The sequence below is a fragment of the Sinomonas gamaensis genome (assembly GCF_005876955.1).
GTDB lineage: Bacteria > Actinomycetota > Actinomycetes > Actinomycetales > Micrococcaceae > Sinomonas > Sinomonas gamaensis.
This window is the reverse complement of the sequence record NZ_SSCL01000004.1, coordinates 223,938-336,465: the sequence shown is the minus strand read 5'-3', so window position 1 is coordinate 336,465 and position 112,528 is coordinate 223,938. Positions and strand designations below refer to the sequence as shown.

The window sequence follows — 112,528 nt, the reverse complement described above, 5'->3', positions numbered from 1 at the left end:
CAGCGTCGCGGGCAGAACTGGCCCGCTCTCGTCCGCACAGGCGGCCCCGATCGCACCATTCCTGCACGCAGCGACCAATGCCCACCCATGGCCGAAGAAATCCCCTCGAGCTGGCTCGACCGCTTCGCGCGCGAGCGTATGACGGTGCATCTGACGCTAGCCGAGCCGCTAGCTCAAATTGCCAATAGTTCCGGGATGCCGAATCGTCTCGCAATCAGTATGCGGACGGCATCGACTAGAGGCTGTTCTTCCAGCTCAACGCCCTCGCCCCCGTAGTACACGCCCGTCTCGTCGCCCACCGCTTCGATGTCGAAAAGCCTGAGGACCTCGGCCACGCGGAGCTGATACTCGGTGACGGTCATCTGGCGAGACGCGCGAACTGGAATTGCGTCGAGGGCGCGCGCGACCTCAGCCCCGGCAGGTTCAGACATGGGCGGCCGTCACATTCCCTCCGCACCAGTCGCTCACCGTCAGGATGTTCCCACCGCTAGTGACCCTCCAGTTTGCCGTCCTGGTCCCGTAGTTGAAGGCATGGTTATAGCCGCCGAGGTCCGTGTACCGCGAGGCGCGCCAATGCAGATCGCGCCGGCTTTAAGTGTCTTCAATGCTTCCCCCTGAGAGTTTCGGACGGGATTTCGATGCAACCGCCGTCGCGTGACCGACTGGACAACCTGCCCCAATACCGTCCGCCGCTACCACTGAGATCGCCTCGGATCAGTACGCCAATGTCACTCAGCGGGAGGGGGACCTGCAGTGCCCGAAGGAAGAAGCCAGGAGGCCCGCAGATCCGTTGATCCCGTCGGGCTGCGGGTCTTCCTATGGATGCAGGACTTGTCATCATCGTCGCAGCAGAGTCGCTTCTCTGGGCGTCGGCAGCGGCTCTGGGCGCGTTCGCCGCAGTGGCGATCGCCGGCGTCGTCCTTTTCCGCCCGACGCTCGACACGGCGCTGGTGATGGCCGAGAAAGCCACCTCTTCCGGCACTTCAAGAACCGCGCGTGAGCGCCGAACGAGCGGGGGCCCTACTGTTGATCCATGGGGAATGAGGTGGGGACCGGTTCCGCCGTGTCCGCTCGCGGCCTGAGCGCCGAAGAGGTGGCCCGGCGGGTTGCCGAGGGGCTGACCAACGACGTACCTGCGCGCGCAAGCCGGAGCACGTGGGACATCGTGCGGGCGAACGTCTTCACGCGCATCAACGCGATCTTCGCCGTGCTCGCAGTCATCGTCTTTTCGACCGGGCATCTCCTGGACGGGCTCTTCGCGGGGCTCATCGTGGCCAACAGCATCGTCGGCATCGTCCAGGAGCTCCGTGCCAAGAAGACCCTCGACCGACTGGCGATCGTCGGCCAAGCCCACCCCCACGTGCGGCGGGATGGCGTGACGACCCCGACCGCGCCAGCGGAGATCGTGCTCGACGACGTGATCGAGCTGGGCCCCGGCGACCAGGTGGTCGTCGACGGCGAGGTCCTCGCGGGCGATGGGCTCGAAGTCGACGAATCCCTCCTCACAGGCGAGTCCGACCCGGTGGTGAAGACGCCCGGCGCGACCGTCCTCTCGGGCAGCTTCGTCTCCTCCGGCTCGGGCCTGTACCGGGCCACGAAGGTCGGGCGCGAGGCGTACGCCGCGCAGCTCCAGGAGGAGGCGAGCCGCTTCACTCTCGTCAACTCGGAGCTGCGCAACGGGATCAACACGATCCTCAAAGTCATCACGTGGCTCCTCATCCCGGCCGGGATCCTCTCCGTCTACAACCAGCTCACCGGGCGCCAAGCCCTTCCGGACGCCCTGCGCGGCATGGTTGCCGCCTTGGTCCCGATGGTCCCCGAAGGGCTGGTTCTCATGACCACGATCGCCTTCGCAGTCGGCGTGGTCCGTCTGGGCCGGCGAAGCTGCCTGGTCAACGAGCTCCCTGCAATCGAGGGCCTGGCGCGCGTCGACGTCGTGTGCGCGGACAAGACAGGGACGCTCACTGAGAACGCGATGGACGTCGCCGAGGTACGGCTCGCCCCAGGGACGGCCGACGACGGCGCAGCCCACCAAGCGACGCGGGCCCTCGCCGCGTTGGCTGCCGCAGATCCCCGCCCCAATTCCAGCATGCAGGCCATCGCGGCGGCCTTCCCCGACTCCCCCGGCTGGCATGCCCTCGAGACGCTCCCGTTCTCCTCCGCCCGGAAGTTCGGCGGCGCCCGCTTCGAGGAGCACGGCACATGGCTCCTCGGAGCCCCCGATGTCCTTCTCAGGCCCGACTCACCGGAGCGCCAGACGGCCGAGGAGCTGGGAGCCCAGGGACTGCGCGTGCTCCTCCTTGCGCGCGCGGACGGCCTGCTCGAGCCGACAGCAGCCGTCGCGCCGGCAGCGCTCGTGGTTCTCGAGCAGACGGTGCGCCACGACGCCGCCGCGACGCTCGACTACTTCGAAGCGCAGAAGGTCGCGGTCAAGGTCATCTCCGGCGACAACGCGGCGTCGGTCGGCGCGGTCGCTCGGCAGCTCGCTCTCCCCGGAGCCGGCGCCCCCGTGGACGCTCGCACGCTGCCCGATGACGGCGAGCAGCTCGCCGGGGTGGTCGACCGCGGAACGGTGTTCGGGCGTGTGAGCCCCGCGCAGAAGCGCGAGATGGTGAAGGCGCTCCAGTCCCGCGGTCACACCGTGGCGATGACCGGCGACGGGGTCAACGACGTCCTCGCGCTCAAGGACGCGGACATCGGCGTGGCCATGGGGGACGGAAGCCCCGCGACCCGCGCCGTTGCCCAGATCGTCCTCCTCGACAACAGCTTCGCCACCCTGCCGCACGTCGTCGCCGAAGGCCGGCGCGTGATCGGCAACATCGAGCGGGTGGCGAACCTGTTCCTCACCAAGACCGTCTACTCGGTGCTCCTCGCGCTCATGGTGGGCGTTCCGGGCCTGATCGGCTTGGACCCGCTCCCCTTCCCGTTCCTCCCCCGCCACGTCACCATCACCGGCTGGTTCACGATCGGGCTCCCCGCCTTCATCCTGTCCCTCGCGCCCAACCACGACCGCGCCCGCCCCGGCTTCGTGGGGCGCGTCCTCCGCATGGCGATCCCGGCAGGCATCGTGATCGCCGTGGCATGCTTCACGAGCTACCTCCTGGTCCGCGCATCCACGGCCGACGGCGGCCCCACCCAGGTGCAGGCCAGCACGTCCGCGCTCATCACGCTGATCGCGATCGCGCTGTGGGTGCTCGCGATCGTGGCGCGGCCGTACGAATGGTGGAAGGTCGGGCTGGTGGCGGTCATGATGGCCGCCTCGTTCGCGATGTTCGCGCTCCCGCTCACGCGGCAGCTGTTCGAACTCGACCCGAGCCACCCGGGCTACACCCTCACCGCGCTCGCGTGCGCCGGCGTGGGCATCGTGCTCGTGGAGCTGGCGTGGTGGATCGACGGCTGGCTCCGGCGAACTCGGAGCTGACCAATAGAGCCATTCGAGCCCATTCGAGCCATTCGAGCCATCAGAGCCACTCGAGCGACGCCGACCCGTAACGCTCCGGCGCGTGCGGGTATTCGACCTGTTCCCCCTCCAGGAGCAGTGGCGGCGGGACGTAGTCCAAGATCCCGTGGGGGCTCTTGGCCTGCCGGCGTGGCACCGGCAACGACCTCGCCTCGGCGCCGGAGGGCGGCGGGGCCGCGAGCAGCTCGTGCGCCGTGGCGGCGAGGGAAAGGTGGGCGCTGCCCGTGACCCCACGGCGACGGGCGGCCAGCAGGGCCACCGCGGCGGCGGCGATCCCGAGGCCCGTCGCGTAGTCGAGCGCTTGGACCGGCAGCGCACCCGGCCGCCATACGCCGTCGTGCTCCGAGCCGTAGATCCGCGCGATCCCGCAGGCCGCCTGGACGATGCTGTCGAAGCCGCGCGCGTCTGCCCACGGCCCGCCGCGGCCCCACGCGTTGAGGGAGACAACCGCGAGCTGCGGTTGGTCCGCGCGGAGCGAGGCGGGATCGAGCCCGAATCGGGCGAGGGCTGCCGCTCGATAGCCGAGCACGACGACGTCGGCGGCCGCGGCGAGTTCGCGCACCTGCGCGAGCTGGTCGCCGTCGGCGAGGTCGACCGCGGCGCTCCGCTTGGCGAAGTCCGCGTCCAGATGGGCGTCGAGGAGCTCCGGGTACCGGGGCGGGTCGATGCGGAGGACGTCCGCGCCGAGGGCTCCCAGAAGGCGTGTGGCGCTCGGTCCGGCGATCACCCGGGTGAGATCGAGGACGCGCACGCCGGCGAGGGGAAGGGCTCCCGAATCCTCGAGCGGTGGTTTGGCAGCTTCCTCTGCGAGCGCCACGTCCATCCATGGCTGGGACGCAGCCGCCTTCCCCATCGGCGAGGACGACCACTCCTCGGGGGACCTGACGGCTGCAGCGACTCCCCCGGCCCGCCGGACGTCGGCTTCCACGTCGAGTGCCGAACGCTCGCGGAGGGCCGCATCAAGCTGGGAGGCATCGGCGATCCCGAGCCCCTCAAGCAGCCGCGCAGCGTGGTGCGGATAATTGGCGTGGAGGCGGACCCAGCCGTCGGCGGTCGGGCGGAAGCCGGACATCGGGGCCCAGACGTCGGGAGCCTTGCCATCGATGCGCAGATGCCGGACCGAGTCGAAGGACGCGGCAAGGAGCTCGGACCGCGTCGACGCTCGGCTACCGCCCTCGGGCGACGGGGCGAGGGCGTCGAGCGACGCGATGAGCGCTCCCATCGAACCGAGGGCGAGCCCCTCGACGTCGAGGGCCCCGCTCCACCACCACCGGGGACCGCTCCGCCAATCCCGTGGCTCCGGCGCCTGTCCGAGGATCGGCTGGAGGTGCCGGTGCAGGGGCAGAGGTTCGGCGAGGGCATCCTCAGTCATGGAGGGATCGTAGCCTCATCCGTGATCGGGGTAGAGAGCCGGGATGAGGGTAGAAGACGATCATGCATCAGCATCGGAGGCCCCTTGTCCTTGCCGCATGCGCCCCACTGCTGGCCCTTGCGCTGGCCGGGTGCGGCGGCAGCAGCCCCAGCTCCCAGCACCCCGAGTCGTCGGCCCCGGCAGCCTCGGCCAGCGGCTACGGACCCGGCGGCGAACAGCCCAACGCGTCGTCGAAGGCGACATCGAGCCTCAAGACTGCGACGGTCAACGGCCAGACGATCGTGGTGGACGCGAACGGGATGCCCGTCTACTTCTACACCTTGGACAACCAGGGAGAGTCGAAGAGCGCGTGCCTCGGAGGCTGCGCCACGCTGTGGCCCGCCGTGACGAGCGACCAGACCCCTCAGCTCCAGGGCATCACGGCCAAGGTGGGCAGCATCACGGCCGCGGACGGCAGCAAGCAGGTCACCCTCAACGGCCTGCCCATCTACTACTACGCGAAGGACACTTCGCCCGGGAAGGCGAACGGCCAAGGCGTCGGCGGGGTGTGGTACGTGGTGTCCCCAGACGGCTCGATGATGACGTCCTCGCCGACCGGAAGCCGGCCGGCTTCGGGAGGCTCCACGGAGTCGGTCTCCGCGAGTCCTACTCTTCAGCCGTCCACGAAGTAGGCACCGCACATGCTCCCCCGCGTGCCGGACAGCACGGTCGCCTTCCTTCGTGAGGGCTACACCTTCATCTCCGCCCACTGCGACGAGCTCGGCGCCGACGCGTTCCGCACCCGGGTCATGCTCCGCCCGGCGCTCTGCGTCCGCGGTGCCGAGGCCGCGGCCATGTTCTATGACGAGGACAGAGTGGGCAGACGTTCGGCGATGCCGCGATCGGCCCAGCACCTGCTCCAGGACGAGGGCAGCGTCCAGTCGCTGACCGGCTCCGCCCATCGCCACCGGAAACGGCTCTTCGTAGAGCACCTCGGGCCCGGGGAATCGTCTCGGCTCGCCACGATCTTCGGCGATGAGCTGGCCCGGATGATCGGCGGGTGGAAGGAACGGTCCCGCGTGGTCCTCCACGACGAGGTGCGGCGGGCCCTCACCGTCGCTGCGTGCCGCTGGGTGGGCTTGGAGGTCGACGGCGCGACCGCCGCGCGCCGCAGCCGGGAGTTCGGGCTCATGATCGACCGTGCCGCGAGCTTCGGGCCTCCTAATTGGATCGCACGACGACGGCGGCGCACCACGGAGGAGTGGGCGGCGGAGCAGGTCCGCGGCCTCAGGGAGTCGTCCGCAGGCGTGCCTGAGTCTGCCCGGACGATCGCCGAGGCGTTCGCCCTCCACCGCGACGAGGAGGGCGAGCTGCTCCCGGAGGAGGTCGCTGCCCTCGAACTCCTGAATCTGCTGCGCCCGACCGTGGCGGTGGGGCGCTTCATGACGTTTGCGGCCGTCGCGATGATCCGCTTCCCCGTGTGGGCCTCCCGTCTGGCTCAGGGCTCGGACGAGGACCTTCTGGTGTTCTCCCAAGAGGTGCGGCGGTACTTCCCGTTCTTTCCCCTCGTGGGCGGCACGGCGAAGACCGGGTTCGAGTGGAACGGTGAGGCGATCAATGCCGGGCAGTGGATCCTTCTGGACCTGTACGGGACCAACCACGATCCCCGAGCCTGGCGGGACCCGGAGAGCTTCGACCCCGAGAGATTCCGCGGGTGGACCCCGCACCCCAACACCCTGATCCCGCAGGGCGGCGGGGACATCGAACGCGGGCATCGGTGCCCGGGAGAGGCTGCCACCATCGAGCTCATCAAGGCGTGCGCTCGGCTCCTTGCCCAGCAGGATTGGCTCCGCGCGCCCGCCCAGGACCTGACGATCGATCTCCGGCGCATTCCGGCTCTGCCGCGGAGCGGAGTCATCCTCTCGCGGGCTTGACGCAGAGGAGGGCCGGGCGCTCGGCCCGGCCCTCCGTCGTCGTCCTTGATTCCGGACTACATGTTGTATTCGATCGCCCCGCCCTGATGCAGGCAGATGATGTTGCCATCGGGGTCCGCGAACCACGAGGCGCGCTCGTCGCCCATGGTGTAGACATGATGCTCATCCGTCTTGAGATCGGGGAGATCGTAATCCTCGAAACGCACACCGTGCCCTTCGAGTTCGCTCATCGTGGTGTCGAGGTCGTCAACCTCGAACGTGATGGCGGTGTGGCCTGAGTGGACCGAGTTTGGATCGACCATCAGGCCCAGCGATGCGGTTCCGTCCAGACCGAAGATCATCATTCCGGTCGGGTCCTTGCCGCGGACGGGGAGCCCCAGCGCTCCCTGGTAGAAATCCTTCGCACGTGCCTCGTCGGACACGGTGAGGATTGTTGTTGCCGGTCGCGTCGCCAGATTCATTGGGGCACCTCCAGGAGGGTGAACTGACGGCACCCATTTTAGGCGTGCCACTCCTTGGCGACGAGAGTCAGTACGTCGTAGGTGGCGACAATTTCGTCATTCTGGTTTTCGATCACCGCGTCCCAGCAGACCTCGCCATATTCATCCGTGACTCGCGGAGTGATCTGCTTCGCGGTCAGCGTCACGCGGATGGAGTCCCCCGCCGGGACCGGGGTGAGGAAGCGGAGGTTCTCGAGCCCGTAGTTCGCCAGCACGGGCCCCGGCTCGGGCGAGACGAAAAGCCCCGCCGCCCAGCTCACCAGCAGGTAGCCGTGTGCGACGATGCCCGGGAAGAACGGGTTCGCTGCCGCGGCCTCCTCATTCGTGTGGGCGTAGAACGTGTCGCCGGTCTCATTCGCGAAATGGGCGATGTCGTCGAGCGTGACCTGGCGCAGCTCCGAGCGCACGGCGTCGCCGATGCGCAGCTCCGCGAGGGACTTGCGGAACGGGTGGGTGTTCGGGTCTGCCGGATCCGCCAGATGGCGGTCTGCGCCCTTGTGCCACACGCCCGTCACTGCCGTGAGCATGTTGGGCGAGCCCTGGATCGCGGTGCGCTGCATGTGGTGCTTGACGGAGCGGATCCCGCCGAGCTCCTCCCCGCCGCCTGCGCGGCCCGGGCCGCCATGGACGAGGTGCGGGACAGGCGATCCATGGCCCGTGGACGTGCGCGCGTCTTCGCGGTTGAGCACGAGCACGCGGCCGTGGTGGGACGCGATGCCGAGGGTGAGGGCCTGCGCGGTCTCCGGATCGTTGGTGCAGACCGTCGCGACGAGCGAGCCCGAGCCGAGGGCGGCGAGCTCGACCGCTTCCTCCACCGATGAGTAGCCCACCACTGAGGACACCGGGCCGAAGGCCTCCGTGCCGTGGAGCGCGGGGGCGCGGACGTCATCCCACGTGAGCACCACGGGCGACATGAACGCGCCGTCCGGCACGGCGGCCTTGGCCCCGCCCGACGTCACGACCTCCGGCGCCTCGAGCGAGCCCCACGCGATCCGGCCGCCGGCCGCGACGAGAGACTCGACGGCGTCCCGGACGTCGTTGAGCTGGCCGACCGAGGCGAGAGCGCCCATCGTCACGCCCTCCACGCGGGGATCCCCGAGGACCACCTTGTCGGTGACGCGCGCGCCGATGGCGGCAACGACGTCGTCCACCATGCCCTGCGGCACGATCGTGCGGCGGATCGCGGTGCACTTCTGGCCGGCCTTGACCGTCATCTCGGTGACCACGGAGCGGATGAATGCGTCGAACTCGGGGGTGCCCGGACCCGCGTCGGGGCCGAGGATCGCAGCGTTGAGCGAGTCGGTCTCAGAAGTGAAGCGCACACCCCCGTGGACCACGTTCGGGTGGGACTTGAGCAGGTTGGCGGTGGACGCCGACCCCGTGAAGGACACCATGTCCCGGTAGTCGAGCTCGTCGAGGAGGGTCCGCGCCGAGCCGGAGATGAGCTGGAGAGAGCCGGCCGGCAGGATGCCGGACTCGATCATGAGCCGAACGACGGCCTCGGTCACGTAGCCAGTAGGTGTCGCGGGCTTGACGATTGTCGGGACGCCCGCCACGAACGCGGGGGCGAACTTCTCGAGCATCCCCCACACGGGGAAGTTGAACGCGTTGATCTGCACGGCGACGCCGGGAATGCGCGAGTAGATGTGCTCGCCCACAAACGAGCCGTCCCGCGAGAGCGTCTCGAGCGGACCTTCGACGATGACCTGGCTGTTGGGGAGCTCGCGGCGCCCCTTCGAACCGAAGGTGAAGAGGACGCCGATGCCGCCGTCGACGTCGACCATCGAGTCGAGCTTCGTGGCGCCGGTCTTGTAGGAGAGCTCGTAGATCTCGTCCCGGTGGCCGTTGAGGAACTGGGCGAGTTCCTTGAGCTTGAGCGCGCGCTCGTGGATCGTGAGCTTGCCGAGGCCCGCCTGCCCCACAGTGCGGCCGTGGCACACGACGGCGGCCAGATCCAGCCCCTCGGTGCTCACCGAGGCGAGGAGCTCGCCGGTGCTCGCGTCGCGGACTTCGGCGGCCTTTCCTGCCGCGCCTTCTGGAGTCCACCAGGCGTCGAGAACATAACTCGGGACGATCGTGGTCTGGATGGATTGTGCCGCGGCAGTGGTCATCGTCGACGGTTCCTTCCGATGCGGGACTCGGGACGGCCGGCGCTTGGAGAGCCTAATTACTGACCGGCCGTTCGGTAATGGCAATAGAATACACGGCTCGCGCTTCGAGACCTAGTCCCACCGGCCCAGCAGGCCTACCCTGAGCGGCATGATCGACTCCCAGCCCCGATCCTCGCGCGTCATCCGCATGCTGCTCGCCGTCCTCGCAGCCCTCGGCCTCGTCGCTGGTGCCACCCTGCCAGCGCAAGCCGCCACCCCGCCGTCGTACCTTGCGCTCGGCGACTCGATCGCGGCGGGTACGGGCGGCGGGACCTACCTCAACGACTGTCTCCAGACGCCCGGTTCCTACCCCGCCCTCCTCGGCGCGGACGCGAACCTCGCGTGCTACGGAGCGACCACCGCGGACGTCATCTCCCGGCAGGCACCGCTGGTCCCTGCGGGGGTCCGGAACGTGACGATCACGGTCGGCGCGAACGACGTCGGGGACGCCCCAGTCGTCTTCGCCTGCACGTCCGACCCCGCCTCGGCGTCCTGCTCCGACGCCCTCCACACCGCGGTCTTCGTGCTGCTCCCCCAGCTGCCTGCCAAGCTCCGCGCGACCATCGCCGCCGTCCGGGCGAAGGCGCCCAGCGCGCACATCACATTCACCGGCTACCCGCTGCTGTTCACGGTCTCCGGCCTGCCGCCCGCCCTGCAGCCCGTGGCCGCCCAGATCAACGGAGCCACCGCCCTGCTCAACTCCACGATCGCGGTGACCGCCCTGACGAGCGGCGCTTCCTATACAGACGTCACCCTTGCCTTCCTGGGGCACGGGCTCGGGTCGCCATCGCCTTGGATCCACGGGTTCACCCCCAACGACCCAGCCTCATTCCACCCGACAGCCGCTGGCTACGCCCTCGGCTACGTCCCCGCCGTCAGGCCGTTCGTGCGCTGAGGCGGCGTGGGGGCTTCGGGCTCAGCCCGGAGCTTCGCCCTCACCCGTTCGAGCTCATCCCGACTGAGGCCGTGCTCGAGAAGGTACTCCTCGGCGTTGATGCCCGCGCCGAACTCCGCGAGCGCGGCCTGCCGCTCGGCGAGGATCGGCTCGAGCTCGGCCTCTTCCTGATAGCTCTCGTAGGGGTGCTTGACCGGGCTGATCCGGTGCCACTCGTTGATGCTCCGCACGCTCGCCTCGTACTGGGCCGCGGCCTTCTCCTGGGCGACCGCAGGGTCGGCGAGCTGAAGCAGCAGCGTGACGATGATCCCCGTGCGGTCCCGGCCCGCCGAGCAGTGAACCACGACGCCCCGGGGCGCCTCGGCGATCGCCCGGAACACCGCCGCGATCCTCTCGGGGAAGAGGCGGACCACCCCGGCATAGCCGTTCGGGTGGTTGAGATACGGAGGCACTTGTCGGGCGAACAGGTCGGCGAGTTCGGGGTGCTCGGGATCCTCCGTCGGGGCATTGACGACGGCGATGCCCTCCATGGCCTCGGCCGGCACCTCCGGATCGGTGGGCCTCCGCCGCCGCTCGCCCGGGTTCCGGAGGTCGATGACGGTGCTTACGCCGTCGTCGTGCATCTGCCGCCATCCGCGCTCGGTGAGCCACTCGCTGCGGCCCATGCGGTAGACGGAGCCGAGCACTCGACGCGCGTTGACGGCGCCCTCCCAGTGGACGGCGCCGTCGTCGTGCTGAGGTGTCGTCTCACTCATGCCCCGACCCTACGCCCAGTCGTAGAAGCCCTTGCCCGTCTTGCGGCCGAGTTCGCCGTTGGCGACCTTGTCGCGGAGGATCTGCGGGGGCGCGAAGCGCTCGCCGAGGGTCTTGTGGAGGTACTCGGCGATGCCGAGCCGGACGTCGAGGCCCACGATGTCGGTCGTCTTGAGCGGGCCGGTGGGGTGCTTGTAGCCCAGGACCATCGCGTTGTCGATGTCCTCGGCGCTCGCGACGCCCTCCTCGACCATGCGCATGGCCTCCAGCGCGATCGCGACCCCGAGGCGGGAGGAGGCGAAGCCGGGAGCGTCCTTGACGACGACGGCGGTCTTATCCAGCGCTGCCACCCAGCCGCGGGCGGCGTCGGCGGTCTCCTGGGAGGTCTGTTCCGCGATGACGACCTCGATGAGGGTGGAAGCGGGAACGGGGTTGAAGAAGTGGAGGCCGAGGAACTGCTCCGGCCGCGCGAGCGAGGCGGCGAGCTCGCTGACCGACAGCGAGGAGGTGTTGGTGGCCAGATGCGCGTGCGGGGAGATCTCCCGTTCGACGGCGGCCAGGGCCGTGGCCTTCAGGGTCGGGTCCTCGGGGACGGCCTCGACGACGAGGTCGCACAGGGCAAAGTCGGCGTAGTCCACGCTCGTGGCGAAGGACTGGAGGACCTCATCGAGATTCCCCTCCGAGGCCCCCCGCTCGATCGACTTCGCCACGGAGGCCTCGACTCGCTCCCTCGCGGCTTCTGCGGACTGCTCGTCGCGCTCGACGACCAGGACCTTGGCGCCCTTCATCAGGAACGCGTGCGCGATCCCGGCGCCCATGCGGCCGCCCCCGAGCACTCCGACGTGCGCGGGAAGGCCCTCGGCCAGATTGATGGTGCCCATCTACTTCTTCTTTCTGTCCAGGAATGCCTGCATGCGGTCGAACTTGGCCTGGGACTCGAACAGGATCCCCTGGGCCAGGGTGTCGATCACGGGGTGCGCCTCGCGCGGGGCGTGGAAGACGGCCTTGGAAATCCGCACCGCGAGCGGGTCCTGGGCCGCGATCCGGTCAGCTAGGGCATCCGCGGCCGCGAGCAGCTTCTCCGGCTCGACCAGCTCGCTGACCAGGCCGGCGGCAAGGCACTCCTGCCCGGTCAGGACCCGGCCTGCGAGCAGGATCTGCTTCGCCAAGGGCTCCCCGACGAGCTCGCGGAGCCGCCAGGTCGCCCCGGCGGCGGCCATGATCCCCAGCCCGGTCTCGGGGTTCCCCAGACGCAGCGACTCGGTGCCGATCCGGAAGTCGGCCGCGTACGCCAGCTCGGCGCCCCCGCCGAGTGCGTACCCGTCCAGGGCGGCGATCACGGGCATGGGCAGCTTGGCGATGCGGTCGAAGACGGTCGAGTTGATCCCGGCCAGGGCGTCATCACGACGGCGTTCGCGCAGCTGGGCGATGTCGGCCCCCGAGGCGAAGATCCCCTTCACGCCCGCACCGGTGTCAGTTGGCGTACCCGAGACGATGAGGATCTTGGGGTCGGCCTCGAGGTGCGCGCACACGGCGTGCAGCTCCTCGACCATCGCCGCATCGATCGCATTGCGCACCTCGGGGCGGTGGAGCCGAACGTGGAGGCGGTCCGTGCGCTCATCGACCCTCAGGGTGGTGAACCCGGACGCGTCCAGGCCCATCACACGCCCTCCACGATCAGCGCGGTGCCCTGCCCCACGCCGACGCACATTGTCGCCAGGCCCAGCTTCCGGCCTGCCCCGGTGAGCTCGCGCTCCATCCGGCCCAGCAGCGTCACCACGAGCCGGGACCCCGAGGAACCCAGCGGATGGCCCAGGGCGATCGCGCCCCCGTCGGCATTGACCATCTCCTCTTCGAGCTTGAGCTCCCGCATCACCGCCAGGGACTGGGAGGCGAAGGCCTCGTTCAGCTCCACCGCCCCCAGATCGGCCACCGAGAGGCCGGTGCGCTCGAGCACCTTCCGGGTCGCCGGGACCGGGCCCATGCCCATGATCTCCGGCGCGACCCCGGCCGAGGCCCCGTCCAGGATCCGCGCCCGCGGCGCCAGCCCGAACCGCTCCACCGCCGACTCCGAGGCCACCACGATCGCCGAGGCCCCGTCGTTCAGCGAGGACGCGTTGCCCGCCGTCACGACCGAGCCCCCCTTGACCACGGGGCGCAGCTTCGCGAGGACCTCCATCGTGGTCCCCGGCCGCGGGCCCTCGTCCGTGTCCACCACAGTCTGGGCGCCCTTCTTGCCGGTGACCGTGACGGGCACGATCTCCTCCGCGAGCCGCCCCGCCTCGATCGCCGCGATCGCCCGCTCGTGCGAGCGCACCGCGAACGCGTCGCAGTCCTCCCGGGTGGTCTCGAACACCCGGGCGACCTCCTCGGCCGTCTCCGGCATCGAGTACGTCGCCTTCCCGTCCCGCGAGAGCTCCCCGGAGAGGAAGGCCGGGTTCGTGAACCGCCACCCGATCGAGGTGTCGAACACGGCCCCCGGCTTCGCGAACGCCGTCGACGGCTTCTCCATCACCCACGGCGCCCGGGACATCGACTCCACCCCGCCGGCAACCACGAGGTCCGCGGCGCCGGCCTTGACCATGTGCGAGGCCATGATGATCGCGGACAGGCCCGAGGCGCACAGTCTGTTCACGGTGATCCCCGGGACGGAGTCCGGGTAGCCGGCCAGCAGCCAGGCCATCCGCGCCACGTTCCGGTTCTCCTCGCCTGCCCCGTTCGCGTTGCCCAGGATCACCTCGTCCACCGCGGACGGATCGATCCCGGCACGCTCCACCGCGGCCTTCACGGTCAGCGCCGCCAGGTCATCCGGGCGGACCGAGGAAAGAGCGCCGCCATACCGGCCCACCGGAGTCCGCGCGCCGCCGATCAGAAAGGCCTCAGCCATGAGCACATCCTTATGCGTTGGGTTCCGGTCGGAGCGTCGAAGACTACAAGCACTTACCGACCGTTCGTTCTATAAAGATTACCCGTCGCATGACTGGGGTCAACCCGCAACCCGGGATTGGCAGTGGGGCAGGAGTCAGGATCAGGCGGGCCCACGTTCCGCACAGTAGCCGTGGAGGGCCTTGACCAGACCCAGCCGAGCGGCGTGGCGCAGGCCCCCTGGGGCGCGAGCCGGGCGGCGGTAGCGGAGGGTCAAGGCGTCCGTCACGCCCAGGTACGCGACCGCGAGTTCCCCCGCCGCCCGTGCCCGCGCAAGCGTGCAGGGGCCTGCTCGGTCCAAGACCGCCCTGGCTTCTGCCGGGCCCGAGATAGGTGTGAGTGTCAAGAGGAACTGCTCCTCACTGGGGCGAGGCGAAGAACCGAGAAGAAGCGCTCGGCCGGCCTGTCCCAATGAGGTCCGACTGCGTTTGAAGACCCGGCCGACTCAGCCGAGCCCTCCCGCCCCGAGGTCCGCGCGGCTCGAACTCGGGCCGCGCCTATCCCTCGACACTAGGAGTAGACAGAACCGTCTGTCCAGAGACGGAGACCCCGGGCTCAGTGACGCGGCTGGGCCGGGTTCGTCGGCACGCCCTGCGACGGCGGGTTGATCTTCGGGCCGGCGGTCTCCGGGGAAACCGGGGACTGCCCGCTCGCCGACGACTTCTCGGGGAGATCCTCAGGCACGCCGCCGCTGGGCTCGGCCCCTCCGCGCACGTCGTCGAGCCGCTGCTGCAGCACTTGCCGGACCGGAAGCCGGTTGCCGTGCGCCTCCTCGAAAGCGAGCAGTTCCTCGAGTGCCGAGGCATCCAGGCCGTGGATCCGGGACGGCAGCGTCGCGAGGGGGATGTGGTCGTAGTCGGGCAGGGGAAGCCCCTTGTGTTCTGGTGTTTCAGCCATGAGACCGGTGTCCTTCCGTGGGGTTTGGCTAACTGACAAGAATCTGGGTTGCGCTCTCCTTGAGCTTGCTGTTCGCCCAGCGCATCTGGCGCAGGGTGTCCGGGTGGTTCCTCTTGGCCAGGTCGAGCAGGTCCTTGTGCTTGATCCCCTGAGCCGCTTGGGCGAGGAGCTCCCAGTCCACGGAAACGCCAGCCGCCTTGATGTACACCTCTCGGACATCCCGCAGGAGCAGGAGCCCCGGGGACTTGAGGTGCCCCGCCAACTCGCTGCCCTTCTCCACAAGGGCATCGACAGGGCCGCGCTTCGTGCCGGCGTCCGGATCCAGATCCTGCCCGTAGTGCTTGGCGATCTCCGCGATCTCGCGGACGTGGCGCTGCGACCACCCCGCGAGGTCTCGCGCGAGATGGAAGACTTCGTGGTCCACCTTGTGACGCTCAGAGATCTTAAGCAGCTCGCGTGCAAGCTCAGCCTCCGAGCGGTGGAGCTCCTCAAGGGCCAGCCCGATCTTCATCGGATCCCTCCCGTCGTCCGCTTGACGCTCACCGCGGCCGTCTTGAAGATGGGCTGCTTCGAGCAGGCGTCCCAGTCGGTGATGGTGAGCTCGTTCGCCGCGCGCCCTGCGCCGTCGGGCTCATGCCCACCCTCGGTGTCCCAATACCCGTAGTGGAATGGAACGAACACGACGCCCTTGCGAATTCGGGTGATCCGGGCCTTCGCCTGCAGGGAGCCGCGGGGGCTCGCCACCTCGAGGAGGTCGCCTTCCGAAATGCCGACGACGGCGGCGTCGGCTTCCGAGATCTCCACCCACACGTCGGGGGCGGCAGCCTGCAGCTCGGGCGTCCTTCCGGTCTTCGTGCGGGTGTGGAAGTGATACAGCGTGCGCCCGGTGATGAGGATGAAGGGGAAGTCCTCGCTCGGGAGCTCGTGGGCGGGAACGTAGGCTGCAGCCTTCAGGATGGCCTTCCCGCTGGGATTCAGTGCCTTGTACTCGGTCTCGTCGAGTGGCGCGCCCGTCACCAGATCGCGGCCGTAGCTCTCGCAGTAGTCGGGGGCACTGAAGAATTTCCCGTCTTCGTACAGGCGCTCGGTCCCGTCTGGGTGCTCGTCGTTGCACGGCCACTGGATCCCCGAGCCTCCGCGCAGCTTCTCGAAGGTGAGGCCCGTGTAATCACAGGGCCTTCCCCGGCTGCATTCCTTCCAGGCCTCGAACGCCGACTCGGCGTCGTGCCATTTCACGAGCGGCTCGCCGTCCTTGTCCTTGAGTCCCAGGCGGTGGGCGTAGTCGATGAAGATCTCGAGGTCGGCCTTGGCCTCCCCCGGCGGGTCGACGGCCTTTTCAGAGAGGTGCACGGTGCGGTCGACGTTCGTGAACGTCCCCGTCTTCTCGCCCCACGTTGCCGCAGGCAGGACGACGTCGGCGAGCTGGGCCGTCTCGGACAGGAAGATGTCCTGGACCACGAGGAACAGCCGCTCCTGCTGCAGGATCGACCGGATCCTGGGGAGCTCGGGCAGCGAGACCGCCGGGTTCGTGCCGCTGACCCAGAGCATCCTGATCGAGCCGTCCTCGGCGTAGCGCATCATCTGCATGACGTGGGTCGGCGGCGAGTAGTGCGGGATGTCCATCGGATCGACGTTCCACACCTTCGCGAGGTCCTTGACGTGCGCGTCATTGGTCCAATTGCGGAAGGCGGGCATATCGCCGTCGGCTCCACATTCGCGCGTGTTCTCGGCGGTAGGCTGCCCATTCATCTGAAGGATGCCGCATCCCGGTTTGCCGAGCATGCCCCTGATGATGTTGATGTTGTTCACCTGGACGGCCGCGGCCGTGGCCTGATTCGACTGGTAGAAGCCCTGCAGCACGGTCGAGAGCAGTCGCTCCGCGTGCCCCAGGATCGAGGCCGCCTCGCGGATCTGGTCTGCGGGCACGTCGCAGATCTCGGCCACTACCTCCGGCGGGTAGTCCTGGACTCGCTTCGCCAGCTCCTCGAACCCCACGGTGTGGGCCTCGATGTAGGCGTGATCGACCCAGTCGTTGGCGACGATCTCGTGGAGGAGCCCGTTCATGAGGGCCACATTGGTGCCCGGCAGCGGGGCCAAGTGCAGTGCGGCGTGGCGGGCGACCTCCGTGGGCCGCGGATCCACGCAGATGATCTTCGGCGGGTTCGGCCCTGCGAGCCGGTCCAGCATCCGCATCCACAGCACGCTCTGGGTCTCGGCGACGTTGTGCCCGTAGAGCGCGATCACGTCGGCGTGATCGACGTCGGTGTAGGAGCCCGGCTGCCCGTCGCTCGCGAACGATGCCTTGAGCGCCGCGGCAGCCGTGGCGGTGCAGAGGCGGGTGTTGCCATCGACGTGGTTCGTCCCCAGACCTCCGTGGGCCACGACCCCAAGCGTGTAGTACTCCTCTGCGAAGAGCTGGCCGGTGGTGTAGAAGCCGATCGCGCTCGGGCCCTGCTCCTCGAGGAGCTCCTGCGTGCGCTGCACAATCCGGTTCATCGCGGTGTCCCAGTCCGTCTCAACCAGACGTCCTCCCTCTCGGATGAGGGGCCGCGTCAGTCGGTCCGGCGCGGAGTTGGCCTGCCACCCGTAGAGGTCCTTCACCCCGAGGCGCCCATGATTGACGCGGTCGGCGGCGCGTCCCCGAACCCCGACGATGCGCCCGTCCTTCACGGCGATGTCCATGGCGTCGCCGTTCGAGTGCAGGAGCGACGCGGTCTGCACCCAGCGGTCGACGTCCTCGGGGCTCACACCCTCCGCGAGATGGGTGTCGACGCGCTCCGGCCAAGTCTCCCCCGGCCCGTAGGGGCGTCTGGCCCCCCAGGGCTCCGCAATCCGGTCCGTTCCCGCCATCGACTCCTCCTCGATCACCCATGCCTTACCCGCGAAGCCGGAACGCGAACGCCCTTCCGCTCGTTCCACCCGCAAATGCGCACTGTCGACTCAATGCCCCACGCTCCCGGGCGCCGGCCCGGTGATCCCGCCCCCGGCCGACGTTTCGGTCGGTTCACGGGAACGGACACGCTCGCCGTCGTCCTCTATGTCCTGCTCCCGCTCGCGGCGATCCTGCTCCCGTTAGACCGTCTGGCCTGGCTCCACGCGAACCCACTCGCCGGGGCCTATCTGCTGAATCTCGCCGTGTACGGAGCGGTGTTCATCGTCGCGGCAATCGCCGCCAGAGCCTACTTCGCACGCGATGTGCGGATCCTCGGAACGCGGCCCTGGTTCACCATCGGGATCCTGCCGCTCCTGCTCATCGCGATGCTCGTGGTCACGGCCATCCTCGTCGCGCTCTCGGGCGGGATCCAGGTGTCGCAGAACCAGGAGAGCATCGAGGGCCTTGCTCGCGGCGTCCCGTGGTGGCTCACGGCACCGCTGCTCGTGGTCCTGGGGCCGTTCGTCGAGGAGTTCATCTTCCGCCACCTCATGATCGGCAAGCTGAGCCTCTACGTGAACAAGTGGTTCTGCTATGCCCTCTCGGTGATCCTGTTCGCCTCGCTGCACCTCCTCAGCAGCGACGCCTTCACGCTGCAGGCCCTCGCCCCGTATGTGGGGCTCGGCGGCGTCCTCGTCTTCGCCTATGCGTGGACCGGCAACAACCTTGCGTTCAGCGTGTCCCTGCACGCCCTGAAGAACCTGCTCTCAGTGGTGCTGCTGTACACGCTCGACCTCTCCTCGCTCCAGCCGTAGCTCGTCCCCGCCAATCCCGGAGAACCAGCGCAGCAGCGCAGTGTCGTGACTCGTGACCACGAGGGTTCCCCGATAGCGCTCGAGCGCTTCCTCGAGTTCCCCTACGAGCAGCGGGGCGAGGTGATTGCTCGGCTCGTCGAGCAGGAGCACGTCCGGCGTCCCCGACAGCAGCCGCGCGAGCGCGAGCCGGCGGTACTGTCCCGCCGAAAGTGACCCGACCGGGACGAAGAAGTCCCCCACGCGGAACAGTCCCAGATGCAGGAGCCGCTCCGCATGCTCGTCGAGGTCGCCGGGGAGGCCGCACGCGTAAGCCGCAAGCAGGCGGGCGTGCGGGTCCTTCGGCGCCGCGAGCTCCTGTGGGAGGAGGCCGACGACGGCGGCCCTGGGCTCGCCGTCGTCCTCGCCTCCGGGCGCACTCACCTTGGCGACGCCCTCGAAGGGCACTCGCCCGGCGAGGACTCCGAGCAGGGTCGTCTTGCCGGCCCCGTTCGGACCGGTGACGGCGAGCCGCCCGCCCGGCGGCACGTCGAGGTCCACCGCGCGGAGCCGGCCCGGCACCGAGGCTCCGCGAAGGCTGACGCCCGCGCCGCCGTCGGCCTCGAAGGCCACGGCAAGGTGAAGCGGCCTCGGCGGCGGCATGACCGGCGCGGCCTCGAGCCGGCGCAGCCGCTCCCGCGCGGACCGGGTCTGGCTCTCGACCGCCGCGCTCACACGCTGGCCGAAGTAGTTGAACCCCGACTTGTCCTTGTCCGTCATCCGCCCGTACGCGACGCGGCCAGCGACGGCGGCCGCCTTCTCGCGCTCGCGGTCCTTCGCAGCGACCCACTCGAGGTACGCCCGCTCCCATTCCCGCCGCTCGCGGGCCTTCGCGGCGCGGTACCCCGCGTACCCGTCGCCGTAGCGGCGCACGCTCTGCCGGTCGGCGTCGACCTCGAGGATCACGCGGGCGAAGCGCCCGAGGAAATCGCGGTCATGCGAAACGGCCACGACGATCCCGGGCCGCGACGCGAGCTCGGCCTCGAGCCAGGCGACTGCGTCGGCGTCGAGATGGTTCGTGGGCTCGTCGAGGAGCAGGACCGGCGCCGGGTCCGCGAGCGCGAGGGCCAGGGCCACGCGCTCGGCCTCGCCGCCCGAGTACATTGCCAGGGGACGGTCTGCGGAACCGCGCACGAGATGCCCGACGCGCAGCCGCTCGAGAGCGATCTCGGCGCGGACGCGCGCGTCGTCGCCCTCGTCGTCGAGGCTCAGGGCCTCGAGGAGGCCTTCGATGGTCGCGCTGCCCTCAGGGGTCTGGGCGAGCCGGGACGTTCGGCCGTGGACGCCGACCTTGCCCGCGTCCGGGATCTCCTGGCCTGCGAGAAGGCGTAGGAGTGTGGACTTTCCGGCGCCGTTCTCGCCGACCACGGCGATCCGCTCGCCGTCGCCGATGACGAGGTTGACGCGGTCGAGGAGGAGGCGGTCTCCGTAGCCGTGGGAGACGTCGGTCAAGGTGATGTGGGGGTGGAAAGGGTGCGCGTGCATGGTGGCCTCGCTTCGGCAGCTCGCGGGCAGACTCCTGCCCAGGCGGAGTGGGAGTGGGAAGCGATCAGCGGACCATGTGGTCAAGGGTGCCGGGAGCCGGAGGTGCGTGTCAAGGTGCTCCGATCCTTGCGGTGCTGCGGAACGAGGCTGTCCGCTTGTCCCTTCCCGCTGGGGCCGCTCCCGCCTAGCGTTGACCCATGGCATACAGGATTCAGGTTGTCGTGGATTCGCAGAACCCGCACGCTCAGGCGGATTGGTGGGCCGAGACGCTCGGCTGGGCGGTGGAACCGAGCGACGAGGACTTCATCCGCCGCATGATCGCCGAGGGCTACGCGACGGAAGAGGAGACGACGACGTGGAATGGCACGCTCGTGTGGGCCACCGCCGCGGCGATCGCCCCCGAGGACGAGCTCGGCCGCAAGGACCGGCGCCGCATCCTGTTCCAGACGGTGCCGGAGGCGAAGTCGGTCAAGAACCGCGTGCACTGGGACGTCCGGCTCGACGGGGATGACAAGGACGTCGTCCGTGCCAAGCTCGAGGCGCGCGGCGCGACGTTCCTGTGGGAGGCGGCCGAGGGACCGCATTCCTGGTACACGATGGCCGACCCGGAGGGGAACGAGTTCTGCATTTCATGAGCGCTGCCCTGGACGGCGACGGAGGGGTCGCACCCCGAGACTAGACTTTCAGGCGTGACCTCCTCCCCCGCACCCGTTCTGCCCGAGAAAGTCTCCGACGTCTTCGACCCGAACCGCTGGCGTGCCGTCGAGGGCTTCGGGTTCGAGGACATCACGTACCACCGGCAGGTGGAGAGGGACGCCGACGGCGCGGTCGTGCGGGATCTCCCTGCCGTCCGCATCGCGTTCGACCGCCCCGAGGTCCGCAACGCGTTCCGCCCCGGCACCGTGGACGAGCTCTACCGGGCACTCGACCACGCCCGCATGACACCCGACGTCGCAACGGTGCTCCTCACAGGCAATGGCCCCTCGCCCAAGGACGGCGGCCACGCGTTCTGCTCCGGCGGGGACCAGCGGATCCGCGGGCGCGAGGGGTACAAGTACGCCTCTGGAGACACCGCCGAAACCATTGATCCCGCACGGGCCGGCCGGCTCCACATCCTCGAGGTCCAGCGGCTCATCCGCACCATGCCCAAGGTGGTCATCGCCGTCGTCAACGGGTGGGCCGCGGGCGGCGGCCACTCGCTGCACGTCGTGGCAGACCTCACGATCGCCTCGCGCGAGCACGGACGGTTCAAGCAGACCGACGCAACGGTGGGCTCGTTCGACGCCGGCTACGGCTCTGTGCTCCTGGCCCGCCAGATCGGCCAGAAGCGTGCGCGCGAGATCTTCTTCCTGGCCCGCGAGTACACGGCCGAGGACATGGTGGCCATGGGGGCGGTCAACGAGGCCGTCGACCATGCGCGGCTCGAGGAGGTCGCGCTCGAGTACGCCGAGGACATCGCCCGCCAGTCCCCCCAGGCCATCCGCATGCTCAAGTTCGCGTTCAACTTGGCCGACGACGGCCTCGCCGGGCAGCAGGTCTTCGCCGGCGAGGCGACCCGCCTCGCCTACATGACCGACGAGGCCGTCGAGGGCCGCGACGCGTTCCTCCAGAAGCGCGACCCCGACTGGTCCCCGTTCCCGTACTACTACTGAGCTGCTGAGGAACCCCGCATGAGTCTGGATCCCGTCCTCAAGGCCCTCGCCGCAGCCCTCGCCGGCGAAGGTCCCGCCGTCGAGTTCGGCCCGAGCGGCAGCGGGCCGCAGCAAGGCTCGTGGCGGCTCTGGCGTCCGACGACGGCGGTCGCCGCCCTGCCTCCGGGCACGGCCGTCGTCGTGCGTACCTCGGGGTCCACCGGGATTCCGAAGGCGACGGCGCTCACGGTGGACGCGCTCGCGGCCTCATCGATGAGCACCGCCTTCAATCTCCGCGGCGAAGGGCAATGGCTCCTCGCGCTCCCGCTCGACTACGTAGCGGGCGTCCAGGTCCTGGTCCGGTCCCTCTACGCGGGCACGCGGCCGGTCGAAATGGACCTCACAGACGGCTTCACCCCCGAGCGCTTTGCGGAAGCCGCCGAGGAGATGACCGATCCGTTCCGGCTCACCTCGCTCGTCCCGACCCAGCTGCGCAGGCTGCTCGAGGACCCGTCACCGCGGCTCGCGAAGGTCCTGCGGCGCTTCGACGCGGTCCTCATCGGGGGCGCGCCCATTCCGCCGGGCCTCCTGGACCGGGCCGCCGAGGCCGGGGTCAAGGTCGTGACCACGTACGGCTCCGCCGAAACCTGCGGCGGCTGCGTGTACAACGGCTTCCCGCTCGAAGGGGTGTCGGTGCGCATCGCCGAGGACGGGCGGATCCACCTCGGGGGCCCCGTGGTCGCCGCGGGATACGTCGGCGACTCCGAGCGCACGGCCCAGCACTTCCTCGAGGAGGACGGCGTGCGCTGGTACGTCACGTCCGACATCGGTGAGTTCGACGGCGAAGGGAGGCTTCGTGTCTTGGGCCGGACCGACGACGTCGTGGTCACCGGCGGCGTCAAAGCGTCCACCGCGAAGGTTGCTGCCCAACTCGAGGCGATCGACGGCGTGCGCGAGGCCTTCGTATCCGGCGTGCGCGACGCCGAGTGGGGGCAGGCGCTCGCTGCCGCCGTCGTCCTCAACGGCCCCGGCGACGTGAGCACTCCCGCCGGGCGCGAAATCGCTCTCACCACGGTGCGGGCCTCCGCCGTCGACCGCCTCGGCAAGCTCGCCCCCAAGACCTGGCTCATCCTCGAGACGCTGCCGCTGCTTCCCAACGGGAAGCCCGACCGGCAGATGCTCGGCGAGGCCCTCGCGCGGGCACACGCCGCCGGCCGCCGCCCGCAGACGACCTAGTCCATCCATCACCCACCCGCAGGAAAACCTCTTGGCATCTCTCGCACAGTGGGTTCAGGGCGCCCGGCCCCGGACCCTGCCCATGGCCGTTGCGCCCGTGATCGTCGGCACCGCCGCCGCTTATGGGCTCGGCAGCTTCAAGCCGCTCAACGCCGTCCTCGCCGCCCTGGTCTCGGTCATGCTGCAGGTCGGCGTGAACTACGCGAACGACTACTCCGACGGGATCCGCGGGACCGACGACAACCGCGTTGGCCCCTTCCGCCTCGTCGGCGGCGGCGCGGCCACCCCCCGTGCGGTCAAGCGGGCAGCGTTCCTCTCCTTCGGCGTCGCAGCACTGTTCGGACTCGTGCTTGTGGCGCTCTCGGGAACGTGGTGGCTCATCCTCGTCGGCGTGCTCTGCGTGCTCGCAGCCTGGGGCTACACCGGCGGCAAGCGGCCCTACGGGTACCTCGGCCTCGGGGACGTGTTCGTGTTCGTGTTCTTCGGCCTCGTGGCCACGCTGGGGACGACGTACACCCAAGCCCTCGCGCTCAGCGCGCCGGCCTGGGCCGGGGCCGTCGCGACCGGGCTCATCGCGGTTGCGCTGCTCATGGCCAACAACGTCCGCGATATCCCGACCGACCGCGTCGCCGGCAAGCGCACTCTTGCGGTGCGGCTCGGGGATCGCGCCGCCCGGGCTTCGTACCCGGCGATGCTCGCCGTCGCGGTCGTCGCGGCCCTGCTGCTCACGCCGGCGAACCCGTGGATGCTGCTCGTGCTCGTGCTGGTGCCGGCCGCGGTGGTGCCGTCACGCATCATGCTGTCCGGGGCCGGCGGGCCCGCGCTCATTCCAGTGCTCCAGCAGACCGGGTTCCTCAACCTCGGGTTCGCGGTGCTGTTCGCGATCGCCGAGGTGTTGGGGCGGCGGTAGGGCGCCGGTTCAGGAAGCCTCGGGGCGCTGCTCGTCGTCGTCCTCGCGGCGCCGGGCCTCGTCGATCGCGTCCTCGGCCTCGGCGTCCTCCTCCTCACGCGAGGTGCGCACCTTCTTCCGGCCGCCGAACACATCGCCGACTTCGGTCGCCGCCGCGTTCCGCTGGCGGCCCAAGAAGAGGAAGCTGACCGCGAAGCCGATGATCACGGCGTACACGGCCGAAAGCACTCCCCCGATCCCGAGCAGCAGGAAGATGACGAACGGCACCACGAAGAGTGCAGCTCGGACGAGGGAATATTTGAGAAACGCCACTAGCCAAGTTTACTAAAATAGGCTCATGGCCCGCCTTCTGCCCGTTATCGCCATTCTGGCCGCATGGCTGTACGCGATGGTTGACTGCGCGATGGCCGACCGCTCGGCCGTCCGCGGCGGACTGTCCAAGACGGCCTGGTTCTTCATCACCGTTCTGCCCGCCGTCGGCACGGCACTGTGGTTCATCTTCGGGCGCCCGCGGCGCTCCGCTCCGCCGTCATCCGGCGCCGGCCCTCGGGGGCGGCGCCCGATGGCACCGGACGACGACCCCGATTTCCTCCACGGGCTCTGACTTCTTCACCGTTGCGCCGTCACGTCCGCAGGGTCGTGGGTGCCCGGGCCCTCCTGCCTTCGTCCCCAGCTTCAGGCTTCAACCCACGGCGAGTCTCCCGAACGCGCCGGCGAGTCCCGCCGTCGTCGTCCTCAAAGCTGGGGACGACGGCGGCACACCCTGCAAAGCTGACGGCGCAACCGGTGGCCCCTATGCCAAAGGCCGGGCCCCTAGGTCGGGAGCCCCGCGTACGAGTGCAGGCCCGAGAAGTAGACGTTCACAACCGTGAAGTTGACGATCACGCACGCGTACCCCACGATGGACAGCCACGCCGCGCGCGTACCTGTCCAGCCGCGCGTCGCGCGGGCGTGGAGGTACGCCGCGTACACGACCCAGATCACGAAGCTCCACACTTCCTTCGGGTCCCAGCCCCAGAAGCGGCCCCACGCCTTCTCGGCCCAGATCGAGCCGAACATGACGGTAAGGGTCCAGCCGACGAACGCGATCGTGTTGATCCGGTAGCTGAGCGTCTCGAGCGTCAGCGCGCTGGGGACGAGCCGCAGGAAGCCCCCGCGGTCCTCGCCGCCTGCCGCGATCTTCGCCTCGCGCCGCGACTGGATGAGCTGGAGGACGCCCATCGAGAACGTGAGCGTGAAGAGGGCCGAGGAGAGCACGGCGATCGACACGTGGATCACCAGCCAGTAGCTCTGCAGCGCGGGCACGAGGTGCCCGACCGGGGTCCAGAAGGCTACCGCGGCGGCCACCATCATGACGACCGCGAGGCCCAGCACGAACGTGCCGAGGAAGCGCAGATCGCGCTTGATGAGGGTGATGAGGAAGACGGCTACCACGAGGAACGCACCGGTCGTGCAGAACTCGTACATGTTGCCCCAGGGCACGCGGCCCGCTGCGACGCCTCGCGTGACCACGCCCGCGGCGTGGATCAGGAGGCCCAGGATGCTGAGCGCCACGCCCACGCGGGCGGCGGCCCGGCGCGTGGTGTAGGCGAGGCTGGAGTCGGCCACCTCGGAGACCCTTGCAGCGCGCGAGGTCGCGGAGTGCGAGGAGGACGACGGCGGAACCCGGCTGCCGCCGTCGTCCGCACCTGCCATCGCAGGGACTTTCTGCTTCTCCGCCAGGAGGGAGGCGTCGCGCTGGGCGGTCTTGCCGCTCGTCGCCATGTCCCATGCGAAGGCGAGGAACGCGACGACGTACGTTCCGGCGGCGAGCAGCATGAAGAGCTCGCTGTACTCGCCGAGCGTCTGGTTGATGGGGAGCATCACGAGCCCTTCCCTGAGGTTGACTGTGTCCTATTCTCCGCCTCGAGCCCCCAGACCTTCGAAAGGGCGGAATGGATGGCCCTGCCCTCCGCAGCGAGACCGTGGTCCTCGCCGCGGGCCAGGAGCCCGTATTCGATCATGGTGCGGCCGTCCTCGTGGTCGCCGAACCGCAGCCAGAGGCGCCGGCGCGGGACGAAGAGCGAGGCGATGAGGCCGGCCAGCGAGAACACCCCGAAGCCAAGTGCCCACACCTGACCGGGGTTGTGGTGGATGTCCAGCGCCACATACCGCTTGAGCCCGTCGAAGCTGATGGAGCCTTGACCGTTCGGCAGGGTGTAGGTCTGCCCGGCGTCGAGCACGATGCCGCCCGCGGGCTTGTCCCGGCCATTGACCTGGGTGAGCTTGGAGACGTCCAGTGCGAAGACGTTCTGCGGCGCGCCCTTGTCGAGGCCGAGGTCCCCCACGTAGGAGTTGAGGTTGAGCTCGGGGTTGAGAGGGTCCGGGTCGGCACTGTAGGCCACTCCGCTGGAATCCTTGACCGACGCCGGGAGGAAGAATCCGACGAAGCCGAGCTGGGCCGGCTTCGCGTCGGGGGCCTTGATGACCAGAGTCGAGGTGTAGACCGAGTCCGTGGGGAGCGAGGGGATCGGACCTTGGAACGCGATCTTGCCGTCGCCTCCGCGGACCGTGACGACGGGCGCGTAGCCGTTGCCCACGAGGTAGACACTCGTCCCACCGACGTTGACCGGGTCGTTGACTTTGAGCGTCTGCTGCTTCGCCTCCGACCCCGGGGAGTCCTTCGTGGTGAGCGACGCCGTGAAGTCGAGCGGCTGGCCGAAGTGACCGGGCGACTCCCGGTCGTAGCGGACGTCGAACTTGTCGAGCTGGATCGAGTACGGCTGGAGCCAGGACGACTGGAAGTCGGTGCCCGGGTTGAACTGGTCGTAGCCCACGAGGGTGTTGACGAATGTCTCCCCCTCCACAAGGGTGCGCTGGCCGCTGTAGCCGAAGAGCCCTCCGATCGCGACCGAGACGAGCACGCCCACCAGCCCGCTGTGGAAGCACAGATTTCCGAGCTCGCGCAGGTAGCCTCGCTCGGCCCCGATCGAGGCGAGCGCGGCCTTCTCGCCTCCCGGACGCAAGTCAACGCGGTAGCCGCGCTTCTTGAGGACGCCGGCGGCCTGCTTCGACGCCTCCTCGGCGCCGAGCCCCTCCTCAGCAGGGACCACGAGCGTGCCGTAGACCGGCAGCCGCGAGAGACGCGCCGGCGTGCGGGGCGGCTTCGAGCGCCAGGCCTTCCAGTGCGCGATGGCCCGCGGTATGACGCAGCCGATCAGGGAGATGAACAGCAGGAGGTAGATCGCCGAGAACCAGACGGACGAATAGACGTCGAACATCTGGAGCTTGTCGAGGATCGGCCCGTAGTCCGGATGGTCCTTGAGGTATTGAGTGACGGCGGCCGGGTCGACCGGGCGCTGTTTGAACAGCGAGCCGGGCACGGCTGCGACGGCGAGCAGGAGGAGCAGGAAGAGCGCGGTCTTCATGCTCGTCAGCTGCGTCCAGGCCCAGCGCAGCATGCCGAGGAAGCCGAGGACGGGGAGGGCGACGTCGTTCCGCGTCCGCTGCTTCTTGGGCTTCTTGGGCGTCTTCGAGTTCTGGGTCTTCAGGCTCATCAGATGGGCGGCCTCACGGTTCCGATCCACAGCTGCAGCTGCGAAATCCAATGGCTCCAGACGCCCGAGACGATGAGCACGCCGATGAGGATCAGCATGCCCCCGCCGAAGGCCTGCAGAGCCCTGCGGTGCTTCTTGAAGAATTTGAGCGCGCCCATGCCACGTCGGAACGCAAGAGCGATCAGGAGGAACGGCACGCCCAGCCCGAGGCAGTAGACAAAGGTCAAGAACGCGCCCTTGTACGCGCTCGGGCCGTCCGTGAAGGCCAGCAGCTGGACCGAGGCGAGGGTCGGGCCGATGCACGGAACCCAGCCGAGGCCGAACGTCACCCCGAGCAGAGGCGCACCCCAGAGGCCGGCGGGCGGCTTCGCGTGGACGCGCGCCTCGCGCTGGAAGATCCCCAGGCCGCCCATGAACACGATGCCCATGAGGACGACGACGATCCCCAGCACGCGCGTCAGCCACACCTGCGACGTGGCGAGCCACGAGCCGAGCTGGCCGAACACCGCCCCGGTCGCCACGAACACGACCGTGAAGCCGAGCACGAACAGCCCGATTCCCGCCACCATGCGGCCGCGCTTCTGCTTCTCGAGGTCCACGCCCGTCAGGCCTGTGACATAGCCGAGGTATCCAGGGACGAGCGGAAGGACGCACGGCGAGACGAAGGAGACGACGCCCGCAAGGAGCGCCACGGGCACCGCCAGGAGGAGGGAGCCGTTCAGAACGGCATCGCTGAAGCTGTTCCCGCCCACGCTACTCGGCCGCCGCGGATTGGATGAGCGCCTTGAGGGTGCCCTTGTCGAGCTCCCCGAGGATGCGTGCGGAGACCCGCCCCTGTTTGTCCAGGACGAGGGTCGTGGGGACGGCGCCGGGCGGCACCATCCCGGACACGGCGAGCAGGACTTTGCCATCCTGGTCATTGAAGCTCGGGTACGTGATGCCGAAGTTCTGCTCGAACGCCTGCGCCGTGCCCTGTTCGTCCCTGAGGTTCACGCCATAGAAGCCCACGCCCTGGGAGGCGAACTCGTCGTGCAGGGCCTTGAGGCTCGGGGCCTCGACCCGACATGGAGCGCAGGCAGCGAACCAGAAGTTCAGGACCGTCACGTGCCCCGCGAAGCTCGCCGAGTCGACCTTCGTGCCGTCGTACAAGGTGCCGGTGAACGCGACCGGGGGCTTGCGCTGGTCCTTCGCGTACTCGGTGACCGAGCCATCGCCGGCGACGTAGTTCTTGTTGTCCCCCGCACGGGCCTGGGCGGCGAGGGGATCGTTGGAGGCGCAGCCGGCTAAGACCGCGGCGGCCACGGCTGCCGCAGGGAGGCCCGCGGCGAGCGAGAGGAAGCGACGACGGGTGGGGTCAGAGCTGGCCATTCACGCCCCCGGGGTTGTCGCCGCGCCCGGCAGGAGGGCGGCGGCGGGCTCGGCGTAGCGGAGCGAGACGACCGTGCCGCTCGCGGCGTCGACGGTGAGGCTCGTGACGGAGGCGAGAGTGCATTCGCGCATCCGCGGGTCGTGCCACAGGGCGCGATTCTGGACCTTGAGCCGGGTCACCCAGATGGGGAGCTGGTGGCCCACCAGAATTGCCTGGGCCCCGTCCCCGCCGCGGTCGACGGCGGTCCTCGCCGCATCGGCCACGGCAGCCAGGACTCGGGTCGCCTGCGCTTGATAAGGCTCGCCCCATGACGGGACGAACGGGTTGACCAGGTAACGCCAGTGGCGCGGCTTCGCGAGCTCGGCCCGGCTCACGCGCAGACCCTCGAAGACGTTCTCGGCCTCGATGATGCGCGGCTCGGTCTCGACCTCGAGGCCGAGGGCGGCCGCGGTCGGGGCCGCTGTCTCCTGTGCCCGCGTCAGAGGTGAGGCCGCGAGATAGACGAACCGGGCGCCGTCGTCCGCCTTCTGTGAGAAGTATTCGGCGACGCACTCCGCCATCTTGCGGCCCCGCTCGGAGAGGTGGAACTCCGGGAGCCGGCCGTACAGCACACCGGCCGGATTGTGGACCTCGCCGTGGCGCAGCAGATGGACGGTGGAAGAGGGCATGACATCCAGTTTCTCAAATGGGAGAGGCTGCGGGGAAATCGTCGGGCAGCAGCGGAACGTCCCCGGATTCCTTTCATTCTACGAGCAGTAGAACTACAGGTCATTCCCGAGAGTTCCCTGTGAAGTCAGACACAGGGGGTAGCGGAACATGCATTTGCATGGATAGCATGGAGGCATTGGTTGACGCATCAACGATTACCCCCAAGGAGATCACCATGACCGTTCCCTCCGGCATCACCCCCGGCATCTGGACCCTCGACATCGCCCACAGCGACATCGCCTTCACCGTCCGCCACGCTGGCATCAGCAAGGTCCGCGGACGCTTCACCGAAGCCGCCGCGACCGTGAACGTGGGCCACAGCCTCGCCGAGACCAAGGTCGAAGCCGCCGTGAAGACCGCCTCGTTCGACTCCGGCGACGCGAACCGCGACGGCCACGTCAAGGGCGCGGACTTCTTCGACGTCGAGGAGTACCCGGAGATGACCTTCGTCTCCACCGCGATCGAGCACAACGGCGAGTCCTACGACGTAACGGGCAACCTCACGATCAAGGGCGTCACCCAGCAGATCACCATCGAGACCGAGTTCAACGGCGTGGCTGTCGATCCGTTCGGCGTGACCCGTGCCGGCATCTCCGGCGAGACCACCATCTCCCGCAAGGAATTCGGACTCACCTGGAACGCGGTCCTCGAGACCGGCGGCGTCCTCGTGAGCGACAAGGTGGTCATCTCGCTCGACCTCGCGTTCACCGCTCCCCAGGCCTGATCTCTCGACCTGGCAGCACCTTCGCAGTGCTCTCGCAGCGCCGATCCGGAAATCCCGGATCGGCGCTGTTGTTTTTTCCTCTCGAATGTCGGTACCTCCCGGTAATGTGAGCAGTGCGGGGACGGATGCTGGCCGTCCACAGGCCGACTGGAGGACGAGCCATGAGCACCTCATCACCACAGCCCGATCAGCCGCGCGACGACGAGGAACGTTCTGGCTCCGCCCAACCGCCCGGACCGCCGGAGCCCAAGCAGCCGAGGCCGGCACCGCGCTACGGGGAGTACGCCCCGGGACAGCAGCCGCAGCATGGCCAGCCTCCGCAGTACGGGCAGCAGCCCCAGTACGGGCAGCAGCCCCACTACGGACAGGCACCGCAGTACGGGCAGTACGGGCAGCAGCCGCAGTATGGCCAGCCTCCGCAGTATGGCCAGCCTCCGCAGTATGGCCAGCAGCAGTATGGTCAGCCAGCACAGCAATACGGCCAGCCCGCAGGGTATTGGGCGCCCCCGCAAGAGGCTCAGCGCAAGGCCGTCACGGTGGCGTTCTGGCTGATCATCGCCACGGCGATCGTCGAGGTGCTCATGGGGATCTTCGGGCTCGCGGTCAACATGAACAATCTCTCGGCGTTCCGCACCATCTACAACGAGCAGACTGCCGGACAGCCCACGCAGATCAGCTTCGAGGAGTTCCGCAACGTCCTGGTGACCGTCCTGTGGGCGGCCTTCGTCGGCGCCATCATCAATGCCGCGATCCTGGTGGTCAGCGCGATCTTCCTGCAGCGCGGACGCCGATGGGCCCGCACCCTTGGCACTGTCTTCTTGGCCCTGACGATCTTCAGCTTCGTGGTGTCCGGGCTGTTCGCCCTGATCACCATCGGCCTCGCAGTCGCGTCGATCGTGCTGCTGTTCCGACCCGGCGTCACGGCCTACCTCAACGCCCACAACACTTTCGCCAATCCGTATGCCGGGCCTCCGCGGTCGTTCGGGAACCCGTACGGGCAGTAGCAGCTTCAGAAGGGGGAAACGCACATGACTGAAAACTACTCTGGCCCGTGGCCGAGCCAAGTGCCGACCGGGACGTTCCCCGGCATGCCCCAGACGGGGTTCCAGAGGCCCCGGACTGTCACTGCTGCATTCTGGTGCCTCGTCGCCTCGGCCGTGCTCCCGCTGATCCTCGTGCCGTACCAGATCCAGGTGTTCACGGACACATTCACCGCGGTCATGGCGGAGTACACCGTCCAGTCCAGGCGGCCGATTCCGCCCGGGCTGCTCGACCAGATCATGAACATCGCCGTCCCCTCGTTCTGGGTCGGCGCACTCCTGGCCGCTGCCGTCGGGGTCCTCATGGCGTTGGGCATCCGCGCCGGCCGCAACTGGGTGCGCATCCTGCAGACGGTGTTCGCCGCCTTGAGCCTTCTCAGCGTCCTCCTCGGCGCCGTGCTCATCCTCGGTCTCGGCACCCAGATGGTGGGCGAGCTCGCCCGGTCGTTCCCGGTCTACATCGTGAGCGCCGCGACGACCACGGCGTACATCGTGGCCACCGTGCTGGAGTGGCTTCCGCCGTCGAACGCGTACTTCTCGCTGGCGAAAGCCGCGCGGGGCGGCTATGTTCGCTGATCCCCGCGGAGGCTAGTCCGCCGTCGTGCCCTCCGCGGGTTCGCCGTGCTCGTCCTCACCGGAATGGCCGCCCGCCTCGCCGCGCTGGGCGTGGTAGGCGAGGATCTGCAGCTCAGTCGCCATGTCCACCTTCCGGAGGGTGACCCCGCGCGGCACCTGGAGAATGGTCGGCGCGAAGCTCAGGATGCTGCGCACTCCTGCCGCGACCACCCGGTCGCACGCCTCCTGAGCCACCGAGCCGGGCAGTGCCAGGACGGCCATGTTCGCCTTCGTGCGCCGGAAGATCGCCTCGAGGTTGGCGGCGTCCGTGACGCGCAGCCAGCCGACCTCGTTCCCGATCACCTGAGGGTCCGTGTCCAGCAGCGCGACCACCTCGAACCCCCGCGTCTCGAAACCGCCGTAGCGGGCCAGGGCGCGGCCGAGGTTGCCCGCCCCGACAATCGCGACCCGCCAGTCGCGGGTGAGGCCCAACGCGGCCGAAAGGTGCTGGAGCAGGTTCTCCACTTCGTAGCCAACGCCCCGTGTCCCGTAGGAGCCCAGCTGAGAAAGGTCCTTGCGGAGCGTGGCGGAACTCACGCCGGACGCCTCCGCCAATTCATCGGACGAGACCCTCTCCACTCCCTCGGCCACAAAGCCGTTGAGCGCTCGGAGGTAGATCGTCAGGCGGGCGACGACGGCACTCGGCAGGCGCTTGGCGGCGGGCTCGGCGTCGGGCATCTTCGCGTGAGACGTCATCGCCGCGTTCCTCCCGCATCTGCCGTTGTTCGCCCGCGTGTCCGGGTCCGATTCACTCTAGAACTGGCCTGCCCGCCCGCCAAAACGGCCTCGCGCCGCTCAGCCGCGTGCCGCTGCCTCGACCGTCCGCCGCAGACGAGCCTCGTCGATCTTCCAGAAGTCCCGCTGGACGCCATCGACCAGTACGACGGGCACTTCCTCGGCGAAGCGCTCGGCGAGATCAGCGTCGTCGTCAATCAGCTGCTCAGCCCACTCCAGGCCAAGCGATTCGGCAACACGGCCCACGGTTTCGCGGGCCGCTTCGCAGAGATGGCAGTCGCGGCGGGTCAGCAGAACGATCTCGGGGGCATGCACCATTCCACGGTAGCGCGGGGCGGTGGCCCACCAGGACCGGCGCGGAACGATCTGCACCGAGTGATTAGACTCGGACCATGCCTGCCGAGAAGTTCGCGTCTGCCCCGGCGCGCCCAGCCCCGCAGGCCCGGCCCGCCGAAGCGGCGTTCTTCGACGTGGACAACACCCTCATGCGCGGCGCCAGCATCTTCCACGTGGGCCGCAAGATGTACGAGCGGAAGGCCTTCACCCTGCGCGACGCCGCGGGCTTCGCGTGGAAGCAGTTCACCTTCCTCCTCCGCGGCGAGAAGCTTGAGGACGTTCATTCGATTCAGGCGTCGGCCCTTGCCCTCGCGGCCGGCATCCGCGCCGAGGACGTCGCGACCGTGGGCTACGAGGTCTACGACGAGATGATCGAGTCCCGGATCTGGCCCGGCGCGAAGGCACTTGCCGAGCAGCATCTGCGAGTGGGTCGACGCGTGTGGCTCGTGACGGCGACGCCGATCGAGATCGCCTCCGTGATCGCCGAGCGGCTGGGGCTCACAGGAGCCCTGGGGACCGTGGGCGAGATTGAGAACGGCGCATACACCGGCCGGCTTGTGGGCGAGATCCTGCACGGCAAGGCCAAGGCCGAGGCGGCGGCGGACCTCGCCGAGCGCGAGGGCCTGGACCTCAAGAGGTGTTGGGCCTACTCGGACTCGCACAACGACATCCCGCTGCTGAGCCTCGTGGGCCATCCCGTGGCGATCAACCCTGACGTCCGGCTGCGTCGGCACGCGAACGCGCACAACTGGCCCATCTACGACTTCCGGGCCGGTCGACGCGCCGCGACGCTCGGCCTCAAGCTCGCCACCGTCGGCGGAGCGATCTACGGCCTTTGGCGCAGCTACACGCGCTTCCGCCGCTAACCCCCATCCCCGTCTCGGGTACGCCAACTCACCCCCCAAATCCGTCTCGGGTACGCCAACTCACCTGGCCCCAAATCCGTACCGGGTACGCCAACTCACCCCCAAATCCGTCTCGGGTGCACCAACTCGCCTGGGTCAGGGCATGTCTTAGGGGATCGTGCACAGTAGCCGTACCCGAAACGGCTGAGGGCCTCAGTCGGTGCACCCGAAACGGCTGAGGGCATCAGTCGGTGCACCCGAAACGGCTGAGGGCCGCAGTTGGTGCACCCGAAACGGCTGAGGGCGTCAGTAGCCGTACCCGAAACGGCTGAAGGCGGCGGTTGGTGTACCCGAAACGGCAGTGAGGCCCGCCCCAACGATCGGGGACGGGCCTCACTTCACCTGCCTCTTCTGAGGCGTCGCGCTTACTTCTTGTTGCGGCGCTGGTGACGAGTCTTGCGAAGCAGCTTACGGTGCTTCTTCTTGGCCATGCGCTTGCGGCGCTTCTTGATAACTGATCCCACAGAAGATCCTTACAGTAGTTGGAGTCCCGGGCCGCTGGCCGGGGCGCCCAGAGGCCGCTGCAACCAACTGCTGGTGACGTGACGTAAAACGTTCCTGAACAGAATACAGCACGCGGGACGTCACGCTGTTTCGGAGTGCCCCTCGACGGCAGCGCGGCGAACATACTCCTCGACCGCAGCCTCGGGCACGCGATACGAACGCCCGAAGCGCACGGCGGGCATCTCGCCCGAATGCACGAGCCGGTACACCGTCATCTTGGAGACCCGCATGACCGCCGCAACTTCGGCGACCGTGAGGAAGCGAGTGTTTGCGAACTCCCCAGATCCAGCCATCTTCAGTTCCTCGCTCGCCGTTGTGCCCTCACTTGCGCATTGCTTTTACTGTAGTTGCTGGAGGGACTCTTGTGAAAGTGGCATTTTCCGAGGTCAGGCGGCGATCCTCCGGCTCCGCACGGCAGCGGCGAGGTGGCCGAGCACGTCCTCCGTGACGGCCCAGTCCATGCACGCATCCGTGACGGATTGGCCGTACACCAGCTGGCCCTTGCCCGCAGCGTGCGCTGCGACGTCGAGGGCCTGCGCCCCGCCAAGCAGGAAGCTCTCGAGCATGACGCCGGCAATCGCTCCCGAGGACGCGCCACCGGACGCGATGTTGGCGCCCAGTTCGAGGGCGACTTCGGCTTGGCGGTGGTGGTTCTTGCCGCTATTCGCGTGGCTCGCGTCGACAACGAGGCGCGGATTCAGGCCCTTGCCGGCGAGGGTGGCTGAAGCGGCGGTGACGGAAGCGGCGTCGTAGTTCGGTCCAGCCCCGCCGCCGCGGAGCACAAGGTGGGTGTCCGCGTTGCCGGAGGTCGCGACGAGGGCGGCGCGGCCGTCGTCGTCAATCCCCAGGAAGGCCTGCGAGGCCGAAGCTGCACCGCAGGCGTCGATCGCGACCTGGAGGCCGCCGTCGGTCCCGTTCTTGAAGCCGACCGGCATCGAGAGGCCCGAGACGAGCTGGCGGTGGATCTGGCTCTCCGCGGTGCGTGCGCCGATCGCGCCCCAGGCAATCGCGTCGGCTGTGTACTGCGGAGAGATGGGCTCGAGGAACTCGGTGGCGGTCGGCAGCCCGAGGCCCAGGACGTCAAGCAGCACGCGGCGGGCGACGCGGAGGCCGGTGGCGATGTCGTGCGAGCCGTCGAGGTGCGGGTCGTTGATGAGGCCCTTCCAGCCCACGGTGGTGCGCGGCTTCTCGAAGTAGGTGCGCATGACCACGAGCAGATCCTCGCGGTGCTCGCGGGCGACGACGGCGAGTCGCCTGGCGTAGTCGAGGCCCGCCTCGGGATCGTGGATGGAGCAGGGGCCGACGATGACGAGCAGGCGGTCGTCGACGCCGTCGAGCACGGCGCGGACCTCGTCGCGGCTGCGGGCGATGGTGGCCTCGGCGTCGGCGGTGAGCGGGAGCTCGGCGAGGAGCTCGCGCGGGGTCGGCAGCGGGGCGAACTCGGCGACGCGGGCATTGCGGAGCGCGGGAGCTGCTTGGGCTGCGAGGGCTTGCGGGTTCATCGGTTCCTGTCTCTCTCCGACAGACCCCGCGTTCAGAGCCTGCCTGGAATGGCGAAGGGCAGGGACCGAGTCCCTGCCCTGTCGGCTCTGAAGGTTGGTATGCGCGTATCTACGCTTGGCCCTCCAGAGCCAACGCAAAATACGCATACCAACGCTTGATCATGCGAGCACCTTACGGGATCCGCAGCCGTCGCGCCAACCCTGCGGAGGTGACGGCGCAACATTCAGGCGAGAAGCACCACACAGGCGAGAAGCACCATTCAGGGCAGGAGCTTCCGCATCCACGCGAGCTGCCGCGCCACGTGGTGCTCTCCCCCGCCCTCGTGGTTGTTGAACGGGTACTCCTCGATGGACTTCTCGACGGGCACCGGGGAGGACTCGCCGTAGTTGTTGTACGTGGCGTACACGGTCGACGGCGGGCACGTGGTGTCGCGGAGGGCCACCGAGAAGTACGCCGGGACGCGCGCGGCGCGGGCGAGGTTGACGACGTCGAAATACGGCAGTGTGGCGAAGGCGGCCTCGACTTCGCCGCGGTGCCGCTTGAGGTAGTTCTCGAGCTCGGGGTACGGGCCGGTCGTGGCGACGTCGAGGGCTCGGGAGTAGTCCGCGAGGAAGTTGACGTCGGGCAGGCAGGCGATGACGCCGTCGACCCTTCCCGCGGCGAGCCCCGCAGCGGCGACGGAGAGCGCGCCGCCCTGCGAGACGCCCTGGACCACGACGCGCGAGGCGTCCACCCTCGGATGCGCCTGCACAGCCTCGATCGCGCGGAGCGCGTCAGTGAACAGGCGGCGGAAGTAATAGGTGCGCCGGTCGAGGATGCCCCGAGTCATGAGCCCCGGGAAGCTCACTCCCCCGGCGCTCGGGTGCGGATCCGGCGTCTCGCCGAGCTGCCCGCCATACCCCTGGCCGCGCGAGTCCATAACGAGCATCGCGTACCCCGCCTGGGCCCAGATCGTGTTCTGATGCGGGAGGCCGCGTCCGCCGGAGTAGCCGAGGTAATGCACGACGGCGGGAAGCGCCTCGAGTTGCCCACCCGCCGCCGCGCTGGGCTGGGCCGCGGGCAGGTGGAGCCAGGCCTTGATCGGGTCGCCGCCGTAGCCGGCAAAGGTGACGTCATAGGTCTCGATGAGGGGCAGGTGAGTCTCCACCCGATCGAAGCGCGGGCTGAGAGGATGGCTGCGGGCCTCGTCGATGGTTTCCGACCAGAAGGCGTCGAGGTCGGCCGGCAGTGGGCTGCTTCCGCGGTACGCACGCAGTTCGGCGAGTGGGAGGTCGATGGCTGGCATAGCATGGAAGTCTAGTCGGGAAAGCGATTTCTGACCCGTCATCCCGGTGACTTTGACGAGGAGGTCCTCATGGCCCGGATGAGCACGAGACCCGCCCAGCGGGTCACGATCGCGCACGTCGCCGAGGAGGCGGGCGTCTCGCGCGCCACGGTCTCGCGCGTGATGAACGGCCTCGCCACGGTAGACCCGGAGATCGGCCAACGCGTGAGGGACGCCGCGGCAAAGCTCAACTACATGCCGAGCACCGTGGCGCGGAGCCTCGCGATCGGGCGCACGCAGACGGTCGCGATCGTGGTGCCTGACCTCGCCAATCCCATGTTCCAGGAGACCCTCCGGGGCCTCACGCGCGCAGCGGCCAAGGAGGGCTACCGGGTGCTGGTGGCCGACTCGATCGAGAACCCCGACGAAGAGGTGATCCTGGCCCGGGAGGCCCGGCGCCGCTGCGACGCGCTGGTCCTCGTCTCGCCGCGCATGGATCCGAGCGCCCTCGGCAGCCTTCTGCCCGAGCTTGCGCCGGTGGTGCTCGTCAACCGCGAGAGTCCCGTGGACGGCGTCCCGAGCCTCGCCGTGGACTACGGGGCGGGCGTGCGGCGGATCGTCGGCGAGCTGCAGCGGCTCGGCCACGAGCGGATCGCGTACCTCACGGGGCCTGAGAGCTCCTACGGCAATCGGGCGCGCCTCGCGGCGCTCGAGCAGCTGGGCGCGGACGGGCCCGAGGTCTCAAGGATCCCCTGCGGTGCGATGTTCGAGGACGGCTACCGAGTCCGCGACGACGTCCTCGCCTCGGGCGCGACCGCCGCGGTGTGCTACAACGACCTCGTGGCGCTGGGACTCCTCGGCGCGCTCCACGAAGCCGGCGTCGCCGTTCCCGAGCGGCTCTCCGTGACGGGATTCGACGGCATCCCGTTCTCGCGCTTCTCCTCCCCCGCGCTGACGACCGCCTCGGTCCCCCAGACGCAGCTCGGGGAGCAGGCCTGGGCGCGGCTGTGGGACCTGCTCAACGCACGGGAGCCCGAGCACGACCTCACCGTCACGCCGCGCCTCGAGGTTCGGGCGAGCATCGGGCCGGCACGCTGAAGGCGCTCGCCGATCTCACCAGATTCTCCGCCGGACTCCCCATCATTCAGCGAGAACGGCGAAGGCCAGCCTTGAAATCTCGGGCGACCTCCGCCGTCGTCGTTCTCTCAAGGCCGTGAAAACTGGTGAAGTTGGCGAAGAAGTTGGGGACTTCGGAGATGCTCAGACAGCTCCGGGACGGCAATCCTCAGGCATCGTCGAGCGGGACGCCGAAGTCGGCGAGCCGGACTGCCTGGCCCGTGCGCAGGGACTCGTTCGCGCCGACGCCGACGAGGACGCTCCGGATCCCGTCGATGTAGCCGGCCTGCCGACTTAGCGGATCGCTAGCCGGCCCGCGGAAGACGTCAGAGAGCAGCATCGCGTCGCCGCCGCCATGCCCGCCCGTGCCTTCGGGGATCGGGACCTCGTGGGCCGGCTCCCACAGGCGCTGGAGGATGATCCGCTGGCCCTCGGGCCGCACGTTCTCGTCCGGGCGCTCGGAGTCCTCGGCGACGGACGGGTCGAGCGTGTGCTTGTCCGGGGACACCGAGCCGCGCTCGACGACCTCGATCTCCACGCGGCCCTCGGTGCCGTTGAACGCGACGCGGTACCCCTCCCACGGGGAGTGCGCCACCAGCGTGTACGCCATCGAGGCGCCGCCGCGGTAGCCGACCACGAGGCTCAGGTTGTCCTCGATGTCGATGCCCTCGGTGAAGACGTCGCGGTCGCGGAGGTAGCCGTCGTCCGCCTCGGCCTCGAGGTAGAGGCCGCGCAGCTTCGGGTCGGCCTCAAGGTCCAGATTGAAGGGGTCGTTGCGGTTCGGGTTGTCGCGGCTCAGCTCGGGGCGCTCGCCGAGGCCGCGCTCGGCGGCGTTCTGGGCGCCGTAGAAGCGGAGGCCGCCCTGGGCGTAGACGGTTTCGGGGACGTCGCCGAGCCACCAGTTGACGAGGTCGAAGTGGTGCGTCGACTTGTGGACCAGGAGGCCGCCGGAGTTGGCCTTGTTGCGGTGCCAGCGGCGGAAGTAGTCGGCACCGTGGACCGTGTCGAGGCACCACTCGAAGTGCACCGATGTGACCTTGCCGATCTTGCCCGACTGGATGATGTCCTTGAGGACCGAGTTGCGCGGCGAATAGCGGTAGTTGAAGGTGACGACGAGGTTGGCACCCGACTGCTCCTTGACACGCCGCGCCGAACGGACGATGTCCGCGATGCCCTGGACTGACGTCGTCATGGGCTTCTCGCAGATCACGTCGACGCCGCGGTCCAAGGCCGCGGTCACATAGTGGGCGTGGGTGTAGTCCGGCGTTGTGACGATGAGCGCGTCCGGGCGCTCGACGTCGAACATCTCGCCAAGGCGCTCGGGGCTGTAGTGGCGCGTCGGCTGAGCGTCGGGACGACGGGCGGCGATGCGCGCGTCGTGGTACGACATCCGGTGCTCGTTGGTATCCACGAATGCGACGAGGGAGCCGAGGTCTGCGTGCGGGCCGAGCAGGGCATCGACGTACATTTCCGCCCGCGAGCCGGTTCCGGCGAGGGCGTACTTCTTGGGGGCCATTGGTCCAGGACTCCTCGTAGGCTGCGGAGACTGAGTAACCGGTTTCTGGTCAACCGTACTTCACCGTCACGCCTCTGCCAAAGATATACGGGAAAGCGCCTGCCCGCCCCTCCCCTCCGCTCCCCATCGATTGCTCCATAACTGTCGTTATGAGCGGTGAAAACGACAGTTATGGAGCAGTCGATTCAGGACGGCGCTTCTCGTCCAGAAGCCGGGCGCACCGGATGAAGCCCAGATGCGAGTACGCCTGCGGGTGATTCCCGAGATGCGTCTCGGTCGAGGGATCGTACTCCTCGGGCAGCAGTCCCGTGGGGCCCATGAGCGCGACGAGTCGTGCAAACAGATCCTCGGCATCGTCACGCCGCCCCACCGCGAGGTAGGCCTCGATGAGCCACGCCGTGCACAGGTGGAACCCGCCCTCCAAGCCCGGCAGGCCGTCGTCGTACATGTACCTGAAGACGGTGGGCCCCACCCGCAGCTCCCGCTCGACCGCGGCGACGGTCGCGAGGAAGCGCGGGTCGAGCGGGTCGACGAGCCCAGACAGCCCGACGTGGAGCACGGCGGCGTCCAAATCGGGGCTGCCGTAGGCGACCGTGAACGCCTGGGCCTCGTCGTGCCAGCCTTGGGCGAGCACCTCGGAGCGGACGACGGCGGCGAGCGGCTCCCAGCCGTCGTCGGCCTCGCGTCCGTGGCGGCGGGCGGCGCGGAGGGCCCGGTCGAGCGTGACCCAGCACATCGTCTTCGAGTAGACGTGGTGGCGCGGCGCGCGCCTGGCTTCCCAGATGCCGTGGTCGGGCTCGTGCCACCGGGCCGCCACGGCGAAGGCCATCTGCCGCAGCAGTTCCCAGTGCTCATCGGGCAGGTGCCCCGTGCGCTCCGAGAGGGCGTCGATGAGCTGCGCGACCGGACCGAACACATCGAGCTGCACCTGATGGTCCGCGGCGTTGCCGATCCGCACGGGCCGCGAGCCCGCGTAGCCCGGAAGATGCTCGATCGAGGCCTCGGTGGAGAGCGGCGCCCCCGTGACCGAGTAGAGCGGGTGGAGCCATTCGGGGCCCGAAGCGGTCGTGAGGATGCGGCCGAGCCATGCGAGGAAACCGTTCGCCTCGTCCGTGGAGCCGAGCTCCACGAGCGCAAGGACGCTCAGGGACGCGTCCCGCAGCCAGCAGTACCGGTAATCCCAATTCCGCGTCCCGCCGATGCCCTCGGGAAGGGACGTCGTGGGCGCCGCGAGGACCGCGCCGGTGGGCTCGTGGACCAGATGCCGCAGCGTGAGCGCCGACCGGACGACCAAGGACGGCTTGACCGCCGGGATGTCGAGGCGCCGCACCCAGCCCCGCGCGCCCTCCGCAACGGCCGCCCGCCGCTGCGGTTCGCCTGAAGGATCCGGCTCGAACGGCTCCGGATCCCCGCATCGCAGCGTCAGGACAACAGGGCCCCGCGAGAGATCCACCTGCCCGGTCGCAGTGGCGTGACGCCCGTCGCTCGCGACGACGAAGCGAACCCCCGGAGCGTGCAGCGCGATCGGCTCCGATGTCCCGACAACGTGGAGCGACTCGCCCCGCTCCTCGATCGCGCAGGGTGCGCCGGCGTAATCAGGGCGCGGGGCGAACACGATGCGGGCCACGCCCTTCCCCGTGAGCACGCGCACGAGCTGGGTGATGCCCTCGGGCGATGGCTCGAGGTAGTCGAGCACGTCCATGTCCGCCCAACGGGTCTCGACGATCATCGTGTTGTCGAGGTACCGCTGGCCCAGGAGCCGCGTCCCAGCGACGGGACTCACGGAGAAGTGGCCGGCCGGTTCGCCGCCGAGGACGTGCGCGAACAGAGAACCCGAGTCGGGGAGCGGGTGGGTCATCCAGCAGATCTTGCCGTCCGGGGTGACGAGCGCCGTCGAGCTCCCATCCCCGAGCATGGAGTGCCGCTCGAGGGCCACGGCCTCCTCGCCGAAGAGCCAGGCGCGCCGCAGCTCGAAGAGGACCGCCAGCACCCGAGCGAAAGCCTCCGGATCGCGCAGCCGGTGCTTCGCCGTCGTCGAGCGCGGCCCGATGTGCAGCCCGAGGTCGGGGCCCCGCAGGGTGGCGAGCGCGTCCTCGTCGCTCGAAGCGTCCCCGGCGTAGAGCGCGGCGCTCACCCCGAGCTGCGACCGGAGTCGGTCCAGAGCGGCGCCCTTCGCAGGCGGCAGCACCGAGAGGTCGACGACGGTGCCGTCCTCCACGAAGAACAGGCCGTAGGCGGCGGCGATTTCGCGGGCGACGGCGGTCGCCGCTTCTGCGGCGTCAGGGTCGGCGTCGCGTCGGTGGACGGCGAAAGCGGAGGGCTTGCGCTCGAAGGCGAGCCCGCGGTCCGCGACGAGGCGTTCGGACTGCGGCTCGCCGAGCCGTGCCGTGAGGCGCTCGACGAGGTCGTTCCCCGCGAGCTGGAGCACGCTCTCCGTGGCGTGCGACGTGCTGTACGCGAACGCCATGTCGAACTCGTGGCCGTGGGAGCCGACGAGGTGGATCTCTGCCGGGAGGCGCGACATCGCCGCGAGATCGCGGAGGGAACGCCCTGAGATGACCGCTGCATGCGTGTTGGGGAGCGCTGCGAGCGCGCGGAGGGCGACGGCGGCGCTGCCCAGCGGGAGCGTCTCCGTGGTTTGGCCGTCCACGGAGGTGAGCGTGCCGCCGTAGTTGCACGCAACGAGGAGCGACGGCTCCCGCGCGATGAGCTTGAGCTCGGCCATGAGATGGGGTCCGAGTCCGTCGCCATCGTCTTCTACCTGCAGGTAGGGACGCAAGAGCCCCAGCGGGAGGGATCGGCCCAAGAGCGCCGAGTCCGCCACTGTGCGATTGAGGGGTGTTGCCATGTATGCCTCCGCTCCTCCCCCGATCCTGCGCTCCAGTGTGGGAGAGCACCGTTTCGTGGCGAGGGCGCGCGTGTTGCGGGGGCGTAAAAGGCCTCCTGATCGCTACGCGGTTCTTAGAGGCCAGGTCCGGGCACAATCGTGGTCTGGCCTTCGTCGACTTCGTGACCCTCTGCTGTCGCCCTCGTGCGGAACCGTCCCCATCGCGTCTGATACCCCACGGGCGTACGCTCGCCTCGGAGGGATTGACATGGACGTCATCGTGATCGACACACCCCAGCTGGGCGACCGGAGCTACATCGTGCACGACGGTCACGCAGCGCTCGTCATCGACGCCCAACGCGACATCGACCGCTTGGAGGCGGCCGTCGCGAAGGCCGGAGTCACCGTAACGCACGTGGCGGAGACGCACCTCCACAACGACTACGTCACTGGCGGCTACATCCTCGCCCGGAAGCACGGGGCCACGTACGTGGTCAACGCCGCGGAGACCGTCTCGTTCGAGCGGAGGCGCATCTCCGACGGCGGGACCTTCGCGGTCGGCGAGCTCTCCGTGAAGGCGATTGCCACCCCGGGGCACACGCACAACCACCTCTCGTTCGTCGTCGAACATCACGGCCGGCAGGCCGTGTTCTCCGGCGGCAGCGTGCTGTATGGCTCGGTGGGGCGAACGGACCTGCTGGGCCCGGGTGACACGATCGGGCTCGCCCACGATCAGTACTCGTCCGCCCGCCGCCTCGCCCGTGAGGCTGGCGATACGGCCGCGCTCTACCCCACCCACGGGTTCGGCTCGTTCTGCTCGGTCGGGCCGGCCAGCGGCGCGGCCGGATCAACCCTCGGCGAACAGTTCAGAACGAATCACGTCTTCACCGACGACGACGAAGCGCACTTTGTCGCCGAACTCATCGCCAACCTGTCCGCCTACCCGAGCTACTACGCCCATATGGCGCCTCTGAACGCGGCGGGGCCCGGGGAACCAGATCTGGCAGTGCCGGAACCGCTGGACCCCGCCGAGCTGAGCGCACGCCTCGCAGCCGGTGAGTGGGTCGTGGACCTGCGCAATCGGGTGGCTTATTCCGCGGAACATCTCAAGGGCAGCGCGAGCTTCGAGTACGGGGACGGCGAACGGTTCACGACGTACGTTGGCTGGCTCTTCCCCTACGACCGCCAGCTCACGCTCGTCGGCTCGCGGGACGACGTCGAGAACGCGATTCGCGACCTATCGCGCATCGGGATCGACTCCCCGGACGCGGCCCTTGGCGAGGATCCTGCACGGTTGGCGCCGGGCGCCCCCTTGTCTTCCTATCCGCGGGTCCGCTGGCAGGACGTGGCCGCGCAACGCACGCCGGAGGACGTGATCCTCGACGTGCGCCGAGCCGAGGAGCACAAGGCGGCGAGGATCGAGGGGGCCGTCAACATCCCGATTCACGAGTTGCTCTCCCGCCTTGACGAGGTTCCGGCGGGGAGGCTTTGGGTGCACTGCGGCTCGGGCTACCGGGCGGGTGTTGCGGCTAGCCTGCTCGACCGAGCCGGGTATGGCGTGGTGCATATCGACGATTCCTTCGAGCGCGCCGCTGCGGCGGGCCTGCCCCTCGAAGGTGACACCGTGCGGAAGTGACGGCGCAGGCTAGGCGGTGACCGCCGCGTACTCGCGCAGCCTGGTGCTCGCCCGAACTGCGGCGCGCAGAGCGTCCAGGCCCCCCGTCAGAGCCCCGGCCGCGCGGGCTTGGACCAGGACATTCCCGAGCGCGGTCGCTTCGACCGGTCCGGCAATGATCGGCAGGCCGGTTGCCGCGGCGGTGAGCTGGCACAAGAGCTCGTTCTGCGAGCCCCCGCCGACCACGTTGATGGCCCGCGGGCGGCGCCCCGAGAGCGCCTGCGCCTGCGCAAGGGTCCGCGTGTAGGCTGCGGCGAGGCTGTCGAGGATGCAGCGGACGACGGCGGCCGGCTCGCCTGAGAGTGTGCCCCCGCCGCGTTCGACGGCGGAAGCGAGTCGCGCTGGCAGGTTCCCGGGAGCGATGAACTCGTCCGAGTCAGCGTCAACCTGCGGGCCGCCAACCGGGAGCGCGGCGGCTTCCGCCAGGAGCTGCTCGAGCGGCAGCTCGCGGCCCTCCTCGGCCCAATGCCGCTGGCATTCGCTCAGCAGCCACAGCCCGCCGACGTTCCGCAAGTATCGGATGGTCCCGTCCACGCCGCGCTCGTTCGTGAAGTTCGCTGTACGGCTCGCCTCGCTGAGGACCGGCTTGTCGAGCTCGACGCCGACGAGCGACCACGTCCCCGATGAGATGTAGGCGACGTCCTCCCCCGGCGCCGCGGGCACGGCGGCGACCGCCGAGGCCGTGTCGTGCGAGCCGACTGCGACGACCGGCGTATCCGCCGGCAACCCCGTTCGCTGCGCGACCGAAGGCAGAAGCGTCCCATAGGCCTCCCCCGGGGCGATGAGTTCGGGGAACAGGCTCTCCGGGAGTCCAAGTGCCTCGAACAGTTCTGCCGACCAGGCACCCGTCTGCGCGTCGAGCAGCCCGGTCGTGGACGCGTTCGTCTCCTCGGTTCGCCGTGCGCCGGTCAGCCAGAAGGCGAGCAGGTCCGGGATGAGGAGCGCCTGCAGGCCGTCGAGCGTGGGCTCGGCCGCAAGCTGGTACAGCGTGGTGAACGGGAGGAACTGCAGTCCCGTCACGTCGTAGAGTCTCTCGGGCGAGACCCTCTGGTGCACCACCGGCACGGTGGCCTCTGTGCGGGGGTCGCGGTAGGCGTGCACGGGCAGCTTGAGCCGCCCCGCCCCGTCTACGAGCCCGTAGTCCACGGCCCACGTATCGATCCCGATGCTCTCGACCCGCAGCCCCCGCGACCCGGCGATCTCGGCAACCTTCGCGAGCCCCTTCTGGACCTCAGCGAAGATCCCGCACACGTCCCAGCGCAGGACGCGCGCGCCGTCGCTGTTCACGCCGTCGTCGAGCACGCCGTTCGGGAAGCGGTGGACGATGTCGAGCGCGACCCGGGGCGCGCCGTCGTGCCCTTTTGCGGCGCCCTCGGCGCCGGGTGCAACCACGGCGAGGATGACCCGCCCCGAGGAGGCGCCGACGTCGACCGCTGCGAAAGCTCGAGTCGAACCCACCATGCTCACCGGAGGAAGGCGGCGGCGACGCCGGCGTCGACCGGGATGTGCAGCCCGGTGGTGTGGTCGAGCTCGTTGCTCGTGAGGACCGCGGCGGCGTTCGCGACGTGCTCCGGCAGGACTTCGCGCTTGAGCAGCGTGCGCTGGGCGTAGTACTTGCCCAGCTCCTCCTCCGGGACGCCGTAGACCGCGGCCCGCTTGGCGCCCCAGCCACCGGCGAAGATCCCGGACCCGCGCACGACGCCGTCCGGGTTGATGCCGTTGACCCGGATGCCGTACTCGCCCAGTTCGGCCGCGAGGAGGCGCACCTGGTGGGCCTGGTCCGCCTTCACGGCGGAGTACGCGATGTTGTTCGGGCCGGCGAAGACGGAGTTCTTCGAGGAGATGTAGACGATGTCCCCGCCCATGCCCTGGGCGATCATCGCCTTCGCCGCGGCTTGGGAGACCAGGAACGAGCCCTTGGCCATGACGTCGTGCTGGAGGTCCCAGTCCTTCTCACTCGTCTCGAGCAGCGGCTTGGAGATGGACAGGCCCGCGTTGTTGACCACGAGGTCGATCCCGCCGAAGGCCAGGACCGCGGCGTCGATCGCCGCGGCGACCTGGCCTGCGTCGGTGACATCCGCGTGCACCCCGATGGCGACGTCGGCACTCCCCAGCTCCGCGGCCGCGGCCTGGGCCTTCTCGAGGTCGAGGTCCGCGATGACGACGCACGCGCCCTCGGCGGCGAGGCGGGTCGCGATGGCCTTGCCGATGCCCGATGCCGCTCCGGTCACGAGCGCGATACGGGTCGCGTGCGACTTGGGCCTGGGCATGCGGGCGAGCTTGGCCTCCTCAAGCGCCCAGTACTCGATGCGGAACTTCTCGCTCTCCTCGATCGGGGCGTAGGTCGAAATCGCCTCGGCGCCTCGCATGACGTTGATCGCGTTGAGGTAGAACTCCCCGGCCACCCGTGCGGTCTGCTTGTCCTTGCCGTACGAGAACATGCCGACGCCCGGGATCAGCACGATTGCGGGGTCTGCGCCGCGCATGGCCGGCGAGTCGGGGACGGCATGGCGCTCGTAGTACGCCGCGTAGTCCTCGCGGTACGCCTCGTGGAGCTCCTTGAGCCGGGCGATGCTCTCCTCGATCCCGGCGTCGGCTGGGAGGTCGAGCACGAGCGGCTTGACCTTCGTGCGCAGGAAGTGGTCCGGGCACGAGGTGCCGAGCGCGGCCAGGCGCGGGTGCTCGGCGGCGGCGAGGAAGTCGAGGACGCGCTCGTCATCGGTAAAGTGACCCACCTGCGGGCGGTCCATCGAGGCGAGGCCGCGGATCACCGGGGCGAGCGCAGCAGCCTTGGCGCGGCGCTCATGCTCCGGCAGCGCGCCGTAGCCCTCAAGGGCCGGGCCGAACGGCTCGGGGCGGCCGTTCTCGGCGATGTACTTCTCCGCCTCGGCGATGATCCACAGCGAGTTGGCTTCGGCCTCCTCGCTCGACGCTCCCCACGCGGTGATGCCGTGGCCGCCGAGGATCGTGCCGATCGCCTCGGGGTGCTGTTCCTTGATCGCGGCGATGTCCAGGCCCAGCTGAAAGCCCGGGCGGCGCCACGGAACCCACACGACCCGGCCGCCGAAGATCTTCTCGGTGAGCGCCTCGCCGTCGGCCGCCGTCGCGATCGCGATCCCGGAATCCGGGTGGAGGTGGTCCACATGCGCGGCGTCGACGAGGGCGTGCATCGCGGTGTCGATCGACGGCGCCGCACCGCCCTTGCCATGCAGGCAGTAGTCGAACGCCGCGACCATCTCGTCCTCGCGCTCCACCCCCGGGTACACGCCCTTGAGCGCGCGCAGCCGGTCCAGGCGCAGGATCGCGAGGTTCTTTTCGGTCAGGGTCCCGAGGTCTCCACCGGAGCCCTTGACCCACAGGAGCTCGACCGGCTCTCCTGTGACCGGGTCGGTCTCGGTTCCCTTGGCGGAGGTGTTGCCTCCGGCGTAGTTCGTGTTGCGCTTGTCGGCGCCCAGCCGGTTCGAGCGGGCGATCAGATCCGCGACAGTCTGGTTCATTGTTTCCTCTTGCTTGAGTCTTCGGGCAGCGGGACTGCGGACGACGGCGGGTGCTGCCTAGGCGCCCCAGCCGGCTTGGGTGCCGCCGACGCGAGTCTCGTTGATGAGCTTCTGGTAGCCCGAGGCGGCGTAGGCGGCCATCGGGTCTGCGGGCAGCCCGCGCTCCTCGCGCCACGCGGCCAGGGCGGGACGCACATCGGTATAGAACGCGTCCATGAAGATCGCGTTCGCGGCTAGGACGTCGTGGTTGCGCTGGGCCTCGCCGAGCGCCTCGCGGTCGAGGAGCAGGGCACGCAGGGCCATCTCCTGGACGTTGAGCACCGAGCGGATCTGACCCGGGATCTTCTCCTCGAGGTTGTGGCACTGGTCGAGCATGAGCGCCACGCCGGAGTTGAGCTCGAGGCCTCCGCCGCGGACCACCTCGACCATGATGCGGAACAGCTGGAAGGGATCCGCCGCGCCCACGATGAGGTCGTCGTCGGCGTAGAAGCGCGAGTTGAAGTCGAACGAGCCGAGCTTCCCGAGGCGCAGGAGCTGGGCCACGATGAACTCGATGTTCGTACCGGGCGCGTGGTGTCCCGTGTCGAGGCACACGAACGCCTTCTCGCCGAGGGCCAGGGTCTGGGCGTAGGACGTGCCCCAGTCCGGAACGTCGGTGTGGTAGAAGGCCGGCTCGAAGAACTTGTACTCGAGCACCAGACGCTGGTCGTCACCGAGGCGCGCGTAGATCTCGGCGAGGGACTCGGCCAGACGGTCCTGACGGGCGCGGATGTCGTCCTGGCCCGGATAGTTCGTGCCGTCCGCGAGCCAGATCTTCAGATCACGCGAACCCGTAGCGTCCATGATGTCGATGCACTCGAGATGGTGCTCGATCGCCGTGCGGCGCACGGTCTCGTCGGAATGGGTGAGCGAGCCGAACTTGTAGATGTCGTCCTGGAACGTGTTCGAGTTGATCGTGCCAAGCTTCACGCCCAGGCCCTCGGCGTACTCGCGCAGGGCCGCGTAGTCCTCGACCTTGTCCCACGGGATGTGCAGCGCCACGCTCGGGGCGAGGCCGGTCAGCTCGTTGACCTTCGCGGCATCCTGCAGCTTCTCCTGCACGGTCCGCGGCGTGCCCGGGGTGCCGAACACCTTGAAGCGCGTGCCCGAGTTGCCATAGGCCCACGACGGGACCTCAATCGCGAGGCGGTCGAGGGCCTCCGGGATCTGAACGGTGCTCATCAGTGCTCTCCTGTCTGTGAAATCTGGGGCATGGCGTGCCCGGAACGGGCTTCGGCCAGCTGGTCCTCGAGGTTGAAGATCTCCTCGAGCGGAACGAAGGATTCGTCGGGTGGGGCGTCGAGGCCGTCGAACAGGTCGGCCATCTCGGCCTGCCATCTCGCGTTCACCTCGTACGCGGCCATCCGGGCTGCGGCGGCGTCGAGGCTGTCCGTCTCGACGTAGCCGATCAGCAGTCCTTCGGGGCTGAGGAAGAGCGAGTAGTTGTTCCAGCCTGTGGCCTTGAGTGCCTCGAGCATCTCGGGCCACACGGAAGCGTGCCGACGCTTGTACTCCTCGACCCGGTCGGGGTGGATCCGCTGCTGGAAGCAGATCCTCCGCCGCGCTGCGGTCTCGCTCATGGTGCTCCTGACGGGGTCGACGGCGACTCTGTCGTCGTTTTATGAATCGATTCAAAAAGGCTGTCTTCATCAGAGTAAGGCCAGCAATCGAGAAGGGTCAAGAGCACATTCGCATCCACCCGAGATGCCTTCCGGAAAGGAGCGCCCTTCCCCGCTCATCCGCGCCGGGCCCCGCGCGGATGAGCGGGGAAGGGCGCTCAATGCGAGGGAAGGGCGCCTGCTGACGAGGTGGCCTTCTCTGGACGAACCCCCGCGACCGTGCGAGACTTCTGGAAAGCGCTTTCCAACCGCGCCGACACCCCATTCACGGCGCAAAGGAGCCCCATGAGCACGCCCGCCTCCCCCACCGCCCGGACGAACGCCACGGAAACAGCCACTGGAACGCCCGCCCGCATCGCCCTCGTCGGGGCGCACGGCTTCGGCCTGGTCCACCTGCGGAACCTCGAGCGCCTCACGCGGCAGGGCGCCGTCGTCCTCGACGCCGTGGCCGACCCCCAGCCGCCGGAGGTCGGAAGCGTTCCGGAGGGGACGCCGTCGTTCGCCTCGCTCGGCGACCTCCTCGCCGCCCGCCCGACTCCGGACGTCGCAATCATCGCCACGCCGCTCCAGACGCACGGCCCCCTCGGCGCGGCAGCGCTCGACGCCGGAGCCCACCTCTACCTCGAGAAGCCGCCGGTGCCGTCGCTCGCGGCCTATCGGGAGCTCCTCGGGCACGCGCAGCGCAGCAAGCGAGCGGTGCAGGTCGGCTTCCAGAGCCTCGGTTCGCACGCCCTTCCGGCGATCGAGGCCCTCATGGCGTCGGGCGAGATCGGACGGGTCCAGTCGATCGGCGCGTTCGGGACGTGGACCCGCGATCTCGCCTACTACGCCCGTTCGCCGTGGGCGGGCAGGCGGAGCCTCAACGGCGTCGAGGTGGTCGACGGCGTCGTGACGAACCCGCTGGCCCACGCCGTGGCGACGGCCCTGCGGATCGCGGGCGCGCGCCGGGAGGAAGACGTGGCGAGCATCGAAACCGACCTCTACCACGCGCACCACATCGAAGCCGACGACACGTCCGTTGTCCGCCTCCGCACCGCACCCGGCCTCACCATCATGTGCGCCCTCACGCTCTGCGCCGCGGAGTCCGCCGAGCCCTGGGTGACCATCTACGGAACGGAGGGCGAGGCGGACTTCTACTACACCGAAGACCGGCTCGTCGTCCGGACTGACCACGGCGAGCGCGAGGAGCGCTTCGGCCGCACGGATCTCACCGAGAACCTCCTCGACCATCTGGCCACGGGCGCCCCGCTTCTGAGCTCCCTCGAGGACGCAGGCGCGTTCATGCGCGTCCTCGAGGCGGTCCGCGAAGGGCCCGAGCCGCGGCAGATCGGGGACGACTACGTCGAGTGGACCGGCAAGGGCCAAGCCGCGCGGCCCATCGTCCGGGGGATCGAGGAGGCGCTGGCGCGGGCGGTCAAGGGTCAGGCGACCTTCGCCGAACTCGGTCTCCCGTGGGCCGCTCGAGAGGAGCCCGCTGCGACCCTCACGCTCCCCGACGGGCAGGCCGTGGCCGAGCTGCGCGACGGGCAGAGCCTCGCCCCCACGCTCTCCCCGCGCCCGTACCTCCACCCGGTCCACACCCTTGGCGGGGTAACCCTCACGGATCACCTTCCCCTCGACCACCCGTGGCACCTCGGCCTGGGCTTCGCCCTGCAGGACGTCTCCGGGACCAACCTCTGGGGCGGCCGCACCTACACCCGGCAGGTGGGCCGCTACGTCTGGCGCGAGGACCACGGGCGGATCGCGCTCGACGACGCCGAGACCGCGCGGGGTTCGCTCCGGCTTGCGCTGAGCTGGGAAGCGCACGACGGCGGAATCCTGCTCCGCGAGGACCGCACCTCCACTGCCACAAGAGCGGGCGACGGCGCGTGGCGCCTCGACGTCGCAAGCCGCCTGACCGCGGTACAGGCTGTGAGCCTCGGCGGACCGGGATCGAACGGGAACACGGGCGGGGGCTACGGAGGGTTCTTCCTGCGGCTTGCGCCGTGCGAGGACGCGGCGGTCTTCACGCCGGACGCCGAGGGCGAGGCGGCCGTGCACGGCCGCCCAGCGCCGTGGCTGGCGTGGAGCGCCAAGATCGGCGGGGCCGAGGCGGGAATCGTCGTCGCCTCCGCGCCCGAGGCGCCGGGCGACCCGTGGTTCGTCCGCCTCGCCGGGTACCCGGGGATCGGTTCCGCACTCGCGTGGGAGCAGGCGGTAGAACTCGCCGACGGCGAGACACTCACGCGATCCTTCCGCGTGTGGTTCGTGGACGGCCCGGTGGACGCCGCCCGCGCGGCCTCACTCGTTGCAGCGGGTGGCGCCGCCTAATGGCAGAGCGGGCCCGGCTCTCACGCGATAGTCTCCCTCCATGAACCGCGCCCCCCACTCCTCTGCGCCCGGACCTGGGACCGCGAGCATCCGCGACGTTGCGGAACTCGCGGGCGTCTCCGTCGGCACAGTGTCGAACGTGCTCAACCGTCCGGACATCGTCCGCGCCGGGACGGTCGAGAAGGTCAATGCCGCGATCAGGGAGCTGGGATTCGTCCGCAACGACGCGGCGCGGCAGCTGCGCGCGGGGCGATCGACCACGATCGGGCTCGTGGTGCTCGACGCCCGGAACCCGTTCTTCACCGACGTCGCGCGCGGCGCCGAGGACGAGGCGGCCCGCGGCGGCCTTTCGGTGGTCATGGCGAACAGTGACGAATCCCCTGAGCGTGAGGCCGCGCACGTGGACTACTTCGAGACCCAGCGTGTCCTCGGTCTCCTCATCTCCCCCATCGGAGATCTCGGGGAGCGCCTCGAGCGGCTCCGCTCAGCCGGGACTCCCGCGGTCCTCGTGGATCGGATTTCCGGGACCCGCAGCCTGAGCTCGGTGGCGGTCGACGACGTCGAGGGAGGCAGGCTCGCTGCCCGCCATCTGCTCGAGCTCGGCAGACGCCGGCTCGCCTTCGTGGGCGGCCCCGCCGGCCTGGCCCAGATCCAGGACCGCCTCGCCGGGGTCCGGAACGCTGCGGAGGCGTTCGACGGAGCGACCGTCGAGGCGATCGAGACCATCGGCCTCACCTTCGACGACGGCCGCCGCGCCGCGCGCGCACTTCTGGCGCGGCACGCGGCCGACCGTCCTGAGGCCCTCGTGGCTGCCAACGACCTTGTCGCTATCGGCGCCCTGCAGGTGCTCATGGGCGAGGGCCACCTCAGCGTCCCGGACGACATGGCCATCGTGGGGTACGACGACATCGATTTCGCAAGCGCCGCCGTCGTCCCTCTCTCCTCGGTGCGCCAGCCGCGCGAGCTCATTGGGAAGACGGCGGTCACGATCCTCCGCGAGGAGGCGGAGGATCCCGCGCTCGAGCCGCGGAATGTGGTCTTCAAGCCGGAGCTCATTGTGCGGGCGTCGACGGTCGGCCGACAGGCAGGGTGACGCCGAGCGGGTGATGCGCTTGGTTTCACTGGTGCGCGCGGAGGGCATGAGTCGTCCATCTGACTCTGGTCCCGACGAGGAGCAAACCCTGTGAGCGATGTGAACTCCGGCAGCACCACCACGCGCAAAGCTGCGGCCGCCCCCGAGCCCGACGATCCCCGCAAGCCCGACCGTCTGCGGGAAGTCACGAAGCCTTCCTGGAAATACGTCGCGAAGAAGACATTCCGCGAGTTCACGGACGACCAGTGCCCAGACTTGGCGGCCAGCCTCACCTACTACGCGGTCCTCTCCATGTTCCCGGCCCTGCTCGCCCTCGTTTCGCTCCTCGGGCTCTTCGGGCAGGCCGAAAGGACTACCGAGGGGATGATGAACCTCATCCAGAGCGTGGCTCCGGGCTCAACGGCGGACACGATCCGCCAGCCGATCGAGGACCTCGTGCACAACCCAGCTGCGGGACTCGCGCTGATCGGCGGCATCGCAGGCGCGCTCTGGTCTGCCTCAGGCTACGTGGGGGCCTTTGGTCGCGCGATGAACCGGATCTACGAGGTGGACGAGGGCCGCGGCTTCGTCAAGGTCCGCGGGACGATGCTGGGTGTCACCGTAGTTGCCGTGATCATCGCCGCCGTCGTCGCCGGAATGCTCGTGCTGAGCGGCCCGGTGGCAGAGGCCGTGGGAGGAGCCATCGGGCTCGGCGGCCCCGCTGTTGCAGTGTGGGACATCGCAAAGTGGCCGGTGGCCGTCGTCCTCGCCATCATCCTCATCGCGATCCTGTACTACTTCACGCCCAATGTGCGGCAGCCCAAGTTCCGCTGGATGAGCACGGGATCCCTCATCGCGCTCGTGGTATTCGCCCTCGCGACGCTGGCCTTCGGCTTCTACGTGGGGAACTTCGGCCACTACAACAAGACGTACGGCGCGTTGGGCGGCGTCATCATCCTTCTCCTGTGGCTGTGGATCCTGAACATGTCCTTGCTGTTCGGCGCCGAATTCGACGCCGAGGTCGAGCGCGGCCGTGAACTTCAGGCCGGCATCCGCGCCGAGGAGACGATCCAGCTCCCGCCGAAGGACACCCGCAAGATCGAGAAGAAGCAGCAGCAGGAGGACGAGGACATCCGCCACGCGCGCGAGCTGCGGCGGGAGCACGGCCGGGCGGAGTAGGGGTTCTTACCCAGAATTCAGGTGGCTCCCGATGACCGGTGACCTTGACCCGCTCCATCCCTTCCTCGGGACGCTCGGAGGCGGCGCGGCCACGCTCCTCGGATTGCTGTTCGTCTCGGTCTCGATCAACGTCCGCCGGATCGTCGAGCACGAGGACACCAAGGAGCTGGCCCGCCAGCTCGGCATCGAAATGGCCGCGACGTCCCTGGTCCTCATCGTCCAGGGCGCGCCCCGGTTCGTCCGCTCGTTCCGCCGCGAGCGCAGCCATCTCTCCCGGCGCGCGCAGGTCCTGCGCTTCGGGCTCGGGCTCTTCCTCCAGACCGCCGCGCTGGCCATCGCCGTCGACTTCCTTGTCGGAGACCTGCGAGGAGCCTCATGGCTGATCGCCGTCGAGCTTTCCCTCCTGGCCGGCGCCGCGAGGAACTCCTGGGAACTGCTCGTGGAGCTCGGCAATTCCGCCAGGTAGCGAGGAACGCTTCACCCGAGTCCCTCCAGCCCCGGCAGGCAGCGCTGCAGCGGGAGGCGTTCCTCGGGCGCGCCCAGCACGGGCTCGCCGAGCAGGTCCTCGATCGAGGTCTGCCCTTCGAGGACTTCCAGCTGCTCCGTGCTGCTCATGGATCCGACGATATGTCCGGTCCCCCGGCTGCTGTGGGAGCCTCGCTCAAACCGGATGGGGCCGCGGACGGTTTCGTCAGCCCTGCTGTCGCCCGGGCTCCTTGCGGCGGCCGAACTTCGGCAGGTTCGCGATGATCTCGGCGGCCCCCTTCGCCGCCCGCTCGACCGTCCGTTCGACCGTCCGCTGAATCTGCTGAGGCCGGGTGCCCGCCGCGGCAGCCACCCCGGCCGGCGACGGCGCATAGGGTTCCGACGCGGGAACGATCGGCAGGCTGGGCGCCAGCGGCGCGGCCTCGAGGGGCTCCGCCAGCGAAGGCACGACGGCGGAGGGCACAGCGGCGGGCTCGGTCGCCGTCGTCGTCTGCTCGGCGGGGGCCGGAACGGCCCGCAGCGAGCTGAGCCACCCGCCGACCTCGGCAAGCGGCTCGAGGCGGAGGGCGTAGTAGCGCTTCTGTCCCTGCGCGCGCGTGGTGACCAGGCCGGCATCGCGGAGGACCTTGAGGTGTTTGGACACCGTGGGCTGGCTCGCGTCGAGCGCCTCGACGAGCTCGCCCACCGCCTTGTCGCCGCCGCGCAGCTCGCGGAGGATGTCCCTGCGAGTGTGGTCAGCGATGACGGCAAAGATGTCTGTCACCATGCCTCCAGCCTATCGAGGTGAAACCCCGGATTCAGTCGAACCACGGGTCCAGGCCATGCACCGGGAAGACCTCCTTGCGCGTGGCCATGATGGCGCGGTCCACGGGGTCGTTCGGGTTGAAGCCGATGTCCCACGAGCGCCACCAGGTGTCTGCCTCCTCGCCCATCCGGTGCGGGATCGTCTGGCCCTCGACGAGCTTCGGGTATTTCTGGGCAGCGAAGTCCTGCCAGGCGGCCGGAATCTCGGTGCCGAGCGGGATGGGATGCCCGCTGGCGATGCCCACGAGATGCGTCCACACCCGGGGCACGACGTGGAGCACGCTGTAGCCGCCGCCCCCCGTGGCCAGCCAGCGGTCGGAACAGAAGCGCGCGGCGAGCCCCGAGACACCGAGCGCGACCTCTCGCTGCGCATCCACGCTGGTCCGCAGATCCGCGAGCGGGTCAAGCGAGTGGGAGTCGCAGCCGTGCTGGCTCACGATCGCGTCCGGGCGGAACGCCTGGACGAGCGGCGGGACGACGGCGTGGAACGCGCGGAGCCAGCCCGCGTCGCCGGTGCGCGCGGGGAGGGCCACGTTGACGGCCGATCCGAGGGCGTCGGGCCCACCGATCTCGTGCGGGAATCCCGTCCCCGGGAAGAGGGTGAGGCCGCTCTCGTGGAGCGAGATGGTGAGGACGCGGGGGTCGTTCCAGAACGCGGCCTGCGTGCCGTCGCCGTGGTGGACATCCACGTCGATATAGGCGATCCGGGCGAAGCCTCCGTCGAGCAGCCGTTGGATGGCGAGCGCCGCATCGTTGTAGATGCAGAAGCCGCTCGCGTGGTCGGCGGCGGCGTGATGCATGCCGCCCGCGAAGTTCACGGCATGCTGGGCCCGGCCGTCGAGAATGGCGTCGGCGGCCTCGAGCGAGCCACCCGCGATGCGCGCGCTCGCCTCGTGCATCCCGGCGAACACCGGATCGTCGTCGGTGCCCAGTCCGCGTTCCGGGAGGGGCGACGACGGGTCCTCGCTCACGCTGCGGACGGCAGCGATGTAGTCGCGGGTGTGGACGGCGGCGAGTTCGTCGTCGCTCGCCACATGAGGCTCGACGACGGCGACCCCCGGGAGCGCGAAGAGGCCGAGTTCTTCGCAGAGGCGGGCGGTGAGGTCGAGCCGACTTGGATGCATGGGGTGGTGAGGGCCGAAATCGTAGGCGAGGAGGGACTCGCCCCACGCGATGCGGGTGGGGTACTCCCTGCGCCGGATCCCGCCCGAGGCCGCGCCTGAGGGCTGCGTCGGTGCGGCATCGGACATAAGGTTCAGGCTACCGGAACGGCCCATGGTTTACTGGTCCCCGTGGCACAGACCCAGTCGTCCTGGCGGCCGACTCCGCCGCGCGAGAGCCTCGGCCCCCTGACCGGGCTGCGCGACGTCGTCGACCGGCTCGCCGCCTCCTCCCCCGCTCGCCTCGCGCTCCTGTCGTTCTTCGGCGTGATCGTCATCTTCACGCTCCTGCTGTCGCTCCCGATTGCCTCCGCCGACGGAAACGCCACACCGCTGCATCAGTCGCTCTTCACAGCAACATCCGCGGTCTGCGTGACGGGGCTGACCGTCGTTTCGACGGCCGCCCACTGGTCCACGTTCGGGCACGTCGTCATCCTGCTCGCCATCCAAGTAGGCGGCTTGGGCATCCTCACCCTCGCATCCGTGCTTTCGCTTGCCATGAGCCGCGGGCTGGGAGTGCGAGGAAAGCTCATCGCCCGAGAGGCCATGAACAACGCCGGGCGCCTGGGCGAGGTCGGCGGGCTGCTGCGCATCGTCGTCGCCACGTCCGTGGTGGTGGAAGGCGTGCTCGCGCTGTTCCTCGCGCCAGCCTTCATCGCCCAAGGTGAGAGCTTCGGGTCCGCCGTGTGGCACGCGGTCTTCTATGCGATCTCCTCGTTCAACAACGCCGGCTTCACGCCCCACAGCGACGGGCTCGTGCCGTACCAATACGATCTGTGGATCCTGGTGCCGCTCATGGTGGGCGGCTTCATCGGCAGCCTCGGCTTCCCCGTGCTCCTCGTGATCCTGCGCTACAAGGCACGCGTGCGCCTCTGGACGCTGCATGCCAAGCTCACGATCGTCGTCTCCTTCATCCTCCTGGCCCTCGGTGCCCTCCTCTGGGGCGCCATGGAATGGAACAATGCACGGACCATCGGCGGCATGCCCCCGGGCGAGAAGGTCGTCCAGGCCGTGTTCGCGTCGGTGATGACGCGCTCGCTGGGGTTCAACCTCGTGGACATGAACCACCTCACGCCCTCGACTCTCCTGCTCTCAGACGCGCTCATGTTCGCCGGCGGCGGGTCGGCCTCGACGGCCGGCGGCATCAAAGTCACCACCGTCGCCGTCATGTTCCTCGCGATCGTCGCCGAGGCACGGGGCGACCGCGATGTCCGTGCGTTCGGCCGGACCATCCCGCAGGAGATCATGCGCCTCGCCATCAGCGTCATCGTCATGGCCGCGACGCTGCTCATGGTGGCGTGCTCGGTCCTCCTGGCGATCTCGGGCGAGACTCTGGACCGCGTGCTGTTCGACTCGATCTCGGCCTTCGCCACGGTCGGCCTCAGCACCGGGCTGACGTCGGAGCTGCCGCCCGCCGGCGTCTACGTCCTCACGGCCCTCATGTTCTTCGGGCGCGTGGGCACCATCACGATGGCCACCGCCCTCGCCCTGCGCCAGCGGCGCGCGCTGTACCACTATCCGGAAGAGAGGCCGATCATTGGCTGACAAGAACCCCCCGGGCCGGCCCAACCCGAACGCGCCAGTCCTCGTGATCGGGCTCGGCCGCTTCGGCTCGGCCACCGCCCAGCAGCTCGTCAAGCAGGGCCGGGAGGTCCTCGCGATCGAGCGCGACCACGACCTCGTCGAGACCTGGGCGCCCGTCCTCACACACGCCGTCCAGGCGGACGCGACCAACCTTGAGGTTCTCCGCCAACTCGGCGCGCAGGAGTTCCAGTCAGCCGTGGTCGGCGTGGGCACCTCGATCGAGTCCTCGGTGCTCATCACCGCCAACCTCGTGGACCTCGGGATCGAGCATCTCTGGGCCAAGGCGATCACGCCCGCGCACGGCAAGATCCTCTCGCGCATCGGCGCGAACCACGTGATCTACCCCGAGGCCGACGCCGGCGTCCGCACCGCGCACCTCGTAAGTGGGCGCATGCTCGACTTCATCGAGTTCGACGACGACTTCGCGATCGTGAAGATGTACCCGCCGAAGGAGACCCAGGGCTTCACGCTCGCGGAGTCGCAGGTGAGGGCCAAGTACGGCGTGACGATCGTGGGCGTCAAGAGCCCCGGCGAGGACTTCACCTACGCCCAGCCGCACACGAAGGTCAGCGGGCGCGACATGCTCATCGTGTCAGGTCACGTCGACCTGCTCGAGCGCTTCGCCGCGCGGCCGTAGCTCCTCCCCCCACGTTGCGCCGTCGCCTCCGCGCGAGCCCACAGGCTCCGAAGCGAGGCGGCAACCCGCTCCGGCTCGATCCTGTGCGGCGGGTCGAAGTGGTGGCGGCCCGCGAACACCTCGAGCCGAAAGTCCGGGAAGACCCCCGACAGCCGCTCGGCGATCTCGCCGTAATCGTCGGGGTTCGAGAGGGCTCCGAGCGCGAAGTAGACCGGCTTGGAGAAGCGGGCGAGCGCGTCCCGGTCCAGCTCGTACGTCTGGAAGGTACGGATGAAGGCCCGGATGCCCGCGGGGCGCAACGCCATCCACGGTGGCTGCTCGCCTCCTCGCACCGGGAGACCCGCGGTAACACCGGGGCGAACGCCGAGCTCCACGAACCGCGCCATGAACTCCTCCGGAGGAAGGCCGTCCAACCCGCGGTACCGCTCCCACAGCAGGCGGTGTGCCTCGCTCCACCCCCAGGTTCCGGCCCACGCGGGCTCGAGCAGCGCGAGACTCTCAAGCCGTTCCCCGTGCTTCGCGGCAAAGGCGAGGGCCGAGGCCCCTCCACCCGAATAGCCCACAAGATGGAACGTCGCCCAACCGAGCTCTTCGGCAGTCCTGAGGACCCCCGCGACTTCCGTATCGAGGCTGTAGTCGGGGGGCGGCGTCGGCCCGGCGTAGACCTCGAGGTCCTTGGCCACTGCCTCGACGCCCTCGCCGAGGGCCGCGATGAGGGCGCCGTAGGCGGGTGCGGCCGGGAGCACGCTGCCCGGAAGGAGGATGACGCGGTGCTGACGCTGGGTGCTGTACATGCTCATGACGCCAGCATGCGATTCGAGGGCCGGGTTGCGCATCGCGCAATCGCGCTATTCTCCGGATCCGCGGACCGCAGTGCAACGATTGAACCATGGCACTGGTGAAGAGAGCGATCCGCGGGGCTGCGGCGGGCGCTGTGGCCACGGCAGCGATGACGGCGGTCTTGGGAGCGGCAGGAGCTTCGGGTCTCCTACACCGCCAGCCACCTGAGAAGATCGTCCGCACCCTTTTCCCGGGCCTGCCAGCTGGAGGGAGGGAAGTCCTCGCTCTTGCCTCCCATGTGGCCTACGGCGTGGGCGGTGGCGCCCTGTACTCGTGCATGACTCCCTCCAAGTACCAAGACGCCGGGACAGGCACCGTCTTCGGCGCGATGGTCTGGCTCGCAGGCTACGAAGGCTGGCTGCCGGCATTCGGCATCCTCCCGCCCGCACACAAGGACCGCCCTGGCAGAGCCGCCAGTGTCTACGTCGCCCACCTCGTGTACGGCTGGACGCTCGGACGAACAGCCTCACTCATCCACGGAAAGGCGGAACGGCGGGATCGAGGACTCGCTCCTTGATCCCAGATCGATCCGTGACGCCGCCTCTGCGCCTCGCCCAGTTCATCGCTGCCATCTCCCTGGCCACGGATCTGGGCATGGGCCAGCCTCTCGAACAGGGCCTGCGAACGTGCCTCGTCTCGCTCGAATTGGCGGAGGCAGCCGGCGTGGGGAAGGACGTCCTCCCGGAGATCTACTACACGGCGCTCCTGCGCTTTCTGGGCTGCACGGCGGACGCCCACGAGGCTGCCGCGATCGCGGGCAACGACATCGCGCTCCGGGCGGCGATCGCGCCTGTCCTGGGGGCGGCGCCGGTCGAGTTCCTGCGGGGCGTCCTGCCGTCCCTCGGAAGCGGGATGAGTCTCCCGCGCCGAGCGTCCCTCACGGCGGGCTTCCTTGCCTCGGGGGCGCAGCGTATGCGGGAGGGCGTTAGGGCGCACTGCGAGGCGGCCGAGATGCTTGCGCTGCGGCTCGGGCTCCCCGCCGGAACCCGCGCCGCGCTCGCCTCTGCGTTCGAACAGTGGGGCGGTCGGGGCTTCCCGAACGGCCTCGCGGGAGAGGCCATTCCTCTCGCGGCGCGCGTCGTCACCGTGGCCCGTGACGTCGAGGTGATCACCCGGCTGGGCGGCCCGGACGCCGCTCGATCGGCGCTGAGAGAACGGGCGGGGCGAGCCTACGATCCGGCTCTGGCCGCCGCCGCACGCCGTCACTTCGACCAGCTTCTGTCGGCGGCGCGCACGGAAGCGCCCTGGGATGTTGCCCTTGACCGCGAGCCCCAGCCGGCCGCCGTCGTCCCCGCCCAACGCCTCGACGAGGTGCTCGCGGTGTTCGCCGACTTCGCGGACCTCAAGGAACCCGACCGCGCGGGCTTCTCGCGGGACGTCGCCGAGCTCGCTGCCGCTGCCAGCCCCGCGCACGCGGACCTGCTGCGGCGCACCGGGCTGGTGCAGGACCTCGGCCGGGTGGCGATCCCCAGCCGCCCCGCGGGAGCCGCTGCGTCGCCGGCCGACGACGAACGGCTCAGGCTCCACCCCTACTACAGCGAGCGCATCCTGGCGAGAGTGCCGACGACGGCGCCCCTCGCCCGCCACGCCGGAGCGCACCATGAGCGCTTGGACGGCTCAGGCTACTACCGAGGCGCGTCTGCTGCAGACCTTCCCTGGGAATCCCGCGTCCTGGCGGCCGCCGTGGCCTTCCGCGAGCTCCTCCTCGAGCCAGCGGCGGGCGTGGCGCCTGAGCCGGCGTCCGCGGCCGACGCGCTGGCCAGCCTCGCCCCCCGACGTCTCGATCCCGAGGCGGTCGACGCGGTCCTCGCCGCGGCCGGCCTTCGGGCCCACCGCGTCCGGGCGGCGTGGCCGGCAGGCCTGACCGACCGTGAGGTCGACGTGCTGCGGCTCATCTGCCGTGGGGCGTCGAAGAAGGAGGTCGCGGCCGCGCTGGTCATCTCCGCCCGCACGGTGGACCACCATGTGCGGCACATCTACGGGAAGCTCGGCGTCTCCTCCCGGGCGGCCGCCACCCTGTTCGCCGTCGAGCACGATCTCCTCTAGATCAAGGCACCCGACTCAGCCGAGCTCGCGCGTGATGTCCTTCGAGCGCTCGGCCGCTGCCCGCGCTCCGTCCGCGATGATGTTCGGAAGACCTCGTTCGTCGAAGGTCGCAATCGCCCGCTCGGTCGTGCCATTCGGGCTCGTGACCGCGCGCCGGAGGGCGACGGGATCCGCGCCGGGCTCGGCGAGCATGTACCCCGCGCCCACCACCGTCTCCCGGGCCAGGCGGAGCGAAAGCTCGGGATCAAGGCCAAGCCGAGTTCCGGCGTCGGCCATTGCCTCGGCGAGATAGAACGCATAGGCGGGGCCTGACCCGCTCACCGCGCTCACCGCGTCCACCTGGTCCTCGGGGACCTCGACCACGAGCCCCAGGCTGTCGAAGAGCTGCTTGACCTTCTCGACGTGCTCCCGCGTCGCGTGCGTTCCGCCGGAGATCGAGACGACCCCACGCCCAAGGCGCGCAGGCGTGTTGGGCATCGTCCGGATGACCGGTTGGCCCTCCGGGAGGGCACGCTCGAGCTGCGCGATGGAAACCGCTGCGGCGACGCTCACAACGACGGCCGACGGCGGCAGCACCGGAGCGATGTCGCGCGCGAGATCCGCTACGCCCACTGGCTTCACCCCGAGGATCACCAGAGATGCCCCGCGCACCGCCTGCTGGTTGGCATCCTCCTCCTCGCCCGTGGCCATGACCGTGACCCCATAGCGCTTCGCAAGCTCAGCGGCGCGGTCACGGCGGCGCACTGTCGCCGTGACTTCCGTCTTGGGAACGCCCGCCGCCAGCAGGCCAGCCATGATGGCCTCGTTCATGGAACCGCAGCCGAGGAAGGCGATCTTGTAGGTCATGCGCCCATCCTGCCAGCCGCCGCCTCTGCGCGCATTCCCAGCTTCTTCACACGTACGCCGAGGCCTACTCACAACATCGGTCCCTACTGTGGTTACTACCTCACAGGGTGCGAGTGATGGAGCGGCCGCTTCCCCAAGCGGTCGCACGGCGCTGGCAGTTGCGGATCATGGTCCCCCACCTTCCCCGCACTGCCAGCGCCTTACTCTTTCCCCAGCTTCCAGCTTCTCTCCAGCTTCCAGCTTCTATCCAGCTTCCGTCTGGGGTGCTCTCAGGCGCTGTTGCCATAGTGGACCCACTCATTAGGTGCGAGTGATGGGTCCGAACGGTTCGCCGGACGGACCAGAGCGCCGGCCCGGCAGGTGATTACCCCCCCAAGATCTCCTGCCGGGCCGGCGTTTCGCTTTCCTAGCGGGCGCTCTGCTGCGCCCCGCTCCTGCCCGCCAGCTGTCCGAGATGGTGCCGCGCGAACTCGAGGGTCTTGGCAAGCATCTGCTCGCGCTCCCCAACCCCGCGAGCCTTCCGTGTGCTGATCTCGGCCACCACCACGCCCTCGAACGCCGAATCGGCAAGGTACTGGAGGCACTCGCCTACCCGCTGCGTTCCCTGCCCGGGCAGAAGATGCTCGTCCCGGAAGGACGCGCCCGATCCGTCCGTGAGGTGGATGTGGCGCACCGACTGGCCGAGCGCTTTGAGTGCCTCGAGGCTGTCCTCCCGTGCGGTGGCGGCGTGCGAGAAGTCCCAGGTGACGTCCCGGTAGCCTTGCCCCACCGGATCCCAGTGCGGGAGGTACGCCCTAGCGTCGCGTCCGCGGACCCGCCACGGGTACATGTTCTCCACCGCGATGTGCACCTCGTACTCCTCCGCGAGGTCGCGGACGCCGATGGAGAAGCCGTCGGCGTAGCCGGTCTGCCACCGAAAGGGCGGATGCACCACCACGGTGTCGCATCCGACCTCGCGCGCCATCTGGCACGAGCGGCGAATCTTGCTCCACGCCCCGCCCCAGACCTGCTGCGTGAGGAGCAGGGTCGGGGCGTGGATGGACACGATGGGCTGATCGTAGCGTTCGGCCAGATGCACCAGCGCGTCTGATTCCTGGCTGGTCGAGTTGTTCGTGACCATGACCTCGACACCATCGAAACCGAGGTCCGCCGCGCACGCGAATGCATCATGGACGCTCAGGGGGTACACGGATGCGCTCGAGAGGGCCACCGGAACCTCTGGCATGCCGTGCGCCTGGCGCCACTCGGGCAGGGTAGCCTCGCTCATCGCGCACTCCAAGCTGGGTGCTGCATCGCGCTGCGACGCCGCTCACTCTCAATCGGCCGGATATGGTCGGGCGGGGCGAGAGGTCCATCGAAGACGAGCTGGTCGAGGCGACGCAAGATAAGTCCTTCCCGGAGGGCCCACGGGCAGATTTCAAGCTCCTCGACCTCGAACAGCTCCATGGCCGCCTCCGCCACGAGCGCGCCGGCCAGAAGTTGGAGGGCGCGGGTCTCGGAGACGCCCGGGAGATGCGCTCTGTCCTCGGAGGACATCGCCGAAATCCTCTGCGTCCAGACCCCCAGATCCGTGCCCTTCAGCACGCGCCGGACGTACGGTCCGGCGCCGCTGGGCGCTGCACCGGCGATCCGGGCGAGCGAACGGAAGGTCTTCGACGTCCCCGTCACCAGCGTGGGCCTGCCGAGGTCTTGGAACGTTCGCACCACGGGCTTGAGGGTCGAGCGGATGTAACGGCGAAGCTCCTTGACGCTCTTGGCGCTGGGCGGATCCTCGGGGAGCCAATCGCGGGTGAGCCGCTGCGCACCGAGTGGGACGGACTCCGCCGCATCGGGAAGCGAGTCGTTCCCCATCGCCATCTCGAACGATCCTCCGCCGATGTCGAGCGACAGGATCTTCTCCCGGCCCCAGCCGTACCAGCGACGTACGGCGAAGAACGTCATCGCGGCTTCCTCGCGGCCCGTGAGCTCTTGGAGAGTCACTCCGGTTTCGCGGTGGATCCGCTCGATCACGGTCTCCCCGTTCTCGGCCTCGCGGATGGCAGAGGTGCAGAACGCCAGCAGGTCCTCGGCGTCGTGGCGGCCGGCGAAGTCCCACGCCTCGTGGACGAAGTCGATGAGCTCCTGCTGGCCCTTCTCGCTGATGCTGCCGTCATCCTCGAGGTGCTTCACCAAGGAGAGCGACCGCTTGTGGGAGGCGAAGGCGATCGGCTGCGCGCCGGGATGGGCGTCCACCAGGAGGAGGTGCACGGTGTTCGAACCGATGTCGAGGACGCCTAGACGCATGTGCCTATTATTCCCCGCCCTCTTCGGTGACAATCTCGGCCGCGCTGTCCAACTCGTCTTGCGTGGCGGGCCGGAAGTCCCGAAGGATCGCCGCGACCTGGTCGGCTGCGAGTTCGAAGCCGAACGCGCTGCCGGGATTCAGGACGATCCCGAGCTCCGGACCGAGGTTCTGCAGGAGGACTGCGCCTTGGGTCGTGACGACTGTCGGGGCGTGCTCGAGGAAGTCGGGCCGAATCCGCGTCTCATCCGTGAAGGCCGCCACCAGCGGCTTGCCCTCTGCGTTCGTGAGCACGAGGGGCTCCACGTATTCGGTCTGGCCCGGTACCGGCTCGGGCACGAGGAGGTGGACGAGGCTGTTCAGGAACGCGAGGACGGGCTCAGTGCTGTCCGCTGCTCCCTTGGAGGCCGCGTCCAGCGCCGCCTCGAGGTCGTTGAGCGGTCGCGGATCGAGGTGCGCCGCCGGCGTCCCGTCGGCGCTCACTTCGCTCCCGCCTTGGCCCGGGTTCCCCCCGCAGCGCGGCGCGCCGGTTTCTTGACCGGTCCCTTCGCGCGCTTCTCCGCAAGGAGTTCGACGGCGCGCTCCCGGGTGAGCTCCTCGAGGGGCGTGGCACGCGGCACCGTGATGTTGGTGACGCCATCGGTGATGTATGGACCGAAGCGGCCTTCCTTCACCACGATGGGCTTGCCGGATTCTGGGTCGTCCCCGAACTCGGCCAGCGGCGGCGCGGCCGTCCGGCCTCCGCGCGTCTTCGGCTGTGCGTAGATCTTGAGAGCCTCCTCGAGGGTGATCGTGAAGATCTCCTCCTCGCTCCCTATCGACCGGGAGTCCGTGCCCTTCTTGAGGTACGGCCCAAAGCGCCCGTTCTGCACCGTGATGACGTTCCCCTCCTCGTCTTTGCCGAGGACACGGGGAAGGCTCATGAGCTTCAGGGCGTCGTCGAGGGTGACTGTGTCGATGCTCATCGACTTGAACAGCGAGGCGGTGCGCGGCTTGACCTTCGCGGGCTTCTTGGGCGGCTTGGGCTTGCCGTTCTTGTAGTACTCGACCGGCTGCGCCGCGAGCTGCTCCGGGGTCGCCTCGGGAATGACCTCCGTGACGTAGGCCCCATAGCGGCCGTTCTTGGCGACGACGGTGTGGCCGGTCAGCGGATCGTCGCCGAGAATGCGCTCCTCAGGACCCGAATTCTCCATCAGCTCGCGGGCCTTGTCCGCCGTGAGCTCATCCGGGGCCAGATCCTCGGGGACATTTGCGCGCTCTGGAACCGTTCCCTCGGGGGCCCCGTCCGGGAGCGGCTTCTCGAGGTACGGCCCGTACTTGCCCACGCGGAGCACGATCCCGGGGGCGATCTCCACGGAGTTGACCTCACGGGCGTCGATTTCCCCGAGGCCGTTGACGATGGTGGTGAGCCCCGGCTTGCCTTCGCCGCCGAAGTAGAACTCGCTGAGCCAATCGGAGCCGGCCTGCTCGCCAGCCGCGATCCGGTCCAGGTCCTCCTCCATCTCGGCCGTGAAGTCGTAGTCGACGTAGTCGTGGAAGTAGTCCTCGAGCAGGCGGACCACCGAGAACGCGATCCAGCTCGGCACGAGCGCGTTGCCTCGGGTGCGGACGTAGCCACGGTCCATGATCGTGGAGATCGTGGCGGCGTAGGTCGACGGGCGCCCAATCCCCCGCTCCTCGAGCGTCTTGACCAGCGAGGCTTCGGTGTACCGCGGGGGCGGGGACGTCTGGTGGCCGTTCGGGGTGAGCTCGAGTGCGTCGAGCGGCTGGCCCGCCGTGAGCGCGGGGAGGCGGCCGCCGTCGCCCGAGCCCGCAGACCCGGCCGAGCCGTTCTCGCTGTCCTCGCGCACCTCGTCGCGGCCCTCCTCGTAGGCAGCGAGGAAGCCGCGGAACGTGATGACCGTGCCCGAGGCCGAGAATTCGGCGTCTTGGCCCGCGGCCTCGCCGGCAGCGGCCACGGCGCCAAGCCGGACCGTAGCGGTGGACCCCTTCGCGTCCTCCATCTGGGACGCGACGGTGCGCTTCCAGATCAGCTCGTAGAGCCGGAATTCGTCCCCGCGCAGCTGGTTGGCGACCTGGGCGGGCGTGCGGAAGGAGTCACCTGCCGGGCGGATGGCCTCGTGCGCCTCCTGGGCGTTCTTGGCCTTCGACACATAGACGCGCGGGCGCGACGGCACGAAGTTCGGGCCGTACAGCTCGGAGGCCTGACGGCGTGCTGCGCTCACGGCCTGATCGCTCAGGGCGGTCGAGTCCGTACGCATGTAGGTGATGTAGCCGTTCTCGTAGAGCCGCTGGGCCACCTGCATGGTCACCCGCGCCGAGAAGCGCAGCTTCCGCGCCGCCTCCTGCTGGAGCGTCGACGTCGTGAACGGTGCCGCGGGCCGGCGTGTGTACGGCTTCTCCTCGACCGAGCGCACCGAGAACGCGGCATCCGCAAGGCCCGAGGCCAGAGCGCGTGCGGCAGCCTCGTCGAGCAGCACCGCGTTCTTCGCGGTGAGCCTGCCGCGGTCGTCGAAGTCGCGGCCGGAGGCAACCTTCTTCCCGTCCACGCTTGTGAGGCGGGCTTGGAAGCGCTGGGCTGCGCCGTCGTCGTCCGCTCCCGCTTGGGGTGCAAGAATCGCGAGGAGGTCCCAGTAGTCCGCGGCCCGGAAGGCCATGCGCTCGCGTTCCCGCTCCACGACGAGGCGGGTGGCGACGGACTGGACGCGTCCCGCCGAGAGGCCCCCCGCGACCTTCCGCCACAGGACCGGCGAGATCTCGTAGCCGTAGAGGCGGTCGAGGACGCGGCGGGTCTCCTGGGCGTCGACCAAGGACTCGTCGACATCCCGCAGCTCCGCCATCGCGCGCTGGATGGCTTCCTTCGTGATCTCGGGGAAGGTGAGGCGATGCACGGGCACCTTGGGCTTGAGCACCTCGAGCAGGTGCCATGCGATGGCCTCGCCTTCGCGGTCACCGTCAGTGGCGAGGAAAAGCTCGTCCGCGTCCTTGAGCTTCGCCTTGAGCTCGGCGACCTTCTTCTTCTTCTCCGGCGACACCACGTAGTACGGCTCGAAGCCGTGCTCGATGTCCACCGCGAACTTGCCCACGGAGCTCTTCTTGAGCTCGGCCGGGAGGTCCGAAGGCTGGGGCAGGTCCCGGATGTGGCCCATCGACGCGTCGACCTCGAAACCCTCGCCCAGATACTGGGCGATGGTCTTGCTCTTGGCCGGCGACTCCACGATCACGAGCTTCTTGCCGGTTTTAGCCTTCGTGGCCACGCTTCTCCTCAGGACAACAACAGGTGCTTGGGCGCAAGTCCCTAGTTCACCATACGACGGCGCCGCACGCGCAAGTGGAGCACGTGCCTGTGGACAACCGCCCTCAGGCAGTCCTGCCGGACGGTTCCTTCACCGCTGCCCTGTGCGCCGCGGGCCGGCCGGGAGCAGGCGCCGTTTCGCGGACCTCGGGAAGCATCGACCACAGCACGTACATCCGCTCGACGCCGGGCCTGCCGTCCGAGCTCTCCTCTGCCTCCTCCGAGGCCCGATCGAATTCGTCCAGCAGCTCCGACATGCGCCGCTTGAACTCCGCGCGCTGCTCGAGGCTCAGCCTGAGCACATTCCCGGAGACCATCATCACAGGCGACTCGTCCGGTTCGCCCCGCCGACGGGCGGCGTCCCGGTGTTTCGCGTGGCTCGCGATGCGCTTGCGGAGAGCGTCGAGCTCCATGTCCACGATCGCGAGGCCGGGGGTCTGGCCCGTGGTGGCCGTGTCGAGGTTCAGGTCTGTCCCCGCGGCCTTCCACCGACGCTCGCGGCCGTCTCCGTCGTTGGGAGCGTCCACCACGATGCCCCACTTCTTGAGCGCGCGAAGGTGATAGCTCATGGCGCTGGGGGTGAGGCCGGTGAAGGCGGCGAGCTCGGTCGCGGTCCAGCTCTTCTGGCTGGAATACAGCTCGTTGATCGCAGCGAGCCGGGCTCCGTGGGCTAGTGCTCTGATTGCCTTGGGGTCCGTGATCCGCACCGGGTTCTCGGTGCGCGGGCTGCGCTTCTTGTCAGTCATGTGCTTCTTACGTCGTGGGGTGGCGGTGTTATTTACGCCACATCTCTCCAAGGATGTCAAACTAAGGCTTCATAAGGAACCCGTCCGCCAGCAATTCCCGCACGTCACGCAGCAGATCCCCCGTGAACGCCTCGTCGTCCCGGCCCAGAAGCGCGGCGAGGGCGCCCGCAATCTGCCGGGCTGAGAGATCGCCGTCGCACGCTGAGACGAACCCCGCCTGCTCGGTGCTGAGAAGAGCGGTGCGCCGGAACCCTGCCCCCTGCCGGAGGAGGATGACCCCGGGGTGTTCCGCACCGGGGCGCTGATGCCGTTCCTCCGTGACGTCGTCGGGGACCAGCAGATGTACCGGTCCTAGGCCGTCCGCCCCCAGCTCCGCCAGCCAGTCAGCCCGTTCGACGGCGGCCTGCCAGTGGGGTCCAAGGGGCTGCTCGAGCGGGTGGGTGAGCTCCTCGAACCGGTCGAGCCGCGCCTGCCCGGCCGAGGGCCTCCGGAGCCACATCATGCCGAAGCCGATGCCGGCCACCCCGCGGGATGCAAAGTCGTCGAGATACGCCGCGTACGCGCCCTCGTATCCCTCCGGGTCACGCTGCTCCGACGCATCCTGAAGCCAGGTCTCGGCGTACTGCTCGGGGCCGATGAGCTCGCGCTGGACGACCCAGGCGCCGACCCCCTCCGGAATCCACGACCGAACACGCTCGTGCCACGCGACGCCCTCCGGCACTTCCCAGTTCCCGAGCAGCTGCGCGGTCCCGCCCTCAGCGAGCACGTCCCCGAGGCCCTGCACGAGTCCCGCAACGAGCTGATCCCCCGGCAATCCGCCGTCGCGGTAGGTGAACTGATCCTCCGCCCGCTCGTCCTCCGCGCGAGGCGTGATGACGAACGGCGGGTTGGACACCACCAAGTCGAACCTCTCCCCCGCCACCGGTTCGAGCAACGAGCCGAGCCTGAGCTCCACCCGCTCCTCGAGCCGGTCCGGGTCGATGCCGAGCTGGTGGGCATTGAGGAGGAGATTGAAGCGCGTGAACGCAAGCGCCCGTTCGGAGACGTCGGTGGCCACGACTTTGCGCGCGTGCCGCAGGAGGTGGAAGGTCTGGATCCCGCAGCCGGTCCCGAGGTCGAGTGCGGTCTCGACCTGGCGGCGGGCCGTCGACTGGACGAGGGTCGTGGAGGCGTGCCCGATCCCCAGCACATGGTCCTTCCGCAGGACGCCGGGGCGCTGGTGGGCGGCGAGATCCGAGGCAACCCACAGCCGAACCTCCCCCGACGCGGCCTCGGCGTCGTCCCACGCGTACGGCCGGAGGTCTACCGCGGCACGCACGCCTCCGCCGTCGTCCGCCCCGCCCAGCTCGGCGAGCCCGAGCGCCTCAAGGCCGCCGAGGCCGATTCTCGGGAAGGCCGCCCCCAGCTGATCGCGGCGCACAGCCCGCCCCAGCAGGAAGAAGCGGACGACGACGGCGAGCCCCCGAGCCCGGCCGTCGTCGCTGTCGAGGGCGCGCGCCGTGGCAACGAGGGCCGGCACCACCTGATCACGCGAGAGGGCGTTGTAGGCCGCCGGCCCGAGGAGCTCGGCGACGCCCTCGACGGTGTAGCCGAGGGTCTCGAGGTCCTCGGCGAGCGCGCGCAGCAGGCCAAGATCGCCGGCAGCGGGAGCCTCGACGCGAAGGGGCATCCTCACGCCTGCGGCATCTGCGTGAACGCCGCCGTCGCGGGGTCCGCACCGATACGGGCCTCGGAATCGAGGGCGTCGATCGCGGCGACCTCGTCCTCGCTGAGCTCGAGGGAAGCGGAAGCAAGGTTCTCGCGCATCCGGTCGGCGCTGGTGGTCTTCGGGATGACGATCGTCCCATGGGCCAGGTGCCAGGCGAGGACGACCTGGGCGGGGGTCGCGTCGTGGGCGCGGGCCGCGTCGGTCACGGCATCCGCATCGAGATCGCGCCCCTGGCCGAGCGGGCTGTAGGCCTCGACGGCGATCCCGGCCGCCCGCGTCCGCTCGAGGGTCTCCCGCTGCTGGAAGGTCGGGTGGAGCTCGACCTGGTTGACGGCGGGGACGACGTCCGTCGCGGCAAGCAGCCGGCCCAGATGGTCCGGGAGGAAGTTGGAGACGCCGATCGTCCGCGCTTCGCCGCGCTCGTAGATGCCCTCGAGCTCCTTCCAAGCTTCGACGTAGAGGTCCTGCGACGGCACCGGCCAGTGGATGAGGTAGAGGTCGATGACGTCGATGCCCAGCGCGCGCCGGCTCGCGTCGAAGGCTGCCCGCGGAGTGCCCTGCTCGCCGTTGCGGAGCTTGGTGGTGACGAAGACCTCCTCGCGCGGCAGGCCCGTGGAACGGAGGGCGGCGCCCACGCCGGACTCGTTCTGGTACGCGGCAGCCGTGTCGATGTGCCGGTAGCCCGCTTCGAGTGCTCCCTCCACCGCGGCCTGGGTCTCGGCGGGCGGCACCTGGAACACCCCGAAGCCGAGCTGTGGGATCTCCACACCGTTGTTGAGCGTCACGTTTCGCACTGCGGACTGGCCCACGGAAGTCTCCTTCGTCGGTTGGTTGCTGTGAAACAACGCTATCGCGACGAAAGGGGTAGCGCTCGGGCCGACGAGCGGCGGATGATCGGGCTCAGGGGGCGCAAGGAGGTGCACATGGGGGTCCGGTGGCCGCGCATGGCCACGGGCGTGGTAGTCATGCTGGCGGCTGCGGCGCTGGCAGGCTGCGAGTACACGTACGACGACGGCCTTCCCCGCCTCGGCGACCGCTCGCCGTCGTCCGCCCCCGCCCCGACGCCCAGCCGCCTGCCACGCCAGAGGTTCCTGCCGCCGTCGGCCGCCGCCTCGGACCCGCCTCCAGAAGAATGGAGCGCGTCGATGCTCACCAGCTGGGCGGAAGCGGCGTTGCCTGACTCCGACGGGCTCTCGTTCAGCTTCGGCTACGGGATCGCGAGGCCCGACCAGCCGGTCCTGGCCACCGCGTTCGTGCCGACGGGAACGCTCGTGCTCGAGTACGCGTGCCGGGGAGCCGCGACGGCGCACCTGTCTCTGACGATCTCCGGCTCGGGCGTCGTCGATTCGGATTACGCGTGCGGGCGCGTCTGGGTGAGGAGCATCGTGGTCCCGGAGAATTCGATCGCCGAGGTGCGCGCTGCGGCCCTGGACGATGATCCCGCGGCGTACGCCTACCGCATCGTCAGGCGCTGACTGCGCACCCCTGGGGGCAGCGAAGCTCCTCCGTTCCCACGGCGCACCCGGCACAGAACAGCGTGAGCTCGCGGCACGCGGGGTTGGCGCAGTTGTGGAAGTCGCTGGTTGGGGCCGAGCAGCGCGCGCAGGTCCCGACGGTCACGGCCGACTCGCTGAACTCGAGGTGCATGCGCCGGTCGAAGACGTAGAGCGAGCCCTCCCACAGCCCATCGTCGCCGAACGCCTCGCCATAGCGCGCGATCCCGCCCTCGAGCTGGTAGACCTCCTCAAATCCCCGCTGCCGCATGAGCGCCGAGAGCACCTCGCAGCGGACCCCGCCCGTGCAATAGGTCACGACCGGCTTGTCCTTGAGCTCGTCGTAGGCGCCGGAGTCCAATTCGCGCATGAAGTCCCGGGTCGTTGCGACGTTGGGCACGACCGCGCCTTTGAACCGGCCGATCTGGGCTTCGAAGGCGTTCCGGCCGTCGAAGAAGACGACCTCCCGCCCTTCCTCACGGCGGGCGTCGACAAGCTGGTGGAGCCCCTCGGGCGTGAGCCGCTCGCCCCCGCCCACCACGCCGTCGTCATCGACCTTGAGTCCCTCCGGGGCGCCAAAGGAAACCAGTTCGGGCCGCACCTTCACGCTGAGGCGCGGGAAGTCCTCTGCACCGCCCTCGGACCACTTCACGTCGATTCCGCGGAAGCCGGGGTATTCCTTCGTGGCGCGCAGGTAGCGCTTCACCGCACTCAGCTCGCCGCCCACGGTCGCGTTGATGCCGTGTTCGGAGACGATGATCCGTCCGCGAAGCCCGAGGCTCTCGCAGAGCGAACGCTGCCAGAGCCGGATTGCCTCCGGATCGGCCAACGGGGTGAAGCAGTAGAAAAGGACGATTCGGTGCAGAGCCACGCATTCTAGGGTACCGAGAACCCCCGAGTGACAGTTGCGTCACGAGGCTTATCAGTACCCTGCCATCCCGGTATCGTCATGCCTATGGCAGAGGCAGAGCTGAAGGATCTTTTGGCCACGTGGGTGGAGGGCTGGGCCTCGTCACGCCACTACCCGACGCAGAGCGTCGGAGGTTTCCCGGCCGCGCGGCTGGCTGACCGCACGGGCGACTGGGCGACCTTCGCGGCAGACCCCTCGGACGAGGAGTTCGCCCGCCTCGCCGAGTTCACTCTGGGAAGCCGGGACCGCATCCTGACCGTTTTGACCGACGACCACCTCCGCTTCCGCACCCTGGCCGAACAGCAGGGGCTCGCGGTCCTCGGGGCAGACCAGGAACTCATGGTCATGGACTTCGAGGGCAAGGACGTCGAGGAGCCGTGGCTGAACGACGACGAGCTCAAGCTCAAGACCGAGATCGAGGAGCGATCGGCGACCGTCACCGTGGTCACGGACGACGGCGAACTCGCCGCGAGCGGGCACGTCGCCGTCGCGGACGGCTTCGCCGTGTTCGACCGCATTGTGACCGAGCCGAACTTCCGTCGCCGGGGTCTGGGCTCCTTCGTCATGCGCGCTCTCACTGCGGCCGTCAGCGAACACGGCGCCGATCAGGGCCTGCTCATCGCCTCGATCGACGGCCAGCACCTCTACCACCACCTCGGATGGAGCGACGTCTCGGGCGTCCTCATGCTCAAGAACCCGAACAACCCGGACGGACCGTCGCTCAACGACTGACTCGGGCCCGGCCTCCGCGACCTGACACAATGCTGTGAGTGGCTCAGCACGATTCCCTCATCCCGCTCCTCGGACGCAGTATCCATCCCGAGCAGCTGCGGCATGTACGGCTCATCCCTGCTCGCGCCGCGCGCACCCTTCCATGGCCCGGATGGGTGCATCCAGACCTCGTCGAGGCGTATCAGCGGTTGGGGGTGCGTGAGCCTTATACCCATCAGGTTGAAGCAGCGACTCTCGCTCACTCGGGACGGCACGTGGTCGTGGCGACGGGGACGGCCTCCGGGAAGTCCCTCGCCTACCAGCTGCCCGCCCTCGACGCCATCCACCGCTCGGAGCTGCGTGTGCTCTCCGAGCCCGGCCGAATCCACGACGACGGCGCGGTCGTCCTTTATCTTTCGCCGACGAAGGCCCTCGCGGCAGACCAGCTTTCGGCGATCCGCTCCCTGCGGCTTCCGACCGTGCGCGCCGAGACCTACGACGGCGACACCGAAGCCAGTGCGCGACGGTGGATCCGGGAGCATGCGAACGTCATCCTCGCAAACCCCGACATGCTCCATTTCGGGATCCTCCCGAACCACACGTGGTGGTCCTCGTTCTTCCGCCGCCTGCAGTTCGTGGTGATCGACGAGGCGCATAGCTACCGGGGAGTCTTCGGCTCCCATGTGGCGAATCTGCTCCGGCGGCTCCGCCGCGTGTGCGCGTACTACGGCTCGGACCCCGTGTTCGTCGCTGCCTCGGCCACTACCGCTGAACCCGAGACGTCCGTCTCGCGCCTCATCGGTGCGCCTGTCTCTGCCGTCACGGATGACGGTTCCCCGCACGGCGCCACGGAAGTCGCCTTCTGGGAGCCCGCACTGACGGAGGCGCGCGGCGAGAACGGCGCTCCCCAGCGGAGGACGGCCGTAGCCGAAGCCTCTGATCTTCTCGCAAACCTCGTTGCCTCGCGCGTCCGGACCATTGCGTTCATCAAGTCCCGGCGCGGCGCGGAGGCCATCTCCTCGATCACTCAGCGCCTGCTCGACGAGGTCGACCCCAGCCTTCCGGCGAGAGTCGCGGCCTACCGGTCGGGGTACCTCCCCGAGGAGCGCCGAGAGCTCGAACGCAAGCTTCGGTCGGGTGAGCTTCTGGGCATCGCGAGCACCTCCGCCCTCGAGCTCGGCATCGACGTCTCGGGGCTCGACGCTGTGCTCGTCGCCGGCTGGCCAGGGACCCGAGCGTCCCTCTTCCAGCAGATCGGCCGCGCCGGACGCGCGGGCCAGGAAGCCCTCGCGGCATTTGTGGCGAGCGACGATCCCCTCGACACCTACCTCGTCAATCACCCCGAGGCGATCTTCGACGTCCCTGTAGAATCTACGGTCTTCGATCCCTCCAACCCGTACGTTCTGGGCCCACACCTGTGCGCAGCGGCCGCTGAACGCCCCCTCACGCAGGCCGACCTTGAACTCTTCGGTCCCGCCACCGAAGGCATCTTGGGCCAGCTCGAGCGCCAAGGGCTGCTGCGGAAGCGTCCCTCTGGCTGGTTCTGGACTCACCCCGAGAGCGCGGCAGGCATGGTGAGCCTTCGTTCGGACGGCGGCGGGCCCGTGCAGATCATCGACTCCGAGACGGGGCAGCTGCTCGGTTCCATGGACTCCCCGCAGACTCACTATCAAGCGCACGAGGGCGCCATCTACGTGCATCAGGGAGCGAGCTACCTCGTCGAGGAGCTCAACGAGGCGGAGCACTGCGTGGTGGTCCGCCGGGTGAACCCCGACTACTACACCACGGCGCGCGATATCACCCAGATCGAAGTCCTCAGCGAGCACCGTCAGGAGGACTGGGGCCCGGTCGGAGTCCACTTCGGCGAGGTCAAGGTGATCACCCAGGTCGTCTCGTTCCAGCGGAAGGCACTCATCTCCAATGAAGTCCTGGGCGAAGAGCCACTCGATCTCGGCGCGAGGGAGCTCTTCACGAAGGCCGTGTGGTTCACTATGGATCCCCGGAGCCTGTTCGCCGGCGGCCTCATCGAGGCGCAGTTCCCCGGCGCGCTGCACGCCGCCGAACACGCCGCGATCGGCCTGCTGCCTCTCGTGGCCTCGAGCGACCGCTGGGACGTGGGCGGCGTCTCAACCGCACTGCACGCGGACACGGAAGAGCCGACCATCTTCGTCTATGACGGTCATCCGGGAGGCGCGGGATTCGCCGAGCGCGGGTTCGAGCGGGCCCGCGAATGGCTTTCGGCCACCCAGGCGGCGATAGAGGCCTGCGAGTGCCCTGCGGGATGTCCCTCCTGCGTCCAGAGCCCGAAATGCGGCAACAAGAACAACCCCTTGGATAAGGCGTCCGCGATTCGCCTGCTCGGGGCGCTCCTGAAGGAGGCCGACCGGACGAAGGCTTCGGCTGGCCCCGCGCCCTGGTGATCGCGGTCTGCAAGGTCACAGGCCCGTCAGGTCATGGTGGCCTGCCCGCGCGTGCCCTTCTCTCGGCCGACCCCCAGCCCGAGGACATCGGAACTCTGGTGCTCACTCGAACTCGCTCACCAGGGCTCTCGATCTCGCAGCCGACCAGTGCGGCTTCATTGAGGCGAGCCACGGTTTCGGCGGCCGCACACGCCTGACCGGGTCGGAGGCCCCGTTCCACGTCGGCGGCCATGAGGGCCGCCAGATCGGCCGCCCGCGCGGCCTTCGTCGTCGCGACCAGTCCCTCGACCACGAGCACTCCCGCCGCGCTGGAGAGCACGACGACAAGCGCCAAGGCCAGAGCGAGGATTGTTCCCGCCCCTCGTTCCCTCTCGTTCATCGGCTCTCCTCAAGGGGCAGCTTGGCTGAGGCCTGAGCGGTCATACCTGCTGCCGAGGCGATGGGGCCGGGAACCGCGATGCGGACGGTGACGGTCACGACGCTTCCGTCCGTCGAGAAGGACGGCTCCGCCCCGTCCCCCGCAACGCTACGCACCGTAACGGAAGCGGCCTCCCACATTTCTCCTCGTGCGACCTCCCGGGCGGCAGCCCGAACGGCCTCCTCTGCCCGAACCTGCATGATTCCTGCCGTGAGGGCCGTCACGAGGAAGCCCAGCAGCGGGACCACGGCGAGGATGCCCAAAGCGAGCTCGGCGGTCACCGCCCCACGTTCCCCGCGCCGCGCCCTTTCTACGGCCTGAGCACGGGCTTTATTTACGGCCTGAGCACGGGCTTCAACCGCCGGAGCACGGGCTGCCGCACGGAAGGGAGTCACGGCAGGCTGAGCGCGGACCGGATGATATTGAGGAGGAATCCCCTCACCTCGTCGCTTCGGAGAATGACCACCAAAAGGCCAGCGAATGCGACAGCACCGAGCGTCGCGATCGCGTACTCGGCCGTGGCCATGCCATCTTGGCCCGCCGGTCCTATGTCTCCAGGACGATCTTCTCCCGTGCGATCTTCACCTGTGCGACCGTCAGCTGCCCGGAAGGATCCGGCATTGGGGTAGAGCTGCACGACTTGCGCGCCGCCAGGAGATTCCTCGCGCTCGCTCGGATGGCGCTCAAGGCTCACCGCCTCCCTTGGGCTGGTCACCTCAGGTGGACTGGTCATCTCGCGGATTGTCATGGTTTCCCCCTCACACACACCGTGACAGACCATCCGTCACGGCCACCCGAGCCCCTGCGGCTCGAATTCTGGATGCAGATTCCCTCGTTCCCTGTCCGTTGAAGTCCAGGAGTCGTCGGGCTCAAGAGGGAGCCAACGACAGAAGCACCGGCACCACGCCGAGACAGATGAACGCCGGCAGTGAGCAGACGCCGAGGGGGATGACGAGTCGGACGCCGAGAGTCGCGGCGCGCCGCTCGAGTTCTCGGTGCCGCTCGCGCCGCAGCAGCCGCGCATGGGCCGAAATGAGTCGAGCTGAAGGCGCGCCCGTGGTGGCGGCAAAGCTGAGACCCCTTCTCAGAGCGCAAGCCAGTCGGTCTTCGTCCGTGGCCGGCGGCCATGCCTCTGCCCAAGGGACGCCGAGGGCCATCGCCGCCCCCGCGCGCGCAATGGCGGTGTCTTCGAGACGGAAGACATCCGCGGCGACGGTCATGGCCCTCGGCAGGGGCGCCCCGGAGTCCAAGATCGCGGCGATGAGCTCGAGGATCAGAGCTGTTCTTGCGCCCCGGGCTTGACTGGTGATCGCCGATGCCGACCTGCGTCGAGGATCAGCACGAGACTGGCTGATGAGACCGAAGCGCTGCCATCTTCCCCTCCCGTCGGTCCACAGACCCACAGCAGCGACGCCGGCGAGCGCGACAACCAGCGCCCCGAGGACACTCCCCCATCCCATGCTCATCGCAGCTCCCCCGCCCGGAGAACGAGACGAGCGGACCACACTCGGCCTGCGAAGGCCAGGGCGGCTCCCGCCACGAGGCAGAGGAGGCCGAGGGGCGTCTCAAGGAGGACCCCAAGCGGATCAGTGCCGATGAGCGCGCCCACTACGAGGCCGACGGCGGGCAGGATGGTGAGGATCTGAGCGGTGGCCTTCGGGCCCGCGAGCGCCGTCGCGCGGGCAGCTGCGGCATCGGCGTCGTCCTCCACGTGGGCTGAGAGTCGGTCGAGGACCATCGCAAGAGGACAACCGGTCGTCTCCGCGGCCTCGACACATCCGGCCAAGTCCTCCCAAACCGAGGTCCCTCCTTTGGGCGAGCGAGCGCGATCCGTCTGCCCAGCGGCGGCGCGAATCGCCGGGGCCACCGGCAGTCCGAGGGAAGCAGCCCGAGCTGCCGCGCGAAGGATGGCCTCCGCTCCCTCCGTCTCTGCCTGGTCCGCGGCCTGACGCCACATCTCTGACGGCGCCCTCCCTGCGGTGAGCAGTGCGGAGAGCTGCGCGACCATGAAGGCAACCGCGTGCAGATCCTCAGGGTGGCCCTTCGCCTTCACGCCCTGTCCACCGCGCAAGGCCCACGAGAAGGCTCGGGGACGGCGCAGTCCCCAGAGCCTCCTCGCTGGACGGCCGACGAGGAGGAGCAGTGCTGCCGCCCATAGCAGCGCGAATACCGCCAGCGCGCCGGTCATAGACCCCACCTCGCTGATGCCGACTCCGAAAGCAGCGACTCGAGCCCATCCCATCCGGGCCCGCGCGACAGACGGTCTGTACGAAGGTCTCGTTCCAGAGCTGGCTCAATGACGAGCCGTCCTTCGCGCTCGGAGACGTGGGCGATGCTGGCGACGCGACGCCCGGCGGGAATCCTCGCCAGGTGCACCACACAGCCGAGGGCGCTCGCTGCCTGGAGGGCCGTCGCCTCGGCGGAGAGACCTGCGAGTGCTCCGAGGGCTGCCAAGCGCGCAGCCACGGAGCCGGCCGAGTTGGCGTGGATGGTTCCGGCGCCGCTGTGCCCCGTGTTCAAGGCTGTGAGGAGCTCCCGGACTTCGGCCCCCCGGCATTCCCCCACGATGAGGCGATCGGGGCGCATGCGGAGCGCCTGGCGCACGAGTTCTGCGAGGTCAATGGCGCCCATGCCTTCGAGATTTCCGTGCCGGGCCTCGAGCCCGAGCACATGGGGGTGGTCGGGGTTGAGTTCGGCGGCGTCTTCGACGAGGACGATCCGCTCCTCCGGGCGGGAGAGCCCGAGGACGGTGCTAAGCAGGGTCGTCTTCCCTGTCCCCGTCGCTCCGCTCACCAGGTAGCTCGCGTCGCTCGCGGCGATAGCCTCGAGCACGCCCCTCTGCTCGGGCAGCACGGTCCCGCTCGACTCAAGCTCATCGAGCCCGAACACGCGTTCACGCCGAATCCGGATCGACAGCAAGGTCCCGGTCGTCGAGACCGGTTGGAGGACCGCATGGACGCGGTAGCCGCCAGCGACCCGGACGTCCACGCAGGGAGAACTCTCATCAAGGCGTCTGCCTGCCGCTGCGATCAGCCGAGCAGCGAGCGACCTCACGGCTTCCTCCGAGTCAAAGTGGATCTCGGCCCGCTCGAGCCCGCGTCCTCGATCGACCCAGACGCTGTGAGGGCCGTTCACAAAGATGTCTGTGACGGCGGGATCGTGCGCGAGCGGTTGCAGGGGGCCGAGCCCACGCAGCTCCGCTGCGATCACCTCCATGGCTGCCAAGGTCCCGGTGGTTCCCAGTACGCGGCCGCTCTCCTTCACCGCCGCGGCAATCCCGGCGGCCGTGACTGGACCGGGAGCGGACAGGACCTTCTGCCGGACGGATCGGAGGAGCTCTGGGTCAACGGCTCGTCCGCCTCTCATCGCGATGCCTGTTCGACGTTCCGACCCTGCAGCGACCAGCCGAGCACGTTTCGGGCCATGCCACGGACGGCACGTCGAGAGACGAGCTGGAACAGCCGCCCGCCTTCTGCTGCAGCAACGACTCCGCGCATCTCGGGAAGGTGCGCGCCGAGCGGACAGCCCACCGCCTCCGCGATGTGCTCTGCGTCGACGCCCTCAGCAAGCGCGCCCCTCACGAGGACTGACGTGGGGACCGAGGGCAGGTCGGCAACCATCCGCGAGGCGGCGAGGGTGGATCCGAGGCGCGCGGGCACTACGAGAAGGAGTCGTTCGCTGGACCAGGCGAAGTCCTCCAGCCCTTCCCTGCCCCTTCCGATGTCCACGACAACGAGGTCGAACGCCTGTCGCGCCGCCTCGAGCGTCCTTTCGATCACCGAGGATCCGACCGGCGGCACAGGCCCCGTCGACGCCGGCCAGGAGAGCACCGACACTCCCCGAACGCGAGGGAGCGACGACTCGAGCTCCATCGGGTCGATGCTGCCACTCGCCGAGGCCAGATCAGGCCACTTCAGGCCCATGAGCGGCTCCTCCGCAATGCCGAGTTCCAGTCCGCACCCCAGCCGGTCCCCGTCGACCAGAGCCGTCGACATGCCACGGCCGGCGAACGCACCCGCGAGCAGCGCTGCGGTCGTCGTCGCCCCAGCTCCTCCGCAACCGCCCAGAACGCCGAGGATCAGCCCCTCTCCCGCATCCCTCCGCCGTCGCCCGAGGAAGTCCACGAGCCACACCGCGGCATCCGGCAGTTCCGCAACATGCTCGACGCCGAGGACGCCCGCCCTCCGCCACAGGAGGTCCCGCCCGACACTTCGTCCCAGGAGGACGACGGTAGAGCGGCGGCGGGGTGGGACGTCGTCGATATCGGCACCCAGCAGAAGGAGCCTACCGCTGTCCCACTCTCGTCCCGCGTCTCTGAAACTCGAGGCGGATTCGAACGGGACGCCCGCCACCGCCGCCACCCGCGCGCACTCCTCAAGGAGGCCGGGATCCGACGTGATGCAGAAGACGGCACCATCGTCGGGCAGCCAGCCCCCGCCCGACGGCCCCCTCAAGTTCTCTGACATGCCCATGAATCCACCTTCTCGGACCCATCACCGGGAGCTGCCGCCGATCCCGATCCATGTGGACGACATGCGGGCACTTCCTGTGTGAAGGACAATTTGTGTCCTCACTCCACGCCAGAATGTGGGAGTGCACGTCATCCTCGCCCCCGCCCCGGACGGTCGAATCGTGCTCAGAACGCTCGACGCGGCCGGACAGACCAGGCCGGAAGCCGTCGTCGAACTCGCCCGATTGCCGGAGTCGGTCCGCGATGCCGAGCACAGCAGCAGGCCGCGCTGGGTCTGGCGCAGCGCCTCGGACTGGTATCCCTCCCTTCTCGCCGCTGGCGTCTCGGTGGAGCGCTGCCATGATCTCGCCTTGGTCGGAGGCATTCTCCGTGGCTCCGTCCGCGCCGACTACACGCCGGTCCTTCCCCCGGATGACCGTCCCGCCGAGCCTTCGGGCGCGCTGCCGCCGCTCGCCGCGCCCGAAGGCCAGGCTTCGCTTTTCGAGGACGCCCCGGCGCAGGGACCCGGTGCAGAGGTGCTCGAGGCGGAGCTCCTCGCCCAACTGGGAGCGGTCCGCGCGTCCGCAGACCCCGGGCGGCTTCGCCTTCTGGCCGCAGCCGACTCCGCCGGCGCGCTCGTCGCCGCCGAAATGCAGGCGGCCGGGATCCCGTGGGACGCGCAGACGCACGAGGCGCTCCTGACCGAGCAGCTCGGCCCTCGCCCGCGAAGCGGCGAACGCCCCCTCCTGCTCGAGCACAAGGCGAACGAACTCCGTGTTCTCCTGGGAGCACCGAAGCTCAATCCAGACTCGCCCCAAGAACTCATGCGCGCGCTCCACCGAGCCGGAATCGAGGCGCAGACAACACGCGCGTGGGAGCTCCGGGAATTCCGGCATCCCGCCATCCCGCCGCTCCTGGAGTACAAGAAGCTCTCTCGTCTGCTTGCTGCGAACGGCTGGGCGTGGCTCGACGCGTGGGTCCGCGACGGACGGTTCCGTCCCGAGTACGTGGTGGCGGGAGTCGTGACGGGGCGTTGGGCCTCGCGCGGCGGAGGTGCCCTTCAGATTCCCAAGCAGGTCCGCGCCGCCGCGCGCGCCCTCCCAGGGCACAAGCTCGTCGTCGCCGACGCCTCCCAGCTCGAACCACGGGTCCTCGCGGCCCTCGCGCGCGACGACGCGATGGCGGCCGCCGCGCGCGACGCAGACCTCTACGCGGGCATCGCCGCGGCGGGCTTCGGCGGGGACCGGGCGAAGGCCAAGGTGGCCCTTCTTGGGGCCATCTACGGCGCGACCACGGGTGAGTCCGGCCGACTCATGCCGCAGCTCGCTCGGCTCTACCCGCGGGCCGTCGGGTTGGTGGAGCAGGCAGAGCGCGACGGCGAACGCGGGCTCATCGTGACCACGCACCTCGGTCGCAGCTCGCCTCCGCCCTCGGAGCGCTGGAAGCGGCTCCAGCAGTCGACCAGCGCGGAGGAACAGCGGCGGGCGGATGCCGCGGCACGAGACCGTGGCCGGTTCACCCGCAACTTCGTGGTGCAGGGCACAGCCGCCGAGTGGGCCGAATGCTGGATCGCGGAGGTTCGCCTGCGCCTGCGGCGTCTCGCTGCGCAGGGCAGCCGGGCAGAGCTCGTCTACTTCCTCCACGACGAGGTCATGGTCCACGCGGAGGAAAGCGTCGCGGAGGCCTGCGCGGAGGCGGTCCGGGACGCCGCTGCGGCGGCGAAGCGCCTCCTCTTCGGCGACGCGCCCGTGCAATTCCCCGTGAGCATCGCCGTCGTCGACTCCTACGATCAGGCGAAGTAGCCCTCAGGGCGTGATGTAGTGCTTGCGGTCCCGATCCCAGGGGACGGACCAGCCGAGCCCCTCGAGCAACGCGTCGAGGACCATGGCCGTGAAGCCCCAGATGAGGACTCCCCCCACGACGAACGCGGGGCTTGAGAAGGTCACCCCACGGCGGTGCAGGACCCCTGTGAAGCGGTTTTCGGGGTCCAGCAGGTCACGGACCGGCGTGCGGAAGACCTGCGCCGACTCGGCGAAATCCACGACGGCGACGGGCGACGGCGACTTCCACCAGGCGAGGACAGGCGTCACCAGGAATCCGCTCACGCCGAGTCCGAGCGGGGGGAGCTCGGCGAGAACGTCCACCCCCGACGGGTCCAGCCCCGTCTCCTCGGCTGCTTCCCGGAGGGCGCAGTCGACGAGGCTCGCGTCCTGGGGCTCGAGCCCGCCGCCGGGAAACGCGACCTGGCCGGGATGGGACCCCAGCGTCTGCGCGCGTTCGAGAAGCAGGACGTCGAGGTCCGCGGGCGCGAGCGGCTTGTCCGAGGCTGCCGGAACAGAATCGAGCACACCGAACAGCACGAGCACGGCGGCCTGACGCCCCTTCGGCCCCACGGCCGTGGGGTGCCAGCGCGGATCGAACGGGTCAATCTCACCGGTCCGGATTCCGTGCGCGAGCGCCTCGAGCTGAGCCTTCGCGCTCATGAATTGCCTTGCACGCGGCGACGGATGTCAGCTGCCGAATCCACGTTCGCGACCATCTCGGCGTAGAGCGCCTCCTGGCCCGGGGCCATCTCGTATTTGAGAAGCTTCCGGGCCTTCTCCGGATCAGTCTCGCCAATCCCGAAGGACGGACAGAGCGCCGCAAGGGGGCATGCCCCACAGGCAGGACGCCGCGAATGGCAGACGCGGCGGCCGTGGAAGATGACGCGGTGGGAGACCATCGTCCAGTCGCTCGGCGGGAAGAGCTCCATGACGTCCTGCTCGACCTTGACCGGGTCCTCCGAGGCGGTCCAGCCGAAACGCTTGGCGAGCCGTCCGAAGTGGGTGTCCACGCTGATCCCGGGGATGCCGAACGCATTGGCGAGGACGACGTTAGCCGTCTTTCTCCCAACTCCTGGGAGCGTCACCAGGTCTTCGAGGCGGCCGGGGACCACTCCGTCGAAGTCGTCCACAATCCGCTGCGAGAGCACCTGCACGCTGCGCGCCTTCGCCCGGAAGAACCCGGTCGGCTTGATGATCTCCTCGATGTCGGCGAGCTCCGCCTCGCTCAGCGCCCGTGCGTCCGGATATCTGGCGAACAGGACGGGCGTCACCTGGTTCACCCGGACGTCCGTGGTCTGCGCGCTCAGCACCGTGGCCACGAGAAGCTCGAAGGGATTGCGGAAGTCGAGCTCGGCGTGCGCGTAGGGATAGAAGTCGGCGAGGATGCGGTTGATCTTCCGCGCCCGCCGCTTGAGGGCGAGGGGCGTCTCGTCGGGGGTGAGCCGGCGCCGCGAAGTTCCTCGCGAGGGCCCGGCGTTGGCGCTCAGCCGCGCTCGATTCCCGAGAGGTCGCGCAGGATGCCGATCCTCCCGTCCTGGCTCTGGACGAGGAACTCGTTGCCGCGGTCCTGCAGGGCGAGGATCCACTGGCCCGGTTCGAGAGCGAAGACCGGGAGGCCGCTTTCCGGATCGAACGCCATGCGCTGCTGGTTCACCGCGAACCAGAACGCCTCGTACTCGGGCTCCGGCTCCTCGAAGCTGCGGGTGGCCTCGAACTCCTCATAAGGGTCGACGGCGGGCGCGACCTGAGTGGCTGGCCCAACCTCGGGCTCGGGTTCCGGCGCGCGGGCGGATTCCGTCTCGCGCTCGGCCCCCGGGACTTCGGGTGCCGGCGCCGCTGGAGCCGGCGATTCGGCTGCCGGTACGGACGCCGCCTGGACCGTCGCGGTTGGAACAGGTTCGGCCGGGGCCGGCTCGGCTCTGCCAGGTTCGGCCGGGGCCGGCTCGGCTCTGGTCGGCTCGGTCGCGGCAGGGGTCGCAGCCCTCTCCTCCGCGCCGGGTGCGCCGTACGCCTCGCCATCGGCATCGCCGAGGACGACGGCGTCGTCCCCCTGCTGCCCCGCTGGGGCGCTCCGGAGCGCACGGGTCTGGGCATCCCTCTCGGCCGACGCTGCGGCCGCGGCGGCAGCTACTGCCGCACCCGCAACCCCCGCACTGGCAGCGCCAGCACCAGCGGCCCCAGTGGTCCCAGCACCAGCAGCGCCAGTACCAGCAGGGCTACCGGCGCCTGCAGTCGGGCCCACCGCCGTAGGGCTCATGACTGTTTCAGGGGCCGCACTTTGCCTGGGCGAGAAACGCCCGGCGCTCGGCGGGGTCGAAGCAGCGGGCGCCGGGCCGCCGTCGTGCATCACCGTGCCTGCCCATGGTGCGGGCGCGCCGGGAGATGCCTGTTGCTGCGCCGCGCCTGCGGGCGCCCTCTTGGGCTTCGGCGCCTTGGGCTTGACGACGGGGGCGACGGCGTCGCGGGCCACGACGTGTGCCGGCACCTCGGCGCGGCCGGCGAAGTCCTTCGCGAAGCCCGGAATGAAGCGCCCCAACACGGTGGCCGCGACGAGGATCGCGCCTCCGACGAACCCGACGAAGCCTCCGGGGGTCAGTGCCGTGACCGCGAAGACGAAGAAGTAGGAGCAGGCGAAGGCCGCCACGACCGACCCGAACTGATCCAAGGACAACGATCCGACACGGATGGAGGTCGACGGCGCGAGCCGTCGCCAGGCGAAGAGACCCGCGAGGATGAGCGGCAGCAGAATGCCGATGCCGATGAAATAGAGATTCTGGGCGTTCCAGAGGTTCAGCTGGGTTCCCCGCTGGACGAGCGGGAGCACCGAGCCGATGAGCGTGACCAGCACGCCACCGAAGACGGCGAGATCGCGGGCCGTGAAGGGGCCGACGACGGCCACGCTGCGGCCGTCAGTCTCAGGTTCGCGGTTGGGTCCGGGCAGTGTGCTGCCACCGCGCGAGGGACCCTGAGTGGGATCAGACATGGGCTGCTCCTTCGGTCGTCCTTGCGGTTCAGCCTAGCCACAACGCCTGTGCGGCACCTAGCACCCGCGGCCCAGTTCGACTAGCCACCGCAGGACGGGCGGGACGAGCGGCCGCTTCAATGTGACGCACGCAACTACCCTGCTACGGGCGAAGGTTTAGTGTGGTGATGAATCACGCGATGGAACGAGCCGAAAGGACTCCCATGTCCCAAACCGTCAACGGTGACGCCTTTGAAAACCTGCTCCGCGAGGAACGCAAGTTCCCGCCCACGCCGGAGTTCGCGGCCGCGGCCAACGTGCGCGGGGACATCTACGCCAAAGCCGCGGAGGATAGGGTCGGGTTCTGGGCGGAGCAGGCACGCAGCATCCTGACGTGGTCGAAGGATTTCGACGAGGCGTTGGACTGGTCGGATGCGCCCTTCGCGAAATGGTTCGTGGGCGGGGAGGTCAACGCCGCGTACAACGCCCTGGACCGGCACGTGGAGGCAGGGCACGGGAACCGGGTGGCGATCTACTTCGAGGGCGAGCCCGGGGACACCGAGACCATCACGTACGCAGACCTGACCGAGCGGGTGAAGCGGGCCGCCAACGCGTTCGAGTCCCTGGGGATCCGCAAGGGCGACCGCGTGGCCGTATATCTGCCGATGATCCCCGAGGCTGTCGTGACGATGCTCGCGTGCGCCCGCATCGGTGCCGTCCACTCGGTCGTGTTCGGCGGGTTCTCCGCCGACGCCCTGCGCTCCCGGATCGACGACGCTGAGGCCAAGCTCGTCGTCACCGCCGACGGGACGTACCGGCGCGGGAAGCCCTCCTCCCTCAAGCCCGCCGTGGACGACGCTCTCGCTGCGCCGGGCCACACGGTGGAGCACGTCGTCGTCGTCAAGCGCAACGGGCAGGACGTGGCCTGGACCGAAGGGCGCGACGTGCACTGGGCGGACCTGATGGAGGCCTCCTCCCCCGAGCACACCGCCGTCGGACACGACTCCGAGCACCCGCTGTTCATCCTCTACACCTCCGGCACCACCGGAAAGCCCAAGGGCATCCTCCACACCACCGCCGGCTACCTGACCCAGACGGCGTTCACGCACTCGGCCGTGTTCGACCTCAAGCCAGAAACCGACGTCTACTGGTGCACCGCGGACATCGGCTGGGTTACCGGCCACTCGTATGTCACCTACGGTCCGCTGGTGAACGGCGCGACCCAGGTCATGTACGAGGGCACGCCCGACACTCCGCATCAGGGGCGCTGGTGGGAGCTCGTCCAGAAGTACAAGGTCTCCATCCTCTACACGGCCCCGACCGCGATCCGGACCATGATGAAGTGGGGTCGGGAGATCCCGGACAAGTACGACCTCTCGAGCCTGCGCGTCCTCGGCTCCGTCGGGGAGCCGATTAATCCCGAGGCTTGGATGTGGTACCGGGAGGTCATCGGCCACGGCAAGGCCCCGATCGTGGACACCTGGTGGCAGACCGAGACCGGGGCCATCATGATCGCCCCGCTCCCCGGGGTCACCGCCACCAAGCCCGGCTCTGCCCAGGTGCCGCTGCCCGGGATCGCGGTGGACGTGGTGGACGAGAACGGGGCGCCGGTCCCGAACGGGCACGGCGGCTTCCTCGTGGTCCGCGAGCCCTGGCCCTCCATGCTGCGCACCATCTGGGGCGACCCCGAGCGGTACAGGGACACCTACTGGTCACGGTTCGAGGGCATGTACTTCGCCGGGGACGGGGCAAAGAAGGACGACGACGGCGACATCTGGCTCCTCGGGCGCGTCGACGACGTCATGAACGTCTCCGGCCACCGCCTCTCCACCACCGAGATCGAATCGGCCCTCGTCTCCCACGAATGGGTCGCCGAGGCCGCCGTCGTGGGTGCCGTCGACGAGACGACCGGCCAGGCCGTCGTCGCCTTCGTCATCCTCCGCGGCGAGGTCGAGATCGCCGAGGGCGAGGACCCCTCCGCGGTGCTGCGCGCGCACGTGGGCAAGGAGATCGGACCGATCGCCAAGCCCAAGCACGTCCTCGTCGTTCCCGAACTGCCCAAGACCCGCTCGGGCAAGATCATGCGGCGCCTCCTCAAGGACGTCGCAGAAGGCCGCGACCCCGGCGACGCGACCACCCTCGCCGACCCTGGCGTGATGCAGCAGATCGCCCAAGACCTGCGCAAGTAGGTCAGCGGAAAGTGCGGCTGTCGCACGAAAGTCGCGGTGCGCCGCGAAGGTTCGTCACTTCTCGCGGAGGAGTTCCCGTAACGGGAACTCCTCCGCGAGAGCGGTTCGGAGCGGTATCCACATAGGTGTTCTGCAGTCATCGACGGAAACGGGTCAACTGTCAGGATCGACGGCATGGACCTTTTGGCGCACCTCATTGACAGTTCCCTCCGCAAGGTTGACGGCCCCTCGTTCGACCCCCGGACGCGTTTCGCCGATGGCCGGCTCGTGCGCCTCCGGCGCGGCTTCTACATCCCCACGCCCCAGTGGCTCGACGCTACCTCGACCGAACGCTTCCAAGCCGCCGTCACATCGCACGCCCGCGCGAACCCCCAAGCCGTCTTCTGCGGCGAGACGGCCTTGTTCCTTCATGGAATACCCGTGGTGAAGGTTCCGCCCTCGATCGATGTGGCGGTGGATTCCACCACGCGGCTCGGGCTTCGACCGAACGCCTTCACGGTCCGAGGCGAATCGGATCAGGCCAGCAGAGCGCGTCTCGCGCCTCCACCGCCGGTACGGCGCCATCGACATCGGGACGTTGGCCCAGTTCTTGTCGGCGAGTACGCGACAGTCCCGATCGTCACAGCGCTCGTCGAGGTCCTCGGCACCGGACGATTCGCCCGCGCGCTCACCGTAGCGGACGGACTCTTGCGGGGCAGCGGTGAAGATTCATTGCTCGCGGTGCCCGGGGTTCAAGACGGAATCGCCGCCCTGTCGCATAAGAATCAACGCCAGAGGGCCGAGCTCGTTGCGTCTCTCGCGCGGGCCGGCGCCGAGTCTCCCGGCGAATCCGTGAGCCGAGCACTCATGCACATTTTCGGCTTCCCCGAGCCGGTGCTCCAACGGGAGCATCGAGACATGCAGGGATTCATCGGTCGAACCGATTTTGCCTGGGACATCAGTCCGGACCCGGTGGGCGAATTCGACGGCTGGGGGAAGTACTTCCGCCGGGAAATGACAGGAGACGAGGATCCCCGTGACGTCATCCGACGGGAGAAGCGTCGCGAGAACCGCCTGTTGGCGTCCGGTCATCCGGTACTGCGGTGGGACTGGGCTGAGCTCGAACAGCCAACACTTCTGCGGGCGAAGCTGCTCGAGGGCGGCCTCCGACCGGCAGGAAGCTCACTGCTCGCGGAGAAGTTCACATGACGGGAACTCGTCCGCGAGAGGGGAACTGCTGACCTCGCTCACGCGAACTTCGTCGCGACAAGGTGTCGGCTCAACACCCGCAGGACGCCCGGCGGACCAGGGTCGCGGGGAAGATCCGGTTCCGCTTGTGGTCGCCGCCTCCCACGAGGGCGTCGACGGCTGCGTGCGCCATCTCCCCCACGGGCTGGGCCACCGTGCTGAGCGGCGGCCAGCTGAACTCGGCCTCCGCGGAGCCGTCGAACGAGACGATCGCCAGGTCCTCCGGCACGCGCACCCCCGCCTCGTGGCAGGCCTTGAGCAGCCCGACAGCCTGAAGGTCGGAACTCGCGAACACTGCCGTCGGCCTTTCGGCCTCGTTGAGCAGCCACCTTCCGGACTGATATCCGCCTTCCCGACTGAACGGGCCGCGCATCACCGGACCGGAAGGAAGTCCCGCTTCGGCGAGTCCGGCGCGCCAGCCCACCTCACGCGCATCGAGGTCCCCGCCGGTGTTCGTGCCTATGATGAGCCCGATCCTTCGGTGTCCGTGCCAGACGAGATGCCCGACGGCGGTCCGCGCCCCCTCTTCGAGGGCCACCCCTACCGAATCGAAGCCGGGCGTCTCGGCGCTGTGGTTGAGGAGCACGGCCGGGATGTCGGCCGCCTCGAGTTCCCTTAGGTCTGGCTCGAAAAGGACGCTGCAGAGGAAGACGCCGTCCACCCGCCGGCTCACGAGATTCGCGACCTGCCGCCGCTCCGATGCAAGGGATCCGCCTGAGTTCGCGATGAGCAGCGCGTACCCGCGCTCGGCGGCCGCCTCCTCGACTGCGTGGGCGAGCGTCGCGAAGAACGGGTTGGTGGCGTCCGGGACGACCATTCCGAGCATCTCGCTGGATCCGAGCTTGAGAGCACGTGCCGCCGCGTTCGGCCGGTAGCCGAGCGCGGCGATCGCGTCGCGGACCTTCGCTTCCGTCGCTGGTGAGACGCGCTTCGGTCCCCCGTTGACCACATAGCTCACGACGGCGGTGCTCACCCCTGCGAGCCGGGCCACGTCCTTGCGGGTGGCAGTCGGCTTTGCAGAGGGATACGGCATGGCGACCATGCTATCGCCGGGACCCCCTGGGCCCTGCAGGGAAGGACGCCGACGACGGCGACGCCGCCCCCGCTGCGACGTCGGCCGGGGCGTCGCCGAAGTCGGGGACGGGAAGGCGTTCGCCGCCGCGCAGCGCGGACTGGTGAGCGATGATTCCGGGCAGGGTATACCGGGCCGCCTCCCACGCGTTCACGGGCGGCAGGGTCCTGTCCGCCACGGCGCGGGCGAAGTCGTCGACGAGGAACTGGTGGCTGCCCTCGTGGCCGGTCGGGAGTGCCCGCAGCTCATGCGGGAGGCGGGAAGCGTCCTGCACGGGAGCGAGTCCGGACACGAAGCCATCCCGCAGGGCGGGCGCAACATCGGCGAGCGAGGGGTCGTCGGCGGCGAGCGTCGCCGTCGTCCTCAAGAGTTCTGAGACATCGGTGACAGACTCCTTGTCCTGCCACACCGCTGAGTCGACGAGCTGCTCGAAGCTGCCCTCGGTGCCGAAGTAGCGGAAGCGGCTCTCGCGCAGGTGCGAGGGGTAGCCCACGCGGCGGAACTCGTTGATGCGCATGGAGCCTCCGCCGGCGAGCTCGAACAGCGCGGTGGCGTTGGAGAAGTCGTTGTCGAACATGCTGACCGCGCGGTCGAAGACGCCGTCACCCCGCTCGTCGCGCACTCCGATGCAGCTCACGCTCACGGCATGGCCGCCGATCCCGCCGAGCACGCCGCCGACCGAGTGGGTCGGGTAGAGCATGGGCGGGTAGCTCGCGGTGCGCTTCCACTCGGCGCCTCCGCTGTACTGATAGGCCTCGTAGAAGCCGAGGTCCATGTCGTGGACGTAGTCGCCCTCTGCGTAGAAGATCCGGCCGAAGGCGCCCTCCGCTCGGCGCTGCCGGGCGTAGACGGTCGCGGGGTTGTAGTAGCTCGTCTCGCCCATCATGTAGGTCAGCCCGGTCTCACGGACGGCCTCGATGATCGCTGCGATCTCTCCGACGCTGATGGCCATGGGCACGGCCGAGTAGACGTGCTTGCCGCCGCGGAGGGCCTGGACGACGAGCGGGCCGTGAGTCCAGCGCTGGGTGAAGATCGCGACGGCGTCGACATCGCCGTCGAGCATCGCCTCGAAGCTGGGGAAGGCCCCGTCGAGTCCCAGCCGATCGACCAGCGCGGTAGCCCGATCCTGGATCACGTCCGTGACGTGGACGGCCGAGATGGCGGGGTGGGCGTGGAAGAGCTTGGCGAACTGCCCGGCGAACTGACCCGCGCCGACGATGCCGAGGGAGAAGCGTGAAGTGTGCGTCATGCGCGGCAGTCTGGCATGAGAAATCTACACGAGTCAACAGTATCTAAGCGCGTCAACTTGGGCTTGCGTCGCCAAAAGTTACTCGTGTAGATTCCTCCGCAGCTTCATTCAGCTGTTAGCCACATCACAGGAGGATCCTTGGCGGCCACCTCACTGGACACCCGAGCGCCACGGCAACGCGGCCTCCGCATCGGGGAAGCGCAGCCCGGTCGGCGGCGCAGCCGGAGCGACCTCGGAATTGCCCTCGTCTTCGTAGCACCGGCCCTCATCGGGTTCGTGCTCTTCTACCTCGTCCCCACGGTCCGGGGCATCTATCTGAGCTTCACGAAGTACAGCACCCTGAGCCTCGCCGACCCGAAATGGGTGGGGACGGCCAACTATGAGGCCATCGCGAAGGACCCACTGTTCTGGAACGCGCTCGGCGTCACCCTCGAGTACGTCGTCATCAACATCGTGCTCCAGACGGCCCTCGCCCTCGGCCTCGCGCTGCTCATGCACCGCATCGCCAAGTCCACGATCATCCGGGGCGCACTCCTGCTCCCCTACCTCATGGCCAACGTCATCGCGGCGCTCCTGTGGTTCTGGATGCTCGACTACCAGATCGGCATCGTGAACCAGATCATCGAGTGGCTCGGCCTCCCGCGCGTAGCGTTCTTCGGGTCCCAGGAGTGGGCCATCCCGACTCAGGCCCTTATCAACACCTGGCGCCACATGGGCTACACGGCGCTGCTGATCTTCGCAGGCCTTCAGGCCATCCCGAACCACCTGTACGAGGCGGCACACCTCGACGGGGCCTCATCGGGGCAGGCGTTCCGGAGGATTACGCTGCCGCTCCTGCGGCCCGTGCTGGTCCTGGTGCTCGTGGTGACGGTGATCGGCTCGTTCCAGGTCTTCGACACAGTGGCGGTGACGACTCAAGGCGGCCCCATCAACGCGAGCCGCGTCATCCAGTACTACATCTTCCAGCGGGCCTTCACCCAGCACGACTTCGGCTACGGCTCGGCCCTGGCCGTCATCCTCTTCGTCATCCTCGCCCTCGTCGCCTTCATCCAGATGAAGTTCCTGCGGGGCAACGAGTCGGACCTGGACTAAGGAGCCAAGCATGTCTGCCACCACCACCGTCCGACGGCACCTCCCGCCGGTGCGCCGCGTGACCCGGGGCCGCTTGAACGGGCGCCGCGTCATCGCCTGGGCCCTGCTCGTCCTCGCGATCGCCGTCAGCGTCCTGCCGTTCTACTGGGTGCTGCGCACCGCGCTCTCGTCGAACCACGCCCTCGCCGCCAACTCGGCGAATCTGCTCCCCGCGGACTTCGGCCTCGGTGCCTTCCAGCGGGTCTTCGGGCTCCAGACTCCGGCCGAGGCAGTGGCCGAGGGCGGCTCCGGGGCATCCATCAACTTCTGGCGGTACCTGACCAACTCCCTCCTCTTCGCCGGGATCACGACGGTCTGCGCCGTGTTCTTCAGCTCCATGGCCGCCTACGCCTTCGCCAGGCTCCACTGGAAGGGCCGCAACGCCGTCTTCTCGCTGTTCCTCGGCACCATGCTCGTCCCGCCGATCTTCACGGCCCTGCCGAACTTCCTCCTTGTGAAGAACCTCGGCCTCCTCAACACGATGCTCGGGCTCGTGCTGCCGTACCTGTTCATGACCCCGTTCGCGATCTTCTTCATGCGGCAGTTCTTCCTCAACATGTCGCGCGAGGTCGAGGAAGCCGCGATGCTCGACGGCGCGAGGCACTGGCGGATCTTCTTCCAGATCGTCCTCCCCAACGCAGCGGCCCCGATTGCCACCCTCGCCCTGCTGACCTTCATGGGCCAGTGGAACGAATACTTCTGGCCCCTCCTCGTGGGATCCGACGAAAGCACGCGCGTGCTCACGGTGGGTCTGGGCGTCTTCAAGTCCCAATCGCCGCAAGGCGCTCCGGACTGGTCGGGCCTCATGGCCGCGACCCTCGTCTCGGCACTCCCCGTGCTCATCCTCTTCGCCGCCTTCGGCAGGCGAATCGTCAACTCCATCGGCTTCAACGGCACCAAGTAACCCCCAAACCCCCGGAAGGACCATCATGAAGAAGACCCTCGGCGCCATCGCCGTCGCCGCCGCGGCGACCCTCGCGCTCTCTGCCTGCGGAAGCGGCAGCTCCGGCGGAGGGAACTCCGCGGACTCCGCGAAGGGCGAGGTCTCCTACTGGATGTGGGACGCCAACCAGCTCCCCGCCTATCAGCAGTGCGCGGACGACTTCCACAAGGCGAACCCGGACATCACGGTCAAGATCACCCAGACCGGCTGGGACGACTACTGGGGCAAGCTGACCAACGGCATGGCCTCGGGCACCGCCCCGGATACCTTCGCCGATCATCTCTCGAGGTACCCCGAGCTCGCGACGAACGGCCAGCTCCTCGCCCTCGACGACGCCGTCAAGGCAGACAACGTGGACCTGGGGCAGTACAACCCGGGTCTCGCCGACCTGTGGATCGGGCCGGACGGCAAACGCTACGGCCTCCCGAAGGACTGGGACACGATCGGCCTCTTCTACAACAGGGACATGCTCCTGAAGGCCGGCATCTCTGAGGACCAGATGAAGAACCTCACGTGGAACCCGCAGGACGGCGGCACGTATGAGAAGGTCATCGCCCACCTCACCGTGGACAAGAACGGCAAGCGCGGCGACGAGCCTGGCTTCGACAAGAACAGCGCGGCGGTCTACGGCTTGGGCCTCGAGAGCTCGGGCTCGGGTATGGGTCAGACGCAATGGAGCTTCCTCACCGGCACCACGGGCTGGACCCACACCGACAAGAACCCGTGGGGGAGCAAGTACAACTACGACGACCCGAAGTTCCAGCAGACGATCGCCTGGTGGGCGAGCCTCGCCGACAAGGGCTACATGCCCAAGCTAGAGACCACCGTGGGCGCCTCGATGACCGACAACTTCGGGGCCGGGAAGGCTGCAATCAACTCGAGCGGCTCGTGGATGATCGGGCAGTACACCGGCTACAAGGGCGTGAACGTGGGCATCGCCCCGACTCCAGTCGGCCCCGACGGCAAGCGTTCCTCGATGTTCAATGGCCTCGCCGACTCCGTCTGGACCGGAACCAAGAAGAAGGACGCCGCGGTGAAGTGGGTCGAGTACACCGGCTCGAAGGCCTGCCAGGACGTCGTCGCGTCGAAGGCCGTGGTCTTCCCGGCCATCTCCAGCTCGACGGACAAGGCCGCGGAGGCCTTCAAGGCGAAGGGCGTGGACGTCACCGCCTTCACCCAGCAGGTGAAGGACAAGACCACGTTCCTCTTCCCGATCACGGACAATGCGTCGAAGATCGACGGCATCATGAAGCCCGCGATGGATGCCGTCGTCTCCGGCAAGGCCCCCGCGAGCTCGCTGACCGACGCGAACAAGCAGGTCAACGCGCTCTTCCGGTGAGCCAGAACGGGGAGAATACTTGACCCCACTCAGGGGCCCGGCACCGTGCCGGGCCCCAGCCCATGACTTCTAGAACGCCTCCCAGTCAGCGACACGAAAGCGAGTTCCATGGACCCCCTGCATCTCCGCTCAGCCGGCACCAGCGTGCTGCTCGCCTTCGATTCCGGCGAGGCCGAGATGGTGCACTGGGGTGCCGACCTCGGCGAGACGCTCCCCGACCTCGGCATCCTCCGCAGCCCCGTTCCGCACTCCGCGCTCGACCAGCCTGTCGTCGCCGGGCTCGTCCCGCAGGCGTCGTCGGGCTGGCTTGGCCGGCCGGGGTTGCGGGGCCACAGAACGAACGCCATAGGCACAGAAGCTGCAGTCCCCGGCTTCGCCTTCTCCCCCGCCTTCCGCGTGACCTCGGCTGAGTTGACGCTGGACGGTCGCGGAGCGCGCATCATTCAGGCCGACGCGGAGGCGGGCCTCACAGTCGAGACGCTACTCACGCTCCATGAGGGCGGACTCCTCGAGATCACGCACGAGGTGACCAACAGCGGGGATGGGCCGTACCACCTGGGCGAACTCGGCGTCGTCGTCCCCGTCCCCGGGCAGGCGGAGGAGCTCCTGGACCTGACCGGCCGGTGGTGCCGTGAGAACCATCCGCAGCGGCATCGCATCCAGCAGGGCACATGGGTGCGCTCGGGGCGGCACGGCCGGACAGGCCACGATTCGTCACTGCTCGTGGCCGCAGGGACCGGCGGATTCTCGAACCGGGCGGGCCGCGTCTGGGCGATCCACTTCGGCTGGTCCGGCAACCACGAGCAGTACCTCGACTCGCTCGCCGACGGCCGCCGCATGCTCGGCGCCGCCGAGCTGCTGGGCCCGGGCGAGGTGGTCTTGGCTCCGGGGCAGTCCTACCGCACGCCGACCCTCTACGCGGCGTTCTCGGACCGGGGCCTCGACGGCGTGACCGACGAGTTCTACCGCTGGTTCCGCGCCCGGCCCCAGCATGTGGAGACCACCTCCGGGCGAGTGCGCCCGGTTGTCCTCAATACGTGGGAAGCGGTGTATTTCGACCACCGCCTTGAACCGCTGCTCGAGCTCGCGGAGACCGCGGCGGAGCTGGGCGTGGAGCGCTTCGTGCTCGACGACGGCTGGTTCCGCGGGCGCCGCGACGATCACGCGGGGCTCGGCGACTGGTACGTCGACGAGACGATGTGGCCTGAGGGCCTCACCCCGCTCATCGACGCGGTGACGGGGCACGGCATGGAGTTCGGCCTGTGGGTCGAGCCGGAGATGGTCAATTTGGACTCGGACGTGGCCCGGGCGCATCCGGATTGGGTCTCGGGGCCGTCGCCAACCTCGTACAAGGACGGCGGCCGGCTCGCGCACGAGTGGCGCCATCAGCACGTGATCGACCTCGTGAATCCCGATGCGTGGCAGTATGTCTACGATCGCCTCGACGAGCTCCTCAGCAAGAACAGGATCTCGTACCTCAAGTGGGATCAGAACCGTGACCTGGCCGAGCAGGGCCACGCCGGCCGGCCGTCGGTGCACGACCAGACCCTTGCCGCCTACCGCCTGGTCGACGCGCTCAAGGCGGCGCATCCGGACGTAGAGATCGAGTCGTGCTCGTCGGGCGGCGCCCGCGTGGACCTCGGAATCCTGCAGCGCACGGACAGGGTCTGGGCCTCGGACTGCAACGATGCCCTCGAGCGGCAGACCATCCAGCGCTGGACGGAGGCTGTTCTCCCGCCGGAGCTCGTCGGGGCACACGTCGGGCCGACCCACTCGCACACCACGGGCCGGGTCCACGACATCTCATTCCGCGCCATCACCGCCCTGTTCGGCCACTTCGGGATGGAGTGGGACATCCGCCAGGCAACTCCGGCCGAACGCGAGACGCTGCGACGCGCCATCGCGCTGTACAAGGAGCACCGGGCGCTGATTCATTCGGGCGCGCCCATCCACGCCGATCTTGCAGAGCCGAACCTCTCGCTGCACGGCGTCGTGGCGTACGACGGCGGCGAGGGCCTTTTCGCCGCCGTGGCCTTGGGCACGCTCGCGGCGGAGATGCCCGGCCGAGTGGGCCTCCCAGGGCTTGATCTGGACCGGGAGTACCGGGTCGAGGTTGTCCTTCCGACGCCAGAGGACGGTGACTTCGCGGGCACCTTCATCCAAACGGCACCGCCCACCTGGGTCGCCGAAGGGGCCACGGCGAGCGGCCGCTTCCTGGCCGACGTCGGCCTCCCCCTCCCGGTGCTCCGTCCGGAGCACGCGCTCCTGCTACACCTCAAGGCGCTCAGCTGAAAACACCCTGCAGAGGTGACGGCACACCCATGGCTCCTTTTCTTGACAACTGAATATAGTTTTATGGTATCTACTCTTGAAGGAGGAATCGGGAAGTACTTCTTCCTGCGTCCTGGATGCCTTGATGGGGGTGAGCTCGGTGTCTTCACCCTTGTCCGAGCGATATCGGCGCCTGGGCGAGTTCCTGCGGCTCAAGCGAGAGGGCCTCCTTCCCGCTGACGTGGGCCTTCCAAGTTCGGGTAGGCGGCGCGCCCAAGGCCTTCGGCGAGAGGAAGTCGCGTCGATCGCTAACGTCGGCGTGTCCTGGTACACGTGGCTCGAACAGGGGCGAGCGGCCGGCGCCTCTCTTGAAGTGCTCGACGCCGTTGCCAGGGCGCTCCGACTGAACGCCGATGAGCACCGCTATGTTCTCGGTCTCGCGAGAGGCGACAGCGGGGCGAGGGTCATTGCGCCCTCCCCCGCAGACCACGCTCGATACGGAGAGCTCGTGAAGACGATCACCACTCCTGCCTACGTCGTCGATCCCTGTTGGCGCGTCATCGCCGCCAACGCCCTCGCGAAAGAGTGCTTCGATGTCGACGCAGGCACCAACAAGCTTGAGCAGTTCTTCCTCGATGACGCTTTCGCTGGCCGATTCGTCAATCCCGACATGATCGGACGCTCCCTCGTAGAGCAATTCCGAGCGCAGTGGGCGAGGTACCCCGACGATTCGATTTTCGACACTCTCGCTCAGCGGTTCAGCACGCGGTCGGCCCTCTTTCGCAAGCACTGGGACGGACATGCGGTGGGAGAGTCGTACAGGGGAGACGTCAGCTTCACTCATGCAACCCTCGGCCTGCTCACCTTCGAGGCTCTCATCTTGACGCTCGACGGGGAGGCTCAGCTGCGACTCTGCACCTACCTCCCGCGGCATCAAGACCGAATGAGTTCGGCTGGAGCTGCGCACGAGGCCACATAGGCGGGAACCGCGGCAGACAGGAGTCCAGCAGCTACACCTGACGAGACGCCCGTCAGCAACGTCAAAGCTTCCAAAGATGGAATCCATCCCTGTGCGTTGCAGATAAGAATCAGCAAGTCTGGTCCGATGGCCACTCCCGACAAGCCGCCCGCCAACCCCACCATCGAGCCTTCCAACAGGAACGCTCTCAAGATGGCCCCTCGAGAAGCGCCCATTGCCCTTCTCATGGCGATTCCGGGAAGCCTCGAGAGAACTGACAAATACATCGTCAGGCCGCCGCTCAAACAGGACAATCCGAGCACCACGACCGAGATCGTTGAGACTAAATTGGACAACCCATCAGCCACTGCCGCACGCAGCCCGTCGACATTTGCCACAGGATCAATCCTGAACGACGAAGGATTGGCCGGATCGACCGCGAGGGGAATCGATGTCGCCAGGGGCACGCTGTAGCCGGGCTCCACCTCGATAACGAAGGTTGGAACAACGGCGGCTGAGAGGCTTGAACGGGAGAGCACCACCGAGGAGAGCAGAGGGTCATCCGTAGCAGCGACCATGAACCCGGCGATGGCAATCGGGCGGCCGTTGAGAAGCAACTCTTGGTCCAGATTGATAGAAAGCCCCAGATTCTTCGCTGCATCCACGCCCACGATCACGCTCGAGACGTCCGGATTATCAAGGAGGTCCAGCCGTGCGTTCGGCATCAACGACACGTCTCGGACCTCCAGCAGACTTGCTGTTCCAACATAAGCCTGGCCGGTAAAGAGCCTCTCTCCCTCCGGGATGATCTTGGAAATCCTTGCAGCTTCAGGAGGAACCTCACCTTGCACCCCAACCCCAGAAACGCCAGGGAGCGCCTTTATGGGCCTGACTACCCGGGCTACAGACTCCGCACTCCCCGCCTGCCACAGCCACCGGCCCGGATGTCTCGGGGCGCCCGTACATTATCGACGGGGAACTGTTGACGATGGACAAATCAACCATTCTTGCGGCGCTTTCGGAAAGGCCTGCCGCAAGAATCAGTCCAGCCACGCCTATCGCGAATGCCATCGAGATGACGGCAGATTTCCCGAGAGGCGAAGTCAGCGAATTGATTGCTTCTGCAACCCTTCCCGCCAAACGTGCCGTCCAGCTTGCTGGCGCCAGCGCAGTGGCCAGTGGTACCGCCAGGTTCCCCTGGCTGCGCTGCGGAGTGCTTGAGATTCTCTCGTCGACCAAGGCACCATTTCCCACCCGGATCACTCGATCGGCCAACTCTGCCACTTCAGGATCGTGAGTAACGACCACGACTGCGGCGCCACGGGTCGCGAGTTCCCGAAGGAGCCTCACAACCTGCCGCGTATTAGCGGAGTCGAGGTTTCCGGTCGGCTCGTCCGCCAGCACAATCCTCGGCCTGTGCACCACCGCGCGTGCCAAGGCCACACGTTGTTTCTCGCCTCCCGACAGACTGCGGGCCGGCTGATTCCATCGATCGGCCATCCCGACCCACGCCAAGGATTCCAATGCCTCATCAATGCTGCCTTTTAGCTTCATGCCTGCGATCTGAAGCGGAAGAATCGTGTTCCCGAGAACCGATCTGCTCTCGTCGAGATATGAAGCTTGGAACACGAAGCCAATCTGTTGGCCTCGGAGGCGGTCCAGAAGACTGGATGGCACTCGATCGATCCTCTCGCCGAAGACCTTGACCGAGCCCTCGGTCGGCACCGCCAGAAGTCCCATGATGTTCAGGAGAGTCGATTTTCCGGACCCGGATGGGCCGATGATGGCCACGAACTCGCCTGCTGCCACCTCAGCATCGACTCTTTCGAGGACAACATTTCCACCGAACGCCTTCGATACGTTGTTGAGCTCGAGCGCGGGGACGACCTCACTCGCGTCAGCCAATGCGAACCTCGTCCCCTTCCAGGACTGAACCGCTGTCAACTATCGCTGCCCAGCCGCCGGCCTGATCTATGACTTCAACAGGCACTCGTTCGTCTGGTGCCCCCTCCCGGGATTTCCGGAGCACGTGTCCGCTGCCGTTCTCAGCTCGGATGGCCAGGACCGGCACCGCGAGGGTCGACTGAGTCGAGGGAGTCTTCGACAAGGCCACCGGCTGTCCAGGTTCAAGATCGATGAGATTCGTTGGAAGTTCGACTCGAACGTCATGCCCAGCTGGGACACCCGCTTGCGCGGATTCCGCGAATGGTCCGATTTCCATAATCGGCGCACTTCCATGCCGTTCGTCAGAGAAGATTTCGAGCCTGTCTCCGACGGCAACGCGTGTCTTCTGGTCTACGGTGACTCGGGACGAAATGAATTTTGGCTCTACTCGAACTCCGGCAATCGGATGCTTCTCGTCGAGGATCTGGGCAACGGACGCAGCTGTAATGATAGTCCCAGCGCTGGCGTCCATTTGAACGAAGTCGGAGTACCTGAAAATGACACCGCCGTCGGTCGGGGGTTCGAGGCCACGTTCCGTATAGATCCGAGCCACAGCATGGATCGAATCGACTCCCATCACGCCGGTTGCGGCAAGAGCATATCCTTGACCTCTCAGGTAATTCTGAAGGACGAGGACGTCGTGACCTTTGTCTCCCAAGCGGAGGTCACGGTAGATCGGTACCGACCCAGCCATAGTAATCAGAGGTCGGCCCGAGGCCATCGCGAGCAGCCTCAGTTCCTCGTACGGATCTCCGGGCTTGACGAACACGGCTGTAACCCGCGGATTCGAGGGAAAACCCCTATTCGGTTCGAGATTGACGATGCGACCTTCGCGGACTCCGCCCTGGAATGTCATGGCCACTCCTGCCGGACGCTTCTCTGCTTTTGCGTAAACCGGCACGGCAGACCGCGCGATCCTCTCCGCGTCCAGACTCGGCTTCGCGATGAGAGTCGCGCTGGCGTAGCCAGCCGATGCCGACAAGATCACAACGAGCGAGAATGAGAAGACAAGCCATGGTCTGCTGAGCCGCCTGTAAATACCTCCTTCGGGCCCCCAATCCTGGGCTCGTCGCGAAATCGGACCATTAGCGGGATACATCGGATGCGCCAACGCCCGACACGATCTCTCTCGCCTTGGAAAGGTCTGCGGCCTTCGCCGAACGAAGAGAATTGACGTCGGCCTGATTCCGAGCCATGTATATCGCTCGAAACTTGGCCTCGAGGTCCGCCACTCTCTGGATCAGATTGGTGCGGTTCTTGCAGTCGATGTCGATTCGCGCTGTTCGGATCTGTTGGTTGCGGTCATTGGGCACTTGGGGCACCCAAGAATTCTTGTCCTCGCTGACCACCACTCCCCGTTCCTGTAGACAATCCCTCCAATCCTGTTTCGCCTTCCCCCAATCTGAAGCCTTCATCGCACTCCCATATGCCTTGGAGTCAATCTGCTGAATTACCTCGGGGGCCTCCGGCCTTCCGACCTGTCTCATCACGATCAGACTTCCCTGAAGATCCTCTCGACACCTCACGTAGGCATCCCTGAAGCCTTCCTGAGCGTCGTAGGGCGCTGTTGACTCGGAACTGATGCCCTCTCTGTCCGTCTTCGCGTAACCGTTTTCGTCGGCCAACCTCTGAACCCAGATCCCGTACCTGCGATCTTCCTGATCGAGCTTGAAAACCCCGAAGTCTTTCGACAGATTGATCTGGCTCTTCGCCAGGCACTTGCGAATCAGGATGTTGTTCGCCTGTTGGACGAGGACCCTCTCGCTCGGTGAAAAGAGCACGTCGTCAAGAGGCATGAAGATCGTTCCAGCATCGCTGTCCAAATGAGCTCGGACGGCGGGGACACCCCCGAGATCTGCTTCGGTGGCATCGGATGGCTTGTTGGTACAGCCGCCGAGGCCTACTGATATGACGAGGGCTACAACGGCGAAATGCTTTCCACGCCCCATCAGGTGGTGTGGCTATCGATACGGTCGTTCCAGTTCTCCCACCAGTTCAGCCCATAGCTCCATGAGCCGAGGCTGCGGTTGTAGGAGTAGGCAGGGACTATGACGCCTCTGCCGCCGAGCCAAGGATTCTCGTAGAACACCAGGTCCCACGGCAGATTGCTGTCGTAGGAGGAAGCGCGGTCATGCCACCCGAACGCACCGTACTCACCGACGTACGCGCCAAAGTCGGCACGAGGCCCTTGATACCACTCGTCATGCCACACACAAACGGCGCGGTACGTCCGACAGTTCGGACCCGCCGTCGCTGCGGGCGCAGCGACGAGGAGCGTTCCCGCCGTCATTCCGACGACCGTGGCCCAAGCTAGGAGCTTCTTGAACAAGGCTTCCCCCAAAGATCGCGTTTTCACCTGATTGACCTCGTTGCCTCGGCTGACGCCGAACGCTAGGAGCGGTTCCACCACCGTGCCAAGTCCGCCGGAGCAGAGGAAGTGCGTGCTGGCCATAGGTGCAGCACCAACACCTTTCAGCCCCGCTAGGAGCAGGGCTTTCGTTTCTGATTCGTTCTGTACGTTTCTGTGCGTCTCCCCTACGCTTGGAATCTCCACAGACCCCTCAGAGCAGAGGCAGAGCGCCATGGACATGAACGATCTCACCCGTCAGCTCGGCGGCGGGACGCCCCGCATCGCCTTCGGAGCGGACTACAACCCCGAGCAGTGGCCCCGGGATGTGTGGAAGCACGACGTCGAACTCATGCGCGAGGCCAAGGTGAACCTGGTGAGTGTCGGCATCTTCAGCTGGGCCCTGCTCGAGCCGGAAGAGGGCCGATACGAGTTCGGCTGGCTCGACGAGGTCTTGGACCTGCTGCACGAGAATGGCATCGCCGTGGACCTCGCGAATGCGAGCGCGTCGCCGCCGCCGTGGTTCACGGTCAAGTACCCGGATTCCGCCCCGGTCGACGCAGACGGCGTCCGCCAGACCCACGGCTCACGTCAGGCGTTCGCAGCCTGCTCCCCCGACTACCGGCGGGCAGCCGCGGCCCTCACCACCGCCATTGCCAAGCGCTACGCGGACCACCCGGCCCTCGCGATGTGGCACGTCCATAACGAGTACGGCTGCCACAACCAGCCGGACTTCGGCCCTCACGCGGAGCGCGGCTTCCGCGAGTGGCTCCGAAATCGCTACGAAAGCCTGGATGGCCTCAACGAGGCCTGGGGTACCGCGTTCTGGTCCCAGCACTACTACGACTGGGCCGAGATCATGCCGCCGCGCCGCTCGGGAACGCACATCAACCCGTCCCATCAGCTCGACTTCGCGCGCTTCTCCTCGGACTCGCTGCTCGAGTGCTTCGAGGCCGAGGCTGCGATCCTTCGCGCCCAATCCGACAAGCCGGTCACCACGAACTTCATGGGCCTCAACATGGGCCTCGCCCGGCCCATCGACTACTGGCGCTGGGCGCCGCGCATGGACATCGTCTCGAACGACCACTACCTCATCGCCGAGGACCTCCGGAACCATCAGGACCTCGCCCTCGCGGCCGACCTCACCCGGGGCTGGGCGGACAACGCCCCCTGGCTGCTCATGGAACACTCCACGTCGGCGGTGAACTGGCAGCCGCGGAACATTGCGAAGGCCCCGGGCCAGATGCTGCGGAACTCGTTCCAGCACCTCGCCCGCGGCGCGGACGGCATCCTCTTCTTCCAGTGGCGTGCCTCCCGGGCAGGCGCCGAGAAGTTCCATTCGGGCATGGTTCCCCACGCGGGCCGCGATACGAAGGTGTGGCGCGAAGTGGTCCAGCTCGGCAAGGCCCTCGAAGCGGCGTCGGAGGTCGCCGGATCTCGGGTCGCGGCCGACGCTGCCCTCGTGTTCGACACCGACGCGCGCTGGGCCGCGGAGCTCGACTCCCACCCGAGCATCGAGGCCCAGCCCACGCGCGAGCTCCGCGACTGGCACGACGCCCTCTACCGCTCCGGGATCACTGCTGATCTGCGTCAGAGCACCGATGACCTCCGCGCCTACAGGCTTGTGGTCGCCCCCATGCTGTACCTCGTCACAGACGACGGCGCCGCGAACCTCAGGCGCTATGTGGAGGGTGGCGGGACGCTCCTTCTCACGTACTTCTCCGGAATCGTCGACGAGCACGACCGCATCATCATGGATCCGGTCGAGGGCGGCGGCTACCCTGGCGCCTTCCGGGACCTTCTGGGCGTGGAGATCGAGGAGTTCTTCCCCCTCCGCGATGGTGAGGCGCTGGCGCTGACGGCTGGCTCCGGCGAGCGCTGGAGCGAGTTGGGACGGACGACGACGGCGGAGGCTGTCTCCCGCTATGAAAGGGGACCGACGGCGGGATCACCGGCCGTGACCCGGAACGTCTCCGGTGCGGGAACCGCCTATTACGTGGGCACCTCGCCAGACGCCGAGGCGCTCGCCGCGTTCCTGCCCAGGGTCCTCGAGGATGCCGGCCTCGAGGCCCCCGCGCACGCTGCGGAGTTCCCGGAGCTGGAGGTCGTCCGCCGGACCTCGGACGGCACATCCTGGCTCTTTGCCATCAACCACGGCGAGGTCGATGCACGCCTCTCCGTGGACGGCATCGAGCTCATCTCAGGCACCCCGACGGAAGGTGCGCTGACCATTCCCGCGGGCGGAGTCGCCGTCGTCCGCCTCGCTTAGATCACGATTCGGGAACTTACGTTCCTGATCTTTTCCGATCGTTTCTGATCGTCTACCATCATCGTGTGGCGCAGATCACATCGATTGCGCACTCACCCCAGGAGACAGACAATGACGATTTCTCCAACCCTCGACCGGCGCACCCTCCTGAAGACCCTCGGTATCGGTGCCGTGGGCGTTGCAGGGATCCCGCTCCTCTCGGCCTGCACCGGAGGATCTGGCCCTGCGGGAGGCTCGGGATCGAAGACCATGACGTTCGGCTCGTCGGCCTCGGACGACGTCCCGAAGCGCGCGTACCAAGCCGTGGTCGATGCCTTCCAGAAGAAGGAGGGCGCAACGGTCACGGTCAACACGGTGTCGCACAACGACTTCCAGAACAAGATCAACTCGTACCTGCAGGGCAGCCCGGACGACGCCTTCACCTGGTTCGCCGGCTACCGCATGCAGTATTACGCCGGGAAGGGACTGCTCGCCCCGGTGGACGACGTGTGGAAGCAGATCGGCGGCAACTTCTCCGACGCGCTCAAGAAGGCCTCGACTGGCCCGGACGGCAAGATGTACTTCGTCCCGAACTACAACTACCCCTGGGGCTTCTTCTACCGGAAGAGCTTCTGGGCGCAGAAGGGCTACACAGTCCCGACGACGTTCGATGAGCTCAAAACCCTCGCTGCGAAGATGAAGGCCGATGGCATCATCCCTATCGGCTTCGCCGACAAGGACGGCTGGCCGGCCATGGGAACCTTCGACTACATCAACATGCGCCTGAACGGCTACCAGTTCCACGTGGACCTGTGCGCCCACAAGGAGTCCTGGAACCAGCCGAAGGTCCAAGCCGTCTTCGACACATGGAAGGCCCTCCTGCCGTATCAGGACCCGGGCGCGCTCGGCCAGACCTGGCAGGACGCCGCACAGCTGCTCGGCCAGAAGAAGACAGGCATGTACCTGCTCGGATCCTTCGTCACGCAGCAGTTCACGGACAAGGCGACGCTTGACGACATCGACTTCTTCCCGTTCCCCGCGATCGCGGTCGAGGGCCAGGACTCGATCGAGGCGCCGATCGATGGCCTGCTGCTGTCCAAGAAGGGCGGCGACAGCCAGGTCGCCAAGGACTTCCTCCAGTTCATGGGCACGCCCGAGGCGCAGAACACCTACTACTCCGTGGACACCTCGAACATCGCCACCGCGAAGGGTGCGGACACATCCAAGTTCTCCCCGCTGAACAAGAAGTGTGCGGATGCGATCGCCAACGCGAAGAACATCAGCCAGTTCTTCGACCGCGATGCCCTGCCGGCCATGGCGAACAACGTCATGATTCCCGCCCTGCAGTCCTTCATCAAGGACGGCACCGTGGACATCAAGAACCTCGAGTCGCAGGCGGCCACGCTCTACGCAGCCCAGTAAGAAAGCCCGTCATGCCCACCATCCCCCGCAAGGTGCGGCGCCTCTCGAAGCGGGACCGGCTGGTCCTGACCGTCATGGTGGCGATCCCCACCCTGATCCAGCTCGTCTTCGTCTGGCTTCCCACCCTGTTCTCCATCGGCCTCAGCTTCACGCGCTGGAACGGCCTCGACCTCACCGACATCCGGCCGGCGGGTGCCTCTAACTACCAGTTCGTGGCGCAGGAGTACCCGCCGTTCTGGCCCGCGGTGCAGCACAACGTCCTGTGGCTCGTATTCCTCGCCGTCGTCGCGACACCGCTCGGGCTCCTGCTGGCTGTGCTGCTGGACCAGAACATCCGCGGGAGCCGCCTGTACCAGAGCATCTTCTTCGCGCCGGTCATGCTCTCCCTGGCCCTCGTGGGCGTCATCTGGCAGCTCTTCTACCAGCGGGACCACGGCCTGCTGAACTTCCTTCTCGGCACCGCCGGGCAGCCCTCCGCTGTGGATTGGTTCGGCGACAGCAACGTGAACATCTGGGCCGCCCTCGTCGCCGCCACCTGGCGGCATGCCGGCTACGTGATGCTGCTCTACCTCGCGGGCCTCAAGGGGGTGGACCCCTCGCTCAAGGAGGCCGCAGCGCTTGACGGCGCGAACGCGGGGCAGACCTTCTTCCGGGTCGTCTTCCCCGCCATGCGTCCGATCAACATCGTGATCGTGGTCATCACGATCATCGAGTCCCTCCGGGCCTTCGACATCGTGTACGTCATCAACCGCGGCACGAACGGCCTCGAGCTCATCTCGGCCCTCGTCATCCAGAACCTCGTCGGCGAAGGCCAGGTGATCGGCGTCGGGTCCGCGCTCGCGACCATCCTGCTCGTCATCTCGCTTGTCCCGATCGTGTTCTACCTGACCCGCACCTTCGGAAAGGAGGCGAAGGAGTCATGACGGTTGTCGCAACACCGACAGATCTCGCCAGGGGCACGGAGTACTCCGGGTCGCGCCCGAAGCGGCACTACGGAACCCATGTGATCCTGCTCGTGCTCGCCGTCATGTGGCTCCTGCCGCTCGGCTGGTCCCTCTATACCGCGCTTCGCCCTGTCGAATCGACCAACCAGTACGGCTACTTCAGCGTCGCGGGTGCGTTCAACTTCGACAACTTCGTCACCGCCTGGAATCAGGGCGGCTTCTCGAAGTACTTCTGGAACTCGGTCATCATCACCGTCCCGTCCGTGATCCTGACCCTGTTCCTGTCCTCGCTCATGGCCTTCGCCGTGAGCCGGGTCAGCTGGAAGTTCAACATCACGCTGCTCATCATGTTCACGGCCGGCAACCTCCTGCCTCCCCAGGTCCTGGCCGCGCCGCTGTTCCAGATGTTCAAGCACCTCAACCTCCCCTACTGGTTCAGCGACTCGGGAACGCTCCTCAATACGTACATCTCGGTCATCGCGGTGGACACGGCGTTCCAGATCGGCTTCTGTACGTTTGTGCTCTCGAACTACATGAAGGCCCTTTCGCCTGATCTCACGGAGGCCGCGCTCGTGGACGGAGCAGGCATCTGGCGCCAGTACTGGTCGGTCATCATGCCGCTCTGCCGCCCTGCCTTCGCCGCCCTGGGGACCCTCGAAGTCATCTTCATCTACAACGACTTCTTCTGGCCCCTGCTCTTCATCCAGAGCGGCGACCGCCTGCCGGTGACAACCGCCATCAACAACCTCCAAGGAGTGTTCCTCAGCAACTACAACCTGCTTGCGGCCGGGGCCACCATCACGGTCATCCCGACGCTCGTCATCTACCTGCTCCTCCAACGGCAGTTCGTCGCGGGCCTCACCCTCGGCTCGAGCAAGGGGTAGGGCATGCTCGCTGCAGCCAGACAGTCCGCGATCCTCGACGCCGTGCACAAGGAGGGCGTCGTCAAGGTGGCCGATCTGGCCGAGCGCCTCGGGGTCTCGGCGGTCACCGTCCGCCGAGACATCGATGTGCTGAGCGACTCCGGGATGCTGACCCGCGTGCACGGCGGCGTGATGCTCCAGGAGGACGTGGGCACGCACGAGCCCGGCTTTGCGCTCAAGTCCACCCAGCGGCTCGAGGAGAAGGCCGCCATCGCCCGCGAGGCGGCTGCGCTCGTGAGCGAGGGAATGGCCGTGGGCATCACGGCAGGGTCGACGACGTGGATGCTCGCCAAGGCGCTCTCCTCCGGGCCCCGCGTGACTGTCCTGACCAATTCGGTGCGGGTCATGGAGGCCTTCGATACGTCGTCGTCCGGCTCCACGGTGCTTCTCACGGGAGGCGAGCGGACGCCATCGGACGCCCTCGTCGGGCCGCTCGCCACCTCGTCCATTCGGCATCTGCACCTCGATCTGCTGTTCCTCGGGGTGCACGGCATGGACGAACGGGCGGGCTTCACCACGCCGAACCTCCTCGAGGCGGAGACCAATCAGGCCTTCGCGGCCTCCTCCCGGCGCGTCGTCGTCGTCGCGGACCACAGCAAGTGGGGCGTCCAGGGCATTGGAAGCATCTGCGGCTTCGATGACGTCGACGGCCTTGTCACCGACGGGGGCCTGCCCGGGCAGGCGCTCGGCTACCTGCGCGAGCGCATCCAGTCGGTGCGGGTCGCGGCCTGCGCCGCCTCCCCCGACAGAGCGGTGCCCCGGCTACTGCCGGGGCACCGCTCTGTCGGGTGGCGCTACGTCTCGGGCCTTCAGAGCACCGTCACGCTGCCGACCATCCCCATGTCGTCGTGGAATTCGCAGAAGTAATCCCAGGTCCCTCTCTGGGTGAACTTCACCGAGAAGGTGGAGGGGCCGCCTGCGAAGGCGGGCAGGAGCGTCCCGGAATCAACCGGCTTCCCATTCTGCTGGAGCGAAGTGAACGTCACGGTGTGCGGCACCACAACTTGGTTCGCGCCCAGGTCGAACGTCACGGTCGTTCCGAGCGGCACCACGTCCCTGTCCCAGATGAACCGCATGACCATCGCAACGTCGTCGCTCGCTCCGACATACACGTGGGTCGGCGTTGCCTTGGCAGCCGTGGTGGCCCACAACCAGTAGCCGTCGGCGAGAATGCTCGCCGTCTGGAGTCGTGCCTGCAGGTCATACCACGCTTGGGTATGCGGGTACGGCGCGTGCGGGGCATGCACGTGGACGGTGATGGACATCATCTTGCCGTGGATGACGCAGTAGAAGGTGAAGTCGCCGCGGGTCGTGAACTTCTGCACGTACGAGGTCACCGAGGGGAATTCGGACGAGGGCATCGTGGTGAGGATGCCGGAATTAGTCCACGGTGCGGTCGGATCGAAGACGGGCCCTCCCACGCGCGGCACGGCGTCAGCGAGAAGGTTGTCAACGCTGGTGGGCGGGAGAGGCGGATTCCCATAGCTGACGGTGTGGATCTCGGCGCTGTTGGCCACGAAGTTGATCGAGTCGCCTTGGTCGATCGTGATGTCGCCGGGGAGGAATCTCATGCCCTGGATGGCCAGATCCGGCGACTGCTCGCCCACGAGGACCTTCCAGGTAACGGTGTTGGGATTGGTGGTGACGGATGCCTCGGCAGGCGCTGTTCCGAAGAGGCCGATCAGGAGGCCGACCAGCGCGAGCAGAACGGCGATCCTGCGCCCATGTGAACGGAATGACATGGAGGTGCTCCTCGCAAGAGGTGCGTGCCGTGCCCGGCCAGCGCGGACGACGGCGGGTTGCCGGCGCGCGCCGTGCGCGCACCGACGGCGGGCGGCAGCCCAGAATCCCCGCTATCGAATGGACGCCGCTTCGGCGCCGAGACCTCTGCCGAACAGGGTATGACCCGTGGAGCTCACGAACTGCGACAAGGGTAGACCCACCCGCGCGACGCGGCAAGCAATCAAACGGAGCGGCACCGGACCCACCGCGTAGGATCGAGTCCATGACCGAGCCCACACCGTCGTCGTCTCCTGCGCCCTCCGCACCGGCCGCCCGCACGAGCATTCTCGTGGTCAACGGGCCCAACCTCAATCTGCTGGGGACGCGCGAGCCGGAGAAGTACGGGACGGCGACGCTCGGTGACATCGAGCGGCTGTGCGCCGGCGCCGCGGACGCCCACGGCCTCGAATGCGACTTCGTCCAGTCGAACCACGAGGGCGCCCTCGTCGACGCGATCCACGGGGCCCGCGACTCTGCGATCGGCATCGTCATCAACGCAGCCGCCTACACGCACACGTCGGTCGCGCTCCGCGACGCCATCTCGGCCGTCAGCCTCCCCGCCGTCGAGGTCCACATCACGAACGTCCACGCCCGCGAACCGTTCCGGCACCACTCGTACCTGAGCGACGTGTGCCGGGCCGTGATCGCTGGCGCAGGCACGCTCGGCTACCGGTTCGCGATCGAATACCTCGCAGAACTCACGCGCGAACGGGCGCTATAGCCACTTCCGGGGTGCTGTAGCTACTTGTCTCTTGCTGCAGCTACTTCCGGGTGCATTGGCCCGGCTGCACCGGCTGCGAGAGGCCCGGCGCCTGGTCCGCCACGGGCTTGACCTCGCCCATGGTGATCGCGTAGCCCACGTTCGGGGCGTTGTCCGACTTCGCGAACACGACGCCCGTCACTGAACCGTCGAGTGTGAGCAGGGGCCCACCCGAATTGCCCTGCTGCACGTTGCCGGCAATCTGATAGACCATCTTGGGCACGGCATTGGCGCCGTAGATATCCGGGGCGAGCACCGTCGTCGTGCCCTGGATCGCCGCGGGACGCATCTGGAAAGGACCGCCGAGCGGATAGCCCCCGAAGGCCGCGGACGTGCCGGGCGCACTGTTCCCGGCAAGCGGGAGCGGGGACAGCGACAGACTGTCGACGGCGAGGACGGCAAGGTCGTGCACGCTGTCGAAGTAGACCACGTGCGCGGTGCGCGCACCGCCACCGGGTAGCTCGACGACCGGCTCCTGGACGCCCGCCACGACGTGGGCATTCGTCATGACACGCCCGGGCGCGACGACGAATCCGCTGCCGGTCTGATTCTGACCGCACTGGAACGCCGTGCCCGTGATCCGGACGATCGAGCGGGCCGCAGTGCGCAGCGCAGGCGCGTCCGTGTTCTCATCCGGAATCGGCACCGGCTGGAGCGGCCCGATCCCCTCGATGATCCGCGGAAGGGTGTCGCCGAGGACGAAGGCCCTGATCTGCGCTGCCTCCGCCTTGACCGGATCCGGCGTCAGACCGTCGATCGCCGTGATGACCCGCGACGACGAGAGCTGCTGCGAAAGCACGGGCGCCCCGACGCTGGACACCGTGAAGGAGAGCATCGACATCACGATCGCCGCGACCGCGACGTTCGCGACACCGCCCAGCACCTTGTCCACGATGGCGAGCGGCTTCCACCGGATCTTGCCCCTCAGCCGCCGCCCGAGCCCCGTGCCCACCGCGTTGCCGGCGGCCATCAGGAGGATCGCGGTGATCACGACGGCGGCCGCGCGCCACCCGCTGTCGGAGAGCCACTGGCTCACAAGGGGCACGGCGAAGAACGCTGCGGCGCCGCCGACGAGGAAGCCCACGATGCCGCCCAGGCTCACGAGGAAACCGGCCCGGACCCCGTAGATGAGGTAGCCGATCAGGACCACCACGAGCACGAGGTCCAGGAAGGTCGTGTCCAACATTCCCACCAGTCTATCGGCGGGGCCTGAGGCAATCCTGTGCGGCGCCGCGGTGGCGACTTCGTCACAAAGCCTTGTCGAATCTGGAAGAATGACCCCCAGCGCAAGCTGAAGGCTATTGACTAGGAGACTGAATTGGACATCGAGGTACTGCGCCGCGCGCCGCTCTTCGCCACTCTCGACGACGAGGCCTTCCGCCTTCTGACCGACGAGCTCACGGAGGTCGACCTCTCCCGCGGTGCTTCGGTGTTCCGCGAGGGCGATCAGGGCGATCAGATGTACTTCATCGTCTCCGGCAAGATCAAGCTCGGGCGCACCTCCCCCGACGGCCGCGAGTCGCTCCTCGCGATCCTCGGCCCCGGCGAGCTGTTCGGCGAGATGGCGCTGTTCGACCCGGCCCCTCGCACTGCGACCGCAACCGCCGTCTCGGAGACGCGCCTCGCCGGCCTCAAGAACGACGCCCTGGTTGCGCTCCTCCGCGCCCGCCCCGAGGTCTCGGCCCAGCTCCTCCAGGCCCTCGCGCGCCGCCTTCGCCGCACGAACGACTCCCTGTCCGACCTCGTCTTCAGCGACGTGCCCGGCCGCGTCGCCAAGGCGCTCCTCGACCTCGCTGACCGTTTCGGCCGTCCCGCGACGGACGGCGTGCTTGTTGCGCACGAGCTCACCCAGGAGGAGCTCGCGCAGCTCGTCGGTGCTTCCCGTGAGACCGTGAACAAGGCTCTCGCCGAGTTCGTGCAGCGCGGCTGGATCCGCCTTGAGGCCCGCGCCGTCGTCATCCTCGACATGCCGCGCCTTCGCCAGCGCTCCCGCTGACCCCTCTCGGGTACGCCAACTCACCGCCCACACGGGCTCGGGTACAGAAACTCAACGGCCGGCGCCTCCCCCGCGGAAGCGCCGGCCGTCGTCGTCAGTTGGTGTACCCGAAACGGTCAGGGGTGGGGGATGGCGCTGAGGGCTGCCGTCGCGGGGGCCGAAGTCGGCGCCTCGACGCGGAGCCACAGCCTCCCGTCTTCCTCTTCGAGATGCGCCTGGTACGT

106 protein-coding genes (1 of these 106 running past the window's edge) are annotated in these 112,528 nt (G+C 68.4%); 42 read left to right on the top strand and 64 right to left on the bottom strand.

All coding sequences use genetic code 11. The features are described 5' to 3' along the window. Positions 1-173 precede the first annotated feature (173 nt). Entirely contained in the window at positions 174-362 is a 189-nt protein-coding gene (locus E5679_RS08410) for a hypothetical protein (protein WP_138414680.1), read from the bottom strand. Positions 363-1,033: 671 nt separating this feature from the next. On the opposite strand from E5679_RS08410, the gene E5679_RS08405 reads away from it, so the two are divergent. Next, the gene (locus E5679_RS08405; protein WP_138414678.1) at positions 1,034-3,421 is read left to right on the top strand and encodes an HAD-IC family P-type ATPase; all 2,388 of its coding nucleotides are present in this window, start codon (positions 1,034-1,036) and stop codon (positions 3,419-3,421) included. Positions 3,422-3,461: 40 nt separating this feature from the next. Here the strand turns inward: E5679_RS08405 and E5679_RS08400 are convergent, their stop codons facing one another. Then, complete coding sequence (locus tag E5679_RS08400; RefSeq protein WP_138414676.1) at positions 3,462-4,832, bottom strand: CoA transferase; 1,371 nt, start codon at positions 4,830-4,832, stop codon at positions 3,462-3,464. Positions 4,833-4,894: 62 nt separating this feature from the next. On the opposite strand from E5679_RS08400, the gene E5679_RS08395 reads away from it, so the two are divergent. Next, the gene (locus E5679_RS08395) at positions 4,895-5,503 is read left to right on the top strand and encodes a COG4315 family predicted lipoprotein (RefSeq protein WP_138414674.1); all 609 of its coding nucleotides are present in this window, start codon (positions 4,895-4,897) and stop codon (positions 5,501-5,503) included. 9 nt (positions 5,504-5,512) lie between these two features. Beyond that, complete coding sequence (locus tag E5679_RS08390) at positions 5,513-6,745, top strand: cytochrome P450 (protein ID WP_249336021.1); 1,233 nt, start codon at positions 5,513-5,515, stop codon at positions 6,743-6,745. Between the two features lie 56 nt (positions 6,746-6,801). On the opposite strand, the gene E5679_RS08385 is transcribed toward E5679_RS08390, so the two are convergent. Both E5679_RS08385 and paaZ read right to left on the bottom strand, forming a co-directional pair. Further along, positions 6,802-7,167, bottom strand: a complete 366-nt coding sequence (locus E5679_RS08385; RefSeq protein WP_249336020.1) for a VOC family protein — start codon at positions 7,165-7,167, stop codon at positions 6,802-6,804. Between the two features lie 77 nt (positions 7,168-7,244). Then, a complete protein-coding gene (paaZ, locus tag E5679_RS08380) occupies positions 7,245-9,356 on the bottom strand; it encodes a phenylacetic acid degradation bifunctional protein PaaZ (protein WP_138414670.1) in 2,112 nt (703 codons plus the stop codon). 148 nt (positions 9,357-9,504) lie between these two features. Here paaZ and E5679_RS08375 point away from each other — a divergent pair, with 148 nt between their 5' ends. Then, positions 9,505-10,290, top strand: coding sequence for an SGNH/GDSL hydrolase family protein (locus E5679_RS08375; protein WP_138414668.1), 786 nt, complete (start codon positions 9,505-9,507; stop codon positions 10,288-10,290). Here the strand turns inward: E5679_RS08375 and E5679_RS08370 are convergent. The 8 genes from E5679_RS08370 to E5679_RS08335 all read right to left on the bottom strand — a co-directional run bounded on the left by E5679_RS08370 (position 10,257) and on the right by E5679_RS08335 (position 17,715). After that, complete coding sequence (locus tag E5679_RS08370) at positions 10,257-11,045, bottom strand: tyrosine-protein phosphatase (protein WP_138414666.1); 789 nt, start codon at positions 11,043-11,045, stop codon at positions 10,257-10,259. The genes E5679_RS08375 and E5679_RS08370 overlap by 34 nt on opposite strands. Before the next feature lie 9 nt (positions 11,046-11,054). Further along, on the bottom strand, positions 11,055-11,924 hold the full coding sequence (locus E5679_RS08365; RefSeq protein WP_138414664.1) for a 3-hydroxyacyl-CoA dehydrogenase family protein: 870 nt from the start codon (positions 11,922-11,924) through the stop codon (positions 11,055-11,057). Then, positions 11,925-12,704 carry an enoyl-CoA hydratase/isomerase family protein gene (locus E5679_RS08360; protein ID WP_138414662.1) on the bottom strand — a complete coding sequence of 260 codons (780 nt, stop codon included), beginning with the start codon at positions 12,702-12,704 and terminating at the stop codon, positions 11,925-11,927. It abuts the gene before it with no gap. Continuing rightward, positions 12,704-13,930: an acetyl-CoA C-acyltransferase gene (locus E5679_RS08355; RefSeq protein ID WP_138414659.1), complete on the bottom strand. Its 1,227-nt coding sequence runs from the start codon at positions 13,928-13,930 to the stop codon at positions 12,704-12,706. The genes E5679_RS08360 and E5679_RS08355 overlap by 1 nt, the downstream gene beginning before the upstream one ends. A gap of 141 nt (positions 13,931-14,071) precedes the next feature. Next, positions 14,072-14,314: a hypothetical protein gene (locus tag E5679_RS08350; protein WP_138414657.1), complete on the bottom strand. Its 243-nt coding sequence runs from the start codon at positions 14,312-14,314 to the stop codon at positions 14,072-14,074. Positions 14,315-14,523: 209 nt separating this feature from the next. Next, positions 14,524-14,865: a DUF8129 domain-containing protein gene (locus E5679_RS08345; RefSeq protein WP_138414655.1), complete on the bottom strand. Its 342-nt coding sequence runs from the start codon at positions 14,863-14,865 to the stop codon at positions 14,524-14,526. A 28-nt stretch (positions 14,866-14,893) separates the two neighbouring features. Beyond that, positions 14,894-15,376 (bottom strand): hypothetical protein, encoded by a 483-nt coding sequence (locus E5679_RS08340; RefSeq protein ID WP_138414653.1) that lies wholly within the window; start codon positions 15,374-15,376, stop codon positions 14,894-14,896. Continuing rightward, positions 15,373-17,715 (bottom strand): molybdopterin oxidoreductase family protein, encoded by a 2,343-nt coding sequence (locus E5679_RS08335; RefSeq protein ID WP_138414650.1) that lies wholly within the window; start codon positions 17,713-17,715, stop codon positions 15,373-15,375. The genes E5679_RS08340 and E5679_RS08335 overlap by 4 nt, the downstream gene beginning before the upstream one ends. A 93-nt stretch (positions 17,716-17,808) precedes the next feature. On the opposite strand from E5679_RS08335, the gene E5679_RS08330 reads away from it, so the two are divergent. Continuing rightward, positions 17,809-18,552 (top strand): CPBP family intramembrane glutamic endopeptidase, encoded by a 744-nt coding sequence (locus E5679_RS08330; RefSeq protein ID WP_138414648.1) that lies wholly within the window; start codon positions 17,809-17,811, stop codon positions 18,550-18,552. Here the strand turns inward: E5679_RS08330 and E5679_RS08325 are convergent. Continuing rightward, positions 18,505-20,073 (bottom strand): ATP-binding cassette domain-containing protein, encoded by a 1,569-nt coding sequence (locus tag E5679_RS08325; protein ID WP_138414646.1) that lies wholly within the window; start codon positions 20,071-20,073, stop codon positions 18,505-18,507. The genes E5679_RS08330 and E5679_RS08325 overlap by 48 nt on opposite strands. 197 nt (positions 20,074-20,270) lie before the next feature. On the opposite strand from E5679_RS08325, the gene E5679_RS08320 reads away from it, so the two are divergent. The 4 genes from E5679_RS08320 to E5679_RS08305 are packed head-to-tail and all read left to right on the top strand — an operon-like array spanning position 20,271 to position 23,850. After that, positions 20,271-20,708 carry a VOC family protein gene (locus tag E5679_RS08320; protein WP_138414644.1) on the top strand — a complete coding sequence of 146 codons (438 nt, stop codon included), beginning with the start codon at positions 20,271-20,273 and terminating at the stop codon, positions 20,706-20,708. A 54-nt stretch (positions 20,709-20,762) separates the two neighbouring features. After that, a complete protein-coding gene (locus tag E5679_RS08315) occupies positions 20,763-21,725 on the top strand; it encodes a 1,4-dihydroxy-2-naphthoyl-CoA synthase (RefSeq protein ID WP_171042292.1) in 963 nt (320 codons plus the stop codon). Between the two features lie 18 nt (positions 21,726-21,743). Continuing rightward, positions 21,744-22,940, top strand: coding sequence for an AMP-binding protein (locus E5679_RS08310; protein ID WP_138414642.1), 1,197 nt, complete (start codon positions 21,744-21,746; stop codon positions 22,938-22,940). Positions 22,941-22,971: 31 nt separating this feature from the next. Beyond that, the gene (locus tag E5679_RS08305) at positions 22,972-23,850 is read left to right on the top strand and encodes a 1,4-dihydroxy-2-naphthoate polyprenyltransferase (protein ID WP_138414640.1); all 879 of its coding nucleotides are present in this window, start codon (positions 22,972-22,974) and stop codon (positions 23,848-23,850) included. 9 nt (positions 23,851-23,859) lie between these two features. On the opposite strand, the gene E5679_RS08300 is transcribed toward E5679_RS08305, so the two are convergent. Further along, on the bottom strand, positions 23,860-24,162 hold the full coding sequence (locus tag E5679_RS08300) for a DUF4229 domain-containing protein (protein WP_138414638.1): 303 nt from the start codon (positions 24,160-24,162) through the stop codon (positions 23,860-23,862). 25 nt (positions 24,163-24,187) lie between these two features. On the opposite strand from E5679_RS08300, the gene E5679_RS08295 reads away from it, so the two are divergent. After that, positions 24,188-24,454 carry a PLD nuclease N-terminal domain-containing protein gene (locus E5679_RS08295; protein WP_138414636.1) on the top strand — a complete coding sequence of 89 codons (267 nt, stop codon included), beginning with the start codon at positions 24,188-24,190 and terminating at the stop codon, positions 24,452-24,454. A gap of 209 nt (positions 24,455-24,663) precedes the next feature. Here the strand turns inward: E5679_RS08295 and ccsB are convergent, their stop codons facing one another. From ccsB to E5679_RS08270, 5 genes are read right to left on the bottom strand one after another with little or no spacing between them, the layout of a single operon-like run. Next, a complete protein-coding gene (gene ccsB / locus E5679_RS08290) occupies positions 24,664-25,713 on the bottom strand; it encodes a c-type cytochrome biogenesis protein CcsB (RefSeq protein WP_138414750.1) in 1,050 nt (349 codons plus the stop codon). Continuing rightward, positions 25,713-27,386 (bottom strand): cytochrome c biogenesis protein ResB, encoded by a 1,674-nt coding sequence (gene resB, locus E5679_RS08285; RefSeq protein WP_138414634.1) that lies wholly within the window; start codon positions 27,384-27,386, stop codon positions 25,713-25,715. The genes ccsB and resB overlap by 1 nt, the downstream gene beginning before the upstream one ends. After that, the gene (locus E5679_RS08280; protein ID WP_138414632.1) at positions 27,386-28,138 is read right to left on the bottom strand and encodes a cytochrome c biogenesis CcdA family protein; all 753 of its coding nucleotides are present in this window, start codon (positions 28,136-28,138) and stop codon (positions 27,386-27,388) included. The genes resB and E5679_RS08280 overlap by 1 nt, the downstream gene beginning before the upstream one ends. A 1-nt stretch (position 28,139) precedes the next feature. Then, the gene (locus E5679_RS08275) at positions 28,140-28,754 is read right to left on the bottom strand and encodes a TlpA family protein disulfide reductase (RefSeq protein ID WP_138414630.1); all 615 of its coding nucleotides are present in this window, start codon (positions 28,752-28,754) and stop codon (positions 28,140-28,142) included. After that, complete coding sequence (locus tag E5679_RS08270) at positions 28,755-29,423, bottom strand: histidine phosphatase family protein (protein ID WP_138414628.1); 669 nt, start codon at positions 29,421-29,423, stop codon at positions 28,755-28,757. It abuts the gene before it with no gap. 215 nt (positions 29,424-29,638) lie between these two features. On the opposite strand from E5679_RS08270, the gene E5679_RS08265 reads away from it, so the two are divergent. The 3 genes from E5679_RS08265 to E5679_RS08255 all read left to right on the top strand — a co-directional run bounded on the left by E5679_RS08265 (position 29,639) and on the right by E5679_RS08255 (position 31,803). After that, positions 29,639-30,187, top strand: a complete 549-nt coding sequence (locus tag E5679_RS08265; RefSeq protein ID WP_138414626.1) for a YceI family protein — start codon at positions 29,639-29,641, stop codon at positions 30,185-30,187. Between the two features lie 161 nt (positions 30,188-30,348). Continuing rightward, positions 30,349-31,191: a hypothetical protein gene (locus E5679_RS08260; RefSeq protein ID WP_138414624.1), complete on the top strand. Its 843-nt coding sequence runs from the start codon at positions 30,349-30,351 to the stop codon at positions 31,189-31,191. Positions 31,192-31,215: 24 nt separating this feature from the next. Further along, entirely contained in the window at positions 31,216-31,803 is a 588-nt protein-coding gene (locus E5679_RS08255; protein ID WP_138414622.1) for a hypothetical protein, read from the top strand. Between the two features lie 12 nt (positions 31,804-31,815). Here E5679_RS08255 and E5679_RS08250 read toward each other — a convergent pair whose 3' ends face one another. After that, a complete protein-coding gene (locus E5679_RS08250; protein ID WP_138414620.1) occupies positions 31,816-32,538 on the bottom strand; it encodes a redox-sensing transcriptional repressor Rex in 723 nt (240 codons plus the stop codon). Positions 32,539-32,637: 99 nt separating this feature from the next. Further along, positions 32,638-32,895: a glutaredoxin family protein gene (locus tag E5679_RS08245; protein ID WP_420821065.1), complete on the bottom strand. Its 258-nt coding sequence runs from the start codon at positions 32,893-32,895 to the stop codon at positions 32,638-32,640. 74 nt (positions 32,896-32,969) lie between these two features. On the opposite strand from E5679_RS08245, the gene E5679_RS08240 reads away from it, so the two are divergent. Then, entirely contained in the window at positions 32,970-33,779 is an 810-nt protein-coding gene (locus tag E5679_RS08240; protein ID WP_138414618.1) for an HAD family hydrolase, read from the top strand. 404 nt (positions 33,780-34,183) lie between these two features. Here E5679_RS08240 and E5679_RS08235 read toward each other — a convergent pair whose 3' ends face one another. The 4 genes from E5679_RS08235 to E5679_RS08220 all read right to left on the bottom strand — a co-directional run bounded on the left by E5679_RS08235 (position 34,184) and on the right by E5679_RS08220 (position 37,110). Further along, the gene (locus tag E5679_RS08235; protein ID WP_003792170.1) at positions 34,184-34,282 is read right to left on the bottom strand and encodes a 30S ribosomal protein bS22; all 99 of its coding nucleotides are present in this window, start codon (positions 34,280-34,282) and stop codon (positions 34,184-34,186) included. Between the two features lie 120 nt (positions 34,283-34,402). After that, entirely contained in the window at positions 34,403-34,615 is a 213-nt protein-coding gene (locus E5679_RS08230; RefSeq protein WP_138414616.1) for a helix-turn-helix domain-containing protein, read from the bottom strand. Positions 34,616-34,708: 93 nt separating this feature from the next. Continuing rightward, entirely contained in the window at positions 34,709-35,824 is a 1,116-nt protein-coding gene (locus E5679_RS08225) for a 3-deoxy-7-phosphoheptulonate synthase (RefSeq protein WP_138414614.1), read from the bottom strand. Between the two features lie 260 nt (positions 35,825-36,084). Continuing rightward, complete coding sequence (locus E5679_RS08220) at positions 36,085-37,110, bottom strand: acetylxylan esterase (protein WP_138414612.1); 1,026 nt, start codon at positions 37,108-37,110, stop codon at positions 36,085-36,087. A gap of 69 nt (positions 37,111-37,179) precedes the next feature. On the opposite strand from E5679_RS08220, the gene E5679_RS08215 reads away from it, so the two are divergent. Next, positions 37,180-38,187: a LacI family DNA-binding transcriptional regulator gene (locus E5679_RS08215; RefSeq protein ID WP_138414610.1), complete on the top strand. Its 1,008-nt coding sequence runs from the start codon at positions 37,180-37,182 to the stop codon at positions 38,185-38,187. A 187-nt stretch (positions 38,188-38,374) separates the two neighbouring features. Here E5679_RS08215 and E5679_RS08210 read toward each other — a convergent pair whose 3' ends face one another. After that, complete coding sequence (locus tag E5679_RS08210) at positions 38,375-39,721, bottom strand: Gfo/Idh/MocA family protein (RefSeq protein WP_138414608.1); 1,347 nt, start codon at positions 39,719-39,721, stop codon at positions 38,375-38,377. A 169-nt stretch (positions 39,722-39,890) separates the two neighbouring features. After that, complete coding sequence (locus E5679_RS08205; protein WP_138414606.1) at positions 39,891-42,569, bottom strand: trehalase-like domain-containing protein; 2,679 nt, start codon at positions 42,567-42,569, stop codon at positions 39,891-39,893. A 247-nt stretch (positions 42,570-42,816) separates the two neighbouring features. Here E5679_RS08205 and E5679_RS08200 point away from each other — a divergent pair, with 247 nt between their 5' ends. Beyond that, on the top strand, positions 42,817-44,184 hold the full coding sequence (locus tag E5679_RS08200) for an MBL fold metallo-hydrolase (protein ID WP_138414604.1): 1,368 nt from the start codon (positions 42,817-42,819) through the stop codon (positions 44,182-44,184). A gap of 9 nt (positions 44,185-44,193) precedes the next feature. Here the strand turns inward: E5679_RS08200 and E5679_RS08195 are convergent, their stop codons facing one another. The 4 genes from E5679_RS08195 to E5679_RS08180 are packed head-to-tail and all read right to left on the bottom strand — an operon-like array spanning position 44,194 to position 49,339. Further along, entirely contained in the window at positions 44,194-45,684 is a 1,491-nt protein-coding gene (locus E5679_RS08195) for a rhamnulokinase (protein WP_138414746.1), read from the bottom strand. 2 nt (positions 45,685-45,686) lie between these two features. After that, positions 45,687-47,720, bottom strand: a complete 2,034-nt coding sequence (locus tag E5679_RS08190) for a bifunctional aldolase/short-chain dehydrogenase (RefSeq protein WP_138414602.1) — start codon at positions 47,718-47,720, stop codon at positions 45,687-45,689. 57 nt (positions 47,721-47,777) lie between these two features. Continuing rightward, positions 47,778-48,941 carry an L-rhamnose isomerase gene (gene rhaI / locus E5679_RS08185; protein ID WP_138414599.1) on the bottom strand — a complete coding sequence of 388 codons (1,164 nt, stop codon included), beginning with the start codon at positions 48,939-48,941 and terminating at the stop codon, positions 47,778-47,780. Then, a complete protein-coding gene (locus E5679_RS08180) occupies positions 48,941-49,339 on the bottom strand; it encodes an L-rhamnose mutarotase (RefSeq protein WP_138414597.1) in 399 nt (132 codons plus the stop codon). The genes rhaI and E5679_RS08180 overlap by 1 nt, the downstream gene beginning before the upstream one ends. Before the next feature lie 324 nt (positions 49,340-49,663). Between E5679_RS08180 and E5679_RS08175 the strand changes: the two genes are divergently transcribed. The 4 genes from E5679_RS08175 to E5679_RS08160 all read left to right on the top strand — a co-directional run bounded on the left by E5679_RS08175 (position 49,664) and on the right by E5679_RS08160 (position 54,405). Beyond that, positions 49,664-51,688, top strand: a complete 2,025-nt coding sequence (locus tag E5679_RS08175) for a DUF6807 family protein (protein ID WP_138414595.1) — start codon at positions 49,664-49,666, stop codon at positions 51,686-51,688. Positions 51,689-51,728: 40 nt separating this feature from the next. Then, complete coding sequence (locus tag E5679_RS08170; protein ID WP_138414593.1) at positions 51,729-52,781, top strand: LacI family DNA-binding transcriptional regulator; 1,053 nt, start codon at positions 51,729-51,731, stop codon at positions 52,779-52,781. 90 nt (positions 52,782-52,871) lie between these two features. Beyond that, positions 52,872-53,939, top strand: a complete 1,068-nt coding sequence (locus E5679_RS08165; protein ID WP_138414591.1) for a YihY/virulence factor BrkB family protein — start codon at positions 52,872-52,874, stop codon at positions 53,937-53,939. 31 nt (positions 53,940-53,970) lie between these two features. Next, the gene (locus tag E5679_RS08160; RefSeq protein ID WP_138414589.1) at positions 53,971-54,405 is read left to right on the top strand and encodes a hypothetical protein; all 435 of its coding nucleotides are present in this window, start codon (positions 53,971-53,973) and stop codon (positions 54,403-54,405) included. Positions 54,406-54,416: 11 nt separating this feature from the next. Here E5679_RS08160 and E5679_RS20805 read toward each other — a convergent pair whose 3' ends face one another. From E5679_RS20805 to E5679_RS08150, 3 genes are all read right to left on the bottom strand, one after another. Further along, positions 54,417-54,554, bottom strand: a complete 138-nt coding sequence (locus tag E5679_RS20805; protein ID WP_171042291.1) for a hypothetical protein — start codon at positions 54,552-54,554, stop codon at positions 54,417-54,419. Between the two features lie 76 nt (positions 54,555-54,630). Continuing rightward, entirely contained in the window at positions 54,631-55,191 is a 561-nt protein-coding gene (locus E5679_RS08155) for an ArsR/SmtB family transcription factor (RefSeq protein WP_138414587.1), read from the bottom strand. A 31-nt stretch (positions 55,192-55,222) separates the two neighbouring features. After that, positions 55,223-56,479: an acetoin utilization protein AcuC gene (locus E5679_RS08150; RefSeq protein ID WP_420821064.1), complete on the bottom strand. Its 1,257-nt coding sequence runs from the start codon at positions 56,477-56,479 to the stop codon at positions 55,223-55,225. A 42-nt stretch (positions 56,480-56,521) separates the two neighbouring features. On the opposite strand from E5679_RS08150, the gene E5679_RS08145 reads away from it, so the two are divergent. Beyond that, positions 56,522-57,934 (top strand): TrkH family potassium uptake protein, encoded by a 1,413-nt coding sequence (locus E5679_RS08145; protein WP_138414583.1) that lies wholly within the window; start codon positions 56,522-56,524, stop codon positions 57,932-57,934. Then, positions 57,927-58,610, top strand: coding sequence for a potassium channel family protein (locus E5679_RS08140; RefSeq protein WP_138414581.1), 684 nt, complete (start codon positions 57,927-57,929; stop codon positions 58,608-58,610). The genes E5679_RS08145 and E5679_RS08140 overlap by 8 nt, the downstream gene beginning before the upstream one ends. On the opposite strand, the gene E5679_RS08135 is transcribed toward E5679_RS08140, so the two are convergent. Next, on the bottom strand, positions 58,571-59,410 hold the full coding sequence (locus tag E5679_RS08135) for an alpha/beta fold hydrolase (protein WP_249336018.1): 840 nt from the start codon (positions 59,408-59,410) through the stop codon (positions 58,571-58,573). The genes E5679_RS08140 and E5679_RS08135 overlap by 40 nt on opposite strands. Positions 59,411-59,499: 89 nt before the next feature. On the opposite strand from E5679_RS08135, the gene E5679_RS08130 reads away from it, so the two are divergent. Continuing rightward, positions 59,500-59,967: a hypothetical protein gene (locus E5679_RS08130; RefSeq protein ID WP_138414579.1), complete on the top strand. Its 468-nt coding sequence runs from the start codon at positions 59,500-59,502 to the stop codon at positions 59,965-59,967. Next, on the top strand, positions 59,964-61,496 hold the full coding sequence (locus tag E5679_RS08125) for an HD domain-containing phosphohydrolase (RefSeq protein ID WP_138414577.1): 1,533 nt from the start codon (positions 59,964-59,966) through the stop codon (positions 61,494-61,496). The genes E5679_RS08130 and E5679_RS08125 overlap by 4 nt, the downstream gene beginning before the upstream one ends. Before the next feature lie 15 nt (positions 61,497-61,511). Here E5679_RS08125 and proC read toward each other — a convergent pair whose 3' ends face one another. The 8 genes from proC to E5679_RS08085 all read right to left on the bottom strand — a co-directional run bounded on the left by proC (position 61,512) and on the right by E5679_RS08085 (position 71,166). Then, complete coding sequence (gene proC / locus E5679_RS08120) at positions 61,512-62,342, bottom strand: pyrroline-5-carboxylate reductase (protein WP_138414574.1); 831 nt, start codon at positions 62,340-62,342, stop codon at positions 61,512-61,514. A 406-nt stretch (positions 62,343-62,748) separates the two neighbouring features. After that, positions 62,749-63,609, bottom strand: coding sequence for a sugar phosphate isomerase/epimerase family protein (locus E5679_RS08115; RefSeq protein WP_249336017.1), 861 nt, complete (start codon positions 63,607-63,609; stop codon positions 62,749-62,751). After that, entirely contained in the window at positions 63,606-64,625 is a 1,020-nt protein-coding gene (locus E5679_RS08110; RefSeq protein ID WP_138414572.1) for a Ppx/GppA phosphatase family protein, read from the bottom strand. The genes E5679_RS08115 and E5679_RS08110 overlap by 4 nt, the downstream gene beginning before the upstream one ends. Positions 64,626-64,632: 7 nt before the next feature. Further along, a complete protein-coding gene (locus E5679_RS08105) occupies positions 64,633-65,106 on the bottom strand; it encodes an SseB family protein (RefSeq protein WP_138414570.1) in 474 nt (157 codons plus the stop codon). Further along, positions 65,103-67,880: a type I DNA topoisomerase gene (gene topA / locus E5679_RS08100; RefSeq protein ID WP_138414567.1), complete on the bottom strand. Its 2,778-nt coding sequence runs from the start codon at positions 67,878-67,880 to the stop codon at positions 65,103-65,105. The genes E5679_RS08105 and topA overlap by 4 nt, the downstream gene beginning before the upstream one ends. A 103-nt stretch (positions 67,881-67,983) precedes the next feature. After that, positions 67,984-68,664, bottom strand: a complete 681-nt coding sequence (locus E5679_RS08095) for an ArsR/SmtB family transcription factor (RefSeq protein WP_138414565.1) — start codon at positions 68,662-68,664, stop codon at positions 67,984-67,986. A 61-nt stretch (positions 68,665-68,725) separates the two neighbouring features. Beyond that, positions 68,726-70,333 carry a DUF7059 domain-containing protein gene (locus E5679_RS08090; protein WP_138414563.1) on the bottom strand — a complete coding sequence of 536 codons (1,608 nt, stop codon included), beginning with the start codon at positions 70,331-70,333 and terminating at the stop codon, positions 68,726-68,728. A 2-nt stretch (positions 70,334-70,335) separates the two neighbouring features. Further along, on the bottom strand, positions 70,336-71,166 hold the full coding sequence (locus E5679_RS08085; RefSeq protein ID WP_138414740.1) for an aldo/keto reductase: 831 nt from the start codon (positions 71,164-71,166) through the stop codon (positions 70,336-70,338). A gap of 96 nt (positions 71,167-71,262) precedes the next feature. On the opposite strand from E5679_RS08085, the gene E5679_RS08080 reads away from it, so the two are divergent. Further along, complete coding sequence (locus E5679_RS08080; protein WP_171042290.1) at positions 71,263-71,847, top strand: hypothetical protein; 585 nt, start codon at positions 71,263-71,265, stop codon at positions 71,845-71,847. On the opposite strand, the gene trhO is transcribed toward E5679_RS08080, so the two are convergent. After that, positions 71,837-72,736 carry an oxygen-dependent tRNA uridine(34) hydroxylase TrhO gene (gene trhO / locus E5679_RS08075; RefSeq protein ID WP_138414560.1) on the bottom strand — a complete coding sequence of 300 codons (900 nt, stop codon included), beginning with the start codon at positions 72,734-72,736 and terminating at the stop codon, positions 71,837-71,839. The genes E5679_RS08080 and trhO overlap by 11 nt on opposite strands. Positions 72,737-72,820: 84 nt before the next feature. Here trhO and E5679_RS08070 point away from each other — a divergent pair, with 84 nt between their 5' ends. Together E5679_RS08070 and E5679_RS08065 are read left to right on the top strand one after the other, a co-directional pair. After that, complete coding sequence (locus E5679_RS08070; protein ID WP_138414559.1) at positions 72,821-73,507, top strand: GNAT family N-acetyltransferase; 687 nt, start codon at positions 72,821-72,823, stop codon at positions 73,505-73,507. A gap of 38 nt (positions 73,508-73,545) precedes the next feature. After that, entirely contained in the window at positions 73,546-75,906 is a 2,361-nt protein-coding gene (locus tag E5679_RS08065) for a DEAD/DEAH box helicase (RefSeq protein ID WP_138414558.1), read from the top strand. 31 nt (positions 75,907-75,937) lie between these two features. Here E5679_RS08065 and E5679_RS08060 read toward each other — a convergent pair whose 3' ends face one another. The 7 genes from E5679_RS08060 to ssd form a co-directional block, all read right to left on the bottom strand. Beyond that, on the bottom strand, positions 75,938-76,285 hold the full coding sequence (locus E5679_RS08060; RefSeq protein WP_138414557.1) for an Rv3654c family TadE-like protein: 348 nt from the start codon (positions 76,283-76,285) through the stop codon (positions 75,938-75,940). Continuing rightward, positions 76,282-76,605: a TadE family type IV pilus minor pilin gene (locus tag E5679_RS08055; protein ID WP_138414556.1), complete on the bottom strand. Its 324-nt coding sequence runs from the start codon at positions 76,603-76,605 to the stop codon at positions 76,282-76,284. The genes E5679_RS08060 and E5679_RS08055 overlap by 4 nt, the downstream gene beginning before the upstream one ends. Before the next feature lie 110 nt (positions 76,606-76,715). Then, complete coding sequence (locus E5679_RS21210) at positions 76,716-77,072, bottom strand: DUF4244 domain-containing protein (RefSeq protein WP_249336016.1); 357 nt, start codon at positions 77,070-77,072, stop codon at positions 76,716-76,718. 121 nt (positions 77,073-77,193) lie between these two features. Continuing rightward, the gene (locus E5679_RS08045; protein WP_138414555.1) at positions 77,194-77,790 is read right to left on the bottom strand and encodes a type II secretion system F family protein; all 597 of its coding nucleotides are present in this window, start codon (positions 77,788-77,790) and stop codon (positions 77,194-77,196) included. Then, positions 77,787-78,512: a type II secretion system F family protein gene (locus E5679_RS08040; RefSeq protein WP_249336015.1), complete on the bottom strand. Its 726-nt coding sequence runs from the start codon at positions 78,510-78,512 to the stop codon at positions 77,787-77,789. The genes E5679_RS08045 and E5679_RS08040 overlap by 4 nt, the downstream gene beginning before the upstream one ends. Continuing rightward, positions 78,509-79,690, bottom strand: a complete 1,182-nt coding sequence (locus E5679_RS08035; RefSeq protein WP_138414554.1) for a TadA family conjugal transfer-associated ATPase — start codon at positions 79,688-79,690, stop codon at positions 78,509-78,511. Before E5679_RS08035 ends, E5679_RS08040 begins: the two co-directional genes overlap by 4 nt. Further along, positions 79,687-80,790: a septum site-determining protein Ssd gene (ssd, locus tag E5679_RS08030; RefSeq protein ID WP_171042289.1), complete on the bottom strand. Its 1,104-nt coding sequence runs from the start codon at positions 80,788-80,790 to the stop codon at positions 79,687-79,689. The genes E5679_RS08035 and ssd overlap by 4 nt, the downstream gene beginning before the upstream one ends. A gap of 127 nt (positions 80,791-80,917) precedes the next feature. On the opposite strand from ssd, the gene E5679_RS08025 reads away from it, so the two are divergent. Beyond that, positions 80,918-82,576, top strand: a complete 1,659-nt coding sequence (locus tag E5679_RS08025) for a bifunctional 3'-5' exonuclease/DNA polymerase (protein WP_138414552.1) — start codon at positions 80,918-80,920, stop codon at positions 82,574-82,576. A 3-nt stretch (positions 82,577-82,579) separates the two neighbouring features. Here the strand turns inward: E5679_RS08025 and E5679_RS08020 are convergent, their stop codons facing one another. Genes E5679_RS08020 through E5679_RS08010 form a run of 3 tightly spaced genes read right to left on the bottom strand, consistent with a single transcriptional unit; the run spans position 82,580 to position 85,580 of the window. After that, the gene (locus tag E5679_RS08020) at positions 82,580-83,257 is read right to left on the bottom strand and encodes an NUDIX hydrolase (protein WP_138414551.1); all 678 of its coding nucleotides are present in this window, start codon (positions 83,255-83,257) and stop codon (positions 82,580-82,582) included. Continuing rightward, complete coding sequence (nth, locus tag E5679_RS08015) at positions 83,254-84,084, bottom strand: endonuclease III (protein WP_138414734.1); 831 nt, start codon at positions 84,082-84,084, stop codon at positions 83,254-83,256. Before nth ends, E5679_RS08020 begins: the two co-directional genes overlap by 4 nt. Further along, positions 84,081-85,580, bottom strand: a complete 1,500-nt coding sequence (locus tag E5679_RS08010) for a hypothetical protein (RefSeq protein WP_138414550.1) — start codon at positions 85,578-85,580, stop codon at positions 84,081-84,083. The genes nth and E5679_RS08010 overlap by 4 nt, the downstream gene beginning before the upstream one ends. A gap of 203 nt (positions 85,581-85,783) precedes the next feature. On the opposite strand from E5679_RS08010, the gene acs reads away from it, so the two are divergent. Both acs and E5679_RS08000 read left to right on the top strand, forming a co-directional pair. Further along, on the top strand, positions 85,784-87,748 hold the full coding sequence (gene acs / locus E5679_RS08005) for an acetate--CoA ligase (RefSeq protein WP_249336014.1): 1,965 nt from the start codon (positions 85,784-85,786) through the stop codon (positions 87,746-87,748). Between the two features lie 174 nt (positions 87,749-87,922). Continuing rightward, positions 87,923-88,936: a hypothetical protein gene (locus E5679_RS08000; protein ID WP_138414548.1), complete on the top strand. Its 1,014-nt coding sequence runs from the start codon at positions 87,923-87,925 to the stop codon at positions 88,934-88,936. 70 nt (positions 88,937-89,006) lie between these two features. Here E5679_RS08000 and E5679_RS07995 read toward each other — a convergent pair whose 3' ends face one another. Next, entirely contained in the window at positions 89,007-90,017 is a 1,011-nt protein-coding gene (locus E5679_RS07995) for a LacI family DNA-binding transcriptional regulator (RefSeq protein WP_420821063.1), read from the bottom strand. A gap of 1 nt (position 90,018) precedes the next feature. Beyond that, the gene (locus E5679_RS07990; protein ID WP_138414546.1) at positions 90,019-91,296 is read right to left on the bottom strand and encodes a Gfo/Idh/MocA family protein; all 1,278 of its coding nucleotides are present in this window, start codon (positions 91,294-91,296) and stop codon (positions 90,019-90,021) included. 189 nt (positions 91,297-91,485) lie between these two features. Between E5679_RS07990 and E5679_RS07985 the strand changes: the two genes are divergently transcribed. From E5679_RS07985 to E5679_RS07965, 5 genes are all read left to right on the top strand, one after another. Next, entirely contained in the window at positions 91,486-92,388 is a 903-nt protein-coding gene (locus E5679_RS07985) for a carbohydrate ABC transporter permease (protein WP_249336025.1), read from the top strand. A 10-nt stretch (positions 92,389-92,398) separates the two neighbouring features. Continuing rightward, entirely contained in the window at positions 92,399-93,331 is a 933-nt protein-coding gene (locus E5679_RS07980; RefSeq protein WP_138414545.1) for a carbohydrate ABC transporter permease, read from the top strand. Positions 93,332-93,356: 25 nt separating this feature from the next. Further along, positions 93,357-94,709 carry an ABC transporter substrate-binding protein gene (locus tag E5679_RS07975; protein WP_138414544.1) on the top strand — a complete coding sequence of 451 codons (1,353 nt, stop codon included), beginning with the start codon at positions 93,357-93,359 and terminating at the stop codon, positions 94,707-94,709. Between the two features lie 108 nt (positions 94,710-94,817). Further along, a complete protein-coding gene (locus tag E5679_RS07970) occupies positions 94,818-97,001 on the top strand; it encodes an alpha-galactosidase (protein WP_138414543.1) in 2,184 nt (727 codons plus the stop codon). Positions 97,002-97,140: 139 nt separating this feature from the next. Further along, the gene (locus E5679_RS07965) at positions 97,141-97,959 is read left to right on the top strand and encodes a helix-turn-helix domain-containing protein (RefSeq protein WP_171042288.1); all 819 of its coding nucleotides are present in this window, start codon (positions 97,141-97,143) and stop codon (positions 97,957-97,959) included. On the opposite strand, the gene E5679_RS07960 is transcribed toward E5679_RS07965, so the two are convergent. The 5 genes from E5679_RS07960 to E5679_RS07940 form a co-directional block, all read right to left on the bottom strand. Then, complete coding sequence (locus tag E5679_RS07960) at positions 97,914-98,789, bottom strand: ABC transporter permease (protein WP_171042287.1); 876 nt, start codon at positions 98,787-98,789, stop codon at positions 97,914-97,916. The genes E5679_RS07965 and E5679_RS07960 overlap by 46 nt on opposite strands. Continuing rightward, positions 98,779-99,843 (bottom strand): ABC transporter ATP-binding protein, encoded by a 1,065-nt coding sequence (locus E5679_RS07955; RefSeq protein ID WP_171042286.1) that lies wholly within the window; start codon positions 99,841-99,843, stop codon positions 98,779-98,781. Before E5679_RS07955 ends, E5679_RS07960 begins: the two co-directional genes overlap by 11 nt. After that, positions 99,836-100,738: an efflux RND transporter periplasmic adaptor subunit gene (locus E5679_RS07950; RefSeq protein WP_138414539.1), complete on the bottom strand. Its 903-nt coding sequence runs from the start codon at positions 100,736-100,738 to the stop codon at positions 99,836-99,838. The genes E5679_RS07955 and E5679_RS07950 overlap by 8 nt, the downstream gene beginning before the upstream one ends. A gap of 229 nt (positions 100,739-100,967) precedes the next feature. Continuing rightward, on the bottom strand, positions 100,968-101,831 hold the full coding sequence (locus E5679_RS07945; protein WP_138414538.1) for a hypothetical protein: 864 nt from the start codon (positions 101,829-101,831) through the stop codon (positions 100,968-100,970). Further along, on the bottom strand, positions 101,831-102,472 hold the full coding sequence (locus E5679_RS07940) for a hypothetical protein (RefSeq protein ID WP_138414537.1): 642 nt from the start codon (positions 102,470-102,472) through the stop codon (positions 101,831-101,833). Before E5679_RS07940 ends, E5679_RS07945 begins: the two co-directional genes overlap by 1 nt. Between E5679_RS07940 and E5679_RS07935 the strand changes: the two genes are divergently transcribed. The 5 genes from E5679_RS07935 (at position 102,465) to E5679_RS07915 (ending at position 108,633) form a co-directional block, all read left to right on the top strand. Next, positions 102,465-104,498, top strand: coding sequence for a beta-galactosidase (locus E5679_RS07935; RefSeq protein ID WP_212746915.1), 2,034 nt, complete (start codon positions 102,465-102,467; stop codon positions 104,496-104,498). The genes E5679_RS07940 and E5679_RS07935 overlap by 8 nt on opposite strands. Positions 104,499-104,609: 111 nt before the next feature. Then, entirely contained in the window at positions 104,610-105,899 is a 1,290-nt protein-coding gene (locus E5679_RS07930) for an ABC transporter substrate-binding protein (protein ID WP_138414536.1), read from the top strand. Between the two features lie 11 nt (positions 105,900-105,910). Next, positions 105,911-106,822 carry a carbohydrate ABC transporter permease gene (locus tag E5679_RS07925; protein WP_138414535.1) on the top strand — a complete coding sequence of 304 codons (912 nt, stop codon included), beginning with the start codon at positions 105,911-105,913 and terminating at the stop codon, positions 106,820-106,822. After that, positions 106,819-107,727, top strand: a complete 909-nt coding sequence (locus E5679_RS07920; RefSeq protein WP_138414534.1) for a carbohydrate ABC transporter permease — start codon at positions 106,819-106,821, stop codon at positions 107,725-107,727. Before E5679_RS07925 ends, E5679_RS07920 begins: the two co-directional genes overlap by 4 nt. A gap of 3 nt (positions 107,728-107,730) precedes the next feature. Then, a complete protein-coding gene (locus tag E5679_RS07915) occupies positions 107,731-108,633 on the top strand; it encodes a DeoR family transcriptional regulator (protein WP_138414533.1) in 903 nt (300 codons plus the stop codon). Here the strand turns inward: E5679_RS07915 and E5679_RS07910 are convergent. Continuing rightward, positions 108,576-109,508, bottom strand: a complete 933-nt coding sequence (locus E5679_RS07910) for a cupredoxin domain-containing protein (protein WP_138414532.1) — start codon at positions 109,506-109,508, stop codon at positions 108,576-108,578. The genes E5679_RS07915 and E5679_RS07910 overlap by 58 nt on opposite strands. Positions 109,509-109,771: 263 nt before the next feature. Here E5679_RS07910 and aroQ point away from each other — a divergent pair, with 263 nt between their 5' ends. After that, positions 109,772-110,269 carry a type II 3-dehydroquinate dehydratase gene (gene aroQ, locus E5679_RS07905; RefSeq protein ID WP_138414531.1) on the top strand — a complete coding sequence of 166 codons (498 nt, stop codon included), beginning with the start codon at positions 109,772-109,774 and terminating at the stop codon, positions 110,267-110,269. 40 nt (positions 110,270-110,309) lie between these two features. Here aroQ and E5679_RS07900 read toward each other — a convergent pair whose 3' ends face one another. Further along, complete coding sequence (locus tag E5679_RS07900) at positions 110,310-111,494, bottom strand: MarP family serine protease (RefSeq protein ID WP_138414530.1); 1,185 nt, start codon at positions 111,492-111,494, stop codon at positions 110,310-110,312. Between the two features lie 132 nt (positions 111,495-111,626). On the opposite strand from E5679_RS07900, the gene E5679_RS07895 reads away from it, so the two are divergent. Beyond that, on the top strand, positions 111,627-112,304 hold the full coding sequence (locus E5679_RS07895) for a Crp/Fnr family transcriptional regulator (protein ID WP_043119506.1): 678 nt from the start codon (positions 111,627-111,629) through the stop codon (positions 112,302-112,304). Positions 112,305-112,420: 116 nt separating this feature from the next. Here the strand turns inward: E5679_RS07895 and E5679_RS07890 are convergent, their stop codons facing one another. Then, positions 112,421-112,528: the 3' portion of an NUDIX hydrolase gene (locus E5679_RS07890; RefSeq protein WP_138414529.1), read on the bottom strand. 816 nt of this gene lie beyond the right edge of the window; only the last 108 of its 924 coding nucleotides appear in the window; the start codon falls outside the window, past its right edge — the gene reads right to left on this strand; its stop codon occupies positions 112,421-112,423.

Bases quoted from the DNA above. Each gene is read 5' to 3' on its own strand.
- E5679_RS07945 (WP_138414538.1), bottom strand. From the start codon at position 101,831: ATGGGGCGTGGAAAGCATTTCGCCGTTGTAGCCCTCGTCATATCAGTA.
- E5679_RS08205 (WP_138414606.1), bottom strand. From the start codon at position 42,569: ATGGCAACACCCCTCAATCGCACAGTGGCGGACTCGGCGCTCTTGGGC.
- E5679_RS08045 (WP_138414555.1), bottom strand. From the start codon at position 77,790: ATGAGCATGGGATGGGGGAGTGTCCTCGGGGCGCTGGTTGTCGCGCTC.
- E5679_RS08410 (WP_138414680.1), bottom strand. From the start codon at position 362: ATGACCGTCACCGAGTATCAGCTCCGCGTGGCCGAGGTCCTCAGGCTT.
- E5679_RS07990 (WP_138414546.1), bottom strand. From the start codon at position 91,296: ATGACGCACACTTCACGCTTCTCCCTCGGCATCGTCGGCGCGGGTCAG.
- E5679_RS08355 (WP_138414659.1), bottom strand. From the start codon at position 13,930: ATGGCTGAGGCCTTTCTGATCGGCGGCGCGCGGACTCCGGTGGGCCGG.
- rhaI (WP_138414599.1), bottom strand. From the start codon at position 48,941: ATGAGCACCGTTCAGATCCCGGAGGCCCTCGACCGCCTCGCGATTGAG.
- E5679_RS08395 (WP_138414674.1), top strand. From the start codon at position 4,895: ATGCATCAGCATCGGAGGCCCCTTGTCCTTGCCGCATGCGCCCCACTG.
- E5679_RS07915 (WP_138414533.1), top strand. From the start codon at position 107,731: ATGCTCGCTGCAGCCAGACAGTCCGCGATCCTCGACGCCGTGCACAAG.
- E5679_RS08270 (WP_138414628.1), bottom strand. From the start codon at position 29,423: ATGCCCTCTTCCACCGTCCATCTGCTGCGCCACGGCGAGGTCCACAAT.
- E5679_RS08080 (WP_171042290.1), top strand. From the start codon at position 71,263: ATGATCGGGCTCAGGGGGCGCAAGGAGGTGCACATGGGGGTCCGGTGG.
- E5679_RS08220 (WP_138414612.1), bottom strand. From the start codon at position 37,110: ATGCCAGCCATCGACCTCCCACTCGCCGAACTGCGTGCGTACCGCGGA.
- E5679_RS21210 (WP_249336016.1), bottom strand. From the start codon at position 77,072: ATGACAATCCGCGAGATGACCAGTCCACCTGAGGTGACCAGCCCAAGG.
- E5679_RS08010 (WP_138414550.1), bottom strand. From the start codon at position 85,580: ATGTCTGATCCCACTCAGGGTCCCTCGCGCGGTGGCAGCACACTGCCC.
- E5679_RS08310 (WP_138414642.1), top strand. From the start codon at position 21,744: ATGAGTCTGGATCCCGTCCTCAAGGCCCTCGCCGCAGCCCTCGCCGGC.
- E5679_RS08070 (WP_138414559.1), top strand. From the start codon at position 72,821: ATGGCAGAGGCAGAGCTGAAGGATCTTTTGGCCACGTGGGTGGAGGGC.
- E5679_RS08170 (WP_138414593.1), top strand. From the start codon at position 51,729: ATGAACCGCGCCCCCCACTCCTCTGCGCCCGGACCTGGGACCGCGAGC.
- E5679_RS08130 (WP_138414579.1), top strand. From the start codon at position 59,500: ATGGCACTGGTGAAGAGAGCGATCCGCGGGGCTGCGGCGGGCGCTGTG.
- E5679_RS07940 (WP_138414537.1), bottom strand. From the start codon at position 102,472: ATGTCCATGGCGCTCTGCCTCTGCTCTGAGGGGTCTGTGGAGATTCCA.
- E5679_RS07950 (WP_138414539.1), bottom strand. From the start codon at position 100,738: ATGACATTCCAGGGCGGAGTCCGCGAAGGTCGCATCGTCAATCTCGAA.
- E5679_RS08215 (WP_138414610.1), top strand. From the start codon at position 37,180: ATGGCCCGGATGAGCACGAGACCCGCCCAGCGGGTCACGATCGCGCAC.
- E5679_RS08060 (WP_138414557.1), bottom strand. From the start codon at position 76,285: ATGAACGAGAGGGAACGAGGGGCGGGAACAATCCTCGCTCTGGCCTTG.
- E5679_RS07935 (WP_212746915.1), top strand. From the start codon at position 102,465: ATGGACATGAACGATCTCACCCGTCAGCTCGGCGGCGGGACGCCCCGC.
- E5679_RS08095 (WP_138414565.1), bottom strand. From the start codon at position 68,664: ATGACTGACAAGAAGCGCAGCCCGCGCACCGAGAACCCGGTGCGGATC.
- E5679_RS08135 (WP_249336018.1), bottom strand. From the start codon at position 59,410: ATGAGCATGTACAGCACCCAGCGTCAGCACCGCGTCATCCTCCTTCCG.
- E5679_RS08180 (WP_138414597.1), bottom strand. From the start codon at position 49,339: ATGAGCGAGACCGCAGCGCGGCGGAGGATCTGCTTCCAGCAGCGGATC.
- E5679_RS08335 (WP_138414650.1), bottom strand. From the start codon at position 17,715: ATGGCGGGAACGGACCGGATTGCGGAGCCCTGGGGGGCCAGACGCCCC.
- E5679_RS07980 (WP_138414545.1), top strand. From the start codon at position 92,399: ATGTCTGCCACCACCACCGTCCGACGGCACCTCCCGCCGGTGCGCCGC.
- E5679_RS08250 (WP_138414620.1), bottom strand. From the start codon at position 32,538: ATGACGTCTCACGCGAAGATGCCCGACGCCGAGCCCGCCGCCAAGCGC.
- E5679_RS08330 (WP_138414648.1), top strand. From the start codon at position 17,809: ATGCCCCACGCTCCCGGGCGCCGGCCCGGTGATCCCGCCCCCGGCCGA.
- ccsB (WP_138414750.1), bottom strand. From the start codon at position 25,713: ATGCTCCCCATCAACCAGACGCTCGGCGAGTACAGCGAGCTCTTCATG.
- E5679_RS08365 (WP_138414664.1), bottom strand. From the start codon at position 11,924: ATGGGCACCATCAATCTGGCCGAGGGCCTTCCCGCGCACGTCGGAGTG.
- resB (WP_138414634.1), bottom strand. From the start codon at position 27,386: ATGAGCCTGAAGACCCAGAACTCGAAGACGCCCAAGAAGCCCAAGAAG.
- E5679_RS08255 (WP_138414622.1), top strand. From the start codon at position 31,216: ATGACTGAAAACTACTCTGGCCCGTGGCCGAGCCAAGTGCCGACCGGG.
- E5679_RS08195 (WP_138414746.1), bottom strand. From the start codon at position 45,684: ATGGTGGGTTCGACTCGAGCTTTCGCAGCGGTCGACGTCGGCGCCTCC.
- ssd (WP_171042289.1), bottom strand. From the start codon at position 80,790: ATGTCAGAGAACTTGAGGGGGCCGTCGGGCGGGGGCTGGCTGCCCGAC.
- E5679_RS08155 (WP_138414587.1), bottom strand. From the start codon at position 55,191: ATGGTGACAGACATCTTTGCCGTCATCGCTGACCACACTCGCAGGGAC.
- E5679_RS20805 (WP_171042291.1), bottom strand. From the start codon at position 54,554: ATGAGCAGCACGGAGCAGCTGGAAGTCCTCGAAGGGCAGACCTCGATC.
- E5679_RS08200 (WP_138414604.1), top strand. From the start codon at position 42,817: ATGGACGTCATCGTGATCGACACACCCCAGCTGGGCGACCGGAGCTAC.
- E5679_RS08260 (WP_138414624.1), top strand. From the start codon at position 30,349: ATGAGCACCTCATCACCACAGCCCGATCAGCCGCGCGACGACGAGGAA.
- E5679_RS08340 (WP_138414653.1), bottom strand. From the start codon at position 15,376: ATGAAGATCGGGCTGGCCCTTGAGGAGCTCCACCGCTCGGAGGCTGAG.
- E5679_RS08375 (WP_138414668.1), top strand. From the start codon at position 9,505: ATGATCGACTCCCAGCCCCGATCCTCGCGCGTCATCCGCATGCTGCTC.
- E5679_RS08160 (WP_138414589.1), top strand. From the start codon at position 53,971: ATGACCGGTGACCTTGACCCGCTCCATCCCTTCCTCGGGACGCTCGGA.
- proC (WP_138414574.1), bottom strand. From the start codon at position 62,342: ATGACCTACAAGATCGCCTTCCTCGGCTGCGGTTCCATGAACGAGGCC.
- E5679_RS07910 (WP_138414532.1), bottom strand. From the start codon at position 109,508: ATGTCATTCCGTTCACATGGGCGCAGGATCGCCGTTCTGCTCGCGCTG.
- E5679_RS07970 (WP_138414543.1), top strand. From the start codon at position 94,818: ATGGACCCCCTGCATCTCCGCTCAGCCGGCACCAGCGTGCTGCTCGCC.
- E5679_RS08240 (WP_138414618.1), top strand. From the start codon at position 32,970: ATGCCTGCCGAGAAGTTCGCGTCTGCCCCGGCGCGCCCAGCCCCGCAG.
- E5679_RS08150 (WP_420821064.1), bottom strand. From the start codon at position 56,479: ATGTCCGATGCCGCACCGACGCAGCCCTCAGGCGCGGCCTCGGGCGGG.
- E5679_RS08175 (WP_138414595.1), top strand. From the start codon at position 49,664: ATGAGCACGCCCGCCTCCCCCACCGCCCGGACGAACGCCACGGAAACA.
- paaZ (WP_138414670.1), bottom strand. From the start codon at position 9,356: ATGACCACTGCCGCGGCACAATCCATCCAGACCACGATCGTCCCGAGT.
- aroQ (WP_138414531.1), top strand. From the start codon at position 109,772: ATGACCGAGCCCACACCGTCGTCGTCTCCTGCGCCCTCCGCACCGGCC.
- E5679_RS08345 (WP_138414655.1), bottom strand. From the start codon at position 14,865: ATGGCTGAAACACCAGAACACAAGGGGCTTCCCCTGCCCGACTACGAC.
- E5679_RS07920 (WP_138414534.1), top strand. From the start codon at position 106,819: ATGACGGTTGTCGCAACACCGACAGATCTCGCCAGGGGCACGGAGTAC.
- E5679_RS08190 (WP_138414602.1), bottom strand. From the start codon at position 47,720: ATGAACCAGACTGTCGCGGATCTGATCGCCCGCTCGAACCGGCTGGGC.
- E5679_RS08320 (WP_138414644.1), top strand. From the start codon at position 20,271: ATGGCATACAGGATTCAGGTTGTCGTGGATTCGCAGAACCCGCACGCT.
- E5679_RS08295 (WP_138414636.1), top strand. From the start codon at position 24,188: ATGGCCCGCCTTCTGCCCGTTATCGCCATTCTGGCCGCATGGCTGTAC.
- E5679_RS08210 (WP_138414608.1), bottom strand. From the start codon at position 39,721: ATGGCCCCCAAGAAGTACGCCCTCGCCGGAACCGGCTCGCGGGCGGAA.
- E5679_RS08275 (WP_138414630.1), bottom strand. From the start codon at position 28,754: ATGGCCAGCTCTGACCCCACCCGTCGTCGCTTCCTCTCGCTCGCCGCG.
- E5679_RS08405 (WP_138414678.1), top strand. From the start codon at position 1,034: ATGGGGAATGAGGTGGGGACCGGTTCCGCCGTGTCCGCTCGCGGCCTG.
- E5679_RS07975 (WP_138414544.1), top strand. From the start codon at position 93,357: ATGAAGAAGACCCTCGGCGCCATCGCCGTCGCCGCCGCGGCGACCCTC.
- E5679_RS08265 (WP_138414626.1), top strand. From the start codon at position 29,639: ATGACCGTTCCCTCCGGCATCACCCCCGGCATCTGGACCCTCGACATC.
- E5679_RS08090 (WP_138414563.1), bottom strand. From the start codon at position 70,333: ATGCCCCTTCGCGTCGAGGCTCCCGCTGCCGGCGATCTTGGCCTGCTG.
- E5679_RS08040 (WP_249336015.1), bottom strand. From the start codon at position 78,512: ATGACCGGCGCGCTGGCGGTATTCGCGCTGCTATGGGCGGCAGCACTG.
- E5679_RS08225 (WP_138414614.1), bottom strand. From the start codon at position 35,824: ATGAACCCGCAAGCCCTCGCAGCCCAAGCAGCTCCCGCGCTCCGCAAT.
- E5679_RS07930 (WP_138414536.1), top strand. From the start codon at position 104,610: ATGACGATTTCTCCAACCCTCGACCGGCGCACCCTCCTGAAGACCCTC.
- E5679_RS08000 (WP_138414548.1), top strand. From the start codon at position 87,923: ATGGACCTTTTGGCGCACCTCATTGACAGTTCCCTCCGCAAGGTTGAC.
- E5679_RS08390 (WP_249336021.1), top strand. From the start codon at position 5,513: ATGCTCCCCCGCGTGCCGGACAGCACGGTCGCCTTCCTTCGTGAGGGC.
- E5679_RS08245 (WP_420821065.1), bottom strand. From the start codon at position 32,895: ATGGTGCATGCCCCCGAGATCGTTCTGCTGACCCGCCGCGACTGCCAT.
- E5679_RS07995 (WP_420821063.1), bottom strand. From the start codon at position 90,017: ATGGTCGCCATGCCGTATCCCTCTGCAAAGCCGACTGCCACCCGCAAG.
- E5679_RS08400 (WP_138414676.1), bottom strand. From the start codon at position 4,832: ATGACTGAGGATGCCCTCGCCGAACCTCTGCCCCTGCACCGGCACCTC.
- E5679_RS07925 (WP_138414535.1), top strand. From the start codon at position 105,911: ATGCCCACCATCCCCCGCAAGGTGCGGCGCCTCTCGAAGCGGGACCGG.
- E5679_RS08020 (WP_138414551.1), bottom strand. From the start codon at position 83,257: ATGAGCGCGAAGGCTCAGCTCGAGGCGCTCGCGCACGGAATCCGGACC.
- E5679_RS07900 (WP_138414530.1), bottom strand. From the start codon at position 111,494: ATGTTGGACACGACCTTCCTGGACCTCGTGCTCGTGGTGGTCCTGATC.
- E5679_RS08230 (WP_138414616.1), bottom strand. From the start codon at position 34,615: ATGGCTGGATCTGGGGAGTTCGCAAACACTCGCTTCCTCACGGTCGCC.
- E5679_RS08110 (WP_138414572.1), bottom strand. From the start codon at position 64,625: ATGCGTCTAGGCGTCCTCGACATCGGTTCGAACACCGTGCACCTCCTC.
- E5679_RS08325 (WP_138414646.1), bottom strand. From the start codon at position 20,073: ATGCACGCGCACCCTTTCCACCCCCACATCACCTTGACCGACGTCTCC.
- E5679_RS08370 (WP_138414666.1), bottom strand. From the start codon at position 11,045: ATGAGTGAGACGACACCTCAGCACGACGACGGCGCCGTCCACTGGGAG.
- E5679_RS08360 (WP_138414662.1), bottom strand. From the start codon at position 12,704: ATGGGCCTGGACGCGTCCGGGTTCACCACCCTGAGGGTCGATGAGCGC.
- E5679_RS08035 (WP_138414554.1), bottom strand. From the start codon at position 79,690: ATGAGAGGCGGACGAGCCGTTGACCCAGAGCTCCTCCGATCCGTCCGG.
- acs (WP_249336014.1), top strand. From the start codon at position 85,784: ATGTCCCAAACCGTCAACGGTGACGCCTTTGAAAACCTGCTCCGCGAG.
- E5679_RS08115 (WP_249336017.1), bottom strand. From the start codon at position 63,609: ATGAGCGAGGCTACCCTGCCCGAGTGGCGCCAGGCGCACGGCATGCCA.